The 113547-nt window shown below is 61.5% G+C and carries 107 protein-coding genes and 2 tRNA genes (2 of these 109 running past the window's edge); 44 read left to right on the top strand and 65 right to left on the bottom strand.

Annotated elements, in window-relative coordinates; translation table 11 throughout:
• Window positions 1-856 carry the 5' portion of a Nif3-like dinuclear metal center hexameric protein gene (locus ACR9WD_RS07830; protein WP_038990966.1) on the bottom strand. Its footprint begins 98 nt before the window's first position, so 856 of the gene's 954 nt are visible here — the first part of the coding sequence; the start codon lies at window positions 854-856; the stop codon falls past the left edge of the window.
• Window positions 857-988: 132 nt separating this feature from the next.
• Between ACR9WD_RS07830 and msrA the strand changes: the two genes are divergently transcribed.
• From msrA to epsC, 3 genes are all read left to right on the top strand, one after another.
• Window positions 989-1516, top strand: a complete 528-nt coding sequence (msrA, locus tag ACR9WD_RS07825) for a peptide-methionine (S)-S-oxide reductase MsrA (RefSeq protein ID WP_038990965.1) — start codon at window positions 989-991, stop codon at window positions 1514-1516.
• Between the two features lie 128 nt (window positions 1517-1644).
• A complete protein-coding gene (gene cysK, locus ACR9WD_RS07820; RefSeq protein ID WP_038990964.1) occupies window positions 1645-2580 on the top strand; it encodes a cysteine synthase A in 936 nt (311 codons plus the stop codon).
• A gap of 142 nt (window positions 2581-2722) precedes the next feature.
• Window positions 2723-3307, top strand: a complete 585-nt coding sequence (gene epsC / locus ACR9WD_RS07815) for a serine O-acetyltransferase EpsC (RefSeq protein ID WP_038990962.1) — start codon at window positions 2723-2725, stop codon at window positions 3305-3307.
• Between the two features lie 174 nt (window positions 3308-3481).
• On the opposite strand, the gene ACR9WD_RS07810 is transcribed toward epsC, so the two are convergent.
• Both ACR9WD_RS07810 and ACR9WD_RS07805 read right to left on the bottom strand, forming a co-directional pair.
• On the bottom strand, window positions 3482-4762 hold the full coding sequence (locus ACR9WD_RS07810; RefSeq protein ID WP_434923141.1) for a dicarboxylate/amino acid:cation symporter: 1281 nt from the start codon (window positions 4760-4762) through the stop codon (window positions 3482-3484).
• A gap of 296 nt (window positions 4763-5058) precedes the next feature.
• Entirely contained in the window at window positions 5059-5613 is a 555-nt protein-coding gene (locus tag ACR9WD_RS07805) for a hypothetical protein (RefSeq protein WP_434923140.1), read from the bottom strand.
• A 131-nt stretch (window positions 5614-5744) separates the two neighbouring features.
• On the opposite strand from ACR9WD_RS07805, the gene ACR9WD_RS07800 reads away from it, so the two are divergent.
• Together ACR9WD_RS07800 and ACR9WD_RS07795 are read left to right on the top strand one after the other, a co-directional pair.
• Entirely contained in the window at window positions 5745-8006 is a 2262-nt protein-coding gene (locus tag ACR9WD_RS07800) for an ATP-binding cassette domain-containing protein (RefSeq protein WP_434923139.1), read from the top strand.
• Window positions 8007-8008: 2 nt separating this feature from the next.
• On the top strand, window positions 8009-8509 hold the full coding sequence (locus tag ACR9WD_RS07795) for a GNAT family N-acetyltransferase (protein WP_434923138.1): 501 nt from the start codon (window positions 8009-8011) through the stop codon (window positions 8507-8509).
• Here ACR9WD_RS07795 and ACR9WD_RS07790 read toward each other — a convergent pair whose 3' ends face one another.
• From ACR9WD_RS07790 to ACR9WD_RS07780, 3 genes are read right to left on the bottom strand one after another with little or no spacing between them, the layout of a single operon-like run.
• Entirely contained in the window at window positions 8510-9043 is a 534-nt protein-coding gene (locus ACR9WD_RS07790) for a hypothetical protein (protein WP_149596861.1), read from the bottom strand.
• Window positions 9044-9095: 52 nt separating this feature from the next.
• Window positions 9096-10106 carry an NADP-dependent oxidoreductase gene (locus ACR9WD_RS07785; RefSeq protein ID WP_434923137.1) on the bottom strand — a complete coding sequence of 337 codons (1011 nt, stop codon included), beginning with the start codon at window positions 10104-10106 and terminating at the stop codon, window positions 9096-9098.
• A 51-nt stretch (window positions 10107-10157) separates the two neighbouring features.
• Window positions 10158-10577 (bottom strand): DUF1304 domain-containing protein, encoded by a 420-nt coding sequence (locus ACR9WD_RS07780; RefSeq protein ID WP_434923136.1) that lies wholly within the window; start codon window positions 10575-10577, stop codon window positions 10158-10160.
• 65 nt (window positions 10578-10642) lie between these two features.
• Between ACR9WD_RS07780 and ACR9WD_RS07775 the strand changes: the two genes are divergently transcribed.
• Entirely contained in the window at window positions 10643-11221 is a 579-nt protein-coding gene (locus ACR9WD_RS07775; RefSeq protein WP_121867813.1) for a TetR/AcrR family transcriptional regulator, read from the top strand.
• Between the two features lie 96 nt (window positions 11222-11317).
• Entirely contained in the window at window positions 11318-11836 is a 519-nt protein-coding gene (locus ACR9WD_RS07770) for a DinB family protein (RefSeq protein WP_434923135.1), read from the top strand.
• A 153-nt stretch (window positions 11837-11989) separates the two neighbouring features.
• Here ACR9WD_RS07770 and gndA read toward each other — a convergent pair whose 3' ends face one another.
• Window positions 11990-13429 carry an NADP-dependent phosphogluconate dehydrogenase gene (gene gndA / locus ACR9WD_RS07765; RefSeq protein WP_038990948.1) on the bottom strand — a complete coding sequence of 480 codons (1440 nt, stop codon included), beginning with the start codon at window positions 13427-13429 and terminating at the stop codon, window positions 11990-11992.
• 209 nt (window positions 13430-13638) lie between these two features.
• Between gndA and ACR9WD_RS07760 the strand changes: the two genes are divergently transcribed.
• Window positions 13639-14373, top strand: coding sequence for a FadR/GntR family transcriptional regulator (locus tag ACR9WD_RS07760; RefSeq protein ID WP_434923134.1), 735 nt, complete (start codon window positions 13639-13641; stop codon window positions 14371-14373).
• An 89-nt stretch (window positions 14374-14462) separates the two neighbouring features.
• Here ACR9WD_RS07760 and ACR9WD_RS07755 read toward each other — a convergent pair whose 3' ends face one another.
• Together ACR9WD_RS07755 and ACR9WD_RS07750 are read right to left on the bottom strand one after the other, a co-directional pair.
• Entirely contained in the window at window positions 14463-15878 is a 1416-nt protein-coding gene (locus ACR9WD_RS07755) for a GntP family permease (protein ID WP_434923133.1), read from the bottom strand.
• A 52-nt stretch (window positions 15879-15930) separates the two neighbouring features.
• On the bottom strand, window positions 15931-16464 hold the full coding sequence (locus ACR9WD_RS07750) for a gluconokinase (RefSeq protein WP_434923132.1): 534 nt from the start codon (window positions 16462-16464) through the stop codon (window positions 15931-15933).
• Window positions 16465-16784: 320 nt separating this feature from the next.
• On the opposite strand from ACR9WD_RS07750, the gene ACR9WD_RS07745 reads away from it, so the two are divergent.
• A complete protein-coding gene (locus tag ACR9WD_RS07745; RefSeq protein ID WP_066138115.1) occupies window positions 16785-17045 on the top strand; it encodes a GlsB/YeaQ/YmgE family stress response membrane protein in 261 nt (86 codons plus the stop codon).
• Window positions 17046-17137: 92 nt separating this feature from the next.
• On the opposite strand, the gene ACR9WD_RS07740 is transcribed toward ACR9WD_RS07745, so the two are convergent.
• Complete coding sequence (locus tag ACR9WD_RS07740; RefSeq protein WP_434923131.1) at window positions 17138-18070, bottom strand: zeta toxin family protein; 933 nt, start codon at window positions 18068-18070, stop codon at window positions 17138-17140.
• A gap of 111 nt (window positions 18071-18181) precedes the next feature.
• Here ACR9WD_RS07740 and trhA point away from each other — a divergent pair, with 111 nt between their 5' ends.
• Window positions 18182-18871, top strand: a complete 690-nt coding sequence (gene trhA / locus ACR9WD_RS07735) for a PAQR family membrane homeostasis protein TrhA (RefSeq protein WP_236641076.1) — start codon at window positions 18182-18184, stop codon at window positions 18869-18871.
• Window positions 18872-18959: 88 nt separating this feature from the next.
• On the opposite strand, the gene ACR9WD_RS07730 is transcribed toward trhA, so the two are convergent.
• The 3 genes from ACR9WD_RS07730 to ACR9WD_RS07720 form a co-directional block, all read right to left on the bottom strand.
• Window positions 18960-20234: an MFS transporter gene (locus ACR9WD_RS07730; RefSeq protein WP_038991536.1), complete on the bottom strand. Its 1275-nt coding sequence runs from the start codon at window positions 20232-20234 to the stop codon at window positions 18960-18962.
• Entirely contained in the window at window positions 20231-21400 is a 1170-nt protein-coding gene (gene argE / locus ACR9WD_RS07725) for an acetylornithine deacetylase (RefSeq protein WP_434923130.1), read from the bottom strand. Before argE ends, ACR9WD_RS07730 begins: the two co-directional genes overlap by 4 nt.
• Window positions 21401-21561: 161 nt before the next feature.
• Entirely contained in the window at window positions 21562-21813 is a 252-nt protein-coding gene (locus tag ACR9WD_RS07720; protein ID WP_434923129.1) for a TetR/AcrR family transcriptional regulator C-terminal domain-containing protein, read from the bottom strand.
• Window positions 21814-22460: 647 nt separating this feature from the next.
• Between ACR9WD_RS07720 and ACR9WD_RS07715 the strand changes: the two genes are divergently transcribed.
• Window positions 22461-22706 carry a hypothetical protein gene (locus ACR9WD_RS07715; protein ID WP_434923128.1) on the top strand — a complete coding sequence of 82 codons (246 nt, stop codon included), beginning with the start codon at window positions 22461-22463 and terminating at the stop codon, window positions 22704-22706.
• Window positions 22707-22878: 172 nt separating this feature from the next.
• Window positions 22879-23301, top strand: a complete 423-nt coding sequence (locus tag ACR9WD_RS07710) for a glycosyltransferase (protein WP_434923127.1) — start codon at window positions 22879-22881, stop codon at window positions 23299-23301.
• A gap of 165 nt (window positions 23302-23466) precedes the next feature.
• On the opposite strand, the gene ACR9WD_RS07705 is transcribed toward ACR9WD_RS07710, so the two are convergent.
• From ACR9WD_RS07705 to ACR9WD_RS07690, 4 genes are all read right to left on the bottom strand, one after another.
• Window positions 23467-23760: a transcriptional regulator gene (locus ACR9WD_RS07705; RefSeq protein ID WP_204721977.1), complete on the bottom strand. Its 294-nt coding sequence runs from the start codon at window positions 23758-23760 to the stop codon at window positions 23467-23469.
• Window positions 23747-24409 (bottom strand): hypothetical protein, encoded by a 663-nt coding sequence (locus ACR9WD_RS07700; RefSeq protein ID WP_434923126.1) that lies wholly within the window; start codon window positions 24407-24409, stop codon window positions 23747-23749. The genes ACR9WD_RS07705 and ACR9WD_RS07700 overlap by 14 nt, the downstream gene beginning before the upstream one ends.
• 257 nt (window positions 24410-24666) lie before the next feature.
• On the bottom strand, window positions 24667-25275 hold the full coding sequence (locus ACR9WD_RS07695) for a class I SAM-dependent methyltransferase (protein ID WP_434923125.1): 609 nt from the start codon (window positions 25273-25275) through the stop codon (window positions 24667-24669).
• Between the two features lie 110 nt (window positions 25276-25385).
• Window positions 25386-25461 (bottom strand) — tRNA-Val (locus ACR9WD_RS07690).
• Between the two features lie 191 nt (window positions 25462-25652).
• On the opposite strand from ACR9WD_RS07690, the gene ACR9WD_RS07685 reads away from it, so the two are divergent.
• From ACR9WD_RS07685 to ACR9WD_RS07675, 3 genes are all read left to right on the top strand, one after another.
• Window positions 25653-25961: a hypothetical protein gene (locus tag ACR9WD_RS07685; RefSeq protein WP_434923124.1), complete on the top strand. Its 309-nt coding sequence runs from the start codon at window positions 25653-25655 to the stop codon at window positions 25959-25961.
• A gap of 447 nt (window positions 25962-26408) precedes the next feature.
• On the top strand, window positions 26409-27065 hold the full coding sequence (locus ACR9WD_RS07680) for a hypothetical protein (protein ID WP_434923123.1): 657 nt from the start codon (window positions 26409-26411) through the stop codon (window positions 27063-27065).
• Between the two features lie 8 nt (window positions 27066-27073).
• Window positions 27074-27430, top strand: a complete 357-nt coding sequence (locus ACR9WD_RS07675; protein ID WP_434923122.1) for a hypothetical protein — start codon at window positions 27074-27076, stop codon at window positions 27428-27430.
• 479 nt (window positions 27431-27909) lie between these two features.
• Here ACR9WD_RS07675 and ACR9WD_RS07670 read toward each other — a convergent pair.
• From ACR9WD_RS07670 to ACR9WD_RS07660, 3 genes are all read right to left on the bottom strand, one after another.
• Window positions 27910-27985, bottom strand: a tRNA-Val gene (locus tag ACR9WD_RS07670).
• Between the two features lie 115 nt (window positions 27986-28100).
• On the bottom strand, window positions 28101-28553 hold the full coding sequence (locus ACR9WD_RS07665) for a redoxin domain-containing protein (RefSeq protein ID WP_434923121.1): 453 nt from the start codon (window positions 28551-28553) through the stop codon (window positions 28101-28103).
• Window positions 28553-28969, bottom strand: a complete 417-nt coding sequence (locus tag ACR9WD_RS07660; RefSeq protein WP_038991524.1) for a DUF3052 domain-containing protein — start codon at window positions 28967-28969, stop codon at window positions 28553-28555. Before ACR9WD_RS07660 ends, ACR9WD_RS07665 begins: the two co-directional genes overlap by 1 nt.
• A 362-nt stretch (window positions 28970-29331) precedes the next feature.
• Here ACR9WD_RS07660 and aceE point away from each other — a divergent pair, with 362 nt between their 5' ends.
• The 6 genes from aceE to ACR9WD_RS07630 all read left to right on the top strand — a co-directional run bounded on the left by aceE (window position 29332) and on the right by ACR9WD_RS07630 (window position 37145).
• Window positions 29332-32076 (top strand): pyruvate dehydrogenase (acetyl-transferring), homodimeric type, encoded by a 2745-nt coding sequence (aceE, locus tag ACR9WD_RS07655; protein WP_434923120.1) that lies wholly within the window; start codon window positions 29332-29334, stop codon window positions 32074-32076.
• 154 nt (window positions 32077-32230) lie between these two features.
• Window positions 32231-33442, top strand: coding sequence for a PucR family transcriptional regulator (locus ACR9WD_RS07650; RefSeq protein ID WP_434923119.1), 1212 nt, complete (start codon window positions 32231-32233; stop codon window positions 33440-33442).
• A 176-nt stretch (window positions 33443-33618) separates the two neighbouring features.
• Window positions 33619-34542, top strand: a complete 924-nt coding sequence (locus ACR9WD_RS07645) for an ACP S-malonyltransferase (protein ID WP_038991518.1) — start codon at window positions 33619-33621, stop codon at window positions 34540-34542.
• A 219-nt stretch (window positions 34543-34761) separates the two neighbouring features.
• Window positions 34762-35007, top strand: a complete 246-nt coding sequence (locus tag ACR9WD_RS07640; RefSeq protein WP_038991515.1) for an acyl carrier protein — start codon at window positions 34762-34764, stop codon at window positions 35005-35007.
• A gap of 120 nt (window positions 35008-35127) precedes the next feature.
• Window positions 35128-36375, top strand: a complete 1248-nt coding sequence (locus ACR9WD_RS07635) for a beta-ketoacyl-[acyl-carrier-protein] synthase family protein (RefSeq protein WP_434923200.1) — start codon at window positions 35128-35130, stop codon at window positions 36373-36375.
• Window positions 36376-36569: 194 nt separating this feature from the next.
• Window positions 36570-37145, top strand: a complete 576-nt coding sequence (locus tag ACR9WD_RS07630; RefSeq protein ID WP_038991513.1) for a dihydrofolate reductase family protein — start codon at window positions 36570-36572, stop codon at window positions 37143-37145.
• A 6-nt stretch (window positions 37146-37151) separates the two neighbouring features.
• Here ACR9WD_RS07630 and ACR9WD_RS07625 read toward each other — a convergent pair whose 3' ends face one another.
• The 17 genes from ACR9WD_RS07625 to rpsP all read right to left on the bottom strand — a co-directional run bounded on the left by ACR9WD_RS07625 (window position 37152) and on the right by rpsP (window position 51558).
• The gene (locus ACR9WD_RS07625) at window positions 37152-37487 is read right to left on the bottom strand and encodes a VOC family protein (RefSeq protein ID WP_434923118.1); all 336 of its coding nucleotides are present in this window, start codon (window positions 37485-37487) and stop codon (window positions 37152-37154) included.
• 351 nt (window positions 37488-37838) lie between these two features.
• A complete protein-coding gene (locus ACR9WD_RS07620) occupies window positions 37839-38342 on the bottom strand; it encodes a DUF3145 domain-containing protein (RefSeq protein WP_038991510.1) in 504 nt (167 codons plus the stop codon).
• 141 nt (window positions 38343-38483) lie between these two features.
• Complete coding sequence (locus ACR9WD_RS07615) at window positions 38484-39479, bottom strand: tyrosine recombinase XerC (protein ID WP_423300038.1); 996 nt, start codon at window positions 39477-39479, stop codon at window positions 38484-38486.
• 33 nt (window positions 39480-39512) lie between these two features.
• Window positions 39513-40757 (bottom strand): DNA-processing protein DprA, encoded by a 1245-nt coding sequence (dprA, locus tag ACR9WD_RS07610; RefSeq protein WP_434923117.1) that lies wholly within the window; start codon window positions 40755-40757, stop codon window positions 39513-39515.
• Between the two features lie 8 nt (window positions 40758-40765).
• Window positions 40766-42322, bottom strand: coding sequence for a YifB family Mg chelatase-like AAA ATPase (locus ACR9WD_RS07605; protein ID WP_434923116.1), 1557 nt, complete (start codon window positions 42320-42322; stop codon window positions 40766-40768).
• Window positions 42319-42681 carry a YraN family protein gene (locus ACR9WD_RS07600; protein WP_073706324.1) on the bottom strand — a complete coding sequence of 121 codons (363 nt, stop codon included), beginning with the start codon at window positions 42679-42681 and terminating at the stop codon, window positions 42319-42321. Before ACR9WD_RS07600 ends, ACR9WD_RS07605 begins: the two co-directional genes overlap by 4 nt.
• A 161-nt stretch (window positions 42682-42842) precedes the next feature.
• Window positions 42843-43163 (bottom strand): DUF2469 domain-containing protein, encoded by a 321-nt coding sequence (locus ACR9WD_RS07595; protein WP_038991500.1) that lies wholly within the window; start codon window positions 43161-43163, stop codon window positions 42843-42845.
• Window positions 43163-43888, bottom strand: a complete 726-nt coding sequence (locus ACR9WD_RS07590) for a ribonuclease HII (RefSeq protein WP_149596843.1) — start codon at window positions 43886-43888, stop codon at window positions 43163-43165. The genes ACR9WD_RS07595 and ACR9WD_RS07590 overlap by 1 nt, the downstream gene beginning before the upstream one ends.
• A gap of 11 nt (window positions 43889-43899) precedes the next feature.
• A complete protein-coding gene (gene lepB / locus ACR9WD_RS07585; protein ID WP_245858301.1) occupies window positions 43900-44604 on the bottom strand; it encodes a signal peptidase I in 705 nt (234 codons plus the stop codon).
• Between the two features lie 164 nt (window positions 44605-44768).
• A complete protein-coding gene (locus tag ACR9WD_RS07580) occupies window positions 44769-45182 on the bottom strand; it encodes a hypothetical protein (protein ID WP_434923115.1) in 414 nt (137 codons plus the stop codon).
• Between the two features lie 347 nt (window positions 45183-45529).
• A complete protein-coding gene (locus tag ACR9WD_RS07575) occupies window positions 45530-47683 on the bottom strand; it encodes a trypsin-like serine protease (protein ID WP_434923114.1) in 2154 nt (717 codons plus the stop codon).
• A gap of 424 nt (window positions 47684-48107) precedes the next feature.
• Entirely contained in the window at window positions 48108-48755 is a 648-nt protein-coding gene (lepB, locus tag ACR9WD_RS07570) for a signal peptidase I (RefSeq protein WP_038991494.1), read from the bottom strand.
• Window positions 48756-48768: 13 nt separating this feature from the next.
• Complete coding sequence (gene rplS / locus ACR9WD_RS07565) at window positions 48769-49128, bottom strand: 50S ribosomal protein L19 (RefSeq protein ID WP_121866755.1); 360 nt, start codon at window positions 49126-49128, stop codon at window positions 48769-48771.
• A 249-nt stretch (window positions 49129-49377) separates the two neighbouring features.
• Complete coding sequence (gene trmD, locus ACR9WD_RS07560) at window positions 49378-50202, bottom strand: tRNA (guanosine(37)-N1)-methyltransferase TrmD (RefSeq protein WP_434923113.1); 825 nt, start codon at window positions 50200-50202, stop codon at window positions 49378-49380.
• Window positions 50203-50205: 3 nt separating this feature from the next.
• Window positions 50206-50748 (bottom strand): ribosome maturation factor RimM, encoded by a 543-nt coding sequence (rimM, locus tag ACR9WD_RS07555; protein ID WP_434923112.1) that lies wholly within the window; start codon window positions 50746-50748, stop codon window positions 50206-50208.
• 154 nt (window positions 50749-50902) lie between these two features.
• Window positions 50903-51145, bottom strand: a complete 243-nt coding sequence (locus ACR9WD_RS07550; RefSeq protein ID WP_038991490.1) for an RNA-binding protein — start codon at window positions 51143-51145, stop codon at window positions 50903-50905.
• A 2-nt stretch (window positions 51146-51147) separates the two neighbouring features.
• Window positions 51148-51558 (bottom strand): 30S ribosomal protein S16, encoded by a 411-nt coding sequence (rpsP, locus tag ACR9WD_RS07545; RefSeq protein ID WP_038991489.1) that lies wholly within the window; start codon window positions 51556-51558, stop codon window positions 51148-51150.
• Between the two features lie 250 nt (window positions 51559-51808).
• Here rpsP and ACR9WD_RS07540 point away from each other — a divergent pair, with 250 nt between their 5' ends.
• Window positions 51809-52438, top strand: coding sequence for a LysE family translocator (locus ACR9WD_RS07540; RefSeq protein ID WP_073706331.1), 630 nt, complete (start codon window positions 51809-51811; stop codon window positions 52436-52438).
• Between the two features lie 47 nt (window positions 52439-52485).
• Here the strand turns inward: ACR9WD_RS07540 and ACR9WD_RS07535 are convergent, their stop codons facing one another.
• The 3 genes from ACR9WD_RS07535 to ACR9WD_RS07525 all read right to left on the bottom strand — a co-directional run bounded on the left by ACR9WD_RS07535 (window position 52486) and on the right by ACR9WD_RS07525 (window position 56448).
• Complete coding sequence (locus ACR9WD_RS07535) at window positions 52486-54213, bottom strand: HNH endonuclease signature motif containing protein (RefSeq protein WP_434923111.1); 1728 nt, start codon at window positions 54211-54213, stop codon at window positions 52486-52488.
• A 64-nt stretch (window positions 54214-54277) separates the two neighbouring features.
• Window positions 54278-55333 (bottom strand): FecCD family ABC transporter permease, encoded by a 1056-nt coding sequence (locus tag ACR9WD_RS07530; RefSeq protein ID WP_149596835.1) that lies wholly within the window; start codon window positions 55331-55333, stop codon window positions 54278-54280.
• On the bottom strand, window positions 55330-56448 hold the full coding sequence (locus tag ACR9WD_RS07525) for a FecCD family ABC transporter permease (RefSeq protein WP_434923110.1): 1119 nt from the start codon (window positions 56446-56448) through the stop codon (window positions 55330-55332). The genes ACR9WD_RS07530 and ACR9WD_RS07525 overlap by 4 nt, the downstream gene beginning before the upstream one ends.
• Before the next feature lie 81 nt (window positions 56449-56529).
• On the opposite strand from ACR9WD_RS07525, the gene ACR9WD_RS07520 reads away from it, so the two are divergent.
• Window positions 56530-57537: an ABC transporter substrate-binding protein gene (locus ACR9WD_RS07520; RefSeq protein WP_434923109.1), complete on the top strand. Its 1008-nt coding sequence runs from the start codon at window positions 56530-56532 to the stop codon at window positions 57535-57537.
• 120 nt (window positions 57538-57657) lie between these two features.
• On the opposite strand, the gene ACR9WD_RS07515 is transcribed toward ACR9WD_RS07520, so the two are convergent.
• Window positions 57658-57786, bottom strand: coding sequence for a hypothetical protein (locus ACR9WD_RS07515; RefSeq protein ID WP_255209554.1), 129 nt, complete (start codon window positions 57784-57786; stop codon window positions 57658-57660).
• A 60-nt stretch (window positions 57787-57846) separates the two neighbouring features.
• On the opposite strand from ACR9WD_RS07515, the gene ACR9WD_RS07510 reads away from it, so the two are divergent.
• From ACR9WD_RS07510 to ACR9WD_RS07500, 3 genes are all read left to right on the top strand, one after another.
• Entirely contained in the window at window positions 57847-57969 is a 123-nt protein-coding gene (locus tag ACR9WD_RS07510; protein ID WP_256370204.1) for a hypothetical protein, read from the top strand.
• 124 nt (window positions 57970-58093) lie between these two features.
• Window positions 58094-59899, top strand: coding sequence for a glycosyltransferase (locus ACR9WD_RS07505; RefSeq protein WP_434923108.1), 1806 nt, complete (start codon window positions 58094-58096; stop codon window positions 59897-59899).
• Window positions 59900-59966: 67 nt separating this feature from the next.
• Complete coding sequence (locus tag ACR9WD_RS07500; protein WP_149596832.1) at window positions 59967-60758, top strand: CatB-related O-acetyltransferase; 792 nt, start codon at window positions 59967-59969, stop codon at window positions 60756-60758.
• Between the two features lie 74 nt (window positions 60759-60832).
• Here the strand turns inward: ACR9WD_RS07500 and ACR9WD_RS07495 are convergent, their stop codons facing one another.
• Together ACR9WD_RS07495 and ACR9WD_RS07490 are read right to left on the bottom strand one after the other, a co-directional pair.
• The gene (locus tag ACR9WD_RS07495) at window positions 60833-61702 is read right to left on the bottom strand and encodes a VOC family protein (protein WP_434923107.1); all 870 of its coding nucleotides are present in this window, start codon (window positions 61700-61702) and stop codon (window positions 60833-60835) included.
• A gap of 127 nt (window positions 61703-61829) precedes the next feature.
• On the bottom strand, window positions 61830-62690 hold the full coding sequence (locus tag ACR9WD_RS07490) for a carbohydrate kinase family protein (RefSeq protein ID WP_434923106.1): 861 nt from the start codon (window positions 62688-62690) through the stop codon (window positions 61830-61832).
• 148 nt (window positions 62691-62838) lie between these two features.
• Between ACR9WD_RS07490 and ACR9WD_RS07485 the strand changes: the two genes are divergently transcribed.
• The 4 genes from ACR9WD_RS07485 (at window position 62839) to ACR9WD_RS07470 (ending at window position 68476) form a co-directional block, all read left to right on the top strand.
• A complete protein-coding gene (locus ACR9WD_RS07485; RefSeq protein ID WP_434923105.1) occupies window positions 62839-64545 on the top strand; it encodes an AMP-binding protein in 1707 nt (568 codons plus the stop codon).
• 283 nt (window positions 64546-64828) lie between these two features.
• On the top strand, window positions 64829-66250 hold the full coding sequence (locus tag ACR9WD_RS07480) for a GntP family permease (protein WP_434923104.1): 1422 nt from the start codon (window positions 64829-64831) through the stop codon (window positions 66248-66250).
• A 25-nt stretch (window positions 66251-66275) separates the two neighbouring features.
• The gene (locus ACR9WD_RS07475) at window positions 66276-67517 is read left to right on the top strand and encodes a CaiB/BaiF CoA transferase family protein (RefSeq protein ID WP_434923103.1); all 1242 of its coding nucleotides are present in this window, start codon (window positions 66276-66278) and stop codon (window positions 67515-67517) included.
• Window positions 67514-68476, top strand: a complete 963-nt coding sequence (locus tag ACR9WD_RS07470) for a hydroxymethylglutaryl-CoA lyase (protein ID WP_434923102.1) — start codon at window positions 67514-67516, stop codon at window positions 68474-68476. Before ACR9WD_RS07475 ends, ACR9WD_RS07470 begins: the two co-directional genes overlap by 4 nt.
• 43 nt (window positions 68477-68519) lie before the next feature.
• Here ACR9WD_RS07470 and ACR9WD_RS07465 read toward each other — a convergent pair whose 3' ends face one another.
• From ACR9WD_RS07465 to ACR9WD_RS07455, 3 genes are all read right to left on the bottom strand, one after another.
• A complete protein-coding gene (locus ACR9WD_RS07465; protein ID WP_038991476.1) occupies window positions 68520-69323 on the bottom strand; it encodes an IclR family transcriptional regulator in 804 nt (267 codons plus the stop codon).
• A gap of 150 nt (window positions 69324-69473) precedes the next feature.
• The gene (locus ACR9WD_RS07460) at window positions 69474-69986 is read right to left on the bottom strand and encodes a hypothetical protein (RefSeq protein ID WP_434923101.1); all 513 of its coding nucleotides are present in this window, start codon (window positions 69984-69986) and stop codon (window positions 69474-69476) included.
• Window positions 69987-70246: 260 nt separating this feature from the next.
• Window positions 70247-70630 carry a hypothetical protein gene (locus tag ACR9WD_RS07455; protein WP_038991473.1) on the bottom strand — a complete coding sequence of 128 codons (384 nt, stop codon included), beginning with the start codon at window positions 70628-70630 and terminating at the stop codon, window positions 70247-70249.
• 472 nt (window positions 70631-71102) lie between these two features.
• Between ACR9WD_RS07455 and ACR9WD_RS07450 the strand changes: the two genes are divergently transcribed.
• Window positions 71103-72815: an AMP-binding protein gene (locus ACR9WD_RS07450; RefSeq protein ID WP_434923100.1), complete on the top strand. Its 1713-nt coding sequence runs from the start codon at window positions 71103-71105 to the stop codon at window positions 72813-72815.
• A 77-nt stretch (window positions 72816-72892) separates the two neighbouring features.
• Here the strand turns inward: ACR9WD_RS07450 and ACR9WD_RS07445 are convergent, their stop codons facing one another.
• The 3 genes from ACR9WD_RS07445 to ACR9WD_RS07435 form a co-directional block, all read right to left on the bottom strand.
• Entirely contained in the window at window positions 72893-74086 is a 1194-nt protein-coding gene (locus ACR9WD_RS07445) for a hypothetical protein (RefSeq protein WP_434923099.1), read from the bottom strand.
• A 141-nt stretch (window positions 74087-74227) separates the two neighbouring features.
• A complete protein-coding gene (ffh, locus tag ACR9WD_RS07440; RefSeq protein WP_121866742.1) occupies window positions 74228-75790 on the bottom strand; it encodes a signal recognition particle protein in 1563 nt (520 codons plus the stop codon).
• 193 nt (window positions 75791-75983) lie between these two features.
• Complete coding sequence (locus tag ACR9WD_RS07435; protein ID WP_434923098.1) at window positions 75984-77942, bottom strand: peptidoglycan DD-metalloendopeptidase family protein; 1959 nt, start codon at window positions 77940-77942, stop codon at window positions 75984-75986.
• Window positions 77943-78488: 546 nt separating this feature from the next.
• On the opposite strand from ACR9WD_RS07435, the gene ACR9WD_RS07430 reads away from it, so the two are divergent.
• The 7 genes from ACR9WD_RS07430 (at window position 78489) to ACR9WD_RS07400 (ending at window position 83699) form a co-directional block, all read left to right on the top strand.
• Complete coding sequence (locus tag ACR9WD_RS07430; protein ID WP_434923097.1) at window positions 78489-79217, top strand: esterase/lipase family protein; 729 nt, start codon at window positions 78489-78491, stop codon at window positions 79215-79217.
• Between the two features lie 141 nt (window positions 79218-79358).
• On the top strand, window positions 79359-79574 hold the full coding sequence (locus ACR9WD_RS07425; protein ID WP_149597728.1) for a DUF6480 family protein: 216 nt from the start codon (window positions 79359-79361) through the stop codon (window positions 79572-79574).
• Window positions 79564-80199, top strand: a complete 636-nt coding sequence (locus ACR9WD_RS07420; RefSeq protein WP_434923096.1) for a cyclodeaminase/cyclohydrolase family protein — start codon at window positions 79564-79566, stop codon at window positions 80197-80199. Before ACR9WD_RS07425 ends, ACR9WD_RS07420 begins: the two co-directional genes overlap by 11 nt.
• Before the next feature lie 54 nt (window positions 80200-80253).
• Window positions 80254-80868 (top strand): flavodoxin family protein, encoded by a 615-nt coding sequence (locus tag ACR9WD_RS07415; protein WP_434923095.1) that lies wholly within the window; start codon window positions 80254-80256, stop codon window positions 80866-80868.
• Window positions 80869-80989: 121 nt separating this feature from the next.
• Window positions 80990-81520 (top strand): hypothetical protein, encoded by a 531-nt coding sequence (locus ACR9WD_RS07410; RefSeq protein WP_434923094.1) that lies wholly within the window; start codon window positions 80990-80992, stop codon window positions 81518-81520.
• The gene (locus tag ACR9WD_RS07405; RefSeq protein WP_434923093.1) at window positions 81517-82944 is read left to right on the top strand and encodes a phytoene desaturase family protein; all 1428 of its coding nucleotides are present in this window, start codon (window positions 81517-81519) and stop codon (window positions 82942-82944) included. Before ACR9WD_RS07410 ends, ACR9WD_RS07405 begins: the two co-directional genes overlap by 4 nt.
• A gap of 428 nt (window positions 82945-83372) precedes the next feature.
• The gene (locus ACR9WD_RS07400) at window positions 83373-83699 is read left to right on the top strand and encodes a hypothetical protein (protein WP_434923092.1); all 327 of its coding nucleotides are present in this window, start codon (window positions 83373-83375) and stop codon (window positions 83697-83699) included.
• 104 nt (window positions 83700-83803) lie between these two features.
• Here the strand turns inward: ACR9WD_RS07400 and ACR9WD_RS07395 are convergent, their stop codons facing one another.
• From ACR9WD_RS07395 to ACR9WD_RS07385, 3 genes are read right to left on the bottom strand one after another with little or no spacing between them, the layout of a single operon-like run.
• Entirely contained in the window at window positions 83804-84517 is a 714-nt protein-coding gene (locus ACR9WD_RS07395) for a glycosyltransferase (protein ID WP_434923091.1), read from the bottom strand.
• Between the two features lie 13 nt (window positions 84518-84530).
• Window positions 84531-85898 carry a PIG-L family deacetylase gene (locus tag ACR9WD_RS07390; protein WP_434923090.1) on the bottom strand — a complete coding sequence of 456 codons (1368 nt, stop codon included), beginning with the start codon at window positions 85896-85898 and terminating at the stop codon, window positions 84531-84533.
• Window positions 85895-86956, bottom strand: a complete 1062-nt coding sequence (locus tag ACR9WD_RS07385; protein WP_434923089.1) for an acyl-CoA dehydrogenase family protein — start codon at window positions 86954-86956, stop codon at window positions 85895-85897. Before ACR9WD_RS07385 ends, ACR9WD_RS07390 begins: the two co-directional genes overlap by 4 nt.
• A gap of 381 nt (window positions 86957-87337) precedes the next feature.
• On the opposite strand from ACR9WD_RS07385, the gene ACR9WD_RS07380 reads away from it, so the two are divergent.
• Window positions 87338-87529 (top strand): CsbD family protein, encoded by a 192-nt coding sequence (locus tag ACR9WD_RS07380; RefSeq protein WP_038991459.1) that lies wholly within the window; start codon window positions 87338-87340, stop codon window positions 87527-87529.
• Between the two features lie 394 nt (window positions 87530-87923).
• Here the strand turns inward: ACR9WD_RS07380 and ACR9WD_RS07375 are convergent, their stop codons facing one another.
• The 4 genes from ACR9WD_RS07375 to ACR9WD_RS07360 form a co-directional block, all read right to left on the bottom strand.
• Window positions 87924-89054: a YihY/virulence factor BrkB family protein gene (locus ACR9WD_RS07375; protein WP_434923088.1), complete on the bottom strand. Its 1131-nt coding sequence runs from the start codon at window positions 89052-89054 to the stop codon at window positions 87924-87926.
• Between the two features lie 127 nt (window positions 89055-89181).
• Window positions 89182-91284, bottom strand: a complete 2103-nt coding sequence (locus tag ACR9WD_RS07370) for a catalase (protein WP_434923087.1) — start codon at window positions 91282-91284, stop codon at window positions 89182-89184.
• A 232-nt stretch (window positions 91285-91516) separates the two neighbouring features.
• Window positions 91517-92737: an ammonium transporter gene (locus tag ACR9WD_RS07365; protein WP_434923199.1), complete on the bottom strand. Its 1221-nt coding sequence runs from the start codon at window positions 92735-92737 to the stop codon at window positions 91517-91519.
• Window positions 92738-92998: 261 nt separating this feature from the next.
• Window positions 92999-93658, bottom strand: coding sequence for a hypothetical protein (locus ACR9WD_RS07360; protein ID WP_434923086.1), 660 nt, complete (start codon window positions 93656-93658; stop codon window positions 92999-93001).
• Window positions 93659-93725: 67 nt separating this feature from the next.
• Here ACR9WD_RS07360 and ACR9WD_RS07355 point away from each other — a divergent pair, with 67 nt between their 5' ends.
• Window positions 93726-94436 carry a DNA-3-methyladenine glycosylase gene (locus ACR9WD_RS07355; RefSeq protein WP_434923085.1) on the top strand — a complete coding sequence of 237 codons (711 nt, stop codon included), beginning with the start codon at window positions 93726-93728 and terminating at the stop codon, window positions 94434-94436.
• A 70-nt stretch (window positions 94437-94506) separates the two neighbouring features.
• Here ACR9WD_RS07355 and ACR9WD_RS07350 read toward each other — a convergent pair whose 3' ends face one another.
• Together ACR9WD_RS07350 and ftsY are read right to left on the bottom strand one after the other, a co-directional pair.
• Window positions 94507-96693, bottom strand: coding sequence for an acyltransferase family protein (locus ACR9WD_RS07350; RefSeq protein WP_434923084.1), 2187 nt, complete (start codon window positions 96691-96693; stop codon window positions 94507-94509).
• 682 nt (window positions 96694-97375) lie between these two features.
• Entirely contained in the window at window positions 97376-98557 is a 1182-nt protein-coding gene (gene ftsY, locus ACR9WD_RS07345) for a signal recognition particle-docking protein FtsY (RefSeq protein WP_434923083.1), read from the bottom strand.
• Between the two features lie 176 nt (window positions 98558-98733).
• Between ftsY and ACR9WD_RS07340 the strand changes: the two genes are divergently transcribed.
• Window positions 98734-99969: an MFS transporter gene (locus tag ACR9WD_RS07340; RefSeq protein WP_434923082.1), complete on the top strand. Its 1236-nt coding sequence runs from the start codon at window positions 98734-98736 to the stop codon at window positions 99967-99969.
• A gap of 241 nt (window positions 99970-100210) precedes the next feature.
• Here ACR9WD_RS07340 and ACR9WD_RS07335 read toward each other — a convergent pair whose 3' ends face one another.
• The gene (locus ACR9WD_RS07335) at window positions 100211-100363 is read right to left on the bottom strand and encodes a hypothetical protein (RefSeq protein ID WP_434923081.1); all 153 of its coding nucleotides are present in this window, start codon (window positions 100361-100363) and stop codon (window positions 100211-100213) included.
• Here ACR9WD_RS07335 and ACR9WD_RS07330 point away from each other — a divergent pair.
• Window positions 100353-102314 carry a cell wall-binding repeat-containing protein gene (locus ACR9WD_RS07330; protein WP_434923080.1) on the top strand — a complete coding sequence of 654 codons (1962 nt, stop codon included), beginning with the start codon at window positions 100353-100355 and terminating at the stop codon, window positions 102312-102314. The genes ACR9WD_RS07335 and ACR9WD_RS07330 overlap by 11 nt on opposite strands.
• A gap of 269 nt (window positions 102315-102583) precedes the next feature.
• On the opposite strand, the gene smc is transcribed toward ACR9WD_RS07330, so the two are convergent.
• A complete protein-coding gene (gene smc / locus ACR9WD_RS07325; protein WP_434923079.1) occupies window positions 102584-106156 on the bottom strand; it encodes a chromosome segregation protein SMC in 3573 nt (1190 codons plus the stop codon).
• A 149-nt stretch (window positions 106157-106305) separates the two neighbouring features.
• Between smc and ACR9WD_RS07320 the strand changes: the two genes are divergently transcribed.
• Window positions 106306-107121, top strand: a complete 816-nt coding sequence (locus ACR9WD_RS07320) for a serine hydrolase domain-containing protein (RefSeq protein ID WP_434923078.1) — start codon at window positions 106306-106308, stop codon at window positions 107119-107121.
• Window positions 107122-107147: 26 nt separating this feature from the next.
• Here ACR9WD_RS07320 and mutM read toward each other — a convergent pair whose 3' ends face one another.
• From mutM to ACR9WD_RS07300, 4 genes are read right to left on the bottom strand one after another with little or no spacing between them, the layout of a single operon-like run.
• Window positions 107148-108077, bottom strand: a complete 930-nt coding sequence (gene mutM / locus ACR9WD_RS07315; protein ID WP_285675970.1) for a bifunctional DNA-formamidopyrimidine glycosylase/DNA-(apurinic or apyrimidinic site) lyase — start codon at window positions 108075-108077, stop codon at window positions 107148-107150.
• 10 nt (window positions 108078-108087) lie between these two features.
• Window positions 108088-108786 carry a ribonuclease III gene (gene rnc, locus ACR9WD_RS07310; RefSeq protein ID WP_149596808.1) on the bottom strand — a complete coding sequence of 233 codons (699 nt, stop codon included), beginning with the start codon at window positions 108784-108786 and terminating at the stop codon, window positions 108088-108090.
• A gap of 3 nt (window positions 108787-108789) precedes the next feature.
• The gene (gene rpmF / locus ACR9WD_RS07305; RefSeq protein WP_013348816.1) at window positions 108790-108993 is read right to left on the bottom strand and encodes a 50S ribosomal protein L32; all 204 of its coding nucleotides are present in this window, start codon (window positions 108991-108993) and stop codon (window positions 108790-108792) included.
• 2 nt (window positions 108994-108995) lie between these two features.
• Window positions 108996-109559, bottom strand: coding sequence for a YceD family protein (locus ACR9WD_RS07300; protein ID WP_038991572.1), 564 nt, complete (start codon window positions 109557-109559; stop codon window positions 108996-108998).
• A gap of 383 nt (window positions 109560-109942) precedes the next feature.
• Here ACR9WD_RS07300 and ACR9WD_RS07295 point away from each other — a divergent pair, with 383 nt between their 5' ends.
• Window positions 109943-111178 carry a CDP-glycerol glycerophosphotransferase family protein gene (locus tag ACR9WD_RS07295; protein ID WP_052253775.1) on the top strand — a complete coding sequence of 412 codons (1236 nt, stop codon included), beginning with the start codon at window positions 109943-109945 and terminating at the stop codon, window positions 111176-111178.
• Between the two features lie 82 nt (window positions 111179-111260).
• Here the strand turns inward: ACR9WD_RS07295 and ACR9WD_RS07290 are convergent, their stop codons facing one another.
• Window positions 111261-113547, bottom strand: the 3' portion of a protein-coding gene (locus tag ACR9WD_RS07290) for a CDP-glycerol glycerophosphotransferase family protein (protein WP_434923077.1). The gene runs 1349 nt beyond the window's last position; 2287 of the gene's 3636 nt are visible here — the last part of the coding sequence; its start codon lies beyond the right edge, outside the window; it ends in the stop codon at window positions 111261-111263.

Genomic DNA, 113547 nt, shown 5'->3' with positions numbered 1-113547 from the left:
GGGCACCGGCCGAGAGCCAGACCCATTCCGAAGCGAAGTGGGAAACGTCGATCAGGTAAGGGAAGCCGCCATTGGCAGCTTCGCGCGCTTCGCTTGCCGGGTGATGGCGCAGGTCGGCGGTTACGTACACATCGGCCTGGTGCGAGCGCACCGCATCGAACAGGGAATCGCCGGCGCCGCCGCACAGGGCAACCTTCCGGATGATTCCGTTGCGGTCTCCGGCGACGCGCACTCCGCCGGCGACGGCCGGCAGCACGGTGTAGACGCGTTCCGCGAAATCGTCGAGCTTCATCGGCTTCTCCAAGAAGCCCACCCGGCCCAGGCCTTCCTCGGGCAGCCCGTCCTTGGACTCCACCAACGGCACGCAGTCCTTCAGCCCGAAGGCATCGGCCAGCGCGTCGTTGACGCCCCCGATGGCACTGTCGGCATTGGTGTGCGCGGTCAGCAATGCGGTACCGGATTCAATCAGGCGGTGGATGGCCTCACCCTTGAATGTCGTGCCGGCAACCTGGGTGACTCCGCGCAACAGCAGCGGGTGGTGAGTGATCAGCAGATCGGCCCCACGCTCGATTGCGTCCTCGATCACCTCCAGCGTTGGATCAACAGCCATCACGATCTTGGAAATCTGCTGGCCGGTTCGCCCGGTGACCAGCCCAACGGCATCCCAATCTTCGGCCAATGACTTTGGCCAAAGTTCCTCGGCGGCTTCAAGGACGTTACCCAGGGTGGTCTGCGCAGCCGAGGTGTCTTCCACCGGCTGCTCTGGCTTTTCTTCGGTAACGGGCTTGAGCGTCGAGGCCTCCGGGGAAACGTTGCTCTTCCCCAGGTCTTGCGAGTTATTTGCCTTGCTCTGCATACCAACCAGACTACGCGGTGCAAATGAGGATGGAACAGAATGCAACGCCGCAACGTTGTGAACTGTGTGAGTATTCTCAGCCTTCAGTCACCTCATCAATTCACCCCGACCCTGGATGTCCAGGACACCAAGTTGAGCACCTTCGTGCTAGCTGGCGGTTGCTTCTGGTGCTTGGATGCCGTGTACCAGCGAACGCGTGGCGTCTACGCGGTAATTTCCGGATATATCGGCGGCCACACCAAGGATCCGAACTACCGCGAAGTCTGCAGCGGCACCACCGGTCATGCCGAAGGTGTCGCGGTGATCTTCGATCCGCAAGTGGTTCCGGCCGACGTCATCCTGGACATGTTCTTCACCGTGCACGACCCGACCACGCTGAACCGCCAGGGCTACGATGTTGGAACCCAGTACCGCTCGGCGATGTTCCCGCTCGACGATGCACAGCGCGAACTTTTCGAGGCCGCCATCGACAAGTTCTCGCGTGTATACCCCAATCCGATCGTCACCACGCTGGAAGAGTCGAAAGATTTCTATCCTGCCGAGCAAATTCACCAGGATTATTACTCCGAAAACCAAGAAGTCGGATATTGCCGGGTGATTATCGATCCAAAGCTCGCAAAAGTCAGGAAATATTACGCTCAATGGCTAAACGAAGCCTAGTCGCGCTTTAGGCCTATTAGGGTTAGTTGTGAACCCGATGGGTGTCCGGCGGTTACGCCAGATTCCAGCAGTTATTTCGCCGCAACTATCTGCGGCTGCATAAAGTACACGTAAGGATTGCATACAAGATGGGCAAGATCTACAACAACGTCACCGAAGTCGTCGGCAACACTCCGCTGGTGAACCTGAATCGCGTCGGCGAGGGCCTGCCAGGCAACATTGCCGTGAAGCTGGAATTCTACAACCCGGCCAACTCCGTCAAGGACCGCATCGGCGTGGCCATCGTTGATGCAGCCGAGGCATCGGGCGCGTTGAAGCCAGGTGGCACCATTGTCGAGGGCACGTCCGGCAACACCGGCATCGCGCTGGCCATGGTTGGCGCGGCTCGCGGCTACAAGGTCGTGTTGACCATGCCTGAGACCATGTCCACCGAGCGCCGCGTCATGCTGCGCGCTTTCGGTGCCGAGATCGTGCTGACTCCGGGCGCCGATGGCATGCGCGGCGCCGTGGAGAAGGCCAAGGAGATCGTTGCGACCTCCGATAACGCCATCTGGGCGCAGCAGTTCGCCAACACCGCGAACCCGCAGGTGCACGCAGACACTACCGGTCCGGAAATCTGGGCCGATACCGAAGGCAAGGTCGATATCCTGGTTGCCGGCATCGGTACCGGTGGAACGATCACCGGCGCAGGCCGCTACCTGAAGGAAAAGAATCCGAACCTGAAGATCGTGGCAGTGGAGCCGAAGGATTCCCCAATCCTCAATGGCGGAAAGCCGGGCCCGCACAAGATCCAGGGCTTGGGCGCGAACTTCATCCCAGAGGTGCTCGATACCGAACTGTACGACGAAGTCCTGGATGCCAGCATCGAGGATTCGGTGTCGACCGCTCGCGCGCTGGGCGTCAAGGAAGGCATCCTCGGCGGCATCTCCGCTGGTGCAGCCGTATGGGGCGCCGTGCAGGTCGCCGCACGCGAGGAAAATGCAGGCAAGCAGATCGTTGCGATCATCCCCGACTTCGGTGAGCGCTACATCTCCACGCTGCTCTTCGATGACATCCGCGGCTAAGTAGATTTGCAGAAGCAGAATAAATCGGCGTGAGCCACCGTTGGGTCTATTGAGAGACCTTTATCGGTGCAGCTCGCGCCGATTTGCTGTGTGACATCTGCGGATTGTCCCGCGGCGAACCGCAACCACTAAGGTAGTATTCATGAGTTTTATCTCCCGCCTGCGTGAGGATTTGGCTAACGCACGCCAGCACGATCCGGCAGCGCGAAGCGATCCCGAAAACTTCTTCGTGTATTCCGGGCTGCACGCCATCTGGATGCACCGGCTGGCCCACAAGATGTGGCAGAACCCGGCACTGAAATGGCCAGCCCGTTTGCTATCCCAGGCGAACCGCGCACTGACCGGCATCGAGATCCATCCCGGCGCGACCATCGGCCGCCGCTTCTTCATCGACCACGGCATGGGCATCGTCATTGGCGAGACGGCCGAAATCGGCGACGACGTGATGCTGTACCACGGGGTGACCCTCGGCGGCCGGTCGCTGGCCAAGGTCAAGCGCCACCCGACCATCGGGGACCGCGTGGTCATCGGCGCAGGGGCCAAGGTCCTGGGGCCGATCGTGATCGGTGCCGACTCGGCAATCGGCGCGAACGCCGTCGTCGTCAAGGATGCACCGGCAGGGTCGATCGTCACCGGAATCCCTGCGCAGAACCGTCCGCGCCGGCCCGAGGAGCACAAGCCGGCGGTGGACCCGGCCGAGTACATCGACCCGGCCATGTGGATCTAGGGCTTCTGCTTCCACTGCAGCGATAAACCCGCCCAGCGTCCGAACCGTTCAGGTTCGGCCGCTGGGCGGGTTTCTTCGTGGGCCGGCTTGCTTGCCGGCAGAACAAAGCATCGATGCCCGGTACCTGCAAGTCTGGTACCGGGCATCGATGCTCATGCTTGTGTGGCAAGCGGGTTAGGCCAGCTTGTGCTCCCCCGATTCGGTGCCATCTGCGAGTTCGACGATTTCGTCCTCGGGATCCTGCGGCTGGGTGCCGAGCTTGCCTCGGGTCAGCTTGTGCATGATCATGGCCAGCGCGCCGTCACCGGTCACGTTGGTTGCGGTGCCGAAGCTATCCAGTGCAATGTAGGCCGCGAACATCAGGCCGACCTCGACCTCGCCGAAGCCGAGCATCTGGGAGAGCAGGCCAGCAGCGGCCGCAATAGCGCCGCCGGGCACGCCTGGGGCGGCGATCATCATGACGCCCAGCATCAGAATGAACGGGAGGTAGGCGCCGAAGGACACGTCGCCGCCGGTCAGCAAGAGCACGGCGATGGAGAAGCAGGTGATCTTGACCATCGAGCCGGACAAATGGATCGTGGCGCACAGCGGGATCACGAAGCCGGCCACGGCGTCGGCCACGCCATTCTTCTTGGCCGATTCCAGCGTCACCGGAATGGTTGCGGCCGACGACGAGGTGCCCAATGCGGTGAAGTACGCATTGCGCATGCCCCACAGGGCGGCCAGCGGGTTGCGCTTGTTCATCGCGCCAGCGATCGTGTACTGCACCAGCAGGACCACCAGGGTGAGCACGAAGGAAATCACTGCAACGAAGAGGAACTTCTGCACCACGATAACGGCGTCACCGGCAGCGGACAGGTCCAGGAAGATGCCGAAGATGAACAGCGGCAGCGCCGGAACGATCACGCGGCGGATGACCATTTCGATGATGCTGCGGAATTCCACCGCACCACGGAAGATCACGGTGGAGCGGAAGGCAGTCAGCCCCAGGCCCAGCATGAATGCCAGCACCAGTGCGGTCATGACGCCCATCAGCGGAGTCAGCACGATTTCAGTTGCGGAATCCCCTGCCTCGCCGACCAGGGAGAAGTACGGCTCGAAACCGGATCCTTCGCCCGTGCCAACTTCTTCGACACCGCCGCCGGACAGCGACTTGGTGAACAGCCAGCGGCTGACGAAGTAGGCAAGCAGGCCTGCGGCCAAGGTCGAGGCGTAGGCGATGACTGCGGTGATGCCCAACCACTTGCCGGCGCCCTTGCCAAGCTCAGCGATTGCCGGTGCGACCAAGCCGAAGATGATCAAAGGCACGATGAAGCCAAGGAATCCGGAGAAGATCGAGTTGTAGGTCAGGAATACGCTTCCCAACCAGACCGGCATGACCGGGCCAAGCAGGATGCCCAGCACGATGGCAACGAGCACCCAGCCAAGCAGTGGGATAGATTTCAGCAGCTTCATGAAAGTCCTTATAAACGGTTAGGGATCGGAGCGCCCTGCGCGACGGCCACAGGTGTGTCGTGGCGCACGCCTCAATCATGATAGACGTAATTTCCATTACACCGAAATCCTGTGATTGGCTTAAGTGTTACGGAAATTCGCGCTTCTGCCGAATAATTCCCGCCTGAAATCGCAAGGACTCCCATTGAATTCGATTGCTGGGGTATCGACCGTTCCCCAGATGAATATTCAGCGATTCAGCGGCTGAGGGCGTCTGGCCACAATTAAGCGGCATGGTGCTGGTGTGACGTCGTGGACTACTCGAAGCTTGCTTCAACCACGCCTTGTTCATGGCCCTGCCCGACAACCTGGTTTTGCACCCGCAGGTTCAGCACGGTCCCGTCTTCGGCATTTTCATAGCTCACGAACACCGACCCTGCTCCGGCGTCGTTGCTGGTTTGCGACCAATTTGGTCCACCTGCCGCCGAATGCTCGGTCAGGGACGCGACCACTTGGGCGGTGGCCAGCTGTTTCATTTGGGCTTCATTCCCGTTGCCCCAGGCAACGACCAGCGCGTCGGCATACTCGGTGGCGTTTGACGGCAGCTTGCCCAGCTCCTGTCCCCCGATCGTTTCCGTTTGCTCCGATTCCTCATCGGCCGGCGTGCTTGAAGCTGCAGGCTCTGTCGGCTCGGACGAGGTCGCGGTTGGGGATGCGGTTGCGGAGGAAGTTTGCGTCGAGCTGGCTCCAGGATCCGTGGACGCTTCGCTTGGTGCGCCGCCGGAGGTGCTGCCGCAACCGGCGAGCGCGAGGCAGCCGGCCAGTGCTGCCGCCGAGCTGAGCTTGAGTAGTTTCCGAGGTGCATCCGGCATGGCATTCTCCGCTCTCGACGAGGAATCGGCGATTCCCTGGTAATTCGATCCTCCACCGGAGGGGGCAGCAATTGCAAGCAGGCAAGCCCGGGCGAGGTGCTGGCGGGTCCAATAGTCAGTAGGCTTGGGACATGAGCCAGCACCCTGCCGATAGCCATGACACGATCCGAGTACGCCAAGCACGGGAAAACAACCTGCGGGGCGTCGACGTCGATATTCCCAAACGGCGCATCACCGCCTTTACCGGCGTATCGGGATCAGGCAAGTCCTCGCTGGTGTTCGGCACGATTGCCGCCGAGTCCCAGCGGCTGATCAACGAAACGTACACGACCTTCATCCAGAGCTTCATGCCATCGATGCCCCGGCCTGATGTGGAGGTGCTGGAGAATCTGTCCACGGCCATCGTGGTCGACCAGGAACGCATGGGCGCGAATTCGCGTTCTACGGTGGGCACGGCTACCGATGCCTATTCGCTTTTGCGCGTCCTGTATTCGCGGTACTCCACCCCGAGCGCCGGCGGCGCGGGCGCGTATTCGTTTAATCTCGGCCAGGGCGCATGCCCGGTATGCGAGGGTTTCGGCACCGAGGCGAGCATCGACCTTGATGAACTGCTGGATTGGGACAAGACCCTGAACGAGGGAGCCATCAAGGCGCCCAACTTCGCCCCGGGCGCCTGGCTGTGGCAGACGCTGACCGCCGGCACGCAGCCGGACCTGGACGTGAAGCTCAGGGACATGCCCAAGGCCATGCTGGACCGCATGCTCTATGAGGAAGCGGGCAAGGTCAAGCTCAACGGCGCAAACATGAGCTACTCCGGGTTGATCACGCGCATCAAGTCCAATTACATCCATTCGGGCCGGGAAATCAAGCAAGCCCATATCCGCGAGTGGATCGAGCGGATCTCCACGACCGCCCCATGCTCCGCCTGCGAAGGTTCCCGGCTCGGGCCGGCGGCCCGCGCGTCGAAGATCAATTCCCTGGGGATAGCGGACATGACCGCAATGCAGGTATCCGAGCTGCTCGACGCGCTGGATCAGATCCAGATCCCGGATGCGGCGCCGCTGATCACCAATTTGAAGGCAGTGCTCGAATCCATAGTGGATCTGGGGTTGGGCTACCTTTCGCTTGACCGCCCGGCCGGCACGCTCTCCGGCGGCGAAGCCCAGCGCGTGAAGATGATCCGGCATCTTGGATCAGCGCTCAGCGATGTCACCTACGTCTTCGACGAGCCCACCGTGGGGTTGCATCCCCATGACATCCAGCGGATGAACGGGTTGCTGGCCGGCCTGCGCGACAAGGGCAATACCGTGCTGGTAGTGGAGCACAAGCCAGAGGTCATCGGCATCGCCGACCACGTAATCGATCTGGGCCCCGGTGCCGGCACCCATGGCGGCACCATTTGCTACAACGGGGCCGTCGATGGCTTGCTCGCCAGCGATACGCTCACCGGGAAGCATTTCACGACGCGTGCCGCCCTCAATACCACCCCGCGCAAGGCCACTGGTGCGATGGAAGTGCGTGGCGCCTCCCTGCACAACCTGAAGAATCTTTCCGTGGATATTCCCACCGGCGTGATGTGCGCGATCACCGGCGTTGCGGGTTCGGGCAAGTCCACGCTGATCCACTCGACGATCGCCAAGCGCGAGGATGTTGCCGTGGTGGACCAAACGGCGATCCGCGGATCGCGGCGTTCGAACCCGGCCACCTATACCGGGATCATGGATCCGATCCGTGCCGCCTTCGCGAAGGCCAACGGTGTGAAGCCTGCCCTGTTCAGCGCCAATTCGGCCGGCGCCTGCCCTGCTTGCAGCGGCGTCGGGTTCACCTACACGGATTTGGCGTCCATGGCCGGAGTCGCCCTGCCGTGCGAACAGTGCCGCGGCAAGCGGTATACAGCTGAAGTGCTGGAATACACCTTGGACGGCTTGAACATCGCCGACGTCCTGGACTTGAGCATGGAAGAAGCCTTGGAGCAGCTCAAGGTGCCCAAGGCCAAGGCCATGCTGGAACGACTGAACCAGGTGGGCCTGGGCTACCTGAAACTGGGCCAGCGTCTGAATACGCTCTCCGGCGGCGAACGGCAGCGCATCAAGCTGGCCATCAACCTGGGCCAGGGCGCCGGCACCTACATCCTGGATGAGCCAACCACCGGGTTGCATATTGCCGACGTGCAGAACCTGTTGCGGCTGCTCGACGAGATGGTCGACGAAGGCAATACCGTCATTGTCATCGAGCATCACCTGGCAGTCGTCGCGCACAGCGACTGGGCCATCGATCTGGGCCCCGGGGCAGGCCACGAAGGCGGAAGCATCGTCTTCGAAGGGACCCCGGCGGATCTTGCCGCCTCGGGCACGCTGACCGGCGAACACCTCGCCGCCTACGTCAAGGGCTAGGCGTGGTGCAGAAACTCAGGAAACCTCTGCCGGCCGACGCGCAGGAGCTGGCCCGGCTGCATGTCGAGTGCTGGAAGGAAACCTACACGCATCTGCTGCCCGAAGGGTTCTTCGACTCCGCGCACGATGAGCAGCGCATGGCCATGTGGACCAGGGTGCTGGATGATCCGAAACCGCTGTTCCGGATCTGCGTGGCGGAGAACGAGGACGGGAAGCTTGTCGGCTTCGCACTTTCGGCTCCGCCCACGGGAAATACCGAAGGCCTGCGCGAAGACGAGGCTCGGCAGCTGTACAACCTGTATGTGCTGCAGGCCTTCCATGGGGATGGCACAGGGCAGGCGCTGCTGGATGCAGTGCTGGGCGATGAACCGGCGGTGCTCTGGGTGGCTGCCCAGAATCCGCGGGCCATCAGGTTCTATGAACGCAACGGCTTCGCCTTCGACGGCACCACCGAGGATGACCCGTCCGCCCCGGAAATCACCGACGCGAGGATGCTGCGGTAGCTAGCCGTCGGCAAGAATCCTCAGGATGTCCGGGTCCGTTCGGGTGCCCAGTTTCGCATCGATCTTCGAGACCAACTGCGCTTGGCGACGCAGCGAGTCGAATTCGGCATGCGAATCGGCGTCCTTCCGAATTCCTGTGGAGTCTCGCGCACGGAATTTATCCAGTGCCAGCTGCTTTACCGCATCACGGATCAGGGCCAAGTCCTCGGGCTGCACCGTCCAGCTATCCTTGTGCTCGCGCATCCAGGATCTGCGCTGCGCGTCGTCCAGGCCTTCGGGAGGCTGGCCTGCGCCCTGCAGATGCTCGAGCATCGACGTGCCGACGTTCTGCTCGGCGATGTCCTGGGACAAGCACCGGTCAATGGCGTATTGGACGCGAAGCCACCATTGACCGGCGGTATCCACTTTCGAGCGCAGCCGCAGCGTTCGCATGGCCAGGACTACGCCTGCGCCCGCGATGAGTACAGTTAGCAGCGGGACGAGCGCGAGCACGATTCCCAGCCCAGTGCCCCAGCCGCCACCATATCCGTTCATGCTCCGATCCTAGATTGGGCTTCGGACCGGAGCAATCGTCAGGTGGCCGAGGCTAGATGCGCACGAGCATCTTGCCGGTATTTGCGCCGCGCATCATGCCCAGGAAGGCGTCCACGGTATTCTCGATGCCGTCAACAATTGTCTCGTCGTAGGCGATCTTGCCTTCGGAGAACCATTGGCCCATGCGCTCGCCGAATTCCGGGGCGAGATCAAGGTAGCTGGAGAGGGTGAATCCCTGCAGTTTCAGTCCGCGGGTGATCAGGTTGGACATGTTCTGCGGTCCCGGTGCCGGCTCGGTGGTGTTGTAGCTGGCGATGGCGCCGCACAGGGCTGCGCGTCCGCCATCGTTGAAAGCTGCCAGGGCAGCTTCGAGGTGATCCCCGCCCACGTTGTCGAAGAAGACATCGATGCCTTCCGGTGCTGCTGCCGCCAGCTGGCCGTGCACGTCGCCATCCTTGTAGTTGAAGGCTGCATCGTAGCCGTACTTGCTGGTCAGCAGTTCAACCTTCTCGGCGCTGCCGGCCGAACCGATGACGCGCTTGGCTCCCATGAGCTTGGCGATCTGCCCGGCAGCAGTGCCCACTGCACCTGCGGCGCCGGAGACGAAGACGGTCTCCCCCTCGGCAAGATTCGCGACGGCGCTCAGCCCCACATAGGCGGTCAGACCCGTCATGCCCAGGATGTGCAGGCGCAGAGATGACGATACCCCGGGCAGATCAGGCGCCGGCTTGAAGCTGGACGAATCGGCTTGCACGGTGTCCGACCAGCCCAGCTGGTGCTGGACCAGGGTGCCTGCCGGGAAGGCCGCGTCAGCGGTCTCGATGACCCGGCCGATCGCTCCGCCGAGGATCTGCTCGCCGATCTGGTATGGAGGGATGTAGGAGCGGGTGTCGTTCATGCGTCCGCGCATGTACGGGTCCACGGAAATGAACTCGTTGCGCACCCGGATTTCCCCGGTTTCCAGCTCCGGCAGCTCAACGGTCTGCACGGAGAAGTTCTCCTGGGTCGGCCAACCGGAGGGGCGGGAAGCGAGCAGGATCTGCGTGCTGGTTGCTTTGGTCATGGTTACCAGTTCTTTCAAGTCTCGGTAGCGTGTGGAATTCTCGGTGTCTTGCTAGTTGCCCAGCATCAGGCCAAGGATCAGCAGCGCGATGGCCAGCAATGGCAAAATCCCTTGCTTGATGGCGAGCTTCGCTTTGCCGGGGCTGCCCAGTGCCAGGACCAGAGCGGCGGCCAGCATCGAGCCGGTTCCGGCGAAGACCAAGGTAGCGCCCACTGCCATGTGTCCCAGGCCCGAGGCGATCACGCCTGCAATTGAGGCTACGGCCAGGAAGAGGTTGTAGAACCCCTGGTTGAAGGCCATCTCCCGCGTCGCTTCGGCTTCGGCCTCGCTGGTCTTGAACACCGAACGGGTCTTCGCGGTGGTCCACGTCAGGGACTCCATCGAGAAGATGTAGATGTGCAGCAGGGCAGCTGCGGTTGCGAGGATCTGCGCGGCGATGATCATGATGCGTCCTGGGTGTGCGGGGAACAACTATTCTGTAACGACCATTTCAATATATACTGGAATGGTCGTTACGAAAAGAGGAGATGGGTGTGATGGCGCGAACATCCGCATTCGATAAGGAAAAAGTCATCCAGAGTGCCCGATCGGTCTTCTGGTCACGGGGCTTCGAGGCCACGTCCATTCCCGAGCTTGAAAACGCTACCGGCCTGAGCCGCTCCAGCATCTACAACTCGTTCGGCTCCAAGCGCGGCCTCTTCGACGCAGCGGTGGACAGCTACCTCAATGAGATCGTGCGCCCGCGATTGCGTCCACTGCTCCAGGATCCCGTACCGGCCCACGCGCTGGAAGACTACCTGCGCGGACTTGCCGCCGCCTTCGCGAAACCCGAATCCCTGCCGGCAGCCCACGGCTGCCTGCTGATCAACACCGCCAGCGCACCGATTGCCGCCGAAAACGACGTCGCTGCCATCATTTCCGCCTACCGCGAAGAACTCGATGGCGCCGTGGGCCGCGGATTGAAGGCAGTTCGCCCTGAGCTCTCCTCCGAACGCCATGCCCTGCTCAGCGATACCATTACCGGGCTCGTGGTGGCGGCCTTCGCCCTGGTGCGCATCTCCCCCGGCGAAGCAGTCCGCTTGCTGCAGTGCGCGGAGAACCTGCTGGAGGACTAGCAGCACATCTTCCTAGACGGTGCCGCTGCGCGAAGACGGGTATACCATGGAATCCCGGCAACGGGCTCGGGACTTCCTTGCGCGGAGCGATGACCGATGGACCAGGTTCGAGAACAAATTGCCGCCAGCTACCGGCGTGATGCCGCTGCCTTGGCTGGCTTCTTGTCTGGCGCCGATCGCAGCTCGTTGGCCAAGCACAGCGCAGGCACCCGCTGGAGCAACGAGCAGCTGCTCTTCCACATGGTCTTCGGCTACATGGTGGTCCGCGCGCTCATCCCGCTGGTGCACCTGCTGATCAAATGCCCGCCGTGGATCCGTTCGGCCTTCTGCGCGGTGCTCAATTCCGGCACGCGGCTGTTCCACCCGGTGAATTACCTCGGATCCTGCGCGGCGGCTACGGTCTACAACCATCGCCGCATGCGCACACGGCTGGAGCGGGCCCAAGCAGCGATCCTGGCCAAGCTGGCAACAGAAGACATCGCGGACCTGCAGCGCTGCGTCGACTTCCCGCGCCGGTGGGATCCGTTTTTCCATGAGCGCATGAGCTTGGCCGACGTCTACGCCTACCCCAGCTTGCACTTCGCTTTCCATGCCAGACAGCTGTCGCTGCCCTGAAGCCGAACCGGTACGCGACGGACAAGTGCCCGCACTACGTCGCGATCAGCGCCTGTGTGGAATACATTCCGGTGATCCATGATCATTCGAGCGCAAAAATGGCCTGCCCGAACTCCAGCGAGCTCGGGCAGGCCATTGAAGGGCATCCCGGTATTAGTGGGTATCCTCGGCTGCGATTTCGGTACGGTCACCGCTCCACTGCGTGTGGAAGGTGCCTTCCTTATCGGTGCGGCGGTAGGTATGCGCACCGAAGTAGTCGCGCAGGCCCTGGGTCAGGGCTGCTGGCAGGCGGTCGCGGCGCAAGCCATCGTAGTAGGCCAGCGACGAGGAGAACACCGGCGCAGGGATGCCCAGCTGGACAGCAACGGAAACCACGCGGCGCCATGCTGGAACAGCCTTGTTGATGGCTTCGGCGAATGCCGGAGCGAACAGCAGGTTCGAAGGCTTCTCGCCGGCCGAGTAGGCAGCGGTGATGTCCTTGAGCAGGGCCGCACGGATGATGCAGCCCTCGCGCCACAGGCCGGCGATCTCATCGAGCTTCAGCTCCCAGTTGTATTCACCGGCAGCCGAGGTGAGCATGTCGATGCCCTGGGCGTAGGAAACCAGCTTCGAGGCGAACAGCGCCTGTCGCACATCCTCGACGAAGTTCTCCGGCAGTGCGACCTCGGCGGTTTCGCCGGTCAGCACCTGCTGGCCCACAGCGCGGATATCGCGCTGCGAGGACAGCGAGCGGGCGAAGACCGATTCGGCAATGGCCGAAACTGGCGAGCCCATGTCCAGGCCGGACTGCACGGTCCAGCGGCCGGTGCCCTTCTGCCCTGCGGAGTCCTGGATGACATCGACCAGCGGCTTGCCGGTGGAAGCATCGACGTGGCCCAATACTTCGGCGGTGATCTCGATCAGGAAGCTGGACAGCTCGCCCTGGTTCCACTCGTTGAAGATCTCTGCCTGCTTGGCCGGCTCGATGCCTGCGGCGTTGCGCATCAGGTCGTAGGCTTCGCCGATGACCTGCATGTCGGCGTATTCGATGCCGTTGTGGACCATCTTCACGAAGTGGCCGGCACCGTCGGTGGAGATCCAGGCGCAGCACGGTGCGCCGTCGTCGGCCTTCGCGGAGATCTTCTCCAGCATTGGGCCCAGCGACTTGTATGATTCGGCGGAACCGCCTGGCATGATCGATGGGCCCAGCAGCGCGCCCTCCTCGCCGCCGGAAACGCCGATGCCCACGAAGTGCAGGCCTTTCTCGGCCAGGGAGGCTTCGCGGCGGCGGGTGTCGGTATAGTGCGAGTTGCCGGCGTCGATGACCACGTCGCCCTCTTCAAGCAGCGGCACCAGCTGGTCGATGACCGAGTCCACCGGAGAGCCGGCCTTGACCATGATCAGCACGCGGCGCGGGGTTTCGAGGTTTGCGACCAGTTCTTCCAGGCTTTCGGTGCGAATGAAATCGCCTTCATCGCCATGCGCTTCGAGCAGCGCGTCGGTCTTGCCGACCGAGCGGTTGTGCAGGGCGACGGTGTATCCGTTGCGAGCGAAGTTGCGGGCCAGGTTTGCGCCCATGACGGCCAGACCTGTGACACCAATCTGTGCAGGCATAAAAATAAGTCTCCATCGATTACGGGGAGTTGAACCGCCAAGCAGAGACCGGATGAGTCACGATCCCTGTTCACGGCCACGTGACCATTCCATCCTACAAGGGCGAGGGCCGTGATTTACAGCGGATCGCAAAAGTTAAAGCATATATATTTCGGCGGTCGACTCGCCTTAGTCTGATTTGACGCAGGCCATTGGCTAAACTGAACCCCATGGCAACAAGTCTGCACGCTCATGTGGTTGAGCACCTCGGCTCCCGCATTATCAGCGGGCAAATTCCGCGCGGCTCCATTATCCTCGCCGCCGACCTGGAACAGAAGCTGCAGGTCTCGCGCTCGGTGATCCGTGAAGCCATCCGGGTCCTGGCTCAATGCGGCCTAGTCAACAGCACCAAGCGGGTAGGTATTCGAGTGCTCGGCGCCGAGAGCTGGAACCCCTACGACGATCATGTCATCCGCTGGCGGCTGGCCAGCGACCAGAAGGGCGCGCAGCTGCGCTCGCTGACCGAACTGCGCATTTCCGTCGAGCCGATGGCCGCGGAACTGGCGGCCGAGTTCGCCCCCGAAGCGATGCGCAAGGAGCTGATGATGCTCTCCGCGCAGATGAACCATTACGGACGCCAAGGCGATTTGCGGCGATTCCTGGAGCTGGATATCCGATTCCATGCGGTGGTGCTGGCCGCCTCGGGCAACGAGATGTTCGCGAACCTCTCCACCCCGATCGGCGCGATCCTGCGTGGCCGCACCGAACTGGGCCTGATGCCCGAGCGCCCCCACGAAGAAGCACTGCTCTGGCACCAGTCAGTCGCCGATGCGATCTCCAATTCGGATGCCGCCAGCGCGCGGAAGAACATGGAAAGCATCATGCGCCGGACGCACAACGAAATCTGCGGCCTCTGGGACGGAGCACCGCGCTTGTTCGTGGATCCGGCCAAGAGCTCCCAGTAGCCGGGTTCCCCCGCATCGCACGAAGAATCTGCCGGGGCAGCGATCTGCATCGCTGCCCCGGCAGATTCTTGGCGTAGCCTGGGCTCGCTTTAGGCCAGTGCGGTCGCCAGGCCGTAGAGCACCATGACGCAGGCGAAGCCGACCACCGAAACCAGCGCCTGGCCAACAGTCCACACCTTCAAGGTCGTGGGCACATCGAGATCCAGGAAGCGCGAGATCAGCCAGAAGCCCGAATCGTTGACGTGACCGGCGAAGACCGAGCCCGCGGCCAGGGCCAGCACCATGGCAGCGATCTGGAAGGCGCTCAGCGAGGAATCGGCCAGCACCGCAGGCTGGACGATGGCGGCCGCCGTAGTCAGCGCCACCGTGGCCGAACCCTGGGCCAGGCGGACGATGGCAGCAATCAGGAAGCCGGCGACGATCAGCGGCATGCCCACCGATTCAAGCGAGCTGGCGATGGCGTTGCCGATGCCGCTGGCCCGCAGCACGCCGCCGAACATGCCGCCTGCACCGGTGATCAGGATAATCGAGCAGACCGGACCCAAGGCCGAGTCCACGACGGTTTCGGTCAGCGTCTTGTCCTTGCCCTTGAGGAATCCCAGCAGGAAGATGCCCAGCAGCACCGTAATAAGCAGGGCCACCGGGGTCTCGCCGAGCAGGCGCAGCCAGCGCACCCAGGCGGATTCCGCATCCACGACGCCTGCGGAGCCGAGCATGTTCAAGCCGGTATTCATGAAGATCAGCAGCAGCGGGAGCAGCAGCAGGCTGAATACCGTGCCCACCGACGGCAAGGACTTGAACTCGTCCTTCGATGCCCCATTGCCCAGAGCCGCATCCAGGATATTCGGGACCGGGATGTCGAACCTCTTGCCGACAAACTTTCCGAACAGATGCCCGGCAACGAACCAGGTCGGGATCGCGACGACCAGGCCGAGCACCAGCACGAGCCCGACGTTGGCTTCCAGAAGGCCGGACGCGGCCACCGGTCCAGGGTGGGGCGGCACGAATACGTGCATCACCGAGAATGCGGTGGCCGAGGGGATTGCGTAGAGCAGCAGCGAACCGCCCAGGCGGCGGGCCACAGTGAAGATGATCGGCAGCATGACTACCAGTCCGGCATCGAAGAAGATCGGGAAGCCGAAGAGCAGAGTGGCTACCGACAAGGCCAGTGGCGCGCGCTTCTCGCCGAACTTGGAGATCAGCCAGCTGGTCATCACATCGGCACCGCCGCTGGTTTCCAGCATGCGTCCGAGCATCGCACCCAGGCCGACCAGCAGTGCCACGCTGGCCAAAGTGGATCCGAAGCCGCCGGTCAGTGTCGTAATGACCGATTCAGCGGGGATGCCCGACGCTACGGCGGTCAGCAAGCTGGTGAGTACCAGTGCGAGGAACGCATGGACACGGAAGCGGATGATCAGCAGCAGCAGCAGCGCTACCGCGGCGACCGCCAGTAGCAGCAGGCCGGGCGTGCCCAGCGTCCAGTTCAGTTCAAGTTCGCTTGTCATTGTCTTCCTTGATCAATGGGAGGCCTTTGCCTTGGGGGTTTGCGGATTGATGTCAGTGCGCCGCACGAGGAGCGTTCGGCGAAGTGAGCTTTGCGGCCAATTGGCTGACGATCTCCTCTGGGCTGTCGGCAATATCGGCACTGAGCACCGGTTCGTCCGGGTCCGGTACTTCGAGTGTGGCCAGCTGGCTGTTGAGCAGGCTGGCCGGCATGTACTCGTGCGAACGCGCAGTCATCCGATCCCGAATCAAGTTCGGGCCACCGGCAAGGTGGATGAAAACCGTCGCCGGTGCCAGACGCCTGATGAGATCCCGGTAGCTTCGCTTGAGCGCGGAGCAGGCGATCACCGGCGGCGCCTGGCGCTGATTGCTTTCGGCCAACTTCGTTCCAATCAGTTCCAGCCATGGCTCGCGATCTGCGTCATCCAGCGCCTGGCCGGCAGCCATTTTTTCCTTGTTGGCCTTGGGATGCAAGCTGTCGCCATCGATGAATTCATGCTCCAGCCGGTCGGCGAGCAGTTGGCCGATGGTGGTTTTGCCGCTGCCCGAAACACCCATCACCACAATTGGCGGGACTTGCTGATTCATGCATTCACTCCGTTGCGTGCAAACTAATATATGACTTATGGATTCTCGTGTTCCATAAAATATGATTTAACTAGACTAGAAGTGAGCTGGGCTACTGTCAACAAATGTCGCGGAGAATTTGCTTGGTCCACGCAAACGCACTGGTCAGCCAGTATATTTGCAGGAAATCATGCCAATCCTTCAATCGATGCTTGAACCAAGTCTATGAAAACCCTGAATTTCGATGCGATTTTCGTAGATCACCTGCTCAAACCCATGTATTGTCTCGTTTTAAGTGGATCGAACCCGACCACTACACAGTCTGACCATTGGAGCGAATCATGGGATTCATTGGATGGATCGTATTGGGCTTGATTGCCGGAGCGATCGCAAAGGCCATTCTGCCCGGCAAGCAAGGTGGCGGCTGGATCGCTACCCTCATTCTCGGCGTCGTAGGCGCTCTGCTAGGCGGATGGATCGGAAGCGCAGTCTTCGGCGAGGGCGTGGATGAGTTCTTCTCCATCTCAAGCTGGCTTCTTGCCATTGGTGGCGCCCTCATCGTGCTAGTCATTTGGGGCTTCATCACCAAGCGACGGGCTTAACGCACTTTCCGCGGGGCATATGTCCTACCGATATAGATTTCCCGCCGGGTAACAGTTCTCGCTATTACCCGGCGGGATTTCTTTTGTCTTCGCTATTTCACCCGCACTAACAGAGCCCCAACGGATTCTCTGCGCAATTCGAGACGCAAGATACACCCATCCGAGTCCATTGCCGCTTCAGGTGCCGTATGGAACACCTTATAGCTGAGTACCGATGGGCAGTTCCGCGCGAATATCTGGGCAACGACGGCTGGCCGGGATCGATGGCCCGGAGCGTCGAAAACCATCTCGGTGAATTCTTCGGGGACCCAGCGCGCACCAAGGTAGTCGTCGCCGTCCAGGGAAGTTTCCTGTTGCTTCTGCCAACGTTCAACAATCCGTTCTTCTGAGACATCCTGCGGCGCGTAAGCCTCTACGACTTGAATTTCGTATCCGGCTTCCTGCAGTTGGGCAGCCAGCTTCTGCGCTGACGCTTCAGATGCGAGGACCTTGTCAATGACGACGTTCAGTCCTCGCGCTAGGCATGCAGCACGTAGTTTTTCACTAAGCATGGATGATTCCTCATGCACCAGGCTCGCCATGTCCATAGGGAAGAACTGCTCACCGAGTTCTTCTCGCTTCCTCACTTCTAAAGGCTTGAAAAAGCTATCGTAGGTGCCATCTTCTAGCGCTTCCCGCATCAACTTCTTCTTGAACTTGTCCGCATCGATTACTACATAGTCGTTTTCATGCCCTTCCAGCAGGTCTCGCAACAGACTGCTCTTGCCGGCACCCGGAGCCCCTGCAAGCACGAAGGCTCGACGCTCGGCTTTGGCGTTGCCCGATACACGCAGTTCTTCGTCGACCAGCCGCCGATGCAACAGATCACGCTCCCCGATGGCCTTCCACGTGTCCGGAGCCACTTCTTCGAACCAGTCAGTATTGCGCACGGAGATGAACGGTGAATCGTTAGCCAGCACTTCGCCTGGCTCATTGAGCTGAGCGATAGTCTTCAGGTGGTCGGTGATTTCGAGCTTATCTGCCATATTCGAATCCTAATCGGGAATAAGCGCGACGCCCGTCCAGCGCGCGGGCAGCCAAGTACCGTATAGTTCGATGACGGGCCCAGCGTCCCGCGCACAATACAAAGGAGACTCATGGCTACCGCACCACTCCCCGCTCCAAGCACAGTCCGGGCAGCGCGCACTTTCGCGCACATCGGCACCGAACGCACGCGCTGGCGCGGGCTCATCCACGCCTGGTCCACCCCGGGCATCATCATCATGAACCTGGTGCTGATCGTGCTGGCCGACGGGCGCTTGGCCGAATGGACCACCGCCGTCTTCGCCCTCTGCTCAATCCTGCTCTTTGGCACCTCGGCGCTATATCACCGCGGGAACTGGACGGACAAGGTTATGGGCCTCTTCCGCCGCGCCGACCATGCGAACATTTTCCTGCTCATCGCCGGCACCTATACCCCGGTCGCAGCGCTGACCTTGCCGGGCCGGCAGGCGATCATCGTCCTGTCGATCATCTGGGCCGGAGCATTGGCCGGGATCGCCATCAAGTCCTTCTGGCCAGCTGCACCGCGCTGGGTAGGGGTCAGCCTCTACATCCTGCTCGGTTGGGGCGCGTTGATGCAGCTGCCAGCTTTCTGGGCCGCGAATCCCGCGGTGATGATCCTGATTCTTGCAGGCGGCGTGGCTTATACGGTTGGGGCGGTGTTCTACGCCACCAAGCGGCCTAATCCCCTGCCGAAAATCTTCGGATTCCATGAGCTCTTCCATGCTTGCACCGTCATGGCCTTCCTCTGCCATTGGACGGCAGTGCTTCTCGTGGCCCTGTAACCGTGCCGGCCAGTTGTTAAAAGCGATCGCCGCAAGCTTCTTCAAGAAGCTTGCGGCGATCGCTTTTATGCATCCGCTACTATGCTGGCTAGCGCTGGCCGTAGCGCTTGCGCACGACAACCAGTCCGAGCAGCGAGATCACGGCAATCGCCATGTAGTACAGGCTGGGCGCATCCAGCGACCCGGTCACGTCAAGCAGCCAGGTCAGCACCAGCGGGGCGATGCCGCCCAAGAGGGTCACTCCCACGTTGTACGCCACCGAAAGGCCCGAACCGCGGATCGCAGCCGGGAAGAGGTTTGAGAGCAACGCCGGCAGCGGGCCGAAGTAGAAGGACATGATCACACCAAGCACCGCAATCACGATCACCATCACGATGACGCTCGGCTTCGAAGTCATCAGCTTGAACAACGGGTAGGCCAGCACGAACGCTGCCACTGCCGCATAGGTCATCACCCTTGCCGGGCCGATCCGGTCGGCCAGATGGCCCACCAGCGGAACACCGCACAGCGTGATGATGCCCGCCGAGATTCCACCCAGGAAGGCTGCATCGGCGGGGATCTTCAGGTTCGTGACGGCGAAGGTCGGCATGTACAGGATCATGTACACCGAAATCGTGGCCACGCCAATGGTTGCCACCGCGGCGAGAACGCGTCCGTAGTGCTGGGCAAACAGCGTGCCCAGCGGCGATTTCTCCTTGGCCGTGGAAATGAACTCCTCGGTTTCCTCCAGCTTTGCGCGAATGTACAGGCCGACCGGCCCGATCAGCAGGCCAACGAAGAACGGCACGCGCCAGCCCCAGCTCTCCAGGGCTTCCTGGCTCAAGCCCGTGGTCAGGAAATAGCCGAAGGCCGAGGCCAGCAGCATGGACGCACCCTGGCTGGCGACTTGCCACGAAGAGTAGAACGCTTTCTTATGCGGTGCCGTTTCAATCAGGAACGCCGTGGCCGTGCCGAACTCGCCACCGGCGGAGAATCCTTGGATCAATCGCGAGAGCAGGATGATCAAGGCACCCGCCACGCCCGCCACTTCATAGGGCGGCGCCACGGCCATGATCAGCGTTCCGAGCATCATCAACCCCAGCGTCAGGGTCAGTGCGCTCTTGCGCCCCTTGCGGTCGGCATAGCTGCCCAGCACCATGCCGCCCAAGGGCCTGATCACGTAGGAAATCGCGAAGGTGGCGAAGGTGAGAATCAGCGCGAACGTGCCATCGGATTCCGGATAGAACACCTTGGCGATCGTGGTTGCAAAGGTGGCATAGACAATGATGTCGAACCATTCAAGGGCCGCACCGATGGAACTGGAGATGACGGCCTTGCGCGCCTTGGCGATCTGTTCTGGCGTAGCCACGGCTCCGGTGCTCATGAGCTGGCCTTTGCAATCAGCGAATCAATGAAGTTCTCGCAGGCTACGATCTGCTCCAGCTCGATGTACTCGTCCGGAGCGTGTGCCTGGGCGATATCGCCGGGACCGCACACCACGGTGGGAATGCCTGCCGCCGCGAACAGCCCGGCTTCGGTGCCATAGGTGACCTTTTCATCGGTGGCAATGGCTCCGCAGGAGGCGGCGAAGGACACGATTTCTTCATCGGGTGCGGTATCCAGGCCCGGAGCTCCTGCCTGCTGGGCGAACTTCACTGAGCAGGCGGGGTTCTGCTCGCGCATTTCGGCCTCCAGCTTGGCCGCTTCGTCGCGGAAGCGTCCGGTGAGCGCCTCGCGGTCCACTACCGCCAGCGAGCGGTATTCGAAGTGGACCACTGCCTGCGAGGGAATGGTGTTCACGGCGATGCCGCCGTCGAACTTGTTCACGTTCATGGTAGTGGTCGGTTCGATGAAGGATTGATCGCGCGGACCATCGCTGCGCAGCTCGGCTGATACTTCTTCGACGAAATTCGCGAAGCGCAGCGCGTAGGAAATGGCGTTGACGCCTTCGGATGGCAGCGAGGAGTGGGCGGCGACACCGTTGAACTCGGCACGGAAAACGTTCATCGACTTGTGCCCTCGGATGGCCCTCATGCTCGATGGCTCCCCCACGAAGCATCCGCGCGGTGCCAGGTTCTGGTCAACGATCTTCTGCACCAGCGACACCGCGCCGACGCAGCCGACTTCTTCGTCGTAGGACAGCGCCAGGTGGATTGGCTCGGCAAGCTTGGCACCGGTGAGCTGGTCCAGCTTGGCGAGGATCACCCCGAGGTAGCCCTTCATGTCGCAGGTGCCGCGGCCATAGAGCTTGCCGTCGCGCACCTGTGCATCGAACGGATCACTGCTCCAGTCCTGGCCGTCCACCGGCACCACGTCGGTGTGCCCGGAGAGCACGATGCCGCCGGTGCGCGTCCCATCGGCCGCGGGGATGGTGGCCAGCAGGTTGGCTTTGGTGCCTTCGTCGTTGTGGATCAGCTGGGAGCTGATGCCGTAGGCGTCCAGCTTCTTCACCACATTCTCGATCAGTGGGAGGTTGCTGTCGCGGCTCGTGGTGTCCACGGCGATGAGCTCGTGGATTTCCTTCATGCTTGCTTCGCTGGGCGCGGTCATCTCGGCTCCTGGTTCTAGGCAACAACGCTATGGACTCATAGTTCCACAGTGGCCCTGCTCCGCCTAGAAAAATTTCGCAGAATGGCTTTCTGGCTAGTTGCGAATAATGCCGGCGCCACGCAGATAGTTCATGATCGCAGCCTCGAGGGCTGCTCGCTGGTTCACGGGCGTTGCCGCTTGGGCCAGCGCAGCTGACAGGTGCGGGTAGCTGCCGTTTCCAATTGCGTGAACAGTGCCGCTGAATCCTGGGGCTGCTGCTGTTCCTGCTCATTCAGCGCAAATGCCATAGTCATGGCGTTGAGCATGGCCAGGCAGTGCAGTTTGGCACCCGCATCCAGCCCGCTGCCATCCAGGGCAGTTAATCCGCGCTCCAGGTAGGCCAAAGTGTTCGGGCCCGTGGCATGCTTGCCCATGGCCAGCCCCGGGGGTCCACGGATGCCGGCGCATGATCCGCAACCCCTGGGTGGCCAGGCCCAGAAGCTGGTGGGCCGCGGAACCGGTGTGAGACTCGAGTTCATATTCAGCGCTGATCTGCTCCACCATGAGACCGCTGAGTTCCTCGTGGGGGTCCAGATAGCGGTAGAGCGATGCAGGGGCAGCTCCGATCTTGGCAGCTACGGCCCTGATTGATACCGACGCCATGCCTTCGGCATCGGCCAGTGCAATCGCCGTCAGGGCGATCTTAGTCTTAGAGTGCCGGGGCTTGGGTCCGGCGCGAGGCTGGATTCCTGGCATTGCTGCTTCTTTACCGCATGGCGCACTGTGCGCCAATCTCCGGTGTGTAGTTAATTGCGAACATCGTTCGCAATTAGTGCTACAGGCGAATCCATACGCTTGCTGATGATCGGACCAGGAACACGCGGCGACGTCGCGCCGATGGCTGGCCATGGCCAGAGCCTGGCGGCCCACGGCATCGATGTCTCCATTGCGGCAAACCCTGCTTACAAGGACCTGGTCGTTACCGCAGGCTGCCGCTTCCGGGAGCCGTCCGGGGACATGAGTGCATTGGTCAAGCCGGCACCCCGGCGCCAAAGCCAGCACCAAGGATCTGCGCTACTGCATGCGGGCGCTCAAAGATTATTTCGAACTGGCAGCTGCCGGAACGATCGCCGCGGCCGAACACGGTGCCGACATCATCATGGCCTATGCGGTAGCACTCTACGCCTATGACATAGCCGAGGCCATGGCGATCCCTGCGATCGGCGCGCACCTGCAGCCCAACGAACCTAGTAAGGCGTACGCGCCCATGGCGTTGGGGTCAGCGCGCAGCTTCGGGTCCCCATCCTCCACGGCTTCAGTTCACTAGTCGTTCCGCGTCCCGCTGACTGGCATGAAGGGATCATCAATTGCGGGTACTGGCAACCGCCGGCCGATCCGACATGGACCCCATCGCAGCGACTGCTCGACTTCCTCAACGATGGCCCACCTCCGGTCTTCATTGGCTTCGGCAGCACGCAGGCACTGGAACCGGCCTCATCATGGATGTTGCCCAGCGCGCTGGAAGACGCATCATCGTGCAAGGGGAACCGGAAATCGACGAACCCTCAGTCCTGGGCATTGGCGCAGTTCCGCACCATTGGCTGTTTCCGCAGATGGCGGCCGTCGTGCACCATGCCGGGGCAGGCACCACGGTAGCAGGGCTGCTGGCTGGTGTCCCAGCAGTTCCAGTACCGATCTTCACCGACCAGCCGTTCTGGGCCCAGCGCATCCACCAGCTCGACGCTGCCGCTCAGCCCATTGACTACAAGCAATTGACCGCACGGCGCCTCGCGGCCTCGATTGCTGAGGTCCTGGCCAACGAGGATCTGGCTAGCGGCGCCCAGCGAATTGCCCGGCGCCTGGTCGCCGAACCTGACAGCTCGATTCCGGTGGCAAGGGCCCTCGAACAGCTCTGCAACTAGTATCGCCCCTGCAGGCCTGGCAGGGGTCGGCAGATCTGGCAATCCGGACAGTCGCAGCGGTATTGCTCACGCGCGGTTCCCATGCCGCCCGGCAACGGAGCTCGTGGTTGCGGCCTTTGGTCACGATCCCCGAAGCATTCCGATAATCGCGGCTCAGGTATACGGTCACACCGAGTTCAGCAAGGAGCGAAGCTGTTCCTTGTAGTCCTCAAAGGCAGTTCGCCCAGCACGCGTCAGAGCGATGTAGGTCACCGGATTCCGCCCTTCCAGGACCTTGTCCACCGCCACATACCCTGCTTCTTCCAGTTTTCGCAGGTGCGTTGCCAGATTTCCTGATGTCATCGACAGCAGGCCCTGCAGCTTGGGAAACGAGATGCTGTCCCCTGCACCCAAGGTATCCAGAACCGTTACGGTCCTCAGCCGCGCTTGGGCGTGGATGACCGGGTCAAGCTCCTGCATGCCCGCCTCGGATCAACGAACCTGAAACCAGCTCCGGCTTGCTGCCGTGTAGCAGGCCCAGCACAATGAACCCCAAGCCGCCCAGCACTCCAGCCAGGAGATTCAATGGCGCCGGTGCAGCCAGCGACAACAGCGCAATGGCCAGGATCCAGGCTCCGAAAATCAGCTGGGTCCGGTCATTGAAGAGCAGCGAGCCGGCAACCACCAATACGCCGATGACCAGGCACAAGCTGCTGAGAGCAAAAGTGACCATGCCCATGGAGCTCAGCCCTTCGGCATGCAGCCGCCACCCCAGCAGGGCGGTGATGATCATGCCGAGGCTGAAGGTGTTGCCATAAATAGCGCCTTGAGCCATCGATGGCCCCTTGGTCCCCGAGCCGCGCTTGGCCGAATGCACTGCGGATATCACGATGGCGATGAGAAATGCGGCAGCCGCGATGCCGATACCAACCGCTGCAGGCAGCAGTGGCGAACCTTGCGGCGCCAGCGCGAAGTAGAGGCCGAGGAAGGCAATGATCCATGCGCCGCCCCAGATTGAAAACAGCAGATGCTGGTTCGGGCTCATGCCCTCACGGGCTTGCTGTGCGTCCGCCTCGATTCCCTGCAGAATGCGAGCCGGGTCGATTTCCTTGCTATTCCCGCTGTCCATGGCGGTCTGCCTCCTCCGGCGTGTGCCGTTTCCGAGACGCAAAGCGATACGTGATGAAAACCACTTTGCATTGCAAAGTCTAAGATAGCCCTGCCGCCCACTAGCCGCAAGAGGCGCGTTCTGGCCGCGGGACAGAATTAAGTCCCGGGAAATTCCATACAACAGCAGAAGGCACAGGCCAGAGGTAGTTCACGAGGCTTTGCACCATGCCATGAACCGCAAATAATTTTTCCTGCAGGGCGGCTAACTGCTTGCAGCTATTCGCGTCCGAGCACGGCCACCAGGAAATCGTCGGCAGGCAAATGGAAGTTCCATGTCGAATAGCGTTGCTGAATTACCAACCCCGCCTCTATGGCATCGGATTCGAAGTCAACGAACTCGTACCCACGTCCGGAACCGAAGCCGATGATCATGCGTCCGTCCGACGCCAAGTGCTCGCGCAGCTGCTGCAGTGATGGCAGGCGTTCGGACTCGGATAGGAAAGTGACAACATTGCCGGCGGAGACAATCAGATCGAATTCCTGCTTCTCCCCCGCTTCATCAGCAACTGTGAATTCAGCGAGGTTCCCGACCTGCCATTGGGCATTGGGGTACTCCGTTCGCGCAACTTCGATGAGGTGCGGGTCGAGGTCGACGCCCACGACGTGGTGTCCTTGCTCGGAAAGCCAGCCGCCGATGCGCCCGGTTCCGCATCCGGCATCCAGGATCCTGCTGCCGCGGGCAACCATTGCGTCAACGGCGCGTGCTTCTCCGAAAATATCCTGGCCTTCGGCGGCGAGCGTGCGCCAGCGCTGGGCGAAGTTCTGCGAGTGGTCCGGGTTCTTGCGCACGGTGGCGAGCCAAAAGTTTTCTTCTGATGCAGTCATGAATCCAGTTTCGCACCTTCAGCGGACTTCGGCGATTCGACGGCCACGTCCAGAAAACGAGAAGAGACCGTTTCAATCACTGTGAAAAGTGATTGAAACGGTCTTCGTTGTGGTGGGCCCTACCGGGATCGAACCGATGACATTCACGGTGTAAACGTGACGCTCTACCAGCTGAGCTAAAGGCCCTCCTGCAATGGGTGAACTCGGAAATTGCTTTCCTTCATCCCTCCGCTGCAACAAGTAATAATCTAATGCATCCCGAACTGACTTGGCAACTTGATATGGGGGTTTTCGCTAAAGAGTGCCGAGCGTCACCCGTTAGGCAGCTTCCGTACCAACATTCCCATTCTGTTTCAGGGACACGAGTGAACGAGTGCGTGAACAGAAAACTCGCAACTGCCGGCCTTGCCCTATGCCTGATCCTTTCAGGCTGCGCCTCCGGGAATATCTACACCGATGCACCACCACGGCCGTCAGCAATTGACGATATGGCAGCTGAACCTGTAGACCTGACCGGCCTTGGGAGGCAAAGCAACTCAAGGGGTGATGATTTCTACCAGGAAGCGGTGACCGAAGACTGCGTCGTAACCATTAATTGGGTCACGAATAATGGCGACACCAAGTCGGTGTACCGGGTTGGCCGATTCCAAGCACCCAAAGATGCGGCGCAACCATCCATCAGATAACCCATGGCGTTTTTGCCAGCTATGCCACCAGAGTCACTTATTGGCCAAGCCTGGCCATGAATGCTGTTATCCAAAAGAAACCGGCTGGATGATTGTGTGGTCCGAACCATCAAGCGCAACATCTTTCCGGTAGAGGTGATCATCTTCCGGAGGAGTTCCAGGAGAGACTCGGTTATCTTAGCCGGATGATCTGAATTTCGACTCGATTCACCGGGCTACGCCTGTTTCCGTTCCCTGCATTTGGGGCGAATAGGACTCTAATCACGAAATTCGTTATCAAACTTTAATCTTAAATAATAGGTGGTCAACTGACAGTCAGTAAATCCTACTGCTAGGTTTTAACTGCAATGGCAACCGACTGAAATCAAAGAAAAGGACGCACGGTTGCGGAATTTCCGAAAGTTTGTGGCGGTCGCCTGAACAGGTGCTCTAACGCTGAGTCTGCTCGTGGCTGGCGCACTGCCGAGCTCGGCAGCAAGCAGAACAACCGAGCAGGAGGTGGCAAACGCCGCGACGCTCGAAATGAGCGTGCCGGAATATAAGTCAATGCGAGAGCTGGCCGAAACGGGCCAGGTTGAGCTTTGGGCTAATGGGAAAAAGTTTTTGCCTAACAGTGAGGACAGCTGGCCGCAATCAATCCGCAACCTGCCAATCGGCAAGACATCTTTATACCAGGCGAAAACGTGGGGCGCCTGCGGTGTCAAAACCGCCAATAATAAGCATGTTCGAACCTGGTATGTAAACAAAACGCCGTATGCGCGACTCGCTGCGGTTTTGAATTGTGGAACCTGGACTCCGAAGAACCCCAATGGAGGCTGGGGCTACCGTCATATCGCCGGGAAACATGGCGGGGAGTGGAAGCAACTGGCCGCGCAAGTGGCATTTGACACGAACTGGCGGGATATTGGAGACTTCGCGATCAATGACGGTTTGACTAACATCTACTCGGGTACAAGAAATCCTGCCAACAGCACCTTCCGCTACAAAGGTAAAATCGAACTAAAACGGTATGACCGACGAACTATAAAGACGTACTACACCACCGTCGCTGTCGACCAAAGAGATCGCCGCATAATTACCGCTTACTACCGGAGCAAAAAATAGGGGTCTAAGTGCGTGACTTTTCAGGCAAAGTGGAGCAATTCAAGTACCAACTTTCGGGGCTTGGTGAGGTATCAATAGTTCCTCTGGTTCAAGAGGGATACGTATTTTTGCGATATAAGGACTCCCAAGAGCTATACGCATTCGACTGCCCTTTTGAAGAAGTCCTGAAACACGCAGTTCAATCCGGTGGAGAAGATCTCTGGCCTGATATGGATCCGCTTGAAGCGCAATTGGCTCTTTTCTCAGTGCATGTCATGGAAACGATCGATACAGCTCCGGATGAGGCGCACATTTTGAGCTTTGGCGACCGGGGGCTTAAGGCCGTTAAGGGCAAGTTACCGGCGGCAGCAATTGGTGAAGATTAGAAAAATGAGTGACCATGATGCAGATCTCTGGGTAGTCCCCATAGGCATGTGTCGTCTTTACTAGGCCTGAAATGCCCGGTTCCCGCACGGGAGCCGGGCTTTCCCGCATCCTGCGGGTATGACTGAGACCTAATTACTAAACGGGAACAGTCTCACCTAGATCTTGCAAATCCTCACCAGACTCGCGTTCCGATCCGTCAGAATACCCTGACCCAAGGGCTCTCAGGGTTGTTCGATCCGGATTTGAATGACCTGGGTTTGCCTGTGGAGTTGATGATCCGACCTGCGCCGATTGCTGATGCGGCGTGGCCTTACGTATTTCTTACGTTTGGCTTACGTTTCGCTTACGTGCTTAGAACGGAGAAAGAGCGCGCAAGAGATTCAAATACGCCTAAGTGTGTGATCCTAGAAACAGCGTGTAAACGCAAGAAAACCCGCCCTAGCCAGCCTGTTTAGGCTAGTCGGAGCGGGTTTTATTTTGGTGGGCCCTACCGGGATCGAACCGATGACATTCACGGTGTAAACGTGACGCTCTACCAGCTGAGCTAAAGGCCCTTACCATGTTCGCTTTTGCAAGCCAACGAGGAATAACTCTACACAGGTATCTGCACACAGGCAAATCGAGGAGCCTGTTTTTCCAGTGAACCAGAACACAGTTACCATCGGCAGGCTAAGAGCTGCGCTCCACCGCCGCCTTATAGTCTTCGACGCTTCTTGGCTGGGTCATCTCGCTGCGGAAAATATCGCGCACCTCACCGTCGACCAGGTACAGCGACAGCCTCGTTGCGACCCCGCGTTCGTGATCGAAGGCGTCGGCCTGTTGGGCCACTGCCCCGTGTGGCCAGAAGTCGGCCAGCAGCTCGAATTGAAGGTCGAGGGACTGCGCGTAATTGCGCAGGGTGAACTTATGGTCCACGGAAATGGCAACGATGCGCACCTGGTGCCGCTCGAAGAATTCGTAGTGCTCTTGGAGTGTCGCCAGTTCCGACCCGCATACCCGTGAAAACGCCCAGGGATAAAAGACAACCAGCACCCGGCCTTTGGACAGCCCGGTACTGGTTATCGTTTCGCCGTACTGATTTTCCAGCGAGAAGTCGAACAGGCGTGAACCTGCTTGGATCATTAGTTCTTCTTACGCGGGGCGAGGCGGATTGCGGACCAATCCTCCGAGACACCTTCACTAGTAGTTACGTGCAGGCCGGCCGATGGGGCCTCCTGCTGGATCAGCGATGGCGATACATGTCCCTCGCGGCCCTGCTTCGGGGTGAGCAGCCAAACGACGCCCTTCTCATCCAAGCAGTTCAGCGCGTCCATCAATGCGTCAACAAGGTCTCCATCGCCGTCGCGCCACCAGTAGATGACTGCGTCGACAACGTCATGGTCCTCTTCGGTGAGCAGCTCTGAACCAATCAGGTCCTCGATCGAATCGCGCAGATCGTAGTCCACGTCATCGTCATAACCCAGTTCCTGAATAAGGTCTTCATTAGCGAAGCCCAATTTTTTGGCGGGCTCCAAGTTTGCCGATACGGCGTCGCTCACTTCATTCCTCCTGCTGGTGCAAAGCGTTACTACCAACGAAACACGGTTTTGCTGTTCCATTCAAGCGCTGCAGCGATAACACGCCGAACAAATATAACCCAGATTCCAGTGACCCACACCATAACGACATGAGCATAAAGAAGATAGACACCATACACAGTTGCGTAAGTCACTTTAAATATCTGCTTTAAACCGGTTTTTGCTCGAAATCTCGACTCCAAAGATGATCTTTTGACACTAGAGTTGCATATGAACCGGCAGTGCACATCATTCCAGTGTTACTGCACCCGTTGTCCCAATACCGGTGCACCGCAGCGCAAAACTGCACAGCGTCGGAGCCGCAATTCAATCAAGGAGCTTCAGTGGCTGTAGAGGAACACATCTCCCAGATCCGTAGCGGGTTGACTTACCAGCTGTCCGATCGGGATCCTGAGGAAACTCAGGAATGGATGGACTCGTTTGACTCCCTCGTAGAAACCCAGGGCACCGAGCGTGCCCAGTTCATTATCCGTTCGCTGCTGCAGCGCGCAGGTGCCAAGTCCGTGGGCGTGCCGCACGTGACCACCACCGACTACGTGAACACCATTCCTGTAGACCAGGAACCAGAATTCCCAGGCGATGAGGCCATCGAGCGCCGCTACCGCGCCTTCATGCGCTGGAATGCCGCCATCATGGTGCACCGCGCGCAGAACCCTAATATCGGCGTTGGCGGACACATCTCCACCTACGCTGGTGCAGCGACCCTGTATGAAGTAGGTTTCAACCACTTCTTCCGCGGCAAGGACCACCCAGGCGGCGGCGACCAGGTCTTCTTCCAGGGCCACGCTTCGCCGGGCATGTACGCCCGCGCCTTCCTCGAAGGCCGCCTGTCCGAGGAGGACATGGACGGGTTCCGCCAGGAGAAGTCGAAGGAAGGCCACGCGCTTCCTTCCTACCCGCACCCGCGCTCCCTGCCTGACTTCTGGGAATTCCCGACCGTGTCGATGGGCATCGGCCCGGCCAACGCCATCTACCAGGCGCAGCTGAACCGCTACCTGCACAACCGCGGCATCAAGGACACCTCGGACCAGCAGGTCTGGGCCTTCCTGGGTGATGGCGAAATGGACGAGCCGGAGTCGCGCGGCTTCCTGCAGCTGGCCGCCAACGAGAAGCTGGACAACCTGAACTTCGTCATCAACTGCAACCTGCAGCGCCTCGATGGCCCGGTTCGCGGCAACGGCAAGATCATGCAGGAACTGGAAGCCTTCTTCCGCGGTGCCGGCTGGAATGTCATCAAGGTCGCTTGGGGCCGCGAGTGGGATGCCCTGCTCGAAGCAGACAAGACCAACGCCCTGGTTGACATCATGAACCAGACCCCGGATGGCGACTACCAGACCTACAAGGCCGAGTCCGGCGCGTTCGTCCGCGAGCACTTCTTCGGCCAGCGTCCGGAAACCAAGGAATTGGTTGCCGACATGACCGACGACGAGATCTGGAACCTGAAGCGCGGCGGCCACGACTACCACAAGGTCTACGCCGCCTACAAGGCTGCCGTGGAGTTCAAGGGCAAGCCGACCGTCATCCTGGCGAAGACCGTCAAGGGCTACGGCCTGGGTTCGCACTTCGAGGCTCGCAACGCGACCCACCAGATGAAGAAGCTGACCATGGAAGACTTGAAGAAGTTCCGTGATCACCTGCGCATCCCGATCACCGACGAGCAGCTCGAAGCCGACCTGTACACTCCTCCGTACTACCGCCCAGCCGAGGATTCGGCCGAGTACAAGTACATGATGGAGCGCCGTGCGGCCCTGGGCGGTTCGGTGCCTACCCGCCGCCAGGAAACCTCGAAGAAGCTGGCCCTGCCAGGCGAAAAGACCTACGCGATCGCCAAGCGCGGCTCGGGCAAGCAGCAGGCGGCCACCACCATGGCCTTCGTTCGCCTGCTCAAGGACCTGATGCGCGACAAGGAATTCGGCCACCGCATCGTGCCGATCGTTCCGGATGAGTCCCGCACCTTCGGCATGGACTCGTTCTTCCCGACCGCGAAGATCTACAACCCAGGTGGCCAGAACTACCTGTCCGTGGACCGCGACCTGGTGCTGGCCTACAAGGAATCCCCTCAGGGCCAGCTGATCCACCCGGGCATCAACGAGGCCGGCGCCGTCGCCGCGTTCACCGCTGCCGGCACCAGCTACTCGACCCACGACGAGCCGCTGATCCCGATCTACGTGTTCTACTCGATGTTCGGCTTCCAGCGCACCGGCGACCAGTTCTGGGCCGCCGGGGACCAGATGACCCGTGGCTTCATCATCGGCGCCACCGCCGGCCGTACCACCCTGACCGGTGAGGGCCTGCAGCACGCCGACGGCCACTCGCCGATCCTGGCGTCGACCAACCCGTCGGTGATCACCTACGATCCGGCGTACGGCTACGAAATCGGCCACATCATGCGTTCCGGCCTGGAGCGCATGTACGGCGGAACCCACGCCGATCCGAACGTGATGTACTACCTGACTGTGTACAACGAGCCGATCAGCCAGCCAGCTGAGCCGGAGAACGTCGACGTCGAAGGCATCATCAAGGGCATCCACCTGCTCAAGGAAGCTACCACCGACGGCCCGCGCGCACAGCTTCTGGCTTCGGGCGTGGCCGTGCCATGGGCACTGGAAGCGCAGTCCATCCTGGCCGAGGAGTGGGGTGTCTCCGCCGATGTCTGGTCGGTCACCTCGTGGAACGAACTGGCCCGCGACGGCCAGCGCGCCGACGCCGAGGTGCTCGTGGATCCGTCGAAGCCGCGCCGCACCCCGTACGTGACCTCGAAGCTGGAGTCCACCCCGGGCCCGGTCATCGCGACCACCGACTACATGCGCGCCGTTCCTGAGCAGCTGCGCCCATACGTGCCAGGCGAGTTCCACACCCTGGGCGCTGACGGCTTCGGCTTCTCGGACACCCGTGCGGCAGCCCGCCGCTTCTTCAAGATCGATGCGCACTCGCTGATCGTGCAGACCTTGCAGTCGCTGGTTGAGCGTGGCGAAATCCCTGCGGACACCGCAGTGAAGGCGCACGCAAAGTACGATCTGAACAACCCGAATGCCGGCAAGTCCGGCAACGCTGGCGGCGACGCCTAGCATCCGGGTTCCCGGCGCTGGACTAGCATCTGGCACCGGCCCGGCCGGCCGCCCGGCAACGAGGATTCTTCGTTGCCGGGCGGCCGGTTCATTTAACCCCGGCTTCACTTGCAGTGCCGGGCACGGGAGCGGAAAAGAAACTAAGCTGGAAACCATGAGTCCTGACATGGATGCCGCCGCAACTCCGAAGAACCGTCCCAGCCGATCCCAGGCGCCCAGCAGTGAAACGCTCAAGCGACTCAAGAGCCATATCGGCGTGCTGTCCACCGCAGCGCTGAAATACCTGGATCAGCAGCTGCCCTGGTACCGCTCGCTGGCGCCCAACGAGCGCGCCGCCCTGGGACTCATCGCCCAGAAGGGCATCTCCACGTTCGTGACCTGGTACGAAGACCCTTCCTCCACCCCTTCCTGGGTGGTCACCGATGTCTTTGGCGCCGCCCCCACGGAGCTGACCAGGTCCATCTCCCTGCAGAAGGCCCTGGGCCTGCTGCGCACCATTGTGGAAGTGGTCGAATCCCAGGTGCCGGACATCGCCGCCGAACACGAGCAGGCAGCCCTCCGCGAAGCCGTGCTGCGCTATTCTCGCGAGGTCGCCTTTGCCGCCGCCGATGTCTACGCCCGCGCCGCGGAAACCCGCGGGGCATGGGACTCGCGCCTGGAGGCGCATGTGGTCGACGCGGTGCTGCACGGCGAAGCCCACGACTCGCTCTCCTCGCGCATTGCCGCCATCGGCTGGAAGTCGCAGAAGAACATCCGCATCCTGGTCGGAACCACCCCTTCGTCCAACCCGGCAACCTTCGTCTCGGCGCTGCGCCGCATGGCCATCCGCTACTCGCGCGACTCCCTGGTGGGCGTGCTTGGCGACCGCTCGGTGCTGATGCTCTCGGACACCAAATTCGAGGAAGCCGACCTGAGCCGGCTGACCCGGTTCTTCGGTCCCGGCCCGCTGGTCTACTCCCCTCTGGCCCCGACGGTCAAGGAAATGCACCACGCCGCGGCCGCGGCCGTGGCCGGATTCAGTGCCGCCAGGGCTTGGCCGCAGGCACCGAATCCAGTCAGTGCCGATGACCTGTGGCCAGAACGCGCCTGCAACGGCGACGAGCTGGCCCGCACGGCACTGGTGGAGCAGGTCTATCTGCCGCTGCAGCAGGCATCCAACGGCCTGGCCGAAACGCTCTCCAGCTACTTGGCCCTCGGCCACTCGCTGGAAGGCACCGCCCGCGAGCTGTTCGTCCATGCGAACACGGTGCGCTACCGGCTCAAGCGGGTCAGCGAAGTCACCGGCTGGGATCCGCTGGTTCCCCGCGATGCCTTCGTGCTGCAAACCGCATTGCTTTTCGGCCGGCTCCACGAATCGAACTTGTAGGCTTCAGCCAAAGAACGCCGGGCAGCCATGACGGATATTTCCGTGTTGATCGCGCATTACCGCGGAATTCAGCTTCTGGATACGTTAGGCTTTTGTGGAGATCCTACAAACAGTCACCTCGAGCTTGGTACTCAAAAGAAGCGCCAAAAGCTCCCAACATTTGGAAAGCTGTAAGAGTGTTAGCAATCGTTTGCCCCGGACAGGGCTCCCAGACCCCAGGTTTCCTTACCGAATGGCTCGACGTCGATGGCGTTGCCGAGCATCTGCAGGCGCTCAGCTCGATCACCGAGCGCGACCTCACCGCCCACGGCACCACCTCCGATGAAGAGACCATCAAGGACACTGCCGTCGCCCAGCCCCTGATCGTCGCCGCTGGCCTGGTCACCGCGCGTGCGCTCTTCGGCGAATCGCTTCCAGCCGGTGCCATCGTTGCCGGTCACTCCGTTGGCGAGATCACCGCTTCGGCGTTGGCCGGCGCGCTCGACGAGGCTGACGCCATGAATTTCGTGAAGGTGCGCGCCAACGCCATGGCCGAGGCCGCAGCCGCCACCCCGACCGGCATGGCCGCCGTGCTCGGCGGAGATCCCGAGGAAGTCCTGGCCAAGCTCGACGAGCTGGGACTGACCCCTGCCAATGCCAACGGCGGCGGCCAGACCGTGGCCGCAGGCACCCTGGAGCAGCTCGCTGCCCTGGGCGAGAACCCGCCAGCCAAGGCGCGCGTGATCCCGCTGAAGGTTGCCGGCGCATTCCACACCGCGCACATGCAGCCAGCAGTCGGCACCCTGCAGGAACTGGCCGATACAATCACCCCGAAGAACCCTTCGGCATCGCTGCTCTCGAACTTCGATGGCCAGGCCGTAGCCGATGGCCAGGCAAATCTCGATTCGCTGGTCGCCCAGGTCTCCCGCCCGGTCCGCTGGGACCTGTGCATGCAGACCCTGGCCGAGGCTGGCGTGACCGGCGTGCTGGAACTGGCACCGGCCGGAACCCTGGTGGGCTTGGCCCGCCGCGGCCTGAAGGGCGTGAAGACCCTGGCAGTGAAGAGCCCCGCGGATCTGGAAGCAGCCAAGGCGTTTATCGCCGAGCACACCGCCAACTAGGCTGGTGCGCCATTCGAAGATTGTGCTCGCCGGTAACGTCATGTTGCCTGCCCCGAGCGCATCTCTGGCCTAAGCTTTAAACCGACGAAACCTGCCACGCATCGCTGATGCACCAGCAAAGTTTCATTAAGCCGGCTGGAACCGGCTCCTGGAAACAGGATCCGGACCCAGCCACAAAAATGACCGGAGTCCTCCGGCTAAGAAGAAAAGGAGCCATCCATGGCTAGCAACGAAGAAATCCTGGCGGGCCTCGCCGAAATCGTCAACTCCGAGACCGGCCTGGACGAAGCAGACGTGCAGCTGGACAAGTCCTTCACCGAGGACCTGGACATCGACTCGATCTCGATGATGACCATCGTCGTTGAGGCCGAGGAAAAGTTCGAGGTCAAGATCCCTGACGAAGAGGTCAAGAACCTGAAGACCGTCGGCGACGCCGTCAACTTCATCGCTGCGGCACAGGCCTAAGCTTCCTGGCGTTCATCGCCACACCGTTGCGCGGGCAAGCCGCGCACGCGGGCCGGTACGTCAAGCCGGCCCCCTGAATTTCCAAGCACAGTTCTTATTCGCACAGTAGAGAGTTTGATGATGGCGCGCAAAGTAGTGATCACCGGTCTCGGAGCCACCACCCCAATCGGCGGCGATGTCCCCACCCTATGGGAAAACGCCCTGAAGGGCGTCTCCGGTGCCGCACCCCTGGAAGACGACTGGGTCAAGGAATACGACCTGCCGGTCACCTTCGCCGCCCGCGCTGCTGTGCAGCCGACCGAGGTGCTGACCCGCCCGGAGACCAAGCGCATGGACCCATCGACCCAGTTCGCTGTAGTCGCGGCCCGCGAAGCCTGGGCCGATTCCGGCCTGGTCAAGGAAGAAATGGACCAGAACAAGCTGGCCGTAGCCTTCGCTACGGGCATCGGCGGTGTCTGGACCCTGCTCAACGCCTGGGACACCCTGCGTGAAAAGGGCCCGCGCCGCGTGCTGCCGATGACCGTGCCAATGCTGATGCCCAATGGCCCTGCCGCTGCCGTCTCGCTGGATCTCGGTGCTGCCGGTGGCGCGCACACCCCGGTGTCGGCGTGCGCTTCGGGTACCGAGGCGATGCACGTAGGCCTGGATCTGATCCGATCGGGCAAGGCCGATGTGGTCATGGTCGGTGGCGCAGAAGCCGCGATCCATCCGATGCCGCTGGCCGCCTTCTCGTCCATGCACGCGCTCTCCCGCCGCAACGACGATCCAGCCAAGGCTTCGCGCCCCTATGATGTCGACCGCGATGGCTTCGTCATGGGCGAAGGCGCCGGTGCACTGGTGCTGGAGGCCGAAGAGCATGCCATCGCCCGCGGCGCCCGCATCTACGCCGAACTGGCAGGTTCCTCGGTGACCTCCGATGCGCACCACATCACCGCTCCGGATCCGGATGGCCTGGGCGCGACCCGTGCGCTGAAGGCCGCCATGTTCGACGGCCGCATCCAGCCAGAGGACGTCGTTCACGTCAACGCCCACGCAACCTCCACTCCGGTCGGCGACAAGCCGGAATACACTGCGCTGAAGAGCGCCCTGGGTGATCAGCTCGACAACGTCTGGGTTTCGGCGACCAAGTCGCAGATGGGCCACCTGCTGGGTGCCTCGGGCGCTGTGGAGTCCGTGCTGTGCGCACTGGCCGTCTATTACCGCAAGGCCCCGGTGACCATCAACCTGGACAATCAGGATCCGGAGATCCCCTTGAAGGTCGTCACCGGGGAGCCAGCGCAGCTGCCAGCCGAAGGCACCATCGTTGCTCTGAACAACTCGTTCGGCTTCGGCGGCCACAACGCTGTCGTAGCCATCCGCAGCGTCTAATCGCTTCGGCAGTAACACGAACGCACACCACTGGGTTGGCTGGAGGAAATCCTTCAGCCAACCCAGCGGCTTTTAACCTGGGAGCAATTGGCGGGCAGCCATTGCTTCGGTCCTGACATGTTGGTTAGGCTCAAGTACCGCCTCGAATCGGAGGCACCTGACGGTACTTGGCCTAGAGCAAAGGATCCTTTCCCATGCGCACCCTGATTGCCACTTCTTTCGTATCCCTGGATGGCGTCGTCGAGGCGCCGGGCGGTGAACCGGGCTACCGCAATTCAGGCTGGACGGTGGATTCGGTCGACTTCGACCCGGCCGCCTATGAGCTGAAGGGCACCGAGCAGGCCGAGGCCAGCGCGATGCTCTTGGGCCGGCACAGTTACGAGTCGTTCTCTGCGGTATGGCCGTCAATGACCGAGGAATTTCCGCAGTACAACGCGATGCCCAAGTTCGTGCTGTCCACGACCTTGCGGGAGAAGGACCTGGCCACGAACTGGGGCGAGACCACCATCTTGCGTTCGGTAGCCGATGTAGCGCGGCTTCGAGCCGGCGACGGCGGACCAATCAGCATCCACGGTTCCGCGACGATGGTCCACTCCCTGCAGGAGCATCAGCTCATCGACCAATACAACCTGCTGGTCTTCCCAGTCTTGCTCGGTGCCGGCAAGCGCCTGTTCAGCGACACAAGCCTGGATGCGCAGAAGCTGAAGCTCGTCGATTCCCAGGTGTACTCCAACGGGATCCAGAAGAACATATTCAAGGTCCAGCGCTAGAGGATCCTAGCCAGCCACTGGCAGATAGGGCCGGGTAATTAATTCCAGGTAGTGCCCGGAAGGGTCAAGCAGATAGACGCCCCTGCCACCATGGTCCCGATTGATCCGCCCTGCCAGCTGCCGTTGCGGGTCTGCCCAGTGCTCGATTTCCCGCTTGCAGACCGTGGCGTACGCACGATCGAAATGCTCATCATCAAGCAGGTAGGCGTAATGCTGCGGCGGGAAGTCGATCGGTGGTGCGGCGAACTGCAGCAGGACGCCATGAGCCAGGCTGATGTTGGCAAATGGTCCCCAGCCCGGTTCCTCGCGTGCTTCGAGCAGATCCAGGTAGAACTTCGCCATGCGCTACGGGTCCAGTGAAGCGATGATGGTGTGGTTGAACTGTGCGGTCATTCTCTCCCTTTCGTGTATCAGATGTGCTGTTCATCGGTTGAATGCATCTGGCACGGGAGGTCCGCGAATCAGGGAACGACCAGATAGCCGTTCCGGGAGTGGCCTGCAACGGCCTGGCTGGTCTTCATCGCCACCGAGCATAGCACTGGCAAGCGACGCGACGCCACAATCGCAGTTCTAATGGCAAGAAGTGGGATCCCCGGCATGGGATCCCACTTCTTTGTTGGTAACAACCCCGCACCAACGGGGTCATTTCTGGGTGAGCTACGAAAAGTCACCCAGAGACTAATTAACCAGTCGTTATACCACCTGGTTGAGCCATCGTACAGGCGCATCTTCGCCCGCGTGACGGAAAGGTTCAAGTTCTTCATCCCAGGGCTCGCCAAGGGCGATGGACATTTCCTGGTAGAACACCGACGGGTTGCCGTCGCCTTTTTCATAGGCCCAGCGGATGCGTTCTTCACTGACCATGACATTGCCAGCGCAATCGACAGTGGCGTGGAAGATACCGAGGTCAGGGGTCACGGACCAGCGGCTTCCGTCAGCCCCAGGGCTCGGGTCTTCGGTGATTTCGAATCGAAGGTGCTGCCAGCCGTGCATTTCGCTGGTCAGCAAGGCGCCGGTACCTTGGGTACCAACCCACTCGATTTCGGCGCGACAAAATCCGGGTGCGACGTGCTGTTCGGTCCACTCCATCTTTACTGGAGTGCCGAGCACGGACCCGATTGCCCATTCCAGATGTGGGCATAGCGCTGCAGGGGCGGAATGAATATAAATCACGCCTCTGGTCATCGGTGCAGACATGCCATCCTCCGTTGCGGTGTTGATCGTCTTCCCCTACGTCAACATCGTTCCGGTGCCATCGCCGCCGATACTTCCATTTTGCCTGATGATGAGGGCTTTCGCCACCCAGAAAGGCCATTTTCGCGGATTCATGCCAAATAGTCAGGCTCGCGGATGGGCTTGGCGATAGCTTTGCCTCAGCCGATCGACCGAAACATGCGTATAGAGCTGGGTCGTTGCCAGTGAAGCGTGTCCGAGGAACTCCTGGACAGCACGCAAATCAGCCCCGCCATCAAGCAGATGGGTGGCCACGGTGTGGCGTAACGCGTGCGGACCGCTAGCAGCGGTATCCCCCAGCGATTCCAGCGCCTTGGAAATGACTTCTCGCGCTTGGCGCACGTTCAAGCGCGCACCGCGCACGCCGACAAGCAATGCCCCCTTGGCCTCCTGCCGGGCCAAGACCTTGCGATGCGAGCGGATCCACGCGATGATCACGCGCTCTGCAGGCTTGCCGAAAGGAACAACCCGTTCCTTATTTCCCTTGCCAAGAACCTTCAGGGTACGTCGTTCGAAGTCGATGTCGTCCACGTCCAGGGCCACGAGCTCGCTGATGCGCAATCCGGACGCGTATAGCAGCTCCGCGATGACCTTGTCGCGTGCCGCTACCGCCTGGCTCCTGGCATCCGGGCCTGATTCCGCTGCGCTTTCGCTATCGCCTGCGCCGGCAGTCACCTCAGTTTTTTCGGAGAGCAGGCGATCGATCTGGCTTGGCTGCAAAACGTGCGGAAGCCGCCGCTCCTTCTTGGGCGCGGCCAGCCGCAGGGCGGGGTCGGTGTCGATCAATTGGTGCTTCAGCGCCCATGCGAAGAAATTCTTCACCGCAGAGATCCGCCGGGCCAAGGTAGTTCGGGAAACCTGCGCTTCGTGAAGCTGGGCCAACCAGTCGCGGAGCATCTCGACCGTAATCTGCTTGAGGCTCGGATCCTGGGACTGGTGCTGCAGGAACTGGCCAAGGTTGCGCAAGTCCACGTCGTAGGCTCGCAGAGTATTAGCGCTTCGGCCGCGTTCGCGTTGCAGGTACTCCAGGTAATCCGCAACCGGCTCGGCGAACTTTGCCGACAGCGCAGTGCTGGTGTGCGTCGTTGGTTCTTGCTTCATCACTATTGAGAATACCCTCAGCTGCTTCTCCGGCTAGTTCTGGCGCACCAGCTTCCAGGTCAAGCCATCGGTAGCGGCCATGTCCAGCGACTCCAACCGGTTGATGGCCCGGAGCGTCTTGATCAGTGGCACGCCACTGCGCGCCGAGATTTCATCGACCAGCATCCCTTTGGCGAAGGACATCGTGTCGTACACCATGCCTTCATCTCTGCTCAGGTTGTCAGTAAGGCGCTGCTGGGCTTTGGAACTGGGCGACTCTGTTTGGCGATGCTGGCCCAGCAGCCCCAGTGCGTCTTGCGGACTGGCAAGCAACGCCGCACTGCCCTCCGCGATCAAGCGATGGCATCCTGCCGAGTTGGGAGCGAAAACACTGCCTGGAACAGCTGCAACATCGCGTCCGAGCTCGACCGCATGGCTGGCGGTGTTCAGCGCACCGGAACGGTGGCGCGCTTCGCTGATGATGACTAGCCTGCTCAATGCGGCGATCAGCCGGTTGCGGTTCAGGAAGCGGAAGCGAGCGGATGTGGTCCCGGGCGGCACCTCGGATATCAGCACGCCGCGGGCAATAATCTGGTTCAGGAGATTGCTGTTGCCCGAAGGGTAAAGCCGATCGATGCCACCAGCCATAACGGTGATCGTTGGCGGACCCGGGTACTGCCAATCCTCCACGCTCAGCGCTGCACGGTGCGCGCTGGCATCAATGCCGTAGGCGCCGCCCGAGACGACGGTATACCCACTCAATGCCAATGTCCGGCCAAGATCAAAGGCGACTTGATCACCGTAGTCGCTGGCGTCGCGTGAGCCGACGATGGAAACGTTGCTGGCCAGCTCTTGGCCTTCAAGCAGCTGGGGGTTTGCCGATCGCCACCATAGGCACAGCGGACGACCGAGATTCAGGTCGGCTAGCTGACGTGGCCAGGCGGCATCAGTGGGGATCAGCAGTCCTCCACCAACCCGAGCGGCGGCATCCAGGGCCCCCACCGGGTTGCTCAGCGGCAGGCGTTTCCGCCATCGGGTCAGCGCCACTTTCAGGTCTTGCGCGGAATCCCCGGAAGGGTGGAATCCCAGGATTCCGTCCACTGGAAGCTTGAGCGCAGACGGATAGAAATCCTCTCGCTGGATCAAGCGCAGCAACTCCTGTGTGCTCATGAGTTCCAGCAAGGCCGTGGCCACGTAGTCGTTGGGCTCTATGAGCTGGTTCAAGTGAGCATAGACCCGACGCTCCTGGGAGCTTGGGGTCACCCGTCCCCCGGCAGCGTTCGTATTACTGGAAGTCATGACCTTACCTAGCTGCTTTCCAAGTTCTGGCGGAGATGACCGGCGATGGCCAAATCGTCCGCGGTCGGTGCTGTGTGTTCCTGCTGATCTGCCACAGTCCACGCGACCCTCAAGAGGCGGTGGATTGCCCGGGCAGAGAGCCCGCGCCGCGTGGCAAGCTGCTCAAGCGCCGCCCGCGTCCTGGCCGGGTAGTCCAGCTCATTCTTGAGGATTTGCGTTGGAATCTGCGCGTTGCAGGCAATTGAGAACTTTCCCAGCCGAGCCTGGCTGCGTGCTCGGGTGGCCACGACTCGTTCACGAACCTGAGCACTGGATTCGTTCGGTGCCGAGTTCAGCAGCTGGGCTTGCGGAACCGGGTTGACCCTGACCTGCAGATCGACACGGTCGAGAATCGGTCCCGAGAGCCGGGCGAAGTAGCGCCGGCGAGCCATGGGAGTGCAGGTGCATCCGGTACCGGTTCCGAAATTCTTTCCGCAGGGACACGGGTTGGAGGCCATGATGAGTTGGAAACGGGCCGGCAGACGCTGGTGCCCTCGGATCCGCGCAAGGTTGATATACCCTTCTTCGATCGGTTGGCGCAGCGCATCGAGTACGCCTGTATGGAATTGCGCTGCCTCATCGAGGAACAGGATGCCGTGGTGGGCGCGCGTAATGGCGCCGGGAATCAGTTGTGCTGTTCCACCGCCAATCAGCGCTGATCGGGATGCGGTGTGGTGCGGTGCGACAAAAGGCGGCGTGCGTTGCAACTGGTCCAGTTCACCGGCACCTCCCCGGGTAATGGAATGCACCGCTGTGGCTTCGAGAGCCTGGAGATCATCCAACGGCGGCATGATTGTCGGCAGGCATTTGGCCAGCATGGTTTTTCCGGCGCCGGCCGGCCCAACCATGATCAGGTGGTGTCCCCCGGCCGCTGCCAATTCCAGTGCGAGCCGTGCTTCCTGTTGCCCGTTGACCAGGCCCAGATCCACCTCGTCGGCAGCGGCTCCGAGGACGTGCCCACCAGTTTGGTTAGCTGATTGCGGTGGCCGGTGGCGCAGGTAGGTAGTAATTTGATCCTTTGCCGCTCCACAGAAGGCCATGACCTGCCCGAGGTGGCGCAGCGCAATGACCTCTACGCCACCCACCAGCCGGGCTTCTGCTCCGTTCTCTTCGGCCACGATCACCTGGTCAAGTCCATGGGCGCGAGCCAGTTGCACGGCTGGCAGCACCCCAGGTACCGGCCTCAAGGTGCCATCCAGGCCGAGTTCTGCCATGTACAGGGTGCTTGCTGAAGCGAACAGTTGCTGATCAGCGGCCAAGGCGGCAATGACGATGGCAAGGTCAAAAGCTGACCCGTATTTCGGCAGCGTGGCCGGGGATAAATTGACCGTCAGCTTTCGGTTGGCTAGCGGGATTCCTGAATTCCGTGCCGCTGCCTTGATCCGTTCGCGGGCCTCGCTCAAGGATGCGTCGGGCAAACCCAGCAGGACGAATCCCGGGATGCCGTTGCCTAGGTCGGCTTCGACTTCCACCAAGGAAGCGCTGACCCCGTGCAGGGCCACGGCACTGGTTCGAGCGGTACTCATGAGTGCACATTTTCATGCAGGTTGCAGTCGAATCCGGTCGCCGTCGCGTAGACCTCGACGACATCCACGCGAAGTTCGGGCAGAAACAGGCGATGGGATCGGGCCCAGAAGAGAAGCAGCTTGTTGAGCCGGCGAAACTTGGCCGGGGTGATCGCGTCGAAGCCGGAACCGAAGCGTTGCGACGACCGCGTTTTAACCTCGACAGCCACGATCTGGCCATTTCCAGCCCGCGCTACCAGGTCCAGCTCCCCTGCCGGGCATCGCCAATTGCGATCGAGGATTTCGTAGTGCTGTCCTGCGAGAAATGCGGCGGCGGCTCGTTCCCCGTCGGCACCTAGCCGTTGTTTCTCGGTCTGCATGCTTGCTCCTCGATGTCTATGATCCGTTATGGAAACATCGTCGGAGATTCATAAGCCACGGCAGCAGCACGGGCCGCGGAATGTGGATATCTCGTTGCCAACGAGAAAGCCAGCCCTGTTCTGGAAACAGAGCCGGCTCTCGAATACCTATGCAGCTTGAGCTAGTTGCCCAGTCCGTCCTTCGGAATCTGGAATTCGTCGGGGTTGAGTTCTTCGACGTTAACATCCTTGAACGTCAGCACCTTGACGGACTTCACGAAGCGGCCCTGGCGGTAGATGTCCCAAACCCACGCGTCGGTGAGGTTCAGCTCGAAGTACACTTCCCCGGCATTGGACAGGGTCTTCACGTCCACCTGGTTGGCCAGGTAGAAGCGGCGTTCGGTCTCGACCACGTAATTGAACAGCCCCACCACGGTCTTATACTCGCGGTACAGCTGCAGTTCCATGTCGGACTCGTAGTTTTCCAGGTCGTCGGCAGCCATCACTTTGCTTTCTTTGTCGTGGCTTCACCTTGGGCCTGATCAGCGCCCGAAGTCAAGTTCCAGCTCTTTCGGTGGTAGTCGCAGGGACCCTGTACGACAATCGCGGCACGATGCGCTGCGGTGGCATAGCCCTTGTTGATCTCCCAACCGAAGTACGGATGCTCCGTGGCCAGGCCTACCATGATGCCGTCGCGTTCGACCTTGGCCAGTATGGATGCACCGGCGATAGCCTGGCAGGTCATGTCCCCCTTCACGATGGTAGCCACGGGGATATGCAGGCCAACGGGCTCGCGGTCATCGGCCAGGATATCGAACAGGTCCGGTTCGGGCGCGGTCAGCCAGTCGTAGCTGCCATCCAGAAGCGCCGCTTCAGGCTGGACGGCGCACTGCGCCATGGCCCGTGATCCGGCCAGGCGCAGGGCTCCAGTGACACCGAGCGCGTCGATTTCAGCTGCCGAGGCATGCCCCACGCCGTAGCCGACGGCCCATTGGCGCACTGGGTCGACCAGTGCCATCCGGGTGTCCGGGCTCAGGAGCTTGGAATCGCGCAGTTCAGGGAATTCGGTGACTTGCTGGATATCGATCACTGTCATTCCGACGGTAATCGGACCAGCCAGCGCGCCGCGTCCCACCTCATCGACTGCGGCGATGTAGCGGACGCCATGTCTGGCGGCCAGGGCGCGCTCGTGTTCGAGTGTGGTTGCCTTGCTCTTGGAATCAGCCATGTGCAGGTACGCTACTCAGCCACTGGGTGCGGGACATCGGAGAAGACTTCTTCATGGGAGTCGATGGTGCCCCAGCGCGAAGTAGGCCACGAGATCACCGAAGCTCGGCCCTGGACGGATTCAATGTCGACGAAGCCGCCTTGGCGGTCGGCGTGGAAGCGGGAATCCGCGCTGGCTGCACGGTGATCGCCCATCACCCAGAGCTTTCCTTCTGGGACGGTCACCTTGAATTCCATGTCCGATGGGCTGTCTCCGTCGTAGATGTACGGCTCGTCGATGGGCTCGCCGTTGATGGTGATGGCGCCTTCTGCGGTGCAGCATTCCACGGTGTCACCGGGCATGCCGATGATGCGCTTGACCAGGTACTGCTCGTCGGCCGCGGGAAGCACGCCGACAAAGGAAAGCACGTTCTGGAATGCGGTGGGGTACTCGGTCAGCGGCGGCAGCCACTCCTGGTCATCTCGGAATACGACGACATCTCCGCGTTCCAGGTCGAAAGGACCGGGAACCATGAGGTTGGCGAAAATCCTGTCGTCGACCTCGAGAGTATGCTCCATGGAGCCGGATGGAATGTAGTAGGCACGGAAGAAGAAGGTCTTGATCACGAATGAGAGCAACAGCGCGATCGCGATAATGATGACAATCTCGCGAACGAAGCGCCATAGTTTGTAAAGTGGTCCCCGGCTTCGAGGAGTCTCTGCTGATGCTGCACTCACGATTCGATTAGTGCCTTCCATTGTCGCGTGTTATCCCCATCTTACGTGCCGTATCAGGCGCAACGTGTCATTGCACGGCTACGGCCAGTTGCTCCGGAACGCGCCAACGGCCAGTCCCGGCGAAGGGACTGGCCGTTGGCGCGACCGTGAAAGCGGAGTCTGGGCTACTGGGTGGCTGCTGGCGTCATGATGCCGCCGCTCTCCTTGTAGTCCACAGGGATTTCGCCGATGGGCTTCTCATCGTCGATCAGCTTTTCGACAGCTTCGAGCTGGCTCTTGTCCACCGACAAGGTGATGCCTCCGGTCTCAGGATTCAGCGTGTAGGCATGGATGGCGTTGCGCACAGGGTTTTCCTGCTTGCTTTGCCACTTCATGATTTCGGAGATTGCCGAGCGGAGTTCTTCGCTGCTGAATTGGACCAGGTGCCCGACGGCACCGGCTTCTTCAATGGTGGATAGCTGTTCTTCGCTGGTCGTTGAAACGTTCAGCTTCCCGTCCTTGATCCAGCCTTGGACGTAGTCGTCGCCCAATGCTTCGGAAAGCTGGTCATTGGTTTGGAGCAGTGCATCTTGATCCACGGCATTCTCACTTGAATTGTCTGTTTGCTGCGAGGATTCCGATGCCGTAGTGCTGGCGGAAGGCTGCGTGCCTGGATCGGTTCCCTGGCCGCAGCCGGTAAGCAAAAGTGCAGCCATGGCGGCGGTAGATGCCAGCATGATTGGCGTGCGTGAAGTTCTAGCGTTCGAATTCATAAATTACACCTCGGTGGTATTCACGTTGCCGCAACGATCTTAGCTTTCAGGCTAGTGCCAGATTCGTAGAGCAACCAAGGAGCTACATGTGTGCCAAGTAAAAATGCCCCGCTACTTGTTCCAAAGTAGCGGGGCACTTTCAGCAGGATCTATTCCCTTGGGTCAAGAATCCCTTAGCCGTGACGGCGTGCGCTGCGGCGGAACAGCAGGAATGCTGCACCGGCCAGAGCCATTGCACCACCAGCGGCGATCAGCGGAACGCTGCTCGATCCGGTATCTGCCAATGGATCTTCCTTCTTAGGAGTTTCCTTTGGAGTTGCAGACTTGCTTGGCTCGTCGTCCTTAGGAGCTTCCGACTGCTCCTCATCTTCCGAAGCGGAAGGCGAGGTCGATGGCTCGTCGGATTCATCCTCGGACGGCGATGGCGAGCTGCTCTCGGAAGGCGAGGTCGATGGCGACTCCGAAGGCTCTTCGGTTGGCTCGTCAGTCGGAGTCTCGGTTGGCTCGTCAGTCGGAGTCTCGGTTGGAGTCGGCGTTGGGGTTGGGGTAGGAGTCGGCGTCGGAGTTGGAGTTGGCGTCGGAGTTGGAGTTGGCGCAGCAACGATCACGACGTTGGCGTTGACCCGCTCAGAGGTGTTGAAGCCGTTCTTGGCCTGCAGGGTGAACGAGTACTTGCCCAGCTTCTCCGGTGCGGTGAAGCTGAACTCGCCGCTGGAATCCACAGTCACGGTCTCGACAACCTTGCCGTCCACGATGATGTCCACCTTGGTGCCGCTGGAGGCAGACTTGACGGTACCGGTGATGGTATCGCCGGCTTCGACCTCGGTGCCGTTCTCCACCGACAGTGCAGGGGCGTTCACGAAGAACTTCACCTGGTAGCCGTCGATGTAGCCCTTCTTGAAGACATCGTCCAGCGAGGTGTACATCGCAACGTCGTCCGCGTTGTTCTCGATTCCGTCCTCGCCGCCGGAGTTGGCGGAGTTGATGCCCACGGCCTTGCTGCCGACGAGCACTGGTCCACCGGAGTCGCCCTGGTCCAGCACGGTCTGGCCCGGGTTCTCTGCGGAGTAGCCCCAGACCGAACGCACGGTGTCGTTCTGGCCGTAGACGAAGAAGACGCCTTCGCCGTAAATTATCGAGCAGCTCCAGCCGGTGGTGCGGCCAGCCGAGCAGGCCTCGGACCCGACGACTGCCTTGGACACGCCGGTCACGTTCAGGACCTGGTCGCGCTCGTCCTGGCCTTCTGGCCACTGCGAGACCGCAGCGTGCAGGTTCAGTTCAGGGTTGATGTCGTCGATCACCGAGATATCGGTACCCGGCTCCAGGCTGTCGAATTCCTCATCAGTCATCGAGTTCAGCTCTTCCAAGGTCCAACCCGAATTGTCCGGGCCACCGAACTGATTGAATCCAAAGGTGCCCAGTTCCGCACTGATACCTTCGATCTTATTGGGGGCCGAATGCTCCAACAGACCGAGGATAGTAGTGGTGCCATCCACGGAGCAGTGGCCTGCGGAGATAACTGCATCCTCGCCGGATGGGTTCCAGGCGTTGAAGCCAAGCGAGCAAACAGTGGACTTATCGGTAGGCTGGCCCGATGGGTCCATGGCATAGCCCATCGCTCCGTAGACATCTTCCAGCGCGGAAGTCTCGGCAACGCCGGAGCCTTCCTCACCCTCGACGTACTTGGCCTGGCTGACGAATTCCTCGATGGTCAGGTCCTCGGCCGAGAGCTCGGCAGACTTGGATTCGAGAGCCTTGGCTTCCTTCTTCTCGAAGCCTTCAGCATAGATCTTCAGGCCTTCGGCGGTGTTCAGAATCGCGGTAATGCGCTTCATTTCCTTCGGCGCAACGGTCTTCGCAAGTTCCTTGTAAACCTGTCCTGGAGTCCTGACCTCGGCGTCGAGGACCTTCATTTCCAACGTGGTAGGTGCTGGAGTAGCGGTCTCGGCGATGATCTTCTTCGCCTTGTCTGCGTCGTCCTTGCCAACGGTGATTTCGGCCTTGCCGTCCTTCACCGAGGCAGTGGCTTCCACGCCCTTTTCGTTCAGTTCGTCGCGAACCTTGGAAACAGCGTCGCTAGTTTCCCCGTCCTCGACGTACTCTTCAACCGACTTGTCGAGGTCTCGCTCGATAGCCTTGTCGAGACCTTCGGTATCGACAGCGCTTGCGCTCGGCGACGGCTTCTCGCTAGCCGGAGTGGAAGCAGTCGGCGATTCGGAAACCGTCGGCGCTGCCGCTGCAGGCATGAAGCTCGAACCGACCACCAAAGCGGTCGCGGCTGCTGCAACGATGCCGCGCTGCGCAGTCTTCTTTTTTGGATGTGGCATTAACGCTTCTCCCAGATTTATGGTGCGAGTGCTTGCGTTTCCCCTTACCTAAGGGCGCACGCGTAAGCACAGGTGTTGTTACCAAAATGAAACAATACTTCGTTCCCGCACAGCTTTTCAAGCATCGAATCCAACAGAAATATAAACTCCGAACTTTGTTTCACCTAGTCAAATAGGCCTGCCCAAATCGACTCAGGTCACAAATTACGAGCCAGTAGCGTTGGTTTAAGATTGGACTACTCTTTCTCATCCCAAGTCAGCTTGGTAGATCCTGAGCGTTATCGCAATATTGGCACACCAACTGCACAGCAACACGGGCCCCGTGAAAATCCATCCAAATTAAGTACATGAGGATAGAAAAATGGTGCCGGATGGGTAGTTCTACCCATCCGGCACCAGCAAATTCGTTGCTTGTGACGGCGTGTCACCTGATATCTGAGCGCTGATCGAGAGGCCAAATTACCTCTGCGGCCTTACCAGTAACCCGTTCAACACTGATCATCCCGCCGCCGCTGGCACCCAGCAACGAGCGCGAATCCTTGGAAGTGGACCGGTGATCGCCCATGACCCACAAACGGCCTTCCGGCACTTCTACGGAAAATTCCTGTTCGCTTGGAGCATCCCCGGGGTAGATGTACTGCTCATCTACAGGCTCTCCGTTAACGAGAAGCAGCCCATCAGCACCGCAGCATTCCACGGTGTCTCCCCCAACGCCGATGACGCGCTTGACGTACTTGTTGTTGCTTCCCGTGAGACTGAACGCCGAGAGCAGGTCTTCAGCGAAGCTGGCCTTGGCGTAAGGCAGGAACGAGCCGCGGCCATCGAAAACGATGATGTCTCCGCGCTGCGGTTCGGAATCCAAGTAGGCGCGGCGGTCCACGGAGATGCTTTGGCCAGGGTTGAGCGTGGGCTCCATCGAGTTGGAATCGATACGGAAGACATCGATCACCGTGGCGCGAAGAAGAATGGTGGCCAGCAGGCCGAGAATAACCGCGAGTACAGCGAAGCGCCAGACCCATGAAAAGGCCTGGCGCTTCATTGTTGCCCGCTCGGTGCGTGCAATCCGGTTCATGGAAGAACGCAGATTACTTCTTTGCGCCGAAGTCGCGCTTCTCGCGGATGCGAGCAGCCTTGCCGTGGCGATCGCGCATGTAGTACAGCTTTGCACGACGCACGTCGCCCTTGGTCACGACCTCAATCTTTTCGATGATTGGGGAGTGAACTGGGAAGGTACGCTCAACACCGGTACCGAAGGAAACCTTGCGAACGGTGAAGGTCTCGCCGATGCCGCGGCCCTGGCGGCCAAGGACGTAGCCCTGGAAGACCTGAACACGGGAGTTCTTGCCTTCGATGATGTTGACGTGCACCTTCAAGGTGTCGCCTGGGCCGAAGGCTGGAACGTCGGAGCGCAGCGAGGCTGCGTCAACAGAGTCAAGAATATGCATGGTGCATCTCCTAGGATCAATGCCGCAGGTCACCGAATCCTCGTAGCGGGGCCCGACACCGGTTGAAACCAGTGAAATCCCCGGAACGTTGTACCATCGATTGCCCCTAGCAATCGATGCGGCGGTCTTCTATGGATCGAACTTCCCCCTGCGGCAGGAGTCGAACAAAAACACACCAAGAAACAATTATGCCGTATCAGCGAAGCCGACGCGAGTCTGCCCGAAATGGCTTCGAGTGATTTTCCCCTCTTAGCCGTTCTCGGTTCCGGCGCCGGTGGCCCAGTCCAGTTCGGCCTTGGGGGTAATGGCACCGTCAACGAGCGCAAATCCGTTGTGCCACAGGGCATCGCGGTCTTTCCGGTTCAGGCTCTCGGGATCCAGCTGCATGATCAGATCGGGGCGGCGCGCAGCGGTGCGCTTGATCTGCTCATCTCGGCGGAACCGTCCCACACGCTGGTGGTTGCCGCCGAGCAGCACCTCCGGGACATCGCGGCCTCGCCAGGATGCCGGCTTGGTGTAGACCGGGTATTCCAGCAGGACATCCGAGTGGGATTCTTCGACCAGGGATTCAGGGTTGCCGATCACCCCGGGGATCAGCCGGGCGATGGCTTCCACCATTACCATCACAGCGACCTCTCCCCCGTTGAGCACGTAATCGCCGATGGATACCGGGATGACATTGAAGTTCTCGTGCGCATACTCGATGACGCGCTCGTCAATGCCCTCATAGCGGCCGCAGGCGAAGACCAGATGCTCTTCTTCGGCAAGGTCGTAGGCCATTTGCTGGTTGAAGACGGTGCCTGCAGGCGACGGGACGATCAACGTCGGCTTAGGGCCTTGAGCGTCGGAGGGGCGCACCGAGTCAAGTGCCTGACCCCACGGCTCGGGCATCATCACCATGCCGGCTCCACCACCGTAGGGGGTGTCGTCGACCTTTCGGTGCTTGTCGGTGGTGAACTCGCGCAGGTTGGTGACATTCAGATCCAGGATGCCGTCTTGCGCGGCGCGTCCGATCAGCGACAGCGAGAGCGGCTGCAGGTACTCAGGGAAAATCGAGATGACGTCTAGACGCATGGCTTACTTTGTTCCCTCTTCTTCGCTGCCTTCTTCACCGCTGTTCAAGGTCAGCAGTCCTGCCGGCGGGGTGATGACCACGATGCCGGCTTCCGGATCGATCTCCGGCACGAACTCGTCGACGAACGGCAGGTAGATTTCCTCGCCGTCAGCGTCTTCGAAGACCAGCAGATCCTGGGCTGGATTGGTGCGCAGTGCGGTGATGACGCCGACCTGCTCGCCATCGAGCATGACCTTCAGATCCAGCAATTCGTGCTCGTACCATTCGTCCGAGTCGTCTTCCGGCTCGTCCGAGACCTCGATTTCCAGGCGTGCGCCACGCAGGGTTTCCGCCTGGTTGCGGTCGGCAATTTCCTTGAAAGCGAGCAGCAGGATGGTCTTGTTCCAGCGGGCGTTCTTGATGGTCAGGGTTTTGACCGGGCCGTCGACGACGATGAATTCTTCGCCAGCGGTGAAGCGCTCTTCCGGGTTGTCGGTCATGACCTGGACGGTGACTTCACCACGGATGCCGTGGGGCTTGCCGATGCGGGCAACCTGCAATCGCATAGTCTGCTGCTCTTTCTGCACTAAGTTCCGTGGCGTGCGCCGGGAGACTGGTTTGGAAATTCTAGGGTAAACACGAAAAGGAGTTCCCGTCACTTCTCAGGACGGAAACTCCTTTCGTTTCGAAGCCAACTTACAAGTCAGACTTCTAAGTTGTTCAGCCTCGGCGACGGTCGGTGTCGATTACATCAACACGTACCGGCTCCTTGGCCAACGCTGCCATCACGGTGCGCAGTGCTCGCGCGGTGCGTCCCTGGCGTCCGATCACACGACCGAGATCCTCAGGATTCACTCGAACTTCGAGCAGGTCGCCGCGACGGGTTGACTTCAAGGCAACCTTGACGTCTTCCGGTTCCTCGACAACCCCGCGTACCAGATGGTCTAGCGCGTCAACGAGCACTGTTACTCAGCCTCGGTAGCTTCGGCCTCTGCCTCTTCAGCAGCTGGCTTCTCAGCCTTCTTGGTGATTGCCTCTGGGAGGATCACGGAACCCTTTTCAGGAGCAACGAATGCTGGCTTAGGCTCGGCAACCTTGTAGGTGCCTTCCTGGCCATCGATGCCCTTGAACTTCTGCCAGTCACCGGTGACCTTCAGCAGTGCGTGTACCTGCTCGGTTGGCTGTGCGCCAACGGACAGCCAGTACTGTGCACGATCCGAATCGATCTCGATAACCGATGGGTTCTCGGTTGGGTGGTACTTGCCGATCTCCTCGATGGCACGGCCATCGCGCTTGGCGCGCGAGTCCATGACGACAACGCGGTAGAAAGGTGCGCGCATCTTGCCGAAGCGCTTCAGACGAATCTTTACGGCCACTTTTGTGGTCTCCTGTTTCTCAACATGGTCGAATCCAATTTTTGGCACCTGTGGGGCAGGCCTTACTGGTTGGACTCTAAAAGGACAGGATTCGTAGCGGAGAGAGGGGCCACTGCGAATCGAGTACCCTGCAATTATGCCAGAGAGCAGGCTGGCTGGCCAACTCCATCTGGCGCAACGTGTCGGGCAATGATCATGAGCTTGCTCACCCCGGAGGCCATGCTGATTTGCAGTTCGTAGTATTTATTCTATGACCGTCACTTCCGCTTTGCTGGCCTTCAGCGCCGTTGCCGCCTTGATGACCCTGATTCCGGGTGTCGATACTGCGTTGATCCTTCGTTCGGCGATCACCCGTGGGCGCGGCGAGGCCATGCTGGCCGGGCTGGGGATTTGCACTGGTGTCTTCGTCTGGGGCGTGGCCGCGGCCGCCGGAGCATCGGCAATTCTGGCCGCGTCGGCGCTGGCGTACCAGATCCTCACTTACGCCGGCGCTGCCTACCTGGTCTTCCTGGGCGGGCAGATGATCTACCGGAGCCTGCGCAAGAAGCAGCTGCCGAGCACCGAAATCCCGGTGCCGCAAAGCGGCATTCGAACCTACCTGACCGGCCTGGTCACCAACGTGCTGAACCCGAAGATCGGCGTTTTCTATATCGCGGCCATCCCGCAATTCACCCCTGCCGGCAGCAATGCCCTGCTCATGGGCGTCGGCCTGTCCGCCGTGCATGTTGCCCTCACCCTGATGTGGGCCGCCATTCTGGTATTCGGAGTACGGATCGCTGGACGCTGGCTGAGCTCAGCCAAGGCGGTGTCTTGGATGGATCGGATCACCGGGACGGTACTGATCGGCTTCGGGCTGAAGGTCGCGCTCTCGCGGCCGTAACCTCGTGCACCAGCCGCCGTGGCGGCGCAGCTGGGCATTCGGCGTGCTCAGGCAGCTACCGGGACACAGTTTCTTCGCGGCATTTGCAGCGGATCCAGGTGCTTGGGCAGCAGGATGTGTGCCAGTCCCCCGACCGTAACCACGGAGAGCAACCCGGCATGGACGGCATGGTGGTGCCGCCGGCACAGGCAGCTGCCGTTGCGCGTCGAGGTGCACCCGCCTCGCTCCCACCAATTGTCGTGGTGGTATTCGATCATTTCCGGTGGTGCGCTGCATCCCGGGACAATGCATCCACGGTCTCGGGCGAAGATCGCCCGTTTCATCGCTTCCGTGAAGAAGCGTTCCTTGCGCCCCACATCCAGCGGCTGGCCATCGGGCCCGAACACCACCCGGTAGATTTCACCCTGGCAGATCAGCTGGGCGGTATCCACGGAATCGAGTTTCAACCCATGATCTGTGGTGGCTCCCAGCTTGCCTGGATCACCCAGATCCTGCAGGTCGTTCAATTGGATGTGGATGCCGATCCTTGGCGTGATGCCCTTGGCTGGCGACCCTGTCGAACGCTGCTTCAGTGCGGCCAATAGTGCATTGAGCCGACGCTGAGGCACGGGCACGTCCCCATCGCCAAGCAAGGCGGAATCCTTAGAGCCTTTAGTGCCATCAGTGCCTTGAGCATCTTGGGTGCCTGGCTGCCACTCGGAGGACCTGGACTCTGCGTCCTCCTGGTCCTCAGACTCGCAGTGCTCTTCGTGTTCTTCGTGTTCTGCTTGTTCTGCTTGGGCCCACGGTGGCGGAGGTTCGCTGCTGCTGAACAAGTCGTCGCTGGCTGGCTCGTCCGCGGCGTTAGCCTGTTGGCGTGGCGCCGCGTCTGGGGCGGCTCCGGCCGCACGGGCGGCCTTGCCTGCGGTGGTGCGCGGATTGTCCGCCTGGGCCAGGGCGGAGCGGAATTCCTCGCGCTGGGTTCCGCCGATCAGCAGCTCGTACTTGTCGCAGTCCCCGACGGTGCCCCGCGGATAGATGCCCGGTTGCGAAGTCCGTGTCTGCGTGCGGGCCTTGCGTTCAGCGCTCAGCAGGGCCGACAGCTTGGTTTCGCGGGTGGCGCGATCGGGTTCCTGCAGCAGCTCGGCGGCTTGTTCTTCGAGCAGCTGGCCCTGGGCATTGCAGGCGGTGGGTTGCAGCGGCTGGCCCTGGAAGCTGGTGTCTGCCGGCTCGAACTTGTCCAGGGCACGGGCCGCGCGGGCCACCATCCGCGGATCCAATGCAGGAGCCTCGGCGTAGAGCTTGGCCAGCTGGGCGAAGCGCGGTGCGGCGGTGCTGCCATCCATCAGCCGGCGGGCGATGAGCAGGTGGGCGTCGCTGACCCGATGCTGCCCTTCGTGGGCGTTGATTCCCAGCCACCCGGCCAGGAAGTCGCCGGTGTTCTGGTAGTGGGCGCGTCCCGAATGCTGGCGGGCTGGCCGGGCCAAATTGACTGTTGAATCCGCGACGGCCGCCAGCTCATCGTCTTCCAGCAGGTGGGCGCCGGTTGATTCGAGGTGGATGGCGCTGCGCAGCTGCTCGCGCAGGGTGTAGCGGTAGAGCAGTTCAACCAGCCGGGCATGGGCGGCCGCCACCCGCGGGTCATCGCTCTCGCGCAGGGCTTCAGAAAGCTTGGCCAGCAGCGCGAGGCAGGACGCCATCAGCTCCAGGAGCACGCCGGCCGCTTGGCGCGGCAGGGCCCCGGTGATGGCTTCGCGCAGGATCTGCGTCGCTGCGGCTAGCTGGTGAATTCCCATGCACCGATCATCGCCCCGGCCCATTGCGCTGGCCGGGCCGATGCCGCGAAATGTGGATAAGCGGTTATCCGCGCTGGCGGACCTTGGACTGGCGGATCACCAGGAAGATCAGGTACGGGGCGCCAATCACCGCGGTGGCCACCCCGGCGGGCAGGATCACCGGGAAGGCGCGGGCCGCGAGCAGGTCGGCCAGCAGCACGAAGATCGCCCCGATCAGTGCCGCATGCGGCACCGGCGGGATGGTGCCGCGGGCCACCAGCCGGGCGGCGTGCCCGCTGGCCAGCGCGACGAAGGCCAATGGCCCGGCGATCACCGTCGCGGCGATCGCCAGCAGCGAGGCGATCCCTAGCATCAGCACCCGGTCGCGGCCCAGGTGCATGCCCAGGGCGCGGGAGGTGTCCGAATCCAGGGCCAGCACCTCGCGCTGGTTGCGCAGCAGCGCCGCGGCCACCAGTCCCAGCACGATTACCGCCGGGGCGATGGCGAGGTCGGCCCAGGAGATCGCGTTGATCGTCCCGGCCAGCCAGGTCAGCGCCTGCTGCGCGTTGTAGATCTCGCCCAGGGTGAGCATCCAGGAGGTCAGCGCCGCGCACAGCCCGGAGAACCCCAGGCCGACCAGCACCAGCCGGTTGCTTTCCAGCGAACTGCGCCAGACCAGCGCGAAAACCAGTGCGGAGACCAGCAGTCCGCCGACGGTGGCGGCGATCGGCAGCCCGTAGAGCACCAGCAGTTCGGATCGGCCGGCGGTGTGCGCGCTGATCGCCAGCACGCAGACCGCGCCCAGGGCCGCGCCGTTGGTCACCCCGAGGATGTCGGGGCTGGCCAGCGGGTTGCGCGCCACGTTCTGGGTCAGCGCCCCGGCCACGCCGAACCCGGCTCCGGCCAGCACCGCGGCCACGCTGCGCGGCAGGCGGAATTCGGTGATCGCCAGTTCGGTGCGCGCATCCGGGGCCGCGCCGAAGAGCGTGGCCAGCACATCGCCGATGGCGATCGGGGTGCCGCCGATGGCCAGGTGCAGGCAGAAGGCGGCGAAGGCCACGGCCAGCAGCAGCAGCCCGGTAGCCGCCGCGCGCCGGGCGCGCAGCACCTGGGCCGGCTTGGGAATCGCCCGGGTGCTCATACGGCCACCGCCTTGCGCCGGCGGGCCACGTAGATGAAGAAGGGTGCGCCGAGCAGCGCGATGACCACGCCCACCGGCAGTTCCCCGGGCCGCGCGAGCATCCGGCCGAGCACATCGGCCACGCACAGCATCAGCGCCCCGCACAGCGCGGAGCCGGGGATCACCCAGCGGTAGTCGGCGCCGAAGATGCGCCGGGCAATGTGCGGCACCAGCAGGCCGAGGAAGGCGATCGGCCCGGCCAGGGTGACCGCCAGCCCGGACAGCGCCACGATCGCGGCCAATCCCAGGCCGCGGGCGTGCAGGGCGGTGATCCCGAGGCCGCGTGCCGAATCCTCGCCCAGGGTCAGCGCGTTCAGCCCGCGGGCATTGGCCAGCGCCAGCACGGTGCCGGCGATCAGCAGCGGCCACAGCGACAGGAAGGACTCGTAGCCCTGGACCACGGAGCCGACCTGCCAGAAGCGCAGGGTTTCCAGCGCGGCCTCGCTGAGCAGCACGATCGCCGAGACCACCCCGGCGCACAGCGAGGTGACCGCGGCACCGACCAGCAGCAGGGTGATCGGCGATCCGCCGCGCCCGTCGATGCGCCCGATGCCGAAGACCACCAGGGCCGCGAGCAGCGCCCCGCCCAGCGCCAGCAGCGCCTGGGTCCATGCCGGCTGCGGGCCAGTGAAGGCGGCCACCGAGACGATGGCCAACGCCGCGCCCTGGTTGATGCCCAGCAGGCCGGGTTCGGCGATCGGGTTGCGGGTGTGCCCCTGGATCAGCGTGCCGGCCATGCCCAAGGCGGCGCCGGCGGCCAGTGCGGTGACGGTGCGCGGCCAGCGGATCTCCCGGATGGCGATGTCGCTGACTTGCCCGTCGGGTGCCAGCAGTGCGTGGCGCAGCTCGGCGAAGCTGGAGGTGGTGCTGCCGATCCACAGGCTGAGCCCGATAGCGGCGCCCACCGCGGCGGCCAGGACCAGCAGTGAGCTGATGCGCGGTGTGGTGCGGTTGATGGTCGGTGGCCTTTCTCGGGCCGCGAGGTGCGCGGCGGGTGCGAACGGGGGTTGCGATCGATTATGTCGCAGGATGTTGACCGGTGCGGCCGGAATCGTGCTACTGTTCATCTCGCGCATTGAGCTTACCCTTACCTAAATAGGGCTGGCAAAAATACATCATGCGTCATTTAGTAAATCGTCTTCACGGAAAGCACTCGCATGCATACTCCCCGCATCCTCGCACTGGCCGCGGCCTTGGCGGCGGCCTCGCTGGCCCTGTCCTCCTGCGCAAGCTCGGCGCCGAGCACCGAACCTGCTGAAACCGCCGCCACCGCGCAGGCCGATGCCAGCTTCCCGGCGAGCATCAAGCATTTCCGCGGCACCACCGAATTGGCGCAGCGCCCGCTGCGCGTGGCCGCGCTGGATCCTTCCTATGTGGATGCAACCATGCTGCTGGGCGCCGAGCTGGTGGCCTACACCGAGTACCGCCAGGGCGACAATCCCTTCCCGGAGTACCTCGGCGACATCTCGGATTTGACCGATGAGGCAGTGAACGTCGGCACCATCGCCGAACCGGATTTGGAGAAGCTGCTGGCCACCGCGCCGGATGTGATCATCTCCGCCGACGTGCGCCAGGGCGCCATGTACGACCAGCTGAACAAGATCGCCCCGACCATCTTCTCCGAGTCCACCGGTCCGACCTGGAAGGAGAATGTGGTGCTGCTGGGCGAGGCCCTGGGCAAGAAGGAGCAGGCCGAGCAGGCCGTCGCCGACTACGAGGCCCGTGCCGCCGCGGTGGGCAAGGAAATCCTGGCGAAGAAGCCGGAAACCACCTATTCGCTGGTGCGCTTCGCCGGCGAGGACACCGCCCGCCTGTACGCCACCGATTCGTTCATCGGCGAGATCATGGTCGACATGGGCATCCCGCGCCCGAAGGACGCGCCGGACACCACCGAATCGATTTTTGTTCCGCTCTCGCCGGAAGAAATCCTGAAGGCCGACGCCGAAGTGATCTTCCAGTCCACCTGGGCGCCGGAAGGTGCCGAGGGTGACGCATCGCGCGCCGAGGAGAAGAAGTTCACCTCCAACCCGCTGTGGGAGAAGCTGGAGGGCGAGGTCGTGCCGGTTGACGACTCGATCTTCCTCTCCTCGGTTTCGCTGCAGGGCGCCGGTGAGGTCATCACCCAGGTGGCCGAGCACTTCGAGGTCGACCCGCAGCTGCCATAGCGGCCGCGAGCAGCTCCAACCATTAAAGAGCATCGAGTCCCTGCCCGGCGTCATTCGCCGTAGGCAGGGACTCGATGCTGTTAACTAGCGGCCCCGAAAGGTGCCGCGCTCAATCAGTGGTTATCTGGCGGCCTTGCGCACCGGATCGACAGCGCTCTCCGCGTGCTTCAGCCGCTTCTCAGCGCGCTTCTCCTTGATGCTCTTGCCTGGTTTTTTCGCTTCGCCCTTGCGCGGGGATTTGCTCGACATGACGTGCCGTCCTTTACCGGAGACGCACTGCGCCTCCAACAAATGCGGGGAGAGTACCCCATGACCACGACCATAGGAAGTTTCGCCCAGAAGGGCAAGGGATACTGCCAACTGGGCGATTCTTCCCATGATTCCAGCGCATCCGGCGAGCACCTTGGCGGATGGGCAGATGACGCGGTGTGACCGGCACAACGGCGCATTCCCAGCGCCCGCCTAGCTTCACCGCGTAGGCTGAAATCTGGCGCGGGGTACTGCCTATCCTCGTGTGAAATTAACTTTCCTGTGGTCAACCTAAGGATCCTTCACCGTGGTATTCAAGGAACAGCATGTGGACGCCTATATGGTGACGTGGAAGCTGGAGCGCGAATTCGGCGGGATGACCACCGTCTGCACCCAGCGCGCGGCGGCTTTCGCCGAGCGCCATGGCTCGGCCGCTGTGATCACCTTCGCCCCGAATGCGCAGATTCCGCAGATCGCCGAAGAGCTCGTGGAACGCGGCAAGCTCTCGCCGAAGGTCAAGGTGCTCAACCCCTATCTCTACCTGGCGGAGCATGACCTGCAGCCGCAGGAGCGCATCCCGGACAGGAAAGCGGAACCCGCGCACCAGGACTTCACCCTCAGTGATTCCGTTCGCCATCCCGGCGGGACCGGCCTGTTCTGCGAGCACAGCGTGGCCGGTCCGGAGGGCGAGGTCAGGCAGACCGCCTACTTCCGCAACGACGGCACGGTCTTCCTGACCGATACGAAGTTCCACGACGGCAAGCACCGCCGCGTCGTCGAGGCATTCGACCGCACCGGAATGCTGGTGGCGCGTTTCAACAGCGCTGCATCGTTCTACCGCTATTGGCTTTCGCAGATCGTCGACCACCCGAACTCCCTGGTGGTCATCGACAGCAAATTCACCGCGGCCATGCTCGCCTCCTGGAAAACCGTGCATGTGCCCAAGGTGTTCGCCTTCCACAGCATTCATGTGGCCAAGGGGCAGGATTTGGCCACCGGCAAGCTTTCCAAGGGCCACGGCCCGATCATCGAGGAACGCGCCAACTGGGATGCGTTCGTCTTCCTGACCCGCGCGCAGCGCCAGGCCTATGTCGAGCGCTTCGGGAATCCGGACTCGGCATTCGTGATTCCCAATCCGCTGAAGCCTTCGGTTCTCCAGCCGCCAGAACCGGAGCGCGGCGCCACGGATTTGATCGTCGCCGGTTCGCTGACCCCCAACAAGAATGTGGCCGCCGCACTGGATGCCGTCCATGAGCTGTCGCGCCGCGGCAAGCATCCCACCTTGCACATCGTGGGCGAGGGCAGCGAGCGCGACGCGCTGGAAGTGCGGGCCGCCGAGCTGGGCTTGGGCGAGCAGGTGGTCTTCCACGGCTTCTCCGATCAGCTCCCCCGCCGCTTCGCCTCCTGCCTGGCCCAGCTGTTCACCTCGACCAACGAGGGCCAGGCCCTGGTGATCCTCGAAGCCCAGGCGCAGGGATGCATTCCGGTGTCCTTCGACATCAACTTCGGCCCCGCCGACAGCATCACCGATGGGAGCAACGGCTTCCTGGTCCCCCATGGGGACATCCAGCTGATGGCGGACCGCGTCGAGCAGCTCATGGATGACCCCGCGCTGGCCGCGAGGATGTCGCAGCAAGCCCGCACTTTTGCCCGCGAGTACCAGTCTCGCGATCTCGTCTCGCTCTGGGAGGAAACCGTGTCCATCGCCAAGCTGTTCAAGAAGAAGGCCGCAACCAGCGACGTCCCGCATTTCGATGCGCGGCTGCGCGGCGTGGAATTCCCCGAGGGCCAGGGACTGCAGGTGAAGGTAGAGCATCATGCGGACCTCGATGCCCTGCCCGCCGATGCCGTTTTCGAGCTGGTCTTCGTCAACCGCGGCAGCAAGGAAGAGCTCGCCTCGGTGCCCAGCACCGGCGTGGAGGGAGAACTGGTCTTCTTCGATGTGGATCCCCAGCTGCTGGGCGAGATCCCGGAGCAGGACACGGCAGTGGACGTGAACCTGCGCCTGCGGGTGGGCAAGGATGTTGAAGACAAGCGCCTGGGCCTGCCCGAATCGATGATCCTGCCCTACTTCACGACGCAGAAGAACCTCTCCTTCCGCCCCGAGCAGTAGCCGGCATCCAGCGCGTGCTCCGCGCCCATGGACAATTCTCCAAGCCCGCTTCGATAAACTCGATCGCATGCGAATCAAGATGTCCCAGCTGCGGCCGCTGCTCAAGAGCCACCGGATCCTCATGACGGTTCCTGGCATGAAGGATTTCGAGGACACCGGAAGCACCTACAACCCCGGTGCCTGGGTCAGCTACGAGGAAGACCTCGCCTTGGATCCCTACACCACCTTCTGGGGCACCAGCGGAACAGCACTGCCGCGCATGGGAGCGTTCTCCTATACGCATTCGAAGCTCAACAAGGCCATCAGCGTCGGACGCTTCACCTCGATCGCCAAGGGCCTGTCGGTCATGGGTGCCAAGCACCCTTTGGAGTGGGCTTCGACCAGCCCGGTGTTCTACAACCAGCGGCTGCTGATGCAGACCTACTGCGCCGATCGCGGCGTGGAACTGGGCACGACAAAGTACAGCTACACGCCGGGGAAGATCACCATCGGCAACGATGTGTGGATCGGCGAGAAGGTCACCCTGGGCCATGGGGTATCGATTGGCGATGGAGCGGCCATCGCCTCGAATTCGGTGATCACCAAGGACGTGGCGCCATTCACCGTGGTGGGCGGGCTGCCGGCGAAGAAGATCCGCGACCGCTTTGATGCCCAGACCACCGAAGCGCTGAAGGCCTCCCAATGGTGGCGGTACGCCCCGGAGGATCTCACGCCGCTGCAGGTGTCGGACCCTGCGGCCTTTGCCGAGCAGGTGCTTGAACGGGCAGCGGCCGGCACGCTGAAGCCCTTAGAAACCCAGCCGCTGACCGCCCGGCATATCGCCGAACACCTGGAGTCCCTGCAGTCCGCAAGCAACTGAACATGGGAATGCCCCGGGCGCTCGCCGAATTGGCGGGCGCCCGGGGCAATTAAGCTGTCGGGCCAGAGTCTGGATCAGCCCACTGCCACGCGCAGCTCGTTGTTCCATGGGTCCTTGAAACGCAGCTCGGCGCCGGTGTGGTGGTTCTCCACCTTGGCGAAGGCCAGCCGTTCGGCCAGCTTGCCCACCTCGTCTTCGGTCGGGACGTTGATCAGCACCTCGCCCAGGCCCAGGGTGTCCTTGCGCGGTCCGGCGCCGCGCGAGTTCCATACATTCATCGCCATGTGGTGGTGGTATCCACCAGCGGAGACGAACAGCGCCTGGTTGCCCAGCGTGGCAGTCTCGTCGAAGCCCAGGGTGTTGACGTAGAACTGGCGGGCGGTGGCGACGTCGCCAACCTGCAGGTGCACGTGCCCGATATCGGCGGCGGCCTGGCGCTGTCCCGTGATGGCCTGCTCATTCAGGTGCTCATTGAGGAACTTGTTCGGATCCAGGTAGATGGTATCCATGGCTACCTCGCCGCCGCTCCAGCTCCAGGTATCGCGCGGACGGTCCCAGTACAGCTCGATGCCGTTGCCTTCCGGGTCGGTGAAGTAGAAGGCCTCGGAGACCAGGTGGTCCGAGCTGCCCACGAAGCGGCTCTGGTCGAACTGGGCCGCCGAGAGCACGGTGGCTGCCAGATCGGCCTTGGTGTCGAAGAGCAGCGCGGTATGGAAGAGCCCCGCTTCGTTGCGCGACGGCAGCTGCAGGCCCGGCGCGTTCTGCAGGTTGACCAGTTCCTGGGTGCCGCGGCCCAGGCGGGTGCCTTCCGCGGTTTCATCCAAAACAGCCAGTCCCAATGCCTGCTGGTAGTACTCGCTCACGACCTTCATGTCGCCGACCTTCAGTTGCACGGCGTTCATGTGGGTGGTTGCGGCGAGCTTGTCTTCTTTGAGCATGGTCATCTCCCGCGCCTTCTTTCCGATCAGGACTTCCTGTTGGCTATCACCCTACTCCAATTTACTTGATGCTTCAAGTACATTCTGGTGTTCCGGTGATCACGCCATTGAACGCATCGGGTGCACCGCTCCGCTAGGCTGGCAACTGGGCGAGCTTCGGGTGCAGATGCCTGCTCGATAGCGCTGCCGCCGCACTGCTGGCAGCCGCCTCCATCGACGCCTGCACTGGCGCGCCGCGCAGCCGGGCCGCCAAGAATCCCGCCATGAAGGCATCTCCGGCACCATTGGTATCGACCACCTCGACCTTTGGCGCGGCCACTTCCCAACGCCGGCCCTGGCGATCCATGGCCACCGCGCCCTGCTCCCCCAGCGTGCAAATGCCCAGAACGGGGCCGCGGCGCAGGCAACCGGCCAGCAGCTCCCACGGGTCACTGGTGGCATCATCGTTCATGAAAACCACAGAAGCCGCGCCCAGGAATGGCTGATGGAACGAGGTAAAGCCATCAAAGTCATGCAGGTCGACCCACAGCGGCACGGCCGGCCCACGCAATCGCTCAATGACCCGCAACCCCAACTCGCTCAGATCAATCACCGCCAGATCGGCTTCGCGCACCGCGGCGCAAACGGCTTCGACATCCGCATCCGCGGGAGTGGACGGCGTGGCAAGATAGACCGAGACCCGCTGGCCGCCAGCCATGAGGTTAACGTGCTGCTCGGTGCTCGCGCTGGGCACCACCTGCAGGTTGATGCCAGCGCCCAAGAGCGCACGCCGCAGCGCACGCCCGGATTCATCGTCGCCTACCTGGGTAAAGAGCTCGGTGGCGACATCCAGCGAACTCAAGTGCAGTGCCTTGCCCGCAGAAATGCCACCGACGGTACGCCATGCGCTGTTCGCGAGGAGTTGCTGGGGGCGGGGTTCGGGCAGGTGGTCAAGCTCAACCAGCTGATTCCAGCTGGATGGACCACAGACAAGCACCTTGGGCTGCTGGCTCATGCACTAATTAAATACCCCCAGCCTCAGGTGATTCAAGGCTTCGGTCGGCAACAACGCTTTCAAACCCTTGGACTTCCAAGTATATTGGCCAGTGATCCGCCTCACTCTATCGACGGGGCGCCATTGTCCACGCGAGGGAAGGTTAGTTGTGAGCGTTACCGATGAATTCAGAGCTGCCCGAGATCGGCTCCTGGAATTGCGCAACGATTACCGGAAGGCACGGGCCGAGTTCAGCTGGCCTCAGTTCAGTGAGTTCAATTTCGGCTTTGACTGGTTTGACCGGGTTGCCAAGGATCCGCAGCGGGCGGATCAGCCGGCGCTGATCATCACCGAACGAGACGGCAGCTCCATCAGGCGCACCTGGGCCGAGCTCTCCGAGCGCTCCACCCAAGTGGCCCGCTGGCTCGCCGACCAGGGCGTGAACCGCTCGGACTCCATTGCCATCATGCTCGGCAACCAGGTTGAGCTCTGGGAGTCGATGCTCGCCGGAATCAAGCTCGGCGCCATCCTGATCCCGTGCACCACGCAGCTGACGCCCACGGACCTGGCCGACCGGATCGATCGCGGCCGCATCCAATGGGTGATCACCAACGAGGCCGAGATCCAGAAGTTCGACACCGTGCCCGGGGACTACACGCTGATCCAGATCGGCGGCAGCGTGCCAGAAGAAAATCTCGACTACGCGAAGTCCCACCAGGCCGAGGCCAGTTTCCAGCTCGATTCCCCCACGCGCGCCGATGAAACGCTCTTGCGCTACTTCACCTCTGGCACCACATCCAAGGCCAAGCTGGTTGAGCACACCCATACGTCCTACCCGGTGGGCCACTTGAGCACCATGTTCTGGATCGGCCTGGAACCTGGTGATGTGCACCTGAATGTCGCTTCGCCGGGCTGGGCAAAACATGCGTGGTCCAACCTGTTTGCGCCATGGATCGCCGAGGCGACTGTTTTCCTCTATAACTATGACCGCTTTGACCCGATCGCGCTGATGAACCAGATGGACGCCGAAAAGGTGACCAGCTTCTGCGCGCCGCCCACCGTGTGGCGCCTGCTTATCCAAGCCGATTTGGGCGCGCTGGCCAATCCCCCGCAGAAACTGGTCTCCGCTGGCGAGCCGCTCAATGCCGAAGTCATCGACCAGGTCAACAAGGCCTGGGGCCAGGTGATCCGCGACGGGTTCGGGCAGACCGAGACCACGGTGCAGATCGCGAATCCGCCAGGCGAGCCGATCACCATCGGCGCGATGGGCCGGCCGATGCCCGGCTACGAGGTGGTGCTGCGCGATCCGGCCACCGGCGAGGAAGGCGAAGTGGGAGAAATCTGCCTGGTCACCACCCCGCGTCCGCTGGGCCTGATGAAGGGCTACTTCGAGAACGAGGAGAAGACCAATGAGGTCTTCCGGGACGGCGTGTACCACACCGGGGATATCGCCGAGCGGGACGAGCGCGGCGTGCTGACCTACGTCGGGCGTGCCGATGATGTGTTCAAGTCCAGCGACTACAAGATCAGCCCCTTCGAGCTGGAATCGGTGCTGATCGAGCACCCCGGCGTGGCCGAAGCGGCGGTGGTGCCGGCACCCGATGAGCTGCGGCTGACCGTGCCCAAGGCCTACATCGTCGCCTCCGGCGGGCATGAGCCGGGCCCGGAATTGGCCGAATCGATCCTCGCCTACTGCCGCGAGCACCTCTCGGCCTTCAAGCGCATCCGCCGGCTGGAATTCGCCGATCTGCCCAAGACGATCTCGGGCAAGATCCGCCGCGTGGAACTGCGCCAGGCAGAAGAACGGCGGCACACCGGCGATACCCCAGCTGGCACCGAATACCGGGATACCGACTTCCCGAAGCTCAAGGGGTAATCACTTCTGGCACCAGGGCGCTTTCCGGAGATGGGTTCGGCAGGCGCCCTGGTTTTTTCTTTGCCGCCCATCCTGAGTCGCTCCGGGCGCATCTCGCCGCGGATGAAGCTCGCGGGGAAGCGCTACGTACCTGTTTCACGATGCGCACGTCCAGGGTTTATTTCCAGAGGTTTCTAGCTTAAGAAGCTACCGGTTTACATTGTGAGCCAAGACTCATACTATGGGTTTTCATGCCGTGGCTTCGGTCACACCCCTCCCCTGATTCCTCATGAACGGATCCAAGATGTCCGATATCGCGATTCTGATAAATACCGCGGTCGCAGTGCTTGCCGCCGTGCTGCTTATCGTCAGATTCAAGGTCAACCCCGTCATTGCCCTGGTCATCGGCTCGCTGTATCTGGGTCTTTCCACCGGCCTGGGGGCCACCAAGACCATCGAGACCATCACCCAGGGTTTCGGCGACATCATGGTCGAAGTCGGGCTCCTGGTAGCTTTCGGCGTGCTGATGGGCTCCATCCTCAATGAGACCGGAGCCATCCGCCGCCTGGTGGAACACCTGCTCAATACCTTTGGCCCCAAGCGGCTGCCGTATTCCATGGCCTTGGCCGTCAGCACCGCGCTGCAGACCATCTTCCTTGACGTGCTGCTGGTCATCGCGGCCCCCTTGGCCCGGCGCATGGCGCCGAAGATCGGCAAGCACGGTACCGCTCGCATCGCCACCGCTATGGCCATCGCCGGCGAGGTCGGCATCGTGCTCATGGTCCCCGGCGTGGGCGCTGTCGCCCTGGCCGGCATGCTCGAAGTTCCGCTCGGCAAGATGCTGATTTTCGGCCTGCTGGTCGTCTTGCCGACGGTGCTGATTTCCGTCGCCATCATGACCTTCTTCTTCGACCGCGGTTTCTGGAAAGCGCAGAGCGACGAGCAGCTGCTCGCCGCCGATGAGCCACACCAGGGAGCAGGCACGACGAACAACGCCGGAGGATCCGGCGAGGTGCAGGCAGGGACCGGCGCAGCCGGAACTGCTTCCGCTGCCACCACAGTGCAGACCGCGCAACGGCGCGAAACCCACCTGTTCCTGCTCTTCCTGCCGCTGCTCGCTTCCCTACTGCTCATTGCCGGCGGCGCGCTGGCCGAAATCCTCGGCTACGAAGCCAGCTGGATTCAGCTGGTCGGCAATCCGGTCGTCGCGCTGCTCATCGGCCTGGTCGGCACGATCACCGTCGCGCGCTTCACCGTCGGCCAGAAGGCTATTGACCGCGGCGTGTCCAACGGCTTCAAGGAAAGCGGGCAGATCCTGCTGCTCACCGGTGTCGGCGGCTCCTTGGCGGCCACTGTTTCCACGGCCGGGCTGGGAGACATCATGGGCCAGTTCTTCTCCGCCAGCACCGTCGCCCCGCTGGTGGTCGTGTGGGGCATCGCCGCTCTGCTGCACATCGCGGTAGGCTCGGTGACCCTGTCCGGAATCACGGCTGCCAGCCTGCTGGCCCCGATCGCCCCGAGCCTGGGCATCGACCCGGTGCTCATCGCATTGGCGGCAGGTTCCGGAGCGTTGTTCATGGTCCATGTCACCTCGAACACATTCTGGCTGCTGCAGTCACTGTTCGGGCAGACCGTCCGCGGCGCCCTGAAGACCGTCAGCGTGGGCGTGTCGGTAGCCTCTATCGTGGCCCTTGGCATGGTCATGATCCTCAACATCTTCATCTAGCGCCACAGCACAGGAAGGACAGCGCATGCCAGAGCACATCACCCCATTGGAGGGTGTCCGCGTTCTCGAATTGGGCAACTACATTGCCGCACCCACTGCGGGCCGGCTCCTTGCCGACTTCGGCGCGGAGGTGATCAAGGTGGAGCGTCCCGGCACCGGAGACGAGCTGCGCAACTGGCGGCTGAAAAAGGGCAGTGTCTCGATGCTCTACAGGACTATCAACCGCAACAAGAAGTCCATCGTCCTGGACCTGCGCAGCGACGCCGGCCGGGCCGCCGTCCTGGATCTGGTCAAGCACTGCGATGTGCTGCTGGAGAACTTCCGCCCGGGCACGCTGGAAAAATGGGGACTAGGTCCCGAAGAGCTCAGCGCTGCGAATCCCGATCTGGTGATCACCCGCATCTCGGCCTTCGGCCAAACCGGCCCCCTAGCAGAACGCCCCGGCTTCGCCGCCGTGGCCGAAGCCTTCAGCGGCTTCCGCAACCTGGTGGGCGATCCGGACCGCGCACCGGTGCGCGTTGGCGTATCAATTGGCGATTCCATTGCCGGACTGTACGCCGCCTTCGGTGCGGTGATGGCGCTGTTCCAGCGGGAACAAGCGCGCGGCGGCAAAGCAAGTCTCGGGCTGGATCATCGGGTGATCGACGTGGCGCTGCACGAGGCCATGTTCTCCATGATGGAATCGCTGATCCCTGACCACGGCGCCTACGGCGAAACCCGGAGCCGCACCGGCGGGCGCATGGAAGGCATTGCCCCTTCCAATGCGTACATCTGCGCCGACGGGGCGAGCATTGTCGTGGCCGGCAATGGCGACGGGATCTTCCGCCGCTACATGGAAGCGATCGGCAGGCCGGAACTCGGCACCGATCCGCACCTGCAGAGCAATGCCCAGCGCTGGGAAGCCAGGGAGATGCTGGATGCCGCCATCGGCCAATGGGCGGCAAGCCTCGACTCGCGCGCGGCCCTGGCCATCCTCGATGCGGCCGAAGTTCCCGCAGGCCCGATCTACACCGCACAGGACATTGCCAGCGAGCCGCAGTACAGCGCCCGGAAGATGATCCAGCACCTCGATGTCTCCACCGGGGAAGAGACCTTGCATAATGTCGGTTTCCCCGGCATCGTCCCGGTCATGGGCGGTGCCTCGCTGCCCATCAGGAACCTGGGCCCGGATCTTGGAGAGCACACCGCCCAAGTACTCGCAGGACTATTGGGAATGACCGATGCGCAAATCGCGCAGGCCTCGGCCGGAGAAAGGAATATGGCGTGAGCTACGCATTCACCCCTGCCGCCGCGTTGCGGGATGTCACGCTGCGAGACGGACTGCAACTGACCGGCAAGCTGTTGAGCACAGAAGAGAAGATCCGCACCGTGCGCGAGCTGATCCGGCTCGGCGTCGAGGAAATCGAGCTGGGATCGATGGCCCGCGCCGACCTGGTGCCGCCCATGGCCAACACCCTCGACGTCGCTGAAGGCCTGCGCCCCGAGGAACTGGAACGCTGCTGGATCTGGGTGGCCACCCCCGGCCATGTAGCCAAGGCGGCCAAGGCAGGCATCCGCAACTTCCAGTACTGCCTTTCCGTATCCGATGCGCACAACAAGGCGAATATCGGGCGCAGCACCGAGGCGAGTCTCGATGCCCTGCCAGAAGCCGTGCACTACGCCCGTGAAGCCGGCGGACGGATCCAGCTATGCCTGGCCACCTCATTCACCTGCCCCTTCGAAGGGCAGGTCCCGCCCGAACGGGTGCTGGAGATCGCCAATGATGCCCGGGCCGAGGGCACCTGCGATATCGTCATCTGCGACACCCTGGGCCAGGCAGTGCCCGCACAGGTTGCGGCGCTGATTTCCAAGGTCCGCGACGAATCCCCGCAGCGGCGCATCGTCTTCCACGGGCACGACACCTGGGGGCTGGGTGTTGCCAATACCCTGGCTGCGATCTCGGCAGGAGCCAGCCTGGTTGATGGCGCGCTAGGCGGATTGGGCGGATGCCCCTTCGCTCCCGGAGCCAGCGGGAATACCTCCAGCGAAGACATCCTGTTTGCCACGCGGCCATCATGGCTCACCCCGCAGAGCTTTGCCGGGTTCGTCGAACTCTCCGAATCCCTGCTGCAGGAATTGGGCGAGCCGAATCGTTCAAAGTCGGCCCAGGGAGCGCGTTCCAAGGCGGCTGCCTTCGACTGGGTGATCTCCTCGGATCAAGCACCAGATTGCTCCAACAGCCTCTAGTTCCAGACTGCCCACCAGGCTGCGTGCCGCTAAACGTGCGGCGCTACACGGCGGGCCGGTGGGTTTCGCCGGGGAAGCGCCCGCCGATCAGCCGTGTCATCCGCTCAGCGGTATCCAGCAGCGGCTCGATCCAGCTCTCGCACTGTTCGCGCGGCATGCGCATGGTGGGTCCGCTGATGGTCACTGCCGCCACCAGGCCGGCCGCGGAATCGAACACCGGCGCGGACAGCCCCGATGCCCCGTTTTCGCGTTCGCCGGTGGTGATAGCGAAACCATCGGCACGAGTCTGCGCAACCGCTTGCTCCAGGCTGGCCATGCCGGTAATCGTCGCATCGGTCAGCGGTTCCAATCGCGTATCCTGCAGCCGCTGCATCAGCTCGGGCTTCCAGGCCAGCAGCACGCGTCCGGCAGATCCGGCATGCAACGGTGCGAGCTCGCCCAGGTGCATTTCCCGGCGCAGCGCATGGCGTGTTTCGGCGATGCCGACACACACTCGGTAGTGCTGCTCTGCACGGAACAGGCAGGCTGTTTCCCCGGTGAAGTCGCGCAGCTCGCGCAAGGACGGGATGATGACATCCAGCACTTCACGGCCGCGGGTGGCTGGCGCGGCCCAGTAGGCCATCTTCATTCCTATGCGGTAGCCGTCATCCTCGCGGTCCAAAAAGCCTTGCCCCACCAGATTCGCGACCAGCCGCTGCACCGTCGAGGCCGGCAGATTCGTTGCCTCGCGGATATCAGCCAAGGACATCACCGGCTGGCGCAGTGAAAAGGAATCGAGGATGGCGCTGATTTTCCCCAGGACCAAGAGGGGGTTCTGCTGCTTGGCTGGTGTCTCGTCCTTTGGCATAGTCCAGACGCTAGACCATCGGCATCGGCGAGTCCAGTTCCACGGTTCTCAGAGGTAGTGGCACAACGCAACAAGAAACCAAAGATTCGACAAGGGCCGATCTTGCACAGACTGACTTAGGCAGTGAAGCGGAGGCGCCTGTCACAACAATTAGCCAACGCGGAAATTGAACCGTTGAGAGACGTTTAGCAGATCTGGATCATCCGCAAGTATCTGCTGGCCTTCAGTGGCGACGACCAGATCGTTGTCGAGCCCGTCGTCGGTACGTCTCATCCACAAGGCCCAACACATGCCGACGCCATGCCGGGATGTGAAGCGGATTCCGTCAGCGAAACTGCCATCGTGAAGCCTCAGGTTGCGTAGGCTCGTGGAAATCAAAGTGGTCAGCTTGCGATTTGCCCCGAACAGGTGGAATAGGTCAACGGCGTTCACATCACAGGATTTGGAGATTTCGGGGCCAAAGTTCCGGTCGATATATTCCAGCGAATGCGCTGAGCTTAGGTCAAACCAGACGAGGTCTTCTTTGCTGGCCAGTTCGTAGAGTCGACGTCCTTCGCACCAGTTTTTGGGGAACGTTCCGAGTTCATCGTGTCCAAGCCGTTGCTGTTCCTCGATGTAGAGGGCGTGGGCTTCCTCCTGGCTGATGCCGAACTGTTCTGCCATGAAGTCGATAGCGGTCCGCGCTTTATGGTCTAGCCGGTATCCGTAGAGGCATTCAGTAAAAGCGCCTTGGCGCGTAGATGCCGCCTAGAGAGTGCGCCCAGTGGTGTCAAACCTGTTCCACACGCCGACTTCGTCGGGGAAGAAGTAACCCCGTTCCGGGGGATTAAGTGCACCGTAGCTTTCAGCTGCGATGCGAAAGCCAGCCAACGGTTCACGCGCTATGCTTGGCCGGCCATCCACTTCTTCCAATGTACCGTTCATTAGCCGTTGCATCCCCCTGAGGACATCGCCTCGGCTGCATCAATCACAGCCTTGAACCGATCTTGGCGGATCGCTTCGACAGGTGAAATTTCGTCAAGCCAGGGATTAGCTCCAAGGAACCATTGGCGAGCCACCTGTTCTCCATCAACATCCGAGACCATCTTCCAAGCACGGTGAGCCAGCATAATACGAGTCTGGGACGCATTCGAAGGGACCGTTCCGTTCTCCCTTTGCCAGCGGTAGCTTGCCTTAGGATCCTTTGCTCCCGCCATCGCGGAAACCATTGCAGCCCCAAGGGATGCATTCAGCCTCCGCACAATCTCGCGGAAGTCCATGCGAGAAGTTTCCGCATGGGCCGCTCCAGTCGTCGGTGTGATTCCCATCTGCAGGCCTTTTCCTTATACCTATGTCATCCTGAGTGCAGGCTTCTAGCCTTTCTCGCCGAGATTTCCTCGATGACGCAACTTTGCCACCGATTTACCACTAAAATAAGTATCGTCCTTACACTTCAAAGCGCCTACAACGGAATATGAGTTCGAGTTCTGATTGATTGGCAGCCGGCACCCCGTCGGCCCGAGTTCTGCTCCAGAAAGCACCTGGCCAAAACGACATGGCGGCAGGCGGACCTCGACCGTGACGGACAAGGCACCAGATGGTCGAGCATTTCTCCGGCATACAGCATTCAGGCACTATGTATGCCTGCAGTGGAATTTGTTGGGCAGAATTTGCGAACTTCAACACTCTTACCGCGCATGATGTCGCAACAATTCGTCAGAACTGGGCACTGAAGTATATTGATTCCAGAAGACCGAAGAATTCTCTTGGGCGCTGGCGCCCATCATGCAAAGGACTCTGATGAGCAATACCGGCAAGTTCCGGGCAGCACGCGATCTGCTGCTGGCAGCACGCGATGACTACGACCGGGCCCGGGCCGAGTTCTCCTGGCCGGAATTCAACGATTTCAACTTCGCCTACGACTGGTTCGATCAGGTGGCCAAGGACCCGGCGCGGGCCAATGAACCGGCACTGATCCTCACCGAACCCGATGGCAGCTCCGCACGCTACAGCTGGGCCGAGCTCTCGCGCCGCTCCACCCAGGTGGCCCGCTGGCTCTCGGATGAGGGCCTGCAGCGCGGCGACACCATCATCGTCATGCTGGGCAACGAGGTGGCCCTGTGGGAGGTGATGCTGGCGGGCATGAAGCTCGGTGCAGTGATCATCCCGTCGACCACGCAGCTGGTCAGCGCGGATCTGGCCGACCGCATCGAGCGCGGCAACGCGAACTGGGTGATCACCAGCCATGACCAGGTCGCCAAATTCGACACGGTCCCCGGGGACTACCGGATTGTCCAGGTGCGCGGCGAGGCCAGCGAAGGCACCTTGCACTACGGCAAGTCCCACGAGGCGCCGGCCGAATTCAGCCTGGACTCCCCGACGCTGGCCGATGAGAACATGCTGCTCTACTTCACCTCGGGAACCACCTCGCTGGCCAAGCTGGTCCAGCACACCCACACCTCGTACACGGTGGGCCACCTGGCAACGATGTTCTGGATCGGCCTGGAACCAGGCGACGTGCACCTGAATGTGGCATCCCCCGGGTGGGGCAAGCACGCCTGGTCGAACTTCTTCGGCCCGTGGATCGCCGAGGCGACGGTGTTCGTCTACAACTACGAGCGCTTTGATCCGCTGGCGCTGATGAACCAGATGGCGGTGGAGAAAGTCACCAGCTTCTGCGCGCCGCCCACCGTCTGGCGCTATTTGATCCAGGCGGACCTGGGCACCCTGAAGACTCCCCCGCGCAAGCTGGTCTCCGCCGGCGAGCCGTTGAATGCAGAGGTCATCGACCAGGTGCGCAAGGCCTGGGGCCAGGTGATCCGCGATGGCTACGGGCAGACCGAAACCACGGTGCAGATCGCCAATTCGCCGGGCACCGAGGTGAAGGTCGGCGCGATGGGCCGCCCGATGCCGGGCTACGCGGTGGAACTGCGCAACCCGACCACCGGGCAGCTGGCTGAAATCGGGGAAATCTGCCTGCGCCTCGATCCGGCTCCGGCAGGCTTGATGAAGGGCTACTTCGCCGATGAGGAGAAGACTGCCGAAGCGATGCAGGGCGGCGTCTACCACACCGGCGATATCGCCGAACGCGATGAGGAAGGCGTGCTGACCTATGTGGGCCGCGCCGATGATATCTTCAAGTCCAGCGACTACAAGCTCAGCCCGTTCGAGCTGGAGTCGGTGCTGCTGGAGCATCCTGCGGTGGCCGAGGCGGCCGTGGTGCCCTCTCCTGATCCGCTGAAGCTCTCGGTGCCCAAGGCCTTCGTGGTGCTGGCCGGCAACCTGGAGCCATCCGCCGAGGTGGCCAAGGACATCCTCGGCTTCTGCCGCGAGCAGCTGGCCCCCTACAAGCGGATCCGCCGGCTGGAATTCACCAACCTGCCCAAGACCATCTCGGGCAAGATCCGCCGCGTGGAGCTGCGCCTGGCCGAGGAGGAACGGCATGCGGCCGGCACCATCGTCAGCGGAGAGTACCGGGATACCGATTTCCCTGAACTGAAGGACCGAGGCTAGGACTTTGCGGCAAAGGCCAGCCCGGCAGGAAGCATTCTCGCTACCTGCCGGGCTGGCCTTTGGTTTGCTGCGATTGGCTAGCGGCTGCGCTTGGCTTTCAGCACGTCGACGAGGCCCTTGCCCAGGTAGAAGGCGCCGTCGGCGTACCAGGCCAGCATCAGCAGCTGGCGCGCCGGCTTGGGCAGCCACCCGAAGCGTTCGCTCTTGGCCAGCACCAGGTGCACTGCCGCACCGGATGCCAGCACCGCTGCGCCTGAACCGATCAGCGCCTTGGGGTTCCAGTTGTGCCGGTAGAGCAGCCGTTCCAGGCCCTTGGCTTCGCGCTCCTGCTCTGCCAGGGCCGACTTGATGGTCTTGTACGGGCCGCCGGTGGTGATCACCCGGCGTTCCTCGGGCAGCGGACGGCCGGTGAGGTAGTCGACGCTGCGCGCATCGAAGCCCAGCAGCGTCAGCAGGCGCTTGAGATCCTTCAAATCCCTGCTGCCGCGAGCCAGCTGCTGCGCCTCCGCGCGGTGGGCAGGATCCTCGACCAGCTGCTCGACGAGCTCCAGTTCCGTCTCGTCCCAGCCATGGAGCAGGTGATCCAGCTCTTCGAGGCGCACCGCTGCCGGGCTGCCCGCTTCCGGCTCCAGGATGACGGTGCGTTCCAGGTCCACCGTCATGGACATCGAAGAGCCGAACAGCTCCAGCCGCGGCCCCTTGGCTTCGATGGTTGCGGTGATGACATTGCCGGTACGGTCCAGGGACAGGTACGGGCGGTTTGAACGCCCGATGCTCGGGGCATAGACCGGTTCCTTGGGCATGGCCATCAGCCCGGCGCCGGTCTCCCACACGGTGATCTCGTTCGTCTCGAAGCCTGCCGCGAGCACCAGCTCGGAGCCCTTGAGCTTCGGACCGTGCAGCAGCTCGCTGGAAGTGCCGTAGTCGCCGAGCAGCTCCTCATCCGGGTTGGGCCCGTCGATCTCGTCCCCGTCCACCAGCACGTAGTCGGCACCGGTGGAGTTCTTCAGCTCGTGGACCAGCTTGGTCACGCGCGAGCCTTCGCGCAGCTTGCCCTTGGCATCGATGCGGTAGAGCACCGCATCGCGGGCTTCGCTCACCGTGGCCACCTCGGCCATCACTTCGGTGGAATGCTCGCGTTCAACTGCCCCGCCGATGAATCCCAGCAGGCGCCGGTCGGCCAGCGCGGTGCGGATCAGCGCCGCCGCATCAGGCTTGTCGCCCATGAAGATGAACTCCAGGTTGAGGTAGTTGAACTCGGTTGAATCCACGGAGGCGGACCCCTTTCGCGGGTGGGATTGTCGTTATCTATCAATCATAGGTGGCGCTGTGGTCCGCAAAGGAAAACCGCGCCTTGGGAACTGGTTCCAGTTCCCATGGCGCGGTCACTTCCCGGTACAGGGAATCAGGGCCTACTTCTTGCCCAGGTACTTCTCGAAGCCGGATGGCAGGTTCAGGCTCGACGGATCGAAGTCCTGGTTGGCGCCTGCGCCGAAGGCGGCGCCGCTCGGGGCTGCGGCCTTCTTGTTCTTGGCTTCCAGCTCGGCCTGCGCGGCCTTGGCCGGGTTGCCGTACTTCTGCTTCTTGCCCTTGCCCTTGGCCTTCGCCTTGCGGGCTGCGCCCTTGCCGGCACCCGGCATGCCCGGGATGCCGCCGCCGGCAGCCATCTTCTTCATCATCTTCTGCGCTTCGCCGAAACGCTCCAGCATCTGGTTGACCTCGGAGACCGAGACGCCCGAGCCCTTGGCGATACGTGCGCGGCGAGAGCCGTTGATGATCTTCGGGGCCACGCGCTCGTGCGGGGTCATCGAACGGACGATGGCCTCCACGCGGTCGATCTGGCGCTCGTCGAACTGCTCGAGCTGCTGGCGGGAGATCTGCGCGCCGGGCATCATGCCCAGCAGCTTCTTCATCGAGCCCATCTTCTTGATCTGGGCCATCTGGGCGAGGAAGTCGTCCAGGGTGAAGTCTTCCTGGTCGGCGAACTTCTTCGCCATGCGCTCGGCTTCGCCCTTGTCCCAGTTCTTCTCGGCCTGCTCGATCAGGGTGAGCACATCGCCCATGTCCAGGATGCGCGACGCCATGCGGTCCGGGTGGAAGATCTCGAAGTCGTCCAGGTTCTCGCCGGTGGAGGCGAACATGACCGGCTTGCCGGTCACCGAGGCCACCGACAGGGCGGCACCGCCGCGGGCGTCGCCGTCCAGCTTGGACAGGACCACGCCGGTGAAGTCCACGCCCTCATGGAAGGCCTGGGCGGTGTTGACCGCGTCCTGGCCGATCATCGCGTCGATGACGAAGAGCACTTCGTCCGGGTTGATGGCGGCGCGGATGTTCGCTGCCTGGGCCATCATCTCGGTGTCCACGCCCAAGCGGCCGGCGGTATCGACAATCACGATGTCGTGCAGCTTGGCCTTGGCCTCGGCCACGCCGTCGCGGGCCACTGCTACCGGATCGCCGGTCGGGGTGTCGAATTCGGAGGAGACGCCCGGGTGCGGTGCGTAGACCGGCACGCCGGCGCGTTCGCCGTTGATCTGCAGCTGCTTGACCGCGTTGGGGCGCTGCAGGTCGCAGGCCACCAGCATCGGGGTGTGGCCTTCGGCCTTCAGGTGCTTGGCCAGCTTGCCGGCCAGGGTGGTCTTGCCGGCACCCTGCAGGCCGGCGAGCATGATCACCGTCGGAGGGTTCTTGGCCAGGTTCAGCCGGCGGGTTTCGCCGCCCAGGATGCCCACGAGCTCCTCGTTGACGATCTTGACGACCTGCTGGCCCGGGTTCAGCGACTCGGAGACCTCGGCACCCAGGGCACGTTCCTTCACCTGGGCCACGAAGCCGCGAACCACCGGCACGGCGACGTCGGCGTCAAGCAGGGCGCGGCGGATCTCGCGTACGGTACCGTCGATATCCGCTTCGCTCAGGCGGCCCTTGCCGCGCAGGTTCTTGAAGGTTTCTGTCAGGCGATCGGAAAGTGAATTAAACACGTGCCGGGCACTTCTTTCGATAGGTCTTGTGGTGCGCATTGGAAAATCGCACAGGACTCAACTCCCAAGAATATCAATAATCGGGCGCCGGACTAACCAGCTGTGCAGCGTTTCACGAGCAGCCTATGGCGCAACGCCGAAGCTGCTCCCCTCCGAAAGGACGGGAGCAGCTTCGGGTGCCGGCAGCCAAGGGCTACGGCTTGGCCTCGCTGGCAGCAGGCGCGGTGCCTGCCGGCGGAACCGGCACCTTGGCCGGGGCCGCAGCTTCAGCCGGTGCAGGAACAGTGGCCTTCGGCTTCGGCTTGGCCGCTGCCGGGGCGGCTTTCTGCACGGCCGGCGCCGCAACTGGAGGCTTTGGTTTCGGCTGCAGCTTTGGCTTCGGCTTCGGCTGAGGTTGCGGAACCGTTGCGGCCGGCGCCTTCGCAAGCTTCTTCGCTGCAGGCGCAGCCGCCTTGGCCGGAGCTGCCGGCTTGGGTTTGGCCACTGGCGCCTTGGGTTTGGCCGGGACTGCCGGCTTGGGCTTGGCCGGTGCTGGCGCCTTCTTCTTCGCCGGAACAGCCGCCTTCGGCTTGTCCGCGACTGCCGGCTTGGGCTTGTCAGCCGCTGGCTTCTTTGCGCCCTTCTTCTCTGGAGCAGCAGGCTTGGCCGGCGCCAGCTCCTTGGCTACAGGTGAAGCCTTCTGGTCCTTCTCTGCCTGCATGTCCACGATCTTCGGCTGGGCTACGCCGATGATCTTCTCTGTCCCGGCCGTGGGCTCGGTTTGCTCCTCATGTTCCGAGATGTCCGGGTTTCCCGTTTCTTTCTCCTGCTGCGGTTCGATACCCGAGTCCGGGCTCGGTTCAGGAGCTAGGGTCGGCTCGGCCGATGGAGGCGCCTTGGAGGATTCCACCTCCTCTGTTGGATTCTCCGGGGCTGGAGACTCCGAGGCGCTCGGTGATGCCGAAGGCATCGTCGACTCGGTGGGTGACGCGGTAGGTGATGCGGAAGCGCTGGGTTGCTCCACTGGTCCAGTGCTTGGCGTTGGTGCTGCAGTCGGCGCACTTGGAGTCGGTGCTGCCGTTGGCGCGCTTGGAGTCGGCGCGCTTGGCTCAGCTGGAACAGGAGTTTGCGTTGGCGAAGGCGTTGGCTGGGCCTTCGGGCGTTCGGTTTCCAGCTTCTTCGGCGGCTTAGGCGCCTTGCTCGGCTGCGGTGCCGCCTGCGTGGTTCTTGGAGACGGGCTGGTTTTCGAGTGATCCTTTTTCGGCTGGGTCTTAGGCTTGGCCGCCTTGGCCTCTTTCTGGTTGCCGTCGGCAGATGGCTGCACCGGGTCAGCCTGGTAATGCTTCGCACGGGTTGGGCGTTCTTCGCCTGCTGAGCCGCGGTTGCTTGAGGTCCCGGAGGAATGCCCAAATGCTCCAGCAACCGATTGCTGGCGCAGGGCACTGCCGGCGTCCACCGCAAATGACCCGGCTGCAAGTACCGCTCGCCGTTGCCCGCCGGCCATCGGCAGGTAGTTGCTCGGATTCTGCCACTGCCCATTGACGATGACTTCGAAATGCACATGGCAGCCAGTGGAATTGCCTGTTGTCCCGGACAACGCAATGACTTGGCCTTGGACCACGAATTCGCCAACGCTTACCAGCAGCAGCGAATTGTGGCTGTATCCGGTCTGCACCCGATTCCCGTGGTCAATGGTGACCCGTTGGCCGGAATGGCCCGCCCAGCCGGCGACAATCACCCTGCCGGTCTCGCTGGCCCGAACGGGCGAGCCGCAGGCAATGGGATAATCCTGGCCGATGTGGATTTGGTGCCCGGCACCTGTCGGGTTGGCTCTCCAGCCGAACGCACTGGAGATTTGCCGGGTGGCCACCGGGTGCTCCAGCAGCAGGCCGGTGCGCAGCATGGCCGGCCGGATCTCCTGGGACGCGGCAATCGGTGCGGGCGGCACGGTTATCCCCGTACTCGACGTTGCCGTCATGGCCGCTCGATGTTCGGCCACCTGTGCCACCGGGCCAGGCTCGGACCCGCCGAGCCTCTCAGTGCCAGATTTCAGGCCGGTGATTTCTATGCCGGCCACTTCGGACATGTCCGGTACGGTGACGACGTCGCTACCGAGTGGCGGCTGGGATTGCGCACTGAAGGCCACGGTGCTTGATTCGGCCCTGGCAGGCATTGCACCGGCTGCACCGGGCCACGCCAATGCACTGCTCAGGCCAAATGCCGCAGCAATAGCCAGTGCGCCATACGGCAGTCGGCGCCTGGTCCCCAAGACTCCGCGCGGCATAGAACTGCTTAAACCATGATGTTGTCGTTTCATAACTTGCCAGTCCCCCAAAACTGCAATTACTCAACAGAACCTCAGAATAGTCCTAGCCCGAAGAATAATCCATGGCTAGTTGAGGGCTTTTGCAACGGCGGGGATGATTCGGCGGAACACCGTTCTCCCGCGGCACCATCCCAGTCGTGCCGAGACCCCGGAAATCCGGCATCAAATCGTTGCAATTCCGACGCCTGCCCGTCTTCCGGCGAGCGCCGATTCCACCTGGGATTCCCGCCTCGATTCGGCGCGTTGCCGACAACTGGCCGGCCGACGGAAACCCGGAAATCCCTGGGCGGGCAATGTCGCTTCCTGCCTGAACCGTGCTGATGTGCTGATAATGCTGTGAGGAGGGACCCCGGAGCAACCGGTCCCCGCAGCGCGGTGAAAAACGGAGGATCCATGGTGGAGACCAGCACCCTGGCCGGCAGGCTTTTCCGGTGGGCCGTGCTGTCCTGCGCATGGCTGCAAGATTATCTCTATGCCGGCACCTGGCAGCTTCGTTCACTGCTGCCAGGCACGCCGGCCGACCAGCTGCGCACGGGCAGCGACCCGGCGGCCGAACCGGTGGTCCTGATTCCGGGAATCTGGGAATCCTGGAAATTCATGCTCTCGGTCGCCAAGGCGCTGCACCAAGCCGGCCACCCGGTGCATGTGATCCCCCAGCTCGGCTTCAACCACGGCACCGTGCCGGAGATGTCCGAGGCAGTTTCCCGCTACCTGGCCAAGGAGCAGCTCGACGGTGCGGTGCTGGTGGCGCACAGCAAGGGCGGACTGATCGGCAAGTACCTCATGGCCGCCTCGCTGCAGGGCTACCGGGTCAACCGGATGATCGCCATCGGCACCCCCTTCTCCGGTTCGCGCTATGCACGCTATGCTCCGATCCGCTCCCTGCGGGCCCTGTCCCCCAATGACCAGGGGCTGCTCAAGCTCTCGGCCAACTTGAGCGTGAATTCGCGGATCATCTCCATCTACAGCAGCTTCGACCCGCACATCCCCGGCGGCTGCGACTTGGCCGGAGCCACCAATATCAAGCTGCCCACGCTGGGGCATTTCCGGTTGCTGTCCGATGCGCGCCTGCACGCAGCAGTGCTCAAGCACCTGGGGCATGAATCGCCTTCGGCCGGCTGATCCCCGGCAGGCAACGCACCGCAATCCGAGCGTTCGGTGTGAATTGCTCCATGCGGTTGAACCGGCCGCTGAGCGCTGTCTAGCGTGAGCGGACACGGGCTGGACTCTCACCTCCAGCAATCATGCAGACAGGAGCACCCGATGGACCCGCAGGAATTCTCCGCGCCGCAGGACGATGGCGAACGCGACGATGCACACGACGATGCACAATCAGCCAACCGCGAGGCCGCGGCCACATCCAACCCCGATCCAGAAGAGCAACTGATTACCGGGCTGGAACCGGGCGGTTCGGTGCCGCCGGGTGAAACCCCGCCCGGTGAAGGTTCGATGAGCCAAGACCAGGGGCATGGCGAATAGCCTGGCGCAGCGTCCAATCAGCGATGCACGCATTGGACGCTGGCTGGAGGAGCTGGCTGAATCGGACGGGAACCCGGGCGGCGGAGCCGCGGCGGCGCTGATGCTCGCAGCCGCCGCCGCGCTGATGTCAATGTCCGGCGGCTACGTATCGGCTTCGGGGACCGCACAGCCCGAACTCACCGGCCTGCTGGCACGGGCCAAGCAGCTGCGGCTCGACGCGCTGGCCATGGCAGACCGTGATGCGCGGGCTTCCGCGGAGTTCGGGGTAGCCTACGCGCAACCGGCCTCGGAGCAGCGCGACCGCCACCTTGCACAGGCCTGCTTGCAGGCCGCGAAATCCTCTGCCGCACTCGGCGCGCTGGCCATGACCGCTCTGGATGACCTGCGCTGGCTCTCGCAGCATGCCAAGCCGCAACTGGTGGCCGATGTCGCCACTACCCTGGGCATGCTGAGCGCAGTGCTGAAGGCTGCCAGCAGCAATCTGCGCTATGACCTTTCCCAGTTGGCTTCCGGCCCGGCGCAGGTCAAGCACGCCGGGTTATGGGATACCGCAGCATCGCTGGACCGGGCGATGCAAAATGCAGGAGAGCTGGCCGCGCGCATCGATGCGCGCATCAAGCGCTGATCCGGCTGCACGCACTGCCGAAGGCAAAGGCATCGATGACAAGGAATGATGACTATGACCCAGACGCCTATTAATGCATTGATCCTGGTATGCACCCTCTCCCCCTCGCCCAAGGCCTCCAGCAGCGATTTGCTGGCCCGGCAGGTGGCGGCCGAATTCAAGGAGCACCAGGTGTCTTCCGAGATCCTGCGCAATGCCGATTTCAATGTGGAGCCCGGAGTGCTCAAGGACATGGGAGGCGGAGACCAGTGGCCACAGATCCGGCAGAAGCTGCTGGCCGCGGACATCCTGGTGCTGGCCACCCCGATCTGGGTGGGCCACCCCTCCAGCCTGGCCCAGCGGGTGCTGGAACGGCTCGATGCCGAGCTGTCGGAAACCGACGAGCAGGGCCGCCCGATCCTCTTCGGCAAGGTCGGCCTGGTGGCAGTGGTGGGCAATGAGGATGGCGCGCACCACGTGATCGCGGCTCTGGGCCAGGGCCTGGCCGATGTCGGGTTCACCCTGGCGGCCCAGGGCTCGACCTACTGGGTGGGGCAGGCCATGCACACCACCGGCTACCAGGATCTGCAGCAGACCCCTGAGGCCACGGCCAATGCCACGGGCATTGCCACCCGCCACGCGGCCCATCTGGCGCGGCTGCTCAAGGCCAGTACCTGCCCTGCCGGCTAGCCTCCGAAGACTGGGTGCAGCCTGCAGATCAGCGGTGCGCCATTGGCCTGCGGCGGCCGGTGCCCTAGCGTTCGAGCCAGCAGAAGACTGCAACCGCTTTCGAGAACTAAGGACGGGCACGATGTCGCACAACACCATCGACCAGCTGACCCTGCACAGGTACTTGGGAGAGCACCTGCTGGGTTCGGAATCGGGGCTGAACCATTTCAAGGCGGCGCACCACACCTGGGCGGGCACGGCGTACGCCGACCGCTTCGAGTCGCTGCACCGGCAGGTCAAGGACGACCAGGCGGATCTGAAGCGGATCATGGACCGGCTGGGATGCCGGCAGCGTCCGCTGGCCCGCCTCCTGGCACCGGTGGCCAAGCTCGCCGGGCACGCCAATCCGTTCAATCCGCTGCGGATGCGCAAGCTGGCCGCCGCGCAGGTGCAGCTCGATGTGCTCACCGGACTGCTCAATGCCAAATTGCGCATGTGGCAGACGCTGCTGCTGATGCTGCCCCACGATCCGCGCCTGGACCAGGCGCTGCTGCAAGACCTGTCGCATCGCGCCGAGTCGCAGATCAGCCAGCTCAAGGCGCTCAGCGATGAGACCTGGCCCGAGCGCTTCGCCCCGCAAGAACACGAAAACCGGGAGGAACGCCGCCGATGAGCAATGGGAAGGCGAATGTCGTCGGGGCCGGCCCCAATGGGCTGGTCGCCGCGGCGGTGCTTGCGCAGAACGGTTTCGATGTCCAGGTCTTCGAGCGCAATGCCCATCCGGGCGGCGCCGCGGCCTCCGGCAGCACGCTGGGCGAGGGCACCGTCGTGGATTTGGGAGCTGCCGCCCACCCCTTCGCCTATGGCAGCCCGGCATTCGCGCATTTCGACCTGGCCGGCCACGGCCTGCAATGGGATTTCCACGATTATCCGCTGGCCCACCCGCTGGAAGGCGCCGAGTCGGTCTTCCTGCACCAGAGCCTGGACGCCACCAGCGGGCAATTCCCCGCCGACCGGAAGATCTGGCGGCTGCTGCATGGGCCGCTGGTGCGCAATCCGCAAGCGATCCTGGAGAACGCCACCAGCCCGCTGCTGGGCATCCCGCCGCATCCGGTGCTGATGGCGCGCTTCGGGCTGCGCTCGCTGCCGCCGGCGAAGCTCCTCGCCTCAACGGCATTCCGCACCCGGCAGGCCGCGGCGCTCTTCGCCGGCTCCAGCGCGCATTCCATGCTGCCGCTCGCCCACCCGTTCACCTCGGGATTCGGCGTGCTTTTCGGGTCCCTGGGCCAGTCCTGGGGATGGCCGGTGGCGCACGGCGGCACCGGCAGCATCATCGACGCGCTGCTGCGGGTGCTCGATGGGCTCAGGGTGCAGATCCACGCCGGGCACCAGATCACCAGCCACGCCCAGCTTCCCGCTGCCGAACTCACTTTCCTGGATGCCACGCCCCGCCAGGTGGTGCAGATCGCCGGCGGCCAGCTTCCGCCACGCCTGCGCCGCCGGTTCGAACGCTGGCGCTACGGCACCGCTGCCTTCAAGGTGGACTACCTGCTCGATGGCCCGATCCCCTGGCAGGATGCGCGGACCGCGCGGGCCGGCACCGTGCATGTGATCGGCGATGCCGCCGAGCTGACCCGAGCCGAGCACCAGGTCTCCTCCGGGAAAATGCCCGACCGCCCCTTCGTGATGGTGGTCCAGCCTTCGAGCGCCGATGCCTCCCGCGCCCCGGCCGGCCGCCATGTCATCTGGTCCTACGCCCATGTTCCCCAAGGCTATGCCGGGGATGCCGGTGCGCTCATCGATGCGCAGATCGAGCGGTTCGCGCCGGGTTTCAGGGACCGGATCGTGCACCGCGTGGACACCTCCCCGGCGCAGCTGCAGGCCTGGGATCCCAACCTGGTCGGTGGCGATATCGGCGGCGGATCACTGTCCGGCACCCAGCAGTTCTTCCGCCCCTCCGCTTCGCTCAATCCCTATTCGCTGGGCGTGCCGGGACTGTACCTGTGCTCCTCTTCCACTCCTCCGGGCGGCGGGGTGCATGGGATGGCCGGCTGGCATGCGGCGCATCGGGCCCTGCGAGAACTGGGGCGCAACTGAGCCGATGATCAGCGCCCTTGGTTGCCGGCGATGGATCAGCGGCATGCAACTACATAGGCGAACCGAGCCCGCGCAGCCCAAGCCAATTCCTGCAATAAGGCTTTTGACTAGTAAAAAATAAAGTCTGGGAATTTCCTCAGAATCGGGACGGGTGCACAAGAACTTGGTGGACCAATGATAATTTCATACCAAGTCCCCCACCGCTTGGCGTATGGTCGACAGCGTCACTGAAGGCCATGCCGCCGCCTCAGGGGCCGGAAAACTGCATAGTTGAAGTGAGAAGTATCGTCTAGAAGTGGAGGGTAGTTCACATGCCAGGAAGGCTAGTCAGATCCCAGACTGCGGTGCGCGTTGCTGAGTTGCTGGGATCACGCGAGGGCAGAAGACATTTGGGCAATTATGGCTGGACCCAGGGAATGCCAGTGGTCATGACGCAGCCTGAGGAATCGCTCGACGATGTCATGGGCCTCGTGTCAGTGCACAAGCGGCCGGTACTGGTCGCGATGCTTGGAAAGCAGACCGGGGAGCTGAAATTCTTGCACATTTCCGAGCCTTCTCCAGTCTTGGAAGTGGTTCCGGCCAGCGCGCCGCGCAGCACGATCAAGGATTTGTTCGCGCAGGCCGAGCACAGCGGCATGGCAGCATTCCGCGTGAAGTATTGGCAGTACAGCGCGGTCGCCCACGCGGTGCCCCATTTCGACGCGAATGTGCCAGGACACAGGTACGCCGCCCAGGAGTCCGGCAGCAGCTCATGACAGCTGGCAACGCTGCCACTGGCACAGCCCCCTGGTAATCTGCGCACCGCGCAGGTCACCAGGGGGCTGTTTCCATGCCAGGGACCAGGTCTGGTTGCTGCATGCTAGCCGGTGTTGAGCATCGGGTGTTCCAGCGCTGCCAGATAGTCCGCGAAGCCTTCGTCCAGCCGGCCGCGCAGGCGCCCAGAGGTGGTTGCCTGCAGCCGGGCCGTGGCCTGGACCCGGTAGCCGGCATGGCGCAAGGCTTCCACCAGTGCCACATCCTCCCGGGCCGCCAGCGGCTCGAAGCCTCCGACAGCCAGATAGGCGGCAGCGCACACGCCGAAGTTCGCGCCGTGGATATGGCCATGCCCCTCCACCGGCTGGTATTCCTGCTGCCATAGGGCGAAGATGTGCTCATCGAGTTCGCTGCGGTCCGGTTCCACGGTTCCCGCTACCGCATCTGCCCCGCGGCTATGCAGGCGGGCAAAGCCCTGAAGCCAATGCTCTGGGACGCAGGTATCCGCGTCGGTGCTAGCCAGCCAGATGGCGCCCGGGTCGCTGGCCGTTGCGAGGAGATCAAGGGCATGGCGTGCTCCGGCGGCACGGCTCGCACCGACATTGCCGAAGCCCACCTGCTGCACGCTGATCCGCCAATCCTCGCTGGCATGCCGCCCGGCGATCTGCGCCGTGCCGTCCGTGCAGCTGTCGGCAACCACGATGGCCCTGGCCTGGATCTGCGGGCGGGCACGCGCCAGTCGGTCCATGGCCGCGCGCACCGAATCCAGGCAACGGCCCAGGCGTTCTTCCTCGTCGCGGGCCGGGATGATGACCGCCATGGCCGCCAGCTGCCTACACATGGGCACCAGCTGGCTTGCGCAGTACTTCAAGCAGGAAATCGGCTTCGCGATGCTCCACGATGCGCTCCCACCGCAGCTGGCCCGCCATGCGGTGCACTTCTTCCCCGTCCAGCGGCCAGCCGTCGATGGGATGCAGCCAATGGCAGAGCACCAGCTCTCCGCCGGCTTGGAGTGCCGCAGCGCTGGCGGCGAGCACCTGCTCCAGTTCGTCGGCAGCCAGGAAGTAGCCCATCTCGCTGAGCACCACCAGCTGCAAGCTGCCCGGCTCCAGCTGCGGAAATTGCCGGGGCACAGTGGCCTGCAGCAAGTCGACGTGGTCCATTCCGGCCACGGCACGCCTCGCCTGGGCTAACGCGGTGGCGCTGGCATCGACCGCCAGCAGACGCGTGCTGCGGCGGGCCAGTTCGGCGCTCTGCACCCCGATGGAGCAGCCCAGCTCCAGCACCGCCGCATACCGTTCCTGGGGCAGGCAGGCGAGCAGGATCTGCTGCTTGCGCCGCTCATAGCGGCTGCTGCGGTATTCCCACGGATCCTCGCGTTCCCCGTAGAGCTCGTCGAATACTGCCGGAGCGGACGCGGCGTCCCTGTGGCCGGGCCAGGTGGCGCGGAAGATCTCTGCGCCCTGGGAAAAGTGCTGCAGGAAGCTTTCCCCGAGCAGGACTTCGTCCCCCGGCTGTGCGGACAGCGGACGGGTTTGGGATCGGTGGGCGTCCAAGGCGCGGGCCTTGGCCTGGGCGCTGGATTCGTCAAGGTCCAACCTGTGCCAGTGCTTCCAGCTGCGCTGGCTGTCCGGTTGCGCCCAATGCCAGAACCAGATGGGGAATTCCAGGTGGCATGCATTGTGCGCCAGGGCGCAGTCCGCGGCGATCAGGGACAGGATTTCGTGATCGGGGTGCCCGTCTGCGCGGTAGGTGCTGGCGATCAGGCAGCCTTGGCCGGCGTGCTGCTCCAGGGCCGCGCGGATCCGTGCTTGCTGAGTTTCAAGTTTCCCGTCGCCCAAGCCCAGGCAGTGCAGGTGCAGCGTCCCGGCCTGCGGTCCCTGCACGCGCAGTGTGCCCATCGCCTCGGCCAGCTCCTCCTTGCGCAGCGAGGCCAGCTGGGCGGCGGTGTGCGTTGCAGAGTGCGGGTGCGAGGCTTCGCCGAAGCTGCAGACAATCACGTGGACATCGATCCCCCGGCAGAGCGCCAGGCGGATCAGCCCTCCGGCTCCCAGCGTCTCGTCGTCCGGGTGGGCGGCCAGGACAATCACCGATGATATTTCGCGGAAGAGGTCCTCCGGGTCCAGTCCGGCGATTCGCCCAAGCCCGGCCTGCTGCCAGCAGCTTGCAGATGTTCCCTGGTCCTGATGCGTGAAGCTCACCATGCGCTCCTGCCTTCCTTCCCGGCGCGGTCCGCAAGCAGCTGGCCCAGGGACGCGTCATCGCGGGCAGCGTGGTGCTGGCGAAGGTAGATGCCCAGGTCTGCTGCGCGCCGCGCATGCTCCTCATCGGCGGTCAGCGGTCCCGGTCCGGTGGACTCGCCGCTGAGCTGCAAGATGCGGGTGCAGGCCCACGCCACCTGGCCGCGGATCCGGTAGGCGGCAATGGCATCCAATTCTCCGTCATCCGCCAGCCCGGCGGCATGTTCCAACAGCGCGGCGGAACCGGCGAGCAAGCGGTCCGCTTCGCCGAGCCAGGCGAGGGCCAGCTGATCCGGGGTACGCGCTTGGGCGCTGCGCTGCAGATGGCGGTAGATTCCCACCGCTCCCCCGAACCAGCAGGCGGCAACACCGACGCCGCCAACGGCGAACCCCGGGCGGGACAGGTACCAGCCGGCGTCTTGCACCGGTTGGGCCGGCACTCCGGTGAAGTCCACGGAACCGCTGGGCAGCTGGGCCATGCCTCGGCTGATCCAGCCACCTGTTGCCGGTTCAACGCCGGGGTGGCGCAGGGAAACCATGAACAGCCGGTTCCCCTCCGGTGTTCGGGCGGTGACCAATGCATGCGTCAGCGCGGCGGCCAAGGAGCACCAGGGCTTGGTGCCGTTCAGCACCCAGCCTCCGCCAGACTCGCGGACAGCTTCCAGCGCGGTGGTGGGCGACTGCGCGGCAAAAACGCCCCACGAGGTACCTGCTTGCCACGGCATGCCCGCCTGGCTCAGGATTCCCGCTGCATCCAAATGCGGTTCCAGCGTCCTGGCCGCAACCAGGTCGGTGGCGGCCACGGACGCCAGCAGCTCCCAGAGCCGCTGCGTCTGGCCAGCGGCTGGGACCGGAGGATCTTCCCCCGAGCCTTCCAGCACGCGCAGCATCGCGTCCGGGTTGCCCTCGCAGCGCACGGCGGCATCACGCACCGCTTGCTCGGCACCCCACCACGGCTCTCCATTACGGGTTGCAAATCGTGGTTCGCCCGTACTGAATGACACCGGCTTCTGGTCCATCAGCCCTCTTTCCTTGGTCGGAACTTTTGACCAGTCTAGGTTCCGGGCAATTCGTGCCTCGCCCACCTGAATGGCACCTGAAAACCGCAAATAACCACAGACCCACCCCTGAAGTGTCCCGCGGGAAGAATCCGGGGATGCTGCGGATCAGCCGGCCAACCTGGCAACGCAACGCGCATGGTTCAGGGACGCACCGGCAATCGCACCGAGGGCCCGAGGCACAACATCGAGTAAGCTTGCGGAATTCGCCGCGCTGAAGGCGGCTCTGTGATGATCTGCAAAGTACGCCACAAGGAAATTCCCAGCTTCAGGTCCCCGATTTGCAATCTGCCCTAGAGTTCAAATTGTCAGTACACCAGATCCACACAGGAGGTAAGAATCATGGGAATTGGAGACAAGATCCAGAACAAGGCTCAGGAAGCATCTGGCAAGGCCAAGGAAGCCATCGGCGATGCCACTAACAATGAGCAGCTGCAGGCCGAAGGCGTGAAGGACCAGGCCGCTGCCAAGGCCAAGCAGGCAGGCGAACACGTCAAGGACGCCGCCAAGGATGTCAAGGACGACCTGTCCTAAGCAGCGCAACCAGCTGTGCCCCATGAATGCCAATTCATGGGGCACAGCTTTGTGCCAGATAACTTGAATAGCGCTACGGCCGCTGCTCCGAAATCCAGGAACAGCGGCCGTAGAGCCATCCATAAGGTCCTGCAAGCCGACACTGTTCGATCCGCCAGGCTCCGCCGGCTTCCCGGTGAGCTCCTGCTTGGCCCAACCGGCCACCAGGCTTGCTGCCCCGCCGGGGTTCTCCCGGTATTCGGCGAAGGTTTCCACGGGGGCATTCCACAGGACCTGCTGCTTGGCCACATCGAGCACCACCTCGGCGAACCCGCTAACCGGCACCCACCTGATGGACACCTTTGCCTTTGGGATGATCCGGCCGTTGTACACGCTAGTGGTGTGCGGCCCGTGCTCAGCTTCCCGGGTTCCGCCTGGACTGAGGATCCGATTGCTCCTCGGCGCGCAGCTCGCTGGCGAAACGCAACTGCCGTCCGTCGCTGATGTCCTGCTCTTCTTTTTCCTCCTGCTTCACGCTGGCCTTGGTATCCCGTGGCGGAAGCTGCACCGAGCGCTCAGCGGCAATCCCCGCCTGCAGCTGGCGCCCGCGCTCGGCTTCCGCGTCGAAGACCGCGCCGAACAGCAGCGCGAGGTTGGCAATCCACAGCCACAGCAGCAGCACGATGACCCCGCCAATGGCGCCGTAGGTCTTGTTGTAGTTCCCGAAGTTCGAAACATAGAAGAAGAAGCCCACGGTCGCCACCGCCAGCACGAACAGCGCAATGGCCGAACCGAGGCTGATCCAGCGGAACTTCGGCTGCTTCACATTGGGAGCCCCGTAGTACAGCACGGCAACCAGCACAATCGCGCACAGCACGATCACCGGCCATTTGGCGATGTTCCAGACCAGTACTGCGCGCTCGCCGAGCCCGAAGACGTCGCCAATCGCCTGCGCCAGCGGACCGGAGACAATCAGCAGCAGCCCCAGCACGCTGGCCGCAGCAAGAAGCACCAGTGTCAGCAGCAGCATCAGCGGGCGCAGCTTGTAGAACGGCCGGCCTTCGGCCACCTCGTAGATCTGGTTCATGGCGCGGCCGAACGCCCCGACGTAGCCCGAGGCGCTCCACAACGCACCGAGCAGGCCGGCAAACAAGGCGAGGCCTGCCGACGGGGCCGAAGCCAGCTGCTCGATGGGTTGCCTCAGGGTTTCCACGACTTCCGGGCTGGCCAGTTCCCCGAGCAGCGAGAGGATGTTGCGGGTCATGTTTTCCGCCTGGCCGGCGACTCCGAGCAGGGAGACCACCGCGAGCAGCGCCGGGAACAGTGAGAGCATCGCGAAGTAGGTCAGCGACGCCGCCATATCCGTGCATCTCTTCCGGGAGAATTCGCTGATGGAGCGCTTGGCCGCGTATTTCCACGACTGCGCGTGCATGTCCGGCGGGGATTCGGGCTTGGACTCGGCATCCGGTCCAGGTGCGTGCCGGGCTTTGGCAGCGGTATCGGCCACGTGCCCCTTCTCGTCATTGCTATCGGTTCCTGAAGGCATCTTGCTGCTCTCCTCATCAGATCTCTGTGCCAGTTGGTTGCCACCGGCCAAGCGGCAAGGCAGGCGCGGCAGGCGCGGCGAACCCTGAGCCTGCCGCGCCGCACGCCGTTGCAGCTTGGCCGCGCTGCTACTCGGCGACCGGGAATCGCTCCCACGCGCGGTGGGTGGAAAGCAGCTGCTCCGCGCTGTCTGCGACCGCTGAAATCTCGACCAGGGCAATGCCCGGCGCGTCATCCTCCAGTCCCATTGCTGGCAGCAGGCCGTCGGAGAGCCCGGACAAGGTGATGATGGCCTTGTTGTGCCGGTAGGCTTCCGCGACCAGCAACGCCACCCGCGGATCGATGGGAACCCCGCCGGTTCCCGAGGCGCCGGCCTTGGCATCCAGGGAAACCGCGGCATCCGGGGCTGGCGGCAGCGGGCCGATCAGCACCAGCGCATCGAATTCGATGGAGCGCGCCGTCAGGTAGGTGCGGTCAATGGGCAGGCCCGGGGCCGCCTCGCCGCCGGAGGCCGAAACAAGCAACGGGGACATCCCCCGCTCTTTGAGCGCTTTGGCAATTGCCGGCACGTGCTGGTGGTTGCCGCTGTTGAACACCACCCCGACCTTGCGCCCGTCCACCGGCCAGGTGTTGCCGATCTGAGACAGCGCCGGGCTGGCCACCGGCTGGCCCAGCGGCTGCACCGCCGGCGCCGGCAGTCCCAGTGCCTGGGCGACACCGGATGCCAGCTCGGTATCGATCTTGGCCAGGCATTCCACCTGCCGCTGGCGCACCGCCGCATCGGTGCACTTGCCCAGCTCGAAGGAGTAGGCCTGCTGCACATGGGCGCGCTCAACGGCCGAAAGGCTGATGTAGAACAAGCGGGCCTGGCTGTAATGGTCCGAGAAGCTGGCAGGCTCCGAACGCACCTTCTTCCCGGAATCAATTGGCTGCGGGAAGTCCAGCGGCGGCTGCTGTCCGGAAACCACCTGGGACATGTAGGGGCAGCCGCCATCGAGTGAATTCGGCTTGTACGGGGCGATGCCCTCGGGCACGCGGTGCTGGTGGAAGCCGTCGCGGAACATGTCATTGACCGGCGAGTCCGGCGAGTTGATCGGGATCTGCGCGAAGTTCGGTCCGCCCAAGCGGGTGAGCTGGGTGTCCAGGTAGGAGAAGAGTCGTGCCTGCAGCAGCGGGTCGTCGCTAATGTCTATGCCGGGAACCAGATGCCCGGGATGGAACGCCACCTGCTCGGTCTGCGCGAAATAGTTCTCCGGGTTGCGTTCCAGCACCATCTTGCCCAGCGGCTGCACCGGGGCCAGCTCTTCGGGGACGAATTTTGTCGGATCGAGCAAATCGATTCCTTCGAATTCCGCCGAACCGTCGTCGGGGAAGATCTGCACGCCCAGTTCCCATTCCGGCAAGGCCCCGGCGTCAATGGCTTCGGCCAGATCGCGGCGGTGGAAGTCAGGATCCGCGCCGGCGGCCAGCTGGGATTCCTCCCAGACCAGCGAGTGGACCCCGAGCTTGGGCTTCCAATGGAACTTCACCAGGGTGGAAGCGCCTTCCTCGTTGACCATGCGGAAGGTGTGCACGCCGAAGCCTTCCATCATGCGCAGCGAACGTGGTATCGCCCGGTCGCTCATCTGCCACATCACATGGGCTTGGGCAGGGGTGTGCAGGGAGACGAAATCCCAGAAGGTGTCGTGGGCGGATTGCGCCTGCGGGATCTCCGTATCGGGATGCGGCTTCGCGGCGTGGACGAGGTCCGGGAACTTGATCCCGTCCTGGATGAAGAACACCGGGATGTTGTTGCCCACCAGATCGAAGATGCCTTCGTTGGTGTAGAACTTCGTGGCGAAGCCACGGGTATCGCGGGCCGTGTCCATGGAACCGCGGGATCCCACCACGGTGGAGAAGCGAACGAAGACCCGGGTCTGGCGTCCCGGCTTGAGGAAGTCTGCACGGCACAGCTTGCCAGCATTGCCGTAGCTGGTGAACGTGCCGTGGGCGCCGGCACCGCGCGCATGGACAACGCGCTCGGGAATCCGCTCGTGATCGAAATGCATGATCTTCTCGCGCAGGTGGTGGTCCTGCAGCAGGGTGGGGCCCCGCTCGCCGGCTTTCAGCGAGTGATCGGTGTCGTTGACTTCAGCGCCCTGGGTCGTGGTCAGGTACTCGCTGTCCTGTCCGGGGCCGGACAGCACCGGCTTTTGCCCGTGAGTTGATGGCTGTTGTGGTTCGCTGGTCATGGCACTCTCCTTATTCGCAGGAATGAACGGCTGGTCAGTGCCACGCTAAGGTCCTTCGCGGTGCCGATGCCACCGGGCAAGCTGATTCCCATGGTTTGCACATGTGCCAGCTGGCGCACCGGCAAATGCCAAGACCGCCGGTGGCTGCATGGCCCACCGGCGGTCTTGTCGGACGTTTCAGAAACGTCCTGCCCCTCGTGCTTGTACTGCGTTATTTTTCAGATTCCACTCCTTACTTGGAAACCAGCTGGTATCCATTTTCGTTGTGTTCGGCCTCGTCGATCCCGGCAATCTCGATGTCTGCCGTGACACGCCATGGGCTGAACTTTCCAATAACCGTTGCGATGACCCAGGTCATCACCGCGGAGAATGCCATGACCACGATCAGGGTGGCAGTCTGGGCGATCAGCTGGGCTACGCCGCCGCCGTAGAACAGGCCGCCGGCGCTTTCCCCGGTTGGCAGTGCGAAGAAGCCGAGGAACAGGGTGCCGATCAGGCCGGCGACCAGGTGCACGCCGACAACATCCAGCGAGTCGTCGTAGCCGAGCTTCCACTTCAGGTTCACGGCCCAGGCGGCACCGGCTCCGGCCAGCACGCCCAGCAGCATGGCGGCCCATGGGGCAACGTCGGCGCAGGATGGGGTGATGGCTACCAGGCCGGCCACCAGGCCGGAGGCAACGCCCACCGAGCTGGGGCGGGAGCCGCGCAGCTTCTCGACCAGGATCCAGCCGAGGACTGCGGCACCCGGAGCTGCCAAGGTGTTGACCCAGATGAGTCCTGCCTGCTCGACGGTGGTTGCCGCCCCGGCATTGAAGCCGAACCAGCCGAACCACAGCAGGCCTGCACCGAGCATCACCAGCGGGGTGTTGTGCGGCTGCGGACGGTCGTGGAAGTTGTGGCGCTGGCCGAGCTTCAGGGCCAGGACCAGGGCCGCGATACCTGCGTTGGTGTGGACCACTGCGCCGCCGGCGAAGTCGATGGCCTCGCCGAAAATGCTGCCCAGGAAGCCGTCGGCGGAGAGCAGGCCGCCGCCCCAGACCCAGAAGGCCACCGGTGCGTAGACCAGGGTGACCCACAGCGGCACGAAGAACAGCCATGGTGCGAAGCGCGCACGGTCGGCGATGGCTCCGGAAATGATGGCCACCGAGATCATGGCGAAGGTTCCGGCGAATCCGGCGGCGAGCAGCTCAGACTGCTCGGTGTTGTGCATGGCGAAGTCGCTGATCGGGTTGCCGACAATCCCGGCGATAGCTGGTTCTCCGGCGGAGAACGAGTAGCCCCACAGCACCCAGACGACTGCGGTGATCGCCGCGGCGGAGAAGCTCATCAGCATCATGTTCACGACGCCGGTGGCGCGAGTCATGCCGCCGTAGAAAAGTCCCAGTGCTGGTGTCATCAGCAGCACGAGCGCGGCAGCTATCAGGATCCATAAGCTGGCAACATCCAACTCCATCTGGATCACGTCCCCTCAAGTTATTCGGTGTATCGGTGGTGATATGACTATTGAACTAACCCGATGTTTCCGAACGCTCGCTGCTTCGTTTCGGCCGTGTATCAAGTTCTTGCCGGGGGTAACGGTTGCTTCTCGGCAATGTTTCGCGGCCGTTTCGAACAGTTCACGCTGCTGCTGGCGGCCGGTTAAAACGGGCAGCCCGGCATCGGCAGAAAGTATTTTCTGCCGATACCGGGCTGATTGCGCTGACGCCGCGTGCGGCTACAGGCGCTTGATTTTCACGACCTGGAACTGCGGCACCGTGGTTGAGCCGCCGATGGTCGTGTCGTAGCTCAGCGAACCGGTAACCGTGGCGGTGATTTGCACGATGTCCTCGGCCACGATGTCATCAAGCACCTTGCAATCCACCAGGCCGTCGCCGGCGGTGAACATCGAATTGTGCTCGTAGTCGTATTTGCCGACGTGCGCGTGGCTGAGATCAGCGCGGAAGGTGCAGGGACCGGTCGCCGAGTCGAACTGCGTGACCCGCCCGTAGACGATCACGTTCTCGTCGATATGCGAGTCCGGCTTCTTCACGATCTGCGCCAATTCGCGCTTGGTGATTTTCCGGGCCTTGTTGGCCTTGGCTTTCTCAGCCTTGGCCGCGGCTTCCTTCTCCTTCTTCTCCTTCGCCTTGCGGGCTTTCTCGGCTTCTTCGGCAGCAACGCGTTCTTCTTCGGCCGCACGAAGCTCTGCAGCTTCGTCCTGGGCCAGGGCCAATTGCGATTCCGTTTCGGTCAGCTGCGCCTGAAGCGTTTCTACCTCAGCGGCCATGGCCGAGCTTGAGGCCTGCGCGGCCTCGAAATCTTCCGTGGAGACGCCGCAAGCGGCCAGCGAGAGAATTCCGGCAAGTGCAAATGCCGTCAGAATGGACTTTTTCATGGTCCACCTCCATTTCACGAGTGCGAGTTACTTGAACCCCCAAGTTCCAAGTAAAAAGAATCGTGACATGCGCCAGGGACAATTTGGCTTCAGCAGGCACACTGGAGACATGGACCGCACTTTCTTCTTGCCCGATGCGCTGAGCGTTGCTCCACAGTTGCTCGGGGCCGTGCTCACCGTGGATTCCGCCGAAGGACCGGTCAGCGTGCGCATCACAGAAACCGAAGCGTACATGGGGTTGGGCACCAGAGGCCCCTACGATCCCGGCAGCCACTCGAAAGACAGGAAAACCGAGCGCAACGCGTCCATGTTCCTGGACCCCGGACATTCATATGTTTATTTCAGCTACGGCATGCACTATGCCCTGAATTTCGTTTGCTCGCCGCCGGGCATTGCGTCCGGGGTGCTGATACGCTCAGGCGCAATTACGTCTGGGACGGAACTGGCAATGGCCCGCCGGCTGGAAAAACGCCCAGCCCGCTACGCGCGCAGTCCCATCCCGGAAGTCCAGCTAGCCCGCGGACCGGGGAACTTGGCAGCTGCGCTGGGACTCACCAGATTGACGCACGATGGATTGGACCTGTTCTCTCCCCCATTTGCCATCCACGCCGAGCCCAGCGCTCCGGCAGCGATCCGCACCGGGCCGCGCGTTGGGGTAGCCGGGATAGCAGGCGGGCCGCAGTTCCCGTGGCGATTTTGGCTGCCCGGAGAACCAAGCGTTTCCACCTATCGTCCAGGCCGAGATGCTCCTGCATCAGGGAGAAGCACTGCAGAATGACAATGGGCCCCGGCCGCGACGCATTGAATGCGTCGTAACCGGGGCCCACCAGGCGATGCCCGTCCGATGCCTATGCGGCTCGGAACAGCTCCTTGGAATCCAGTGCCTTCTTCAGGCGCGATTCCAGGGTCGGCGACAAGGAACCTGCAAAAGTTTCGCTCAGGTGCGAGTGGTCCCAGTACGCCACGATGCCGCCTACCACCGAATAGCAGCGGTCTTCCTCGCACAGCTGGTCATTCATGTCGATCTGCACTACCGACGGATCTTCAAGGGCCTTTACGGCATCCGCTTGCGGATCCATCGGGATCCAATCGTCCGCATCACCGGTGCACTCATCAGGGTCATTCGGATTCGATGCGACGCAGTCTGGAACATTGTCCAAGGTTTCCCCGGGCCATGAGGTATCACGGATCACCGCGACGTCCGCCCCCGTATCCGACCACTCTTCCAGGATTTCCTCGTAGGCCTTCTGTGCCGGCTCTTCCGTATCCTTCATGCTGTAGCCGCTGACCGGCACGGATTGGCGATTCGAGCTGATCACCAGGTCGTAGTCTTCTTTCTCAATCTGCTCGCTCACCCAGGTACCCAGTTCAGCACACCCGGCTGTCTTCGACTCCGAATCAAATTTCTGTGGTTCAGCCATGATGGCACAGCGGTTGGCAACGTAAGTGTCCAAAGTCCAGCCATGTTCCTCTACCAGCGGTTCCAAAGCGGGGAACCATTGGGCGGCATGCGAGTTGCCGACCAGCGCGACCTTAATGTCTCCGTCGCCGTAGCTGCATACGGGACGTTCTTTGAAGTCGGTGCTCTGGCTTGCAAAGCAATCGTCCTTGTAGACAACTGGCTTGTCCGTTTTAGCCGCGATCGGCGCAGGGGCAACTACGTCGTAATTGCCTATCGCTTCTTGTTGCTGATCGCAATCTTCGGCCAGGGCGGCTGCTCCGAAGCACTCTGGACCCACGGATTTCTCCACTTGGGCCAGTGCCTTATCCACGTCCCGCGCATCGTTCATGACCCGGGCCGTATTCATATAGAAAGCGCCGGAAAGCAAGGCAAGAATCAGGCTTCCGGAGACCAGGAAGCGCGGTGCCGAAAGCACAACAGAAGAATCAATGAATTTGCGGAACCGAACTTCGACAAGCTTCTGGGTCAGCACTGCCAAAGACAAGGTCAGGACGAGAGCCAGGATCTTCTGCGGCCATTTGAAATCATCAACCATGAACGGCATCAAGACCAGCAGCGGCCAGTGCCACAGGTAAATGGCATAGGAATTATCCCCAAAGAACTGGAACAGCTTGGAGTTCAGCAGGACATTCGGAGAATACCTGTGGGTGGAGTGGGACAACAGAAGCAAGGCTGTGCCGAATACCGGGATGACGGCAATGTAGCCAGGGAATGGCATGTCTCCAGTGAAAGCCAACGCACTGAAAGCAATGGCTAGTAGACCGCCCCAAGCGCCAATCAGACTGACAAGGTCGCGCTTTGCCGCATGCAAACGTGGCCCCAATGCTGCGACGAGTGCGCCAGCGGCGAATTCCCATACGCGGGTGAACGTGGAGAAGTAGGCACTTCCCGGCTCGACTGCCGTCGCATAGATCGAGTAGCCAAAGGACAGAACAAACACGGCACTGATTCCTGCCAGCGCCACGGTCGCTGGCTTAAGCCCAAACTTGACTGCGGCAAAGATCAGCAAACCAATCAGCACCGGCCAAACGAAGTAGAACTGCTCTTCAGCAGATAATGACCAGAAATGCTGGAAAGGACTTGGCGCATCGCCTTCGGCTAGGTAATCGACTTTAGTCAAGGCCAAGAACCAGTTTTGGAAGTAGAACGTTGCAGCCACTGCCTGCAACCCCCAGTCCTGCCAGACCGTGGTCGGCGCAAACATCCAGATAGCCAGAACGCTGGCGAAGATCACCAAGAAGGATGCAGGGATCAGGCGTTTCACTCGCCGCATCCAGAAATGCGCAACGTCCGCGAGATTCTTAGGTGGTTTGGAGATCAGGTGCGAGGTAATCAAGAAACCAGAAATCACGAAGAATACATCGACGCCGACAAAGCCCCCAGGGAGATAGTGTCCCCAGAAGTGATACAGCACCACGATGCCAACGGCTATGGCACGAAGCCCCTGAATATCGGCGCGGAATGCCTTGGTTCGCGAATCCCGGTTCACGGGAATCGGCAGGTCTTGATTCGACGACACGTCGGTGTGAGTCCTTTGCCAGATCGATCTTTCTTGCAAGATTTTTGGATCCATTGAGCAGAACCCCGAATGCCTCGCATGGCAGTGGAGATGCTCAATGCCCCAGAACATCTTTATCGAAGTTACCTGACCGCTTTCTGCAAATTATTGTGCAATTCCCGGACAAAGCAGCACGAGATCACTTGTATCAAATGAAACTTCTCCTCGCTGACAAGTAGTTTTAGCTACATGTACGAAACCCGCGCATATGAGTTCGGCTCCTCGGCCGCATGAAAAGCATCACGGCGTGTCGCGATGCAGTGTGTCTGCTGAATTCAGCACTAGTGATCTATCAACGTGCACCAGCAGGCAGCTTGCACCACCGCGACCTTGTCGCGGCAGGTTTTCGGAGCCCACGCTCCCGGGCGTATGTTGGCACCGCGCCTCATGATGCTTGCATTATTCGAAACGCACGCGCTTGCTCCGATCTCAATCCACGCGAATAGATCCATATTGAGTGCCAGCCGCGTTGCGAATAATTTGCCATTGAGTGGCACACCAGCGCCCCTGCAGTAAGCGAATGCGTCGTAGCACGCAGGATCCGGCAGCACCACGCACAGAGGCCTCAATGCCCAGTGGGTCGCACGTAGTACCGACGGTAGATCAGACCACCACCGGAAGTCCTTTTAATCAAAGGTCTCCCCGCTATTTCAAGCAGCGGGGAGACCTGGAAGATATGGAATTTTCGTTTAGGCGATTACCCTTCGAGCAGTGCGTCCACGAAATCTTCGGGGTTGAATGGAGCAAGGTCGTCCGGGCCTTCGCCCAAGCCGACGAGCTTTACGGGAACGCCGAGCTGGCGCTGGATCGCCACGACGATGCCGCCCTTTGCGGTGCCATCGAGTTTGGTCAGCACGATGCCCGAAACGTTGACGACTTCGGAGAAGACCTTGGCCTGCTGCAGGCCGTTCTGGCCGGTGGTCGCATCGAGGACCAGCAGGACTTCGTCAATGGTGGCCTTCTTCTCGACCACGCGCTTGATCTTGCCCAGCTCGTCCATCAGGCCGACCTTGTTCTGCAGGCGGCCGGCGGTGTCGATCATGACAATGTCGACTTCCTGGTCAATGCCGGCGGAAACAGCTTCAAAGGCAACGGATGCCGGGTCGGCACCGTCAATCTCCGAGCGAACGGTTGGCACGCCCACGCGGTCACCCCAGGTGGCAAGCTGCTCTGCAGCGGCAGCGCGGAAGGTGTCGGCCGCGCCCAGCAGGACGTCCTTGTCTTCAGCAACGAGAACCCGGGCCATCTTGCCGATGGTGGTGGTCTTGCCTACGCCGTTGACACCGACAACCATGATGACGCTCGGACGGTCCGGGTGCGGTTCAGGCAGGTAGCTGCGGTCCAGGCTCGGGTCGACCAGCTTGAGCAGTTCCTCGCGGAGCATGGCCTTGACCCGGGCTGGGTCCTTGCTGCCTTCAATCTTCACACGTTCGCGCAGCGCGTCGACAAGCTCAAGGGCAGGTTCGGTACCCAGGTCTGCCATCAGCAGGTTCTCTTCAATCTCTTCCCAGACATCCTCGTCAATCGAGTCTTGGCTGAGCAGGGCCAGCAGGCCCTTGGAGAACATGTTGTTGGACTTGGTCAGTCGCGCACGCAGGCGGGCCAGGCGGCCCTGCACTGGTTCAGGAACATCGAGCTGTGGTGCAGCCGGTGCGGCAGGCTCCTGGACTGCGATGGGCGCATCGCTTGCTCCGGCAGTGTCCGCTGCGGCATCAGTATCGCCCTCAGCGCTCTGGCCGGTTGGCAAGTCGTCTGCATCGCGCTCTGACGTATACGGGGTCTTGGGCTTGCGGCCCTTGGTGACGAAGGCAATGACGCCAATGGCCACCACGGCAACAACCGCGACAATGATGATGGTTAATATTAGCGAATCAGACACGCTTTAAATCGTCTCATATCTCCAACGATTTAGGGATCATGTGGCGCTCAGCACCAGCGAAAGCGTATTTGGCATCCGGGGCTAGACTGGCTGGTGGGCTGATTTGCCCGACACGTCGTTCCAGAAAGGCTGACGGTTGCTGCCCGCTTGGCGGCAGAACCATCTCTCCAATAGATATGGCATTGAAAACCACCCGTGCTTCCAGGCCGCCGATCCCCCAGGAAATTGGCGTGCTGCTGGTAGCAGCTTTCATCATCGCCTTGGGTTTCGGGCTCATCGCCCCGATCCTGCCCCAGTATGCGGTGAGCTTTGATGTCGGCAATGCGGCTGCCACGATCATCGTCAGCATCTTTGCCTTTACCCGCTTGATTTTCGCACCGGTAGCCGGAGTGCTGGTAGGCAAGCTGGGCGAGCCAAGAATTTACGTCACCGGTGTGCTGCTGGTGGCGGTATCCACGTTGCTCTGCGCGGTGGTGCAGGACTACACCCAGCTGTTGATTGCCCGCGGATTGGGCGGATTCGGCTCAACCATGTTCACCATTTCGGCCATGGCGCTGATTGCACGCCTGGCTCCGGAAAAATCCCGCGGACGCATCTCCGGCTTGTACGCCGGCTCCTTCCTCTTGGGCAATGTCTTTGGCCCGGTTCTTGGAACCCTCCTCGCCCCGCTGGGCATGCGAGTTCCCTTCCTGATCTATGGAACCGCCTTGGTGATTGCCGCGGGCGTGGTCTACATGGCGTTGGGCCGCCGCCGTGAACTGGATGCCGAAGCCGCCAATCCGCGTTCAAGGAAAACAGACATCGAGGTAGTGACCACACGCGAGGCGCTGGGCTCCCCTGCCTACCGCGCGGCGTTGTTTTCCGGATTCAGCTACGGCTGGTTGGCGTTCGGCGTACGCAACAGCATGATCCCGCTCTTCGCCTTGGCCGTCTTCGGCCAAGGAATGGGCGCCACGGCGGCCGGGATTTCCATGACGGTATTTGCCATCGGCAATGGTTGCGCACTGATGTTCTCCGGCCGGCTAACCGATAGCATTGGCCGCAAGATTCCGATTGTCCTCGGGATGAGCATCCTGCTCTTGTCCATTGGTGCCATGGGCTATTCGACGTCCCTGGTTGGCTTCATCGTCTTCTCGGTGCTGGCCGGTCTTGGCGGTGGGCTGCTTGGACCAGCGCAGCAGGCGTCCGTGGCTGACGTGATTGGTTCCGGACGCAACGGCGGCAAGGCCCTGGCCGGTTTCCAGATGTGCACGGATCTCGGCTCCATTATCGGTCCGCTATTGGCCGGCGCCATGGCGGATATGATCAGCTTCCAATTGGCATTCAATATTTCGGCCGTAGTTGGCTTGGTCGGGGTGATTGCGTGGCTTCTGGTTCCGAAAACCATAAAGCCGGTGAAATTGGCTGAATAGGGAACTTGGTTTCCACTGTTTTTCACCCTGATATTAATTCCCGGAATCTTGCCGGAAAACATCGGGTAGATATACTGGCAAAGGCTTTTGCCATGTCACTTGCACTCAATTTTTCAGGGGAATCCATGCCGGCACTCCGGACACGACGATCCAAAGCCCTATCCATTGCGGTCGTAGCCGCACTTTCCATCCCGCTCTCTGCGGGTCCGGGTTTCGCTGCGCCAGCGGAAGAACCCTCCGCTCAATCAAGCCAGTCTCCTACTGCCGCGGCTACCGCGACAGACACGCCGGAACCGTCTTCGACGCCATCTGAAGCGCCGGAGCTGACCAGGACCGGGGACAAGGTTGCTGATTCCACGGCGCCAACGCAGAGCACATCTGCAGTGGCGGCCACGCCAGTTGCTGAGGAAATCTCCACCGCACTGTCCAAGGGTGAAGATCTTTCCAACAAAGAGCGTGTGAAGCTGGCCGACAAGGCGCTGAACGAACTGGAGATGGAGCACCTCGATGCCCAACTGGGGCAGGGTGCCAAACGAATCGCGGAAACCGGAGACGCCACCGTCCCCACCGTGGCCGAGCTGGCGGATCTCGCGCAGCTGGCCTCGGATGATGCTGCCGCTTCCATTCCCTTCGATGTCGGTGCGCCCGCTTCCCTGGATGAGCTGCGCACTTGGCGTCCGCCGGGCACCCTCGGAATCGATGTTTCCCGCCATCAAGGCACCGTGAACTGGTCCACCGCCAAGGCAAACGGAGCACGCTTCGCCTACATCAAGGCCACCCAGTCATGGCCTTCTTCTTTGTACAAGGACCCGAAGTTCAGCCAGAACTACACCAACTCGCGCAATGCCGGCCTGATCCGCGGTGCGTACCATTTCGCCATGCCTGCCCATTCGTCCGGCGCTGCACAGGCCAAGGAATTCATGGCCAACGGCGGGGGCTGGACCAACGACGGGTACACCATGCCGCCGTTGCTGGATATCGAGTGGAACCCGTACAGCAAGACCGCTTACCCGCAGGGCAAGGGCGATAAGTGCTACGGCATGTCCCCATCGGCAATGGTCGCGTGGATCAAGGACTTCGGCAATACAGTCAAGGCCAAGACCGGCCGCCTGCCGATGATCTACACTGCCCAGTCTTGGTGGGATGAGTGCACCGGTGATTCCGTAGCGTTCAAGTCCTGGCCACTGCATGTGTCCATTTTCCCGACCGCTGACGTCGCAAAGAACCCCCGGGAGCTTCCCGAAGGCTGGACCACGTTCAACGTCTGGCAGTATTCTTCCAACTCCAATATGCTGGGCTCGACCAAAAACGTGGATGCCAACGTGTGGAACGGCGACCTGACCTCATTGCGCGACTTCGCAAAGAACCGCCGCAGCACCGCTTACAAGTTGACCACCAGCTACTTCGGCAATGCGGATGTGTGGCCGACCCGCTTAGGCCCAACGCGGATGTCTGGTGCCAACCGCTACGGAACTCCTGTTGCGATCTCCAAGCGCACCTTCCCCTATGGCGCGAAGACTGTTGTTGTCGCTTCCGGCGAGCACTTCGCCGATGCGCTGTCGGTCACCTCGCTGGCCAACCGCCACAATGCTCCTTTGCTGTTGACCAAGCAGGCGTACCTGCCCAGCGAGGTAGCTGCGGAAATCAAACGCCTGAATCCTTCGCGCATCATTATTGCAGGTGGCCCGACCGCAGTCAGCAGCAAGACGTTCACTCAATTGAAGAAGTACGCACCGGTATCGCGTGAAGCGGGAAGCACCCGTTACGGAACCAGCGCCGAGATCGCTACGAATTGGTCCTCTGCGAAGAACGTGTTTGTTGCCTCGGGACGTTCGTTCCCTGATGCCCTGTCCATGGCGGCAGTCGCGGCGGACCGCGAGGCTCCGTTGCTGTTGAGCAGCAAGAAGTACGTCCCGAGCGCCATCCTGAAGCAGCTGAAGCGCTTGAATCCTTCCACCGTGTATTTGGCCGGCGGACCACTGGCGGTTTCCAAGACTGCGGAAAACCAGATCCGCAAGGCGGTTCCGAATGCCCGCATCGCCCGCTATGGCGGCGCAACGCGATATGACACCAGTGCTGTCATCGCCAAGGCCTTCTGGCCCAATGGTTCACAGCGACAGTTCATTGCCAACGGCAAGAACTTCCCAGACGGGCTCAGCGGTGCTGTTGCGGCAGGCTATAACGGAGCGCCAATGCTGCTGGCCAAGAAGACCTGCCTGCCTAAATCAATCGGCTCTGCCCTGACCAGCATGGAAGGCTGGACCAACGTCCTCATTGGCGGACCGCTGGCTCTGGATTCAACAGTTGCTTACCGGAATGACGGAAAGCTAAATACGTGCTCGTAGGCATGGCGAATTAGCCGTCGCACAGTAAGGAAGCTCGTAGTTGCCGCTAGTGGCAACTACGAGCTTCTTTGCTTTGTATGATGTCGTCGAGCGGATCGAAGCCAGCCGGGCGGTTCCGTGAGCCGACGTACCGCCTCGCTTGGCGAGCATCTTTGCTGATAAATCCGGTGGCCGCTGCATGATTGATGCAAACCTGAAGATTCGGGCTCTGCTACACCTTCACCCATTTTGATTCGTTTGCCTGGCGTATCCCCGCCCTGCCGCACGAGCTACGAAGTCACAACGCGATCCATCTTCTGGCTGATGACCGTGGAAACTCCGTCTCCGCGCATGGTGACACCGTACAGCGCATCAGCCACTTCCATGGTCTTTTTCTGGTGGGTAATCACAATCAGCTGGGAGGACTCGCGTAGTTCTTCAAAGATCGTGATCAGGCGACCCAAGTTCATATCGTCCAAGGCCGCCTCAACTTCATCCATCACATAGAACGGCGAAGGGCGCGCCTTGAAGATGGCGACCAGCAAGGCGACGGCAGTCAGCGAACGCTCGCCACCGGAGAGCAACGAGAGCCGCTTGATCTTCTTGCCGGCCGGACGCGCTTCCACCTCGATACCGGTGGTGAGCATATTCTCCGGATCAGTAAGCACGAGCTGTCCCTCACCGCCTGGGAACAGGCGATCGAAGATCCGTTTGAACTGCACGGCTGTGTCGTTGTAGGCCTCGGTGAACACTCGCTCAACGTGGGAATCAACGTCAGCAATGATCTGCTGCAAATCCCCGCGGGACTTCTTCAAATCCTCGAGCTGGCCTGACAGGAACTTATGGCGCTCCTCCAAGGCGGCGAATTCTTCAAGTGCCAGCGGGTTGACCTTGCCCAGGGCCGCTAAGTCGCGTTCTGCTTTCTTCAGCCGCTTTTCCTGCTCCACGCGATCATAGGCTCGGGTACCGACAGGGTTCCCGTCTTCGTCAACGCTCTGCCGCAGCGCACCCCACTTGTCTTCTTCATCTACAGCTTCCGGAATCAGCTGGTCTGGACCATAGTTGGCAATCAGATGATCGGGGGTGAATCCCAGTTCTTCCAGTGCCTTGGTCTCAAGGTTCTCAATACGCATCCGCAGTTCTGCACGGGCCATCTCGTCGCGATGCACGGCATCCGCAAGCCGAGCGAGCTCTGCGGAGAGCTGTTCCGCTTCCCTGCGCTGGCTACCCAGCATGGATTCGAGTTCGGTTTTCTTGCCGTCGAGCTCTTCGCGTTCTTGGCCAGCCATGGATACCGATACTTCAATGAAACGCAGAACGCGTTCAGCGGCTTGCTCAATGCGGTTCGCATTGGCGGCCTGGGCCTTGCGCTGTTCAGCGCGTCGGGCGGCGACTTCACGGTGATTTCGCTCGGCGGCCGCAGTGCGGCGCAACCCCTCGATGCGTGAGCGCAACGCAGAAACGCGCTCTTCGCTGCTGCGCAAGGCCAAACGGGCTTCCAATTCCTGCTGGCGGGCGGCGGCCGCGGCATCGGCCAGTGCTGCCCGGGCCGCGTCATCCACGGTTTCTTCGTCTTGATCGGTCGAAGCAAGTTCCATGCGCTCGGTAATCTCTTCCAGGGATTCCTGCTCAATTTCCAGCTTCTCAAGCGTTGCTTCGAGTTTTCCTTCCAACGCGGCTTTATCCGATTGCGCGCTGCGCAGCTTCTGCCCGAGGCGTGCCAGATATGACGACAGTTCATCAATGGTCGCGTCTGATTCCGTTAAAGCGGACAAGGCGTCTTCGCGCTGTTGCTGGGCGACGGAAAGCTCTGGACCTCGTTGGGCCAGTCTTTGTTCAACTGATGAAAGTTCTTCTTGGCACTGGGATAGTTCGGTTTCCGTCTGTTCTACCAATGCCTGTTGAGCGATCAAGGAAGCGCCCGCTGAATCCCCCACAGAGCTGCGCAACGCGGAAACAGTTATGCCGTCCAAGGTGGTGAGCAAAACCGACGGGTGCTGCGCCAATACTGCCGGCGCTTGGCTCATCTCCTCAATGATGTAGTGGCCAGCAAAAAGCTGATCAAGCAAACTGTCCAGGGCACTATCGGCAGCGACAACTTCACGAGCGCTCACGGCGTTAGCCACGCCAGCCGCAGTAGCAACCTGTGAAGACAGCTCTGCGTGCAGGAAAACCTGACTGGCCTCTTGCTGTTGCAGCTCTTCGATGAGCTCCAGCGCGTTGCCAAGGTTCTTGGCTACCAATGCTTCGGCGTTCTCACGCAATATCGCGGCGATGGCCTGTTCGTATCCGGGGTTGACCGTAATCAGCTCGCCCAAACGCCCCAGGAGCTTGCCAGCAGCCGAACGAAGAAGCTGAGCGGACTGATCATCTGGTTTTGAGTTCAGCTTCAGGGCATCAAGGCGTGCGCGCAGTCCGGAAACATGCACAGATAACTCGCGTTCCCGCTGGCTATCGACGTTGTGTGCTTCTGACAATGCCGAATGTTCTTGATCTGCACTCTCGAAATCCAGATTCAGCTGCGCTTCTCCAGCTAGCTGTTTTACAAGATCGGTGGCGACTTCGGCGTGAGAGCGCGAATCCAATTCAAGATCCGAGTCGAAGGAACGGACACTTTCCTGAAGGCGAGATATCTCAGCCCGAGTTACGTCGACACGGCTACGTGCGGAAGCCACCTGGGAGGCTAGCCGGGACATCCCCTCGCGGCGATCCGCTGCAGCACGAAGCATGGCAGCCATTCGTTGTTGTTCAGCCCGCGAAGCTTCCTCTGCCTGCTCCTTAGCTTCAACGGCTTCAGCCAGGATCTCATGGCGGTCTTCAAGAGCTTCTTCTAGTTCCTCAAGTTCTGTGCTCATTCGCTCAGCTTGGGCTTCCAACCGCTCAGGATCTCGGCTGGAATCGAAATGAGTTTCGTTACTTTCCAGCAATTTCGCTCGTTCACGAGCCAACGCGGCCAGCGAGCGGTACCTTTCTGCCTGGGTGCTCAGCGCAACCCATGTTTCCTGAATCTGCCCAAGACGCGGGGTTATGGTTTCCATCTGGGAAGCGAGTTCTTCGATATGCTTCTTGACGCGTTCCAGGCGCGCAGTAGCCTCTTCTTGCTGAGCTTGGATCTTTGATTCGTCATCGATGTCTTGTGCAAGCTTGTTATTCAGCGTGACCAAATCATCAGCGAGCAAGCGGGACTTTGCGTCCCTGACGTCGAGCTGAACCGTCTGCGCGCGGCGAGCAATTTTCGCCTGCCGTCCCAACGGGGCCAATTGGCGCCGCACCTCAGCGCTCAAATCCTCAAGGCGATCCAGGTTTCCCTGCATTGCCTGCAGTTTACGCAGAGTTTTCTCTTTGCGCCGACGGTGCTTGAGCACGCCGGCCGCCTCTTCAATGAAGCCACGCCGGTCTTCGGCTGTTGCGTGCAGAATGCGGTCCAGCTGCCCCTGCCCGACAATCACATGCATTTCCCGCCCCAGGCCGGAGTCCGAGAGCAGCTCTTGAATGTCCAGTAGACGGCACGAGCTTCCATTAATCGCATACTCGGATCCGCCGGTACGGAATAAGGTGCGGGAGATAGTGACTTCTGCATAGTCGATGGGCAGCTGGCCATCTGCGTTATCGATGGTCAAGGAAACGTGGGCACGTCCAAGCGGTGGGCGACCCGACGTGCCAGCAAAGATCACGTCTTCCATCTTGCCGCCGCGAAGTGTCTTGGCACCCTGCTCCCCCATGACCCAAGACAGCGCATCCACCACATTGGATTTGCCCGAGCCGTTAGGCCCGACAACAGCAGTGACACCGGGTTCGAATTCAAAGCTGGTCGCCGACGCAAAAGACTTGAATCCGCGAACGGTGAGAGTCTTCAGATGCACGGCGTGAAGTTCCTAAGTTTGGGTCGAATGGCTAAAGTTGGGTTGGGCATCCAAACCCAATCCTTGTGGCAATTCTAGCGAAGCGCAGTGGGGATTTTCTGGTTGTGCTCGCAAAATCCAAGGACGAAATTCGAGGGATAGATCATTCTATGAGCATTCTGACGCAGATTGACCAGTGGCCAAGTGACAATGCGGTTTCCGTGGTAGTCAACGGCAACGGGGCAATCATTGACCAGCACGGTGATACTGCACGCGTTTATCCCTTGGCCTCGGTGACGAAATTGCTCAGTGCCTATACGTTCTTGGTAGCGCTGGAAGAAGAAGCCATAACCCTCGAAGATCCTGCAGGGCCAGAGGGTTCCACGGTGCACCACCTCTTGGCGCATACAGCCGGCTATGACTTCGATTCCGAAGCGATCCGCTTTGCCGTAGGGACCAAACGCGGCTACTCGAATTTCGGATTCGAGAAGCTCGCAGAGCATTTGGAGCAACAGACTGGAATCAGCATGTCCCAGTACGCACAAGAGGCTGTCTTCGCTCCCCTGGCCATGGCTAGCACTGAGATTGCCGGCAGCTGCGCGAAGGATGGGCGTTCCACGGCCGCGGACTTGGCAAAATTCGCAGCTGAGCTGTTGAACCCAACTATCGTGGCGCAAGAAACATTGCGTGACGCAACGCGTGTTCATTTTGAGAACGTTGCTGGAATTCTGCCTGGCTATGGGCGTCAGAACCCTAACGATTGGGGCCTCGGGTTTGAAATCCGTTCGTCCAAATCGCCACACTGGACAGGAGCAAACCATCCGCCGTCGACTTTCGGACATTTTGGGCAGTCCGGCACATTCCTCTGGGTGGATCCAGAGCATCGTCTGGCCTGTGTGACGCTCACTGATAAGAACTTTGGACAGTGGGCCGTTGACGCTTGGGCACCTTTCAATGAACAGGTGCTCAATTCTCGCATTGCATAGCCTGCGACAAGTTCTCGATGTGCCAGCTAGCGTCGTGTGCGACGTGGACGTGGCTGGCACACGGGACAGCTGTATGAGGAACGGCCCATAAACGGATCGCGCCGAATCAACGATTCTCGTCCGTTCTCCTCGCACCGCAAACAGACCTTGCCTTCACGCCCATAGGCGTTCAATGATCTGGCGAAATAACCGCTGGCACCGTTCACATTTACATAGAGGGAATCAAAGCTGGTACCGCCAGCTGCAAGGGCGCGCGTCATCACATCAACCAAGGCATCGTTGAGGCGTTGAACCTCAGTACGCCTAATTGTTGCGGTACTGCGCAATCCGGACAGGCCTGCTTGCCACAGTGCCTCATCCGCATAGATGTTGCCGACGCCTGAAATGATCCCCTGGTCCAGAATGGCCCGCTTCAATTCTGTATTCTTCTTGCGAAGCGCGATGTACAGGTCATCGGGATTGCGGTGAGGATCCATGACGTCCCTGGCGATGTGTGCAGCCGCTAATGGGATCGATGCCTGTAGCGAACCTGCGCCGGCAGGCAACCCATCTGGTGTTGCTATGACAGGCGACAGGAACATTCCGCCGAAGATTCTCTGGTCAACGAAGCGCAGTTCGCTTGGGAAGCCAGATTTATTGCTCAATGATAGGCGTACTTTTAGATGCTTCTCATCGGGAGCGTCAGGTTCTTCAACAAGGAGTTGCCCGCTCATCCCCAGGTGCGCTACCAAGGCCGCCGGGGCAGGCAAGCCGTCCAAGTCCATCCAGAGGAACTTGCCCCTGCGAACTACAGAAGCAATTGAACAGCCGCTCAGGGTCTGTTCGAAATCTTCAACACCGTCGGTATGGCGGCGGACAGAACGAGGATCCAGCACCTGAACGGTATGCACCGTTCGAGTGCGAACCCACTTGTCCAGGCCTTCGCGGACGACTTCAACTTCTGGCAATTCTGGCATGCGCTAAATGCTACCCCTTGGGTAGCTGCTCACCAGGATGCAGCATGAGCCAAGTCTTGTGTGCCGCTTCCTGCTCGGCTTCCTTCTTGGACGGCCCATGCCCCTCGCCGTACGTCTTGTCACCGATGAGGAGCTCCGCGAGGTAGGTACGTGCATGGTCAGGACCGGAACCAGTGACCCGGTAGTGCATCTCGCCTAGCTTTTGGGAGGCTACTTCCTCCTGGATTACAGTCTTCCAGTCAGTTGTCGCGCCCAGCAGTCGAGGATCCTCCAGCAGCGGAGTGACGAAACGAAGCACAAACGAGCGTGCTGCTTCCATGCCTTGAACCAGGTAGGTAGCTCCAAGGATGGCTTCCATGGTGTCTGCCAGAATGGATGACTTGTTTGAGCCATTGGACTGGGCTTCACCACGCCCCAGGAGCAAGTGCTCTCCCACTTCCAGATCGCGGGCAATCATTGCCAAGGCACGGGTGCTGACGATAGCCGCGCGACGTTTCGCGAGATCGCCTTCCGGCAGAAGCGGGAAAGTTGCGTAAAGGTATTCTGCAACGCAGAAGCCAAGAATTGAATCACCCAGGAATTCAAGACGTTCATTTGTTGGAATGCCACCGTTCTCATATGAATATGAGCGGTGGGTAAATGCAAGACGAAACGTCTCGGAATCAATGTTGATTCCGAGACGCTTCATAAGTTCTTCTTTAGAAGACATGTCTTAGACGTCTGCGACCTTGCGACCCTTGTACTCAAGGAACAATTCGGTACCAGCCGAGTCGGTGACAACCTTAGCCTGGTGAGGCAGGCTGTAGGTTACGCGACCGTTTTCAACGGTCTTCACCAGGTTCGGTGCGGTAGCCTTCCACTGAGAACGGCGGGCACGAGTATTCGCACGGGACATCTTCCGCTTTGGAACAGCCACGACTACTTCTCTTCTCTCTTGTCTGACGTTTTATCGATTGCCGCATCCTCTGCGACAATGTCGGACAGCTGCGCTAGCGCTGCCCAACGTGGATCCAGGATCTCATGATCATGCTGGGGGTCATCGTTGAGGCTGATTCCGCATTCACTGCAGAGCCCCAAGCAATCTTCCCGGCAAACCGGCTGGAACGGCAGGGCGGTAACCACTGCGCTCCGTAGTACCGGATCGATGTCAATCAAGTCACCGACCACCCAATACTGATCCACATCATCATCGTCTTCGAATTCTTCGCTCTCTTCATAGTAGAAGAGCTCTTGAATATCAGCCTCGAAGTCGTACTCGATGGGCTCCAGGCATCGTCCACATTCCCCAGCAATCTGCGCTGTAGCGGTACCCGATACCAGAATTCCCTCATGCACGGCTTCAAAGCGAAGATCTAAGTCAAGCTCAGATCCTCCACGAATACCGATGAGTGCATTTCCCACATCCGTGGGCGCCGGAACCTGCTCTTTGAGAGTTTTCATCGAGCCAGGCGAACGGCCGAGCTCCCTGGTTGAAAAAACCAGAGGCGAGTTGCGATCGAGTTCACCGTGTGGCGATCGATCAGAACGCTTTTCGCTAATGATGACTCCTATAGAAACATAGTCCGACATTTCATCTTAGCTTGCTGTAGGCCAAGTTCCCAAACTCAAACCAGTTCTGGGCCGCGATTTGGAAGTTGCACTCATCACATCTTATCTCAACTTCTATCTTGGTCCGCATTGGCAACACGGCCCACTATGACGGCAAGCTTTACGGTCGTAGATGCGTACCCTACCTGAATATATTTTGATCGTTAACTAAAAGTTTCCTAGGTTCAAAGGCTTCGTTAAGCATGTCGACAGCCTCCTACGAAGTCCACGCCATATGCTTGTTCTTAGATCCAAAAATCAGTGGCAAAGGAACTTCCATGAAGGTACTCAAGACCTTGAACAATGCGGCGACGTACGCCGGTCGACGCCTTGTTGCACGTCAGCACCGCAAGTTCATCAACCGTCATGCCACCGAGCTCTTCTATGCGCCTAGCGGCGACGACCGTTACCAGGTTGCCCTCTACTTTGCGGATCCCATGGTTAACGCTTATCAAATCCGCCAGTGGTACGAACCCATGAAGCAATTGGCCAAATACGTACCAGTGGTCATCATTGCACGCCTTCCTGAGTCGGCTTTGGCGTTACGTGAGGAATGCGCCCTTCCAGTCCATTACGCGCCGACAATCGAAGACGTTGAAAAACTCGTTAATTCCCAAGCTTTGCGTGTTGTGTTTTACGTCAACCAGAATATTCGCAATTTCCAGATGATGCGCTTCAACGCACCGGATCACGTCTTCATCAGTCATGGTGAGAGCGAAAAGGCCTACATGTGGTCAAACCAGCTCAAAGCCTACGACTACGTTTTTTCCGCTGGACAGGCTGCGCGTGATCGCTTAGGCATTCATCTGCACAACTTCGATTCAGAGCATCGCACCCGATTGATCGGTCGACCGCAGATCGACGTAGATTATTTGGCGCCGTACTCGATCAACCACTCATTGCCCACCGTACTTTACGCTCCAACGTGGGAAGGCGATCGGCCTTCTATGAATTACGGTTCCCTCTTATCGCACGGGGAAGGGCTCATTGACGCGCTGATCAAAGACGGCGGATTCAACATAATCTTCCGCCCACATCCGCGTTCTGGCATCAATTCTGCGCAATATGGACAAGCTGTGGAACGAGTTCGAGATAAGCTCAATTCAGCAAATTCGACAGCAACTGGTCGACTCCTGTTTGACGACACCACCCATTGGGGCTGGCAGTGGGCCCAATCTGATATTTGCATTACGGATATTTCTGCAGTTGCCTACGATTTCCTTGCAACCGGTAAACCGATGTTCGTTACCACTCCGGTTTCTGAGGAGGCGACTATCTCTGATTCCCCGGCTCTGAGCAAGGTGCCGTCCCTAGCAGCTGCACAGTCCGCTGATAGCCCTGCGTTGATTCGTTCAGCACTATTGGAAGAAAATGCTGGGTTCAAAGAAGTTGTCGAGTACTATTTCGGTGACGTTGCCAAGGGCGCCAGCATGCAGCGCTTTATTGATGAATCTCTGAACTTGGTCAACGGCCATGCGGAGGTTTCGCACTTCCCGGGCCGGCGCGCAGCCTAGGTGTTCGAATCCAACGAAGAGGTGTGTTGAAGAATCAATGATTCTTCAACACACCTCTTTCCAGTTTGGCAGTCTTTGACGACTAGGAATTCACCAAGCTAAGCAGCTCCTCAAATTGTGCAAGCGCGTTGTCTTGGTACAACTGCGCGTCAAAAACCTTCTCGGCTTGGTAGCCGTCCAAGAAGGCCTGCATGCCCTTGACCAATCCTTCGGCCGAATTTTCGACAAGTTGCCCGAAACCGCCGACGAGCACGCTATGCGATCCAACAACATCGGTTGAGATTGCAGGTAGGCCAAGCATCATCGCTTCTATCATTGCCAGTCCCTGACCTTCATAGTCAGAAGAGAACACGAAACAGTCAGCGGTCTTCAGTGTTGGGAAGGGGTTGGCCAACAAACCGGTTATGACCACGCGCCCGGTCAGTCCTCGTACCTTGATCTCCGTTTCCAGGTCACTGCGAAGCGGGCCATCACCAATCATCAACAACCGAGTTCCTGGATGATCCGCGTTAATCTTCGCGAACGCTTCAAGCAACTTCATTTGTCCCTTTTCAGGAGACAACCGCGCCATGTTGGCAAAAACGGTTAGCCCATCGCCCTCGAAACGATGCACCGGATCCGATGCCTCAGACCATTCCAAAGGCTTGCGCAGATCCAGCAAGTTCTCCGACACGGTGAACTTGCCAGGATCAAGCCCAAATAGCTCGCTCAGTTGCTGCTCGTTCTGCTGACCAACACTTTCAGTTACAGAAACCAACCGGTCATAGTGACGGTAGGTGGCGAATAGTCCCGGCATCGTGCCGAAGCGCAGTTTCCACTCCCCTACCATGTCGTTGTGCAGGTAAATGTAGTTGCGCTTCGCATGAGTATGAGACGCGGCAAATAACATAGCCCAAAATCGCGAGTATCCTTCGAAATCGACAGCAACGTCAAAGCGTGCATCACCGAAGGAACGCTGCATTTCGCGTTCCATCGTGTTCAGGTGGATCTGTTCAGCTACAGGAGAGTCGAAACCACGATGTGCGTGATAACCATCGGAAACCCAACGTTCTTCGGCGGACATGATCGTTGCGCCGGCGCGTGGAAGAATCTTGACATGTTCAGGAAGCCCGTTAAGAATCTCCAATGAATCCGGATTGCTTCCAACGGCGCCCATGTCAACAGCAACAGACACCAAGTACTTCTCTGGATCCAGCGAGCCGATCAAATTGGTGAATGCTGTGGCGATGCCATTGGGCTTAAAAGGACCTTGGTAGAACAGCAGCTTGATCCGCTCGTCTTTCGGTGTCTCAAGCAGGTAGCTTTCGTCATCCAGGAAGAAGAAATCGATGACTCGCTGAGTGGCATTCCCATCTTCCATCGACGCAAACTCAGCCACGTTCTTCTCGAGGTTCTCGTGTACACCGAGATCCCCATCGCCAAGTTGGCGATGAAGCTCCAAGCATACTTCTTCGATTGAGTCCAAGACGTTGCCAGGCCATGTAGAGCGTTCGAAGTACAGACCACGTTCATCCTCATAAGCGTCGAAGTCCGGCGTGTAGAAAATGATTGGCTTCTTAGTTGGCAAGAAGTCGTAGAAGATTGAAGAGTAGTCGGTGATTAACACATCGACAACTGCCAAAAGCTCGTTAGTGTCGATGGATGCAGGCACGACGGTTGCATCCAGGGCTGCATCACCAATTAGTTGTTCAGCGAAACGGTGTGCACGGAACAGCATGTGGTGCTCGCCTTGCGACATTGCAGCCAGGTCCTCGACTAGGCCATTGACATCATAAGACCGATCTTTGAGCTGGCCTCGCCAAGTCGGCGCAAACAACACGATTTTCTTGTCGTTGTTTGGATCAACACCAAGAATTTCTAGGATTTCGATCCGACGTGCTTCGCTCATATTGATCATCTGGTCTATTCGAGGGCTGCCGGTCAGGGCAACCTTCGCCGGGAACAGGCCATCAAGGTCATGGTCAGTACTTAGGGTTTTCAGCGTGTGCGCATTGGGGACCATCATGTGAGTTGTTTGAAGGAAGTTGCGCTGAACGTTTCGGTGCTCGGCAACACCGTCTTTGACGAGCTTACCCATGAACTTCAAGGGCGTACCGTGCCATGTGTTTAATACTCGTTGCCCCTCGCGACGGGCAAAATAGGTTGGGAAGGTCGCGTTATTCACCAGGTACTTGGCGGTTCCCAGCAAACGAATGTATTTGTCGGAATGCTGCTTTATGATCGCAACATCCGGTTCTTCACTCAGCTGGGCTGGGACCTCTGAATAATCGTTATAGACCCACGCGAAACAGAAGTTGTCAAAACGTGGATCCTTACGCATCTGACGGAAGATTGCCAGTGGATGGCAATGGACATTCTTGCCATGTGAC

It is taken from the genome of Glutamicibacter sp. PAEs-4 (assembly GCF_051161755.1).
GTDB lineage: Bacteria > Actinomycetota > Actinomycetes > Actinomycetales > Micrococcaceae > Glutamicibacter > Glutamicibacter nicotianae.
Note: the sequence above shows the minus strand (reverse complement) of the source record. Positions and strands in the feature narration are given on the sequence as shown.

Excerpts from the sequence above, each read along its gene's own strand:
- ACR9WD_RS07535 (WP_434923111.1), bottom strand. The coding sequence starts at position 54,213 with ATGGGAATTCACCAGCTAGCCGCAGCGACGCAGATCCTGCGCGAAGCC.
- ACR9WD_RS07460 (WP_434923101.1), bottom strand. The coding sequence starts at position 69,986 with ATGGCAGAACAGTTCGGCATCAGCCAGGAGGAAGCCCACGCCCTCTAC.
- ACR9WD_RS07435 (WP_434923098.1), bottom strand. The coding sequence starts at position 77,942 with ATGCCTGCCAGGGCCGAATCAAGCACCGTGGCCTTCAGTGCGCAATCC.
- ACR9WD_RS07615 (WP_423300038.1), bottom strand. The coding sequence starts at position 39,479 with ATGAAGCAAGAACCAACGACGCACACCAGCACTGCGCTGTCGGCAAAG.
- ACR9WD_RS07705 (WP_204721977.1), bottom strand. The coding sequence starts at position 23,760 with ATGCAGGAGCTTGACCCGGTCATCCACGCCCAAGCGCGGCTGAGGACC.
- ACR9WD_RS07620 (WP_038991510.1), bottom strand. The coding sequence starts at position 38,342 with ATGTCTGCACCGATGACCAGAGGCGTGATTTATATTCATTCCGCCCCT.
- ACR9WD_RS07320 (WP_434923078.1), top strand. The coding sequence starts at position 106,306 with ATGAGCATTCTGACGCAGATTGACCAGTGGCCAAGTGACAATGCGGTT.
- ACR9WD_RS07755 (WP_434923133.1), bottom strand. The coding sequence starts at position 15,878 with ATGACAAGCGAACTTGAACTGAACTGGACGCTGGGCACGCCCGGCCTG.
- ACR9WD_RS07350 (WP_434923084.1), bottom strand. The coding sequence starts at position 96,693 with ATGGATCCAAAAATCTTGCAAGAAAGATCGATCTGGCAAAGGACTCAC.
- ACR9WD_RS07665 (WP_434923121.1), bottom strand. The coding sequence starts at position 28,553 with ATGATCCAAGCAGGTTCACGCCTGTTCGACTTCTCGCTGGAAAATCAG.
- ACR9WD_RS07475 (WP_434923103.1), top strand. The coding sequence starts at position 66,276 with ATGCCAGAGCACATCACCCCATTGGAGGGTGTCCGCGTTCTCGAATTG.
- ACR9WD_RS07515 (WP_255209554.1), bottom strand. The coding sequence starts at position 57,786 with ATGTCGAGCAAATCCCCGCGCAAGGGCGAAGCGAAAAAACCAGGCAAG.
- ACR9WD_RS07700 (WP_434923126.1), bottom strand. The coding sequence starts at position 24,409 with ATGGACAGCGGGAATAGCAAGGAAATCGACCCGGCTCGCATTCTGCAG.
- ACR9WD_RS07740 (WP_434923131.1), bottom strand. The coding sequence starts at position 18,070 with ATGGCAGATAAGCTCGAAATCACCGACCACCTGAAGACTATCGCTCAG.
- ACR9WD_RS07370 (WP_434923087.1), bottom strand. The coding sequence starts at position 91,284 with ATGACCAGCGAACCACAACAGCCATCAACTCACGGGCAAAAGCCGGTG.
- argE (WP_434923130.1), bottom strand. The coding sequence starts at position 21,400 with ATGACCGCGCCCAGCGAAGCAAGCATGAAGGAAATCCACGAGCTCATC.
- ACR9WD_RS07400 (WP_434923092.1), top strand. The coding sequence starts at position 83,373 with ATGACGCAGCCTGAGGAATCGCTCGACGATGTCATGGGCCTCGTGTCA.
- ACR9WD_RS07695 (WP_434923125.1), bottom strand. The coding sequence starts at position 25,275 with ATGACTGCATCAGAAGAAAACTTTTGGCTCGCCACCGTGCGCAAGAAC.
- ACR9WD_RS07360 (WP_434923086.1), bottom strand. The coding sequence starts at position 93,658 with ATGAAAAAGTCCATTCTGACGGCATTTGCACTTGCCGGAATTCTCTCG.
- ACR9WD_RS07540 (WP_073706331.1), top strand. The coding sequence starts at position 51,809 with ATGACCGTCACTTCCGCTTTGCTGGCCTTCAGCGCCGTTGCCGCCTTG.
- ACR9WD_RS07405 (WP_434923093.1), top strand. The coding sequence starts at position 81,517 with ATGAGCAATGGGAAGGCGAATGTCGTCGGGGCCGGCCCCAATGGGCTG.
- ACR9WD_RS07520 (WP_434923109.1), top strand. The coding sequence starts at position 56,530 with ATGCATACTCCCCGCATCCTCGCACTGGCCGCGGCCTTGGCGGCGGCC.
- ACR9WD_RS07805 (WP_434923140.1), bottom strand. The coding sequence starts at position 5,613 with ATGCCGGATGCACCTCGGAAACTACTCAAGCTCAGCTCGGCGGCAGCA.
- ACR9WD_RS07625 (WP_434923118.1), bottom strand. The coding sequence starts at position 37,487 with ATGGCGAAGTTCTACCTGGATCTGCTCGAAGCACGCGAGGAACCGGGC.
- ACR9WD_RS07500 (WP_149596832.1), top strand. The coding sequence starts at position 59,967 with ATGCGAATCAAGATGTCCCAGCTGCGGCCGCTGCTCAAGAGCCACCGG.
- ACR9WD_RS07605 (WP_434923116.1), bottom strand. The coding sequence starts at position 42,322 with ATGAGTACCGCTCGAACCAGTGCCGTGGCCCTGCACGGGGTCAGCGCT.
- ACR9WD_RS07640 (WP_038991515.1), top strand. The coding sequence starts at position 34,762 with ATGGCTAGCAACGAAGAAATCCTGGCGGGCCTCGCCGAAATCGTCAAC.
- ACR9WD_RS07745 (WP_066138115.1), top strand. The coding sequence starts at position 16,785 with ATGGGATTCATTGGATGGATCGTATTGGGCTTGATTGCCGGAGCGATC.
- ACR9WD_RS07600 (WP_073706324.1), bottom strand. The coding sequence starts at position 42,681 with ATGCAGACCGAGAAACAACGGCTAGGTGCCGACGGGGAACGAGCCGCC.
- ACR9WD_RS07395 (WP_434923091.1), bottom strand. The coding sequence starts at position 84,517 with ATGGCGGTCATCATCCCGGCCCGCGACGAGGAAGAACGCCTGGGCCGT.
- cysK (WP_038990964.1), top strand. The coding sequence starts at position 1,645 with ATGGGCAAGATCTACAACAACGTCACCGAAGTCGTCGGCAACACTCCG.
- ACR9WD_RS07710 (WP_434923127.1), top strand. The coding sequence starts at position 22,879 with ATGGATGTTGCCCAGCGCGCTGGAAGACGCATCATCGTGCAAGGGGAA.
- ACR9WD_RS07785 (WP_434923137.1), bottom strand. The coding sequence starts at position 10,106 with ATGACCAAAGCAACCAGCACGCAGATCCTGCTCGCTTCCCGCCCCTCC.
- mutM (WP_285675970.1), bottom strand. The coding sequence starts at position 108,077 with ATGCCAGAATTGCCAGAAGTTGAAGTCGTCCGCGAAGGCCTGGACAAG.
- ACR9WD_RS07590 (WP_149596843.1), bottom strand. The coding sequence starts at position 43,888 with ATGGCTGATTCCAAGAGCAAGGCAACCACACTCGAACACGAGCGCGCC.
- ACR9WD_RS07650 (WP_434923119.1), top strand. The coding sequence starts at position 32,231 with ATGAGTCCTGACATGGATGCCGCCGCAACTCCGAAGAACCGTCCCAGC.
- ACR9WD_RS07490 (WP_434923106.1), bottom strand. The coding sequence starts at position 62,690 with ATGAGCCAGCAGCCCAAGGTGCTTGTCTGTGGTCCATCCAGCTGGAAT.
- ACR9WD_RS07730 (WP_038991536.1), bottom strand. The coding sequence starts at position 20,234 with ATGAGCACCGGAGCCGTGGCTACGCCAGAACAGATCGCCAAGGCGCGC.
- rimM (WP_434923112.1), bottom strand. The coding sequence starts at position 50,748 with ATGCGATTGCAGGTTGCCCGCATCGGCAAGCCCCACGGCATCCGTGGT.
- ACR9WD_RS07355 (WP_434923085.1), top strand. The coding sequence starts at position 93,726 with ATGCGCCAGGGACAATTTGGCTTCAGCAGGCACACTGGAGACATGGAC.
- ACR9WD_RS07480 (WP_434923104.1), top strand. The coding sequence starts at position 64,829 with ATGTCCGATATCGCGATTCTGATAAATACCGCGGTCGCAGTGCTTGCC.
- ACR9WD_RS07465 (WP_038991476.1), bottom strand. The coding sequence starts at position 69,323 with ATGCCAAAGGACGAGACACCAGCCAAGCAGCAGAACCCCCTCTTGGTC.
- ACR9WD_RS07365 (WP_434923199.1), bottom strand. The coding sequence starts at position 92,737 with ATGGAGTTGGATGTTGCCAGCTTATGGATCCTGATAGCTGCCGCGCTC.
- ACR9WD_RS07410 (WP_434923094.1), top strand. The coding sequence starts at position 80,990 with ATGTCGCACAACACCATCGACCAGCTGACCCTGCACAGGTACTTGGGA.
- ACR9WD_RS07790 (WP_149596861.1), bottom strand. The coding sequence starts at position 9,043 with ATGAACGGATATGGTGGCGGCTGGGGCACTGGGCTGGGAATCGTGCTC.
- ACR9WD_RS07715 (WP_434923128.1), top strand. The coding sequence starts at position 22,461 with ATGCGGGCGCTCAAAGATTATTTCGAACTGGCAGCTGCCGGAACGATC.
- ACR9WD_RS07385 (WP_434923089.1), bottom strand. The coding sequence starts at position 86,956 with ATGGACCAGAAGCCGGTGTCATTCAGTACGGGCGAACCACGATTTGCA.
- ACR9WD_RS07295 (WP_052253775.1), top strand. The coding sequence starts at position 109,943 with ATGAAGGTACTCAAGACCTTGAACAATGCGGCGACGTACGCCGGTCGA.
- epsC (WP_038990962.1), top strand. The coding sequence starts at position 2,723 with ATGAGTTTTATCTCCCGCCTGCGTGAGGATTTGGCTAACGCACGCCAG.
- ACR9WD_RS07375 (WP_434923088.1), bottom strand. The coding sequence starts at position 89,054 with ATGCCTTCAGGAACCGATAGCAATGACGAGAAGGGGCACGTGGCCGAT.
- ACR9WD_RS07760 (WP_434923134.1), top strand. The coding sequence starts at position 13,639 with ATGGCAACAAGTCTGCACGCTCATGTGGTTGAGCACCTCGGCTCCCGC.
- ACR9WD_RS07430 (WP_434923097.1), top strand. The coding sequence starts at position 78,489 with ATGGTGGAGACCAGCACCCTGGCCGGCAGGCTTTTCCGGTGGGCCGTG.
- ACR9WD_RS07425 (WP_149597728.1), top strand. The coding sequence starts at position 79,359 with ATGGACCCGCAGGAATTCTCCGCGCCGCAGGACGATGGCGAACGCGAC.
- ACR9WD_RS07450 (WP_434923100.1), top strand. The coding sequence starts at position 71,103 with ATGAGCAATACCGGCAAGTTCCGGGCAGCACGCGATCTGCTGCTGGCA.
- ACR9WD_RS07575 (WP_434923114.1), bottom strand. The coding sequence starts at position 47,683 with ATGCCACATCCAAAAAAGAAGACTGCGCAGCGCGGCATCGTTGCAGCA.
- ACR9WD_RS07595 (WP_038991500.1), bottom strand. The coding sequence starts at position 43,163 with ATGGCTGCCGACGACCTGGAAAACTACGAGTCCGACATGGAACTGCAG.
- ACR9WD_RS07750 (WP_434923132.1), bottom strand. The coding sequence starts at position 16,464 with ATGAATCAGCAAGTCCCGCCAATTGTGGTGATGGGTGTTTCGGGCAGC.
- ACR9WD_RS07775 (WP_121867813.1), top strand. The coding sequence starts at position 10,643 with ATGGCGCGAACATCCGCATTCGATAAGGAAAAAGTCATCCAGAGTGCC.
- ACR9WD_RS07630 (WP_038991513.1), top strand. The coding sequence starts at position 36,570 with ATGCGCACCCTGATTGCCACTTCTTTCGTATCCCTGGATGGCGTCGTC.
- ACR9WD_RS07455 (WP_038991473.1), bottom strand. The coding sequence starts at position 70,630 with ATGGGAATCACACCGACGACTGGAGCGGCCCATGCGGAAACTTCTCGC.
- ACR9WD_RS07510 (WP_256370204.1), top strand. The coding sequence starts at position 57,847 with ATGACCACGACCATAGGAAGTTTCGCCCAGAAGGGCAAGGGATACTGC.
- ACR9WD_RS07810 (WP_434923141.1), bottom strand. The coding sequence starts at position 4,762 with ATGAAGCTGCTGAAATCTATCCCACTGCTTGGCTGGGTGCTCGTTGCC.
- ACR9WD_RS07720 (WP_434923129.1), bottom strand. The coding sequence starts at position 21,813 with ATGGGCAAGCATGCCACGGGCCCGAACACTTTGGCCTACCTGGAGCGC.
- ACR9WD_RS07525 (WP_434923110.1), bottom strand. The coding sequence starts at position 56,448 with ATGCGCGAGATGAACAGTAGCACGATTCCGGCCGCACCGGTCAACATC.
- rnc (WP_149596808.1), bottom strand. The coding sequence starts at position 108,786 with ATGTCTTCTAAAGAAGAACTTATGAAGCGTCTCGGAATCAACATTGAT.
- ACR9WD_RS07635 (WP_434923200.1), top strand. The coding sequence starts at position 35,128 with ATGGCGCGCAAAGTAGTGATCACCGGTCTCGGAGCCACCACCCCAATC.
- ACR9WD_RS07530 (WP_149596835.1), bottom strand. The coding sequence starts at position 55,333 with ATGAGCACCCGGGCGATTCCCAAGCCGGCCCAGGTGCTGCGCGCCCGG.
- ACR9WD_RS07800 (WP_434923139.1), top strand. The coding sequence starts at position 5,745 with ATGAGCCAGCACCCTGCCGATAGCCATGACACGATCCGAGTACGCCAA.
- ACR9WD_RS07420 (WP_434923096.1), top strand. The coding sequence starts at position 79,564 with ATGGCGAATAGCCTGGCGCAGCGTCCAATCAGCGATGCACGCATTGGA.
- ACR9WD_RS07770 (WP_434923135.1), top strand. The coding sequence starts at position 11,318 with ATGGACCAGGTTCGAGAACAAATTGCCGCCAGCTACCGGCGTGATGCC.
- rplS (WP_121866755.1), bottom strand. The coding sequence starts at position 49,128 with ATGCATATTCTTGACTCTGTTGACGCAGCCTCGCTGCGCTCCGACGTT.
- ACR9WD_RS07415 (WP_434923095.1), top strand. The coding sequence starts at position 80,254 with ATGACCCAGACGCCTATTAATGCATTGATCCTGGTATGCACCCTCTCC.
- gndA (WP_038990948.1), bottom strand. The coding sequence starts at position 13,429 with ATGCCTGCACAGATTGGTGTCACAGGTCTGGCCGTCATGGGCGCAAAC.
- trhA (WP_236641076.1), top strand. The coding sequence starts at position 18,182 with ATGGCTACCGCACCACTCCCCGCTCCAAGCACAGTCCGGGCAGCGCGC.
- ACR9WD_RS07495 (WP_434923107.1), bottom strand. The coding sequence starts at position 61,702 with ATGACCATGCTCAAAGAAGACAAGCTCGCCGCAACCACCCACATGAAC.
- ACR9WD_RS07380 (WP_038991459.1), top strand. The coding sequence starts at position 87,338 with ATGGGAATTGGAGACAAGATCCAGAACAAGGCTCAGGAAGCATCTGGC.
- lepB (WP_038991494.1), bottom strand. The coding sequence starts at position 48,755 with ATGAACCGGATTGCACGCACCGAGCGGGCAACAATGAAGCGCCAGGCC.
- ACR9WD_RS07340 (WP_434923082.1), top strand. The coding sequence starts at position 98,734 with ATGGCATTGAAAACCACCCGTGCTTCCAGGCCGCCGATCCCCCAGGAA.
- trmD (WP_434923113.1), bottom strand. The coding sequence starts at position 50,202 with ATGCGTCTAGACGTCATCTCGATTTTCCCTGAGTACCTGCAGCCGCTC.
- dprA (WP_434923117.1), bottom strand. The coding sequence starts at position 40,757 with ATGACTTCCAGTAATACGAACGCTGCCGGGGGACGGGTGACCCCAAGC.